Here is a 112,283-nt window from a genome sequence, read left to right on the forward strand (position 1 = left end):
GCCAGTGCCCGGCCCCGGGCGTGAAGGTCGTGGTCTCGGGGGTCAGCGGCAGGGCGAAGAACGCGGCGTCGAGCAGCGCGGCGAGATGGCATATCTCCAGTTCGCCCTGCGTCAACCACCCTTTGCCGACCAGGAACTGGCCGCCGCTCTGCTGCGGTCCCGCCGTCTCCGCGGCGTACTGCCAGCCCTGCGGCGGCAGTTTCCCGGACGCGGCCAGCCGGAGGTCGAGTCCGGGGGCGGCGGTGCCCTCGATGCAGTAGACGGCGCCGTCGAGAAGGTAGAAGCAGCCGTGCGGGCCGCTGAGGGCGCCGGTGACGCGTTCGGCGGCGAACCGGTCGAGCAGCCCGGCCGGGGCGGGCGGGTGAGGAGATATGGGCAGGCCCATGGCTGGTTCCCTTACCGTTCGTGCGGTGTGGCGGAGCGCGCCGTCAGGACGCGACCAGCTCCGCCGCCAGATCGCGCAGCCGGAGCCGGGCGACGGCGAGATTGGCCTGTGTGCGGTCCAGCCAGAGGTAGAGGTAGGTCTGGCTGTCGAAGGCCGTGTGCACAAAACGGATGAGGTGGTAGCTGCCCGCAGCCGTGATGATGAGGTCTTCGAGATCCGTGCCGACGGCGCCGGTGGTGTCGAAGGTGGCGTTGCGCGCCACGGCCTGCACCACCTCCGCGGTGTCGGCGGCGGCCGCGTCGTGATCGTCGTGCGGTGCCCGGCCCGCCGTGCCGAGGGTCAGACCACTGGTCCAGTCGATCAGCCCCGCGCCCCGAACGCCGGGAATCCCCATCGCTTGGGACAACACCTGATCGATACCCGGCACTTCGGATCTCCTTCGCGACGGCCCGGACGCGGCGTGAAAACGTCGAAGCCCTCCCTTGTGGCGGTGAGTGGGAGAGCCTTCACGGAAGGTTACTGAAGGTGTGCGGCTGGCACATGCCCGATGGGCAGGTCTACGGCAATTGACGTATTCTCGCCCCTGCGCGCCCCTCCGGGAGCCATTGCGCCGCCTCGCGCTCCGCCTGGTCACCCCCGGCCGTGAACTCCCCGCCGAGCGGCCCGAACCAGCCGCGAACTGTTCTGTTGTCCCGTCACCTGCGGCTTCTGAGGCCCGAGTTGAGGGTCCCACGGGTGGGGTGGCGGTGACGCGGGAGCAGGCACTGCCGACGGGCGGTGTTGGCCGGAAAGGTGAGGTTCCGCTGCGCTCTTTGGCCGTTCGCCGCTGGTGCAGGGGGGGTGCGGCCTCCGCGCCGCCGGTGCGCCGGCGCGGCACCCGGCGCACTCCGCGGCCCCGCGGAGCGCCACTCCGGCCGCGGCCGGAGCCGCCACGGCCGGAAACCTACAGCTTGGTAAAGAAGTGCGGGTCAAGCCTGTTCAAGAGCGGACGCCACACGTCAGGATCCCTCCGTAAGCCTGTGATCACGCCACCACAAGTGGCACACCATGCAGGGGGAATCAACCACGTGAGAAAAACAGCAGCGCTCGGCGCCGCCGGCACTCTGGTGACCGGCGCGCTCCTTGCCGGAGCGATATCCGCCACGCCCGCCAGCGCGGGCGACAAGCACCAGCGCGGTTCGGCCGAAGCACGCGGTGTGGCGGTCGCTGCCGCGCGCGCGGCCAAGAAGGGCGTCGACTGGCAGGACTGCCCTGCCGACTGGGGTTTCAAGTCGCCGATCCAGTGCGGCTATGTCACCGTCCCGGTCGACTACGCACGGCCCAACGGCCGCACCATCAAGATCGCCGTGGACCGTGCCGTCAGCACCGGCACCAAGAAGGAGCGTCAGGGCGCCCTCGTCTACAACCCCGGCGGCCCCGGCGGTTCGGGCATGAGGTTCCCGACCCGCATCACCACCAAGAGTGCCCTGTGGACCAAGACCGCGAAGGCGTACGACTTCGTCGGCTTCGACCCCCGGGGCGTGGGCCACTCCGCGCCGATCTCCTGCATGAACCCGCAGGAGTTCGTCAAGGCGCCCAAGGCCGACCCGGTGCCGGACAGCGAGGCGGACAAGCGCGCCCAGCGCAAGCTCGCCAAGGAGTACGCCGACGGCTGTGCCGAGCGCAGCCACGGCCTCCTGCCCTACATGACCACCAAGAACACCGCCCGCGACCTGGACGTGATCCGCGCCGCGCTCGGTGAGAAGAAGCTCAACTACCTGGGCGTCTCCTACGGCACCTACCTGGGCGCCGTCTACGGGACGCTCTTCCCGCAGCACGTCCGCCGGATGCTCGTCGACAGCGTCGTGGACCCGGCGCGCGAGAAGATCTGGTACCAGGCCAACCTCGACCAGGACATCGCCTTCGAGACCCGCTGGGGCGACTGGAAGAAGTGGGTCGCCAAGAACGACGCCACCTACCACATCGGGAACACCCCCGAGAAGGTCCAGGCGGCGTGGGAGAAGCTGCGCGCGACCGCGAAGAAGAGCCCCGTCGGCGGAGTCGTCGGCCCCGCCGAGCTGACCGGCTTCTTCCAGAACGCGCCGTACTACGACTCCATGTGGGCCCCGGTCGCCGAGGTCTGGAGCGCGTACCTCTCCGGCAACACCAAGCCGCTGGTGGAGAACGCCGGTCCGAACCTCCTGGACGTCGCGGGCAACACCGCCGCGGAGAACGGCAACGCCGTCTACACGGCCGTCGAGTGCACCGACGCCAAGTGGCCGACCAGCTGGCAGAAGTGGGACCGCGACAACACCCGCATCCACCAGCAGGCACCGTTCATGACCTGGTCCAACGCCTGGATGAACCTGCCCTGCGCCACCTGGCCGGTCAAGCAGCAGCGGCCGGTCGACGTCAAGACCGGCAAGGGCCTGCCGAGCGTGCTGATCGTGCAGAGCACCCGTGACGCGGCCACGCCGTACGGCGGCGCGGTCGAGCTGCACCACCGTTTCAAGGGCTCGCGCCTGATCACCGAGCGGGACGCCGGTTCGCACGGTGTCACCGGCCTGGTCAACCCCTGCATCAACGACCGGGTCGACGCGTACTTCCTGGAAGGGAAGACCGACGCGAAGGACGTGACCTGCGCCCCGCACGCCACGCCCCAGCCGACCAAGTCGACGGCGAAGTCCGCGGTCGGCAAGGTGGCCTCCCTCCTGCCGGTCGTCCCGTAGCGACGGCAGGAACCGTGCCGGCCTGACCTGACGGCACGCGGGGGCGGCCGGGAATCCTCCCGGCCGCCCCTGCCGTCGTCAGCCCGCGATCGGTTCGACCCGCGGTTCCGCGATCGCCGCATAGTCCGCCGTGGCCAGCGCCAGCGAGCGATCCAGCCGGGCCGCATTGAAGAAGATCTCCGGCTGCTCCAGCAGCGCCGGATCGACGACCAGGGCCAGCTCCTCGTCGAAGGAGAACGGCAGGATCGTCCCGCTGACACTGCGCGCCAGCCGCTCCGCGACCTCGGGCGTGGCGAACCCGGCGTACGAGCCGCCCAGCAGCGCCTTCACCGCCCCCAGGTCCACCCGCCGGTCGCCCGGCACGACCGCCAGCACATAGCGCTTGGTCTTCTTGCCCAGCTTGACCATCACCACGATGCACTTGGCGGCCTGCTCGACGGCGTTCCCGCGCAGCGCGCTGACCGCCTCCGTCGCCCCCTCCTCGGCGTGCTCGTAGATCCGGTAGCGCGCCCCGCGCTCGTCCAGCAGGCCGATCAGCTCGGTGTACGTCTCGTGGTCGGTCATCGTGGCTCCACACTCCTGCTCTCGTCGCTCACATCGGCAAACACCGCGGAGAAGGCGGCCCGGGTGGGGGAGGCCGCCCGGCGGTCCAGCACGGCGAACACCACGCGGTCGAACCAGCCGCCGAACCGGCCGCCGTCCAGCAGCGCGGCCGCGAACGCCCGTGCCACATCGGCCGGTTCGTTGCAAAACACCCCGCATCCCCAGGCACCGAGCACCAGTTGACGGTGCCCGCCGGCCGCCGCGACCTCCAGCACCCGTTCCGCCCGCACCACCAGGGCCGCCGCCACCCGACCGGTCTCGGCCGGCCGCTGCCGGGCGATCACCCCCGCGTTCGGCGCCGCGGCCGTCAAGAAGCCCGCTTCGTACGGCACGTCGAGCAGGGTGCCGCGATCGTCGCGGAACACCGGGACACCGGGGGAGAGGATGACCCGGTCGCTGTAGAACGGGCTCGGGTCGGCCCGGTGCGCGGCATGGAAGTCCGGTGCCTCGCGCACACACGCATAGAGCGCCGAGCCCCGGCACAGCGCCTCCTCCTGCGCCTGCGCACCGTTGAGGTAGCCGCCGCCGGGATTGCGCGCGGAGGCGAAGTTCAGCACGGCGAGCGGCCCGCCGCCCGCCTCCGCCAGCCGCCGCCCCGCCGTGAGGCTGCCCTCTCCCGTCACCTCGAACACCGTGCGCACCCGCCGGGGCGGCGCCGCCCCGGCGACCGGTTCCGGTCCGTGGAGCCGCGTCCCGGCCCGGGCCCGTCCGACCGCCGCCGCGATCTCCACCAGCCGTCCGTCCGGTGCGCGATACGCACCCGCAGCGACGATCTTCTCCGTCTCCTGCGCCATGCCGCGCAGCCGGGCACTCATCGTCGGCGCCCCCGTATCCCGTCGTTCATAGTGATCAAGGTACGGGCCGGCGGCGCGCCCGGCGATCGGATTTCGCCGCCCGCCGCCCGCCGCCCGCCGCCCGCGGTCTGCCGCCCGCAGGGCCGCGACCGTCCTCAGCCCTGCCCGCCCCGGGCCGCCAGCCAGTGGTCCTCGGCGGCGTAGCCGAACAGCTTCTCGTCCGGGTAGACGCCGGCCATCAGCGGGAACACCTCCTGCCAGTCCCGCCCCTCGACCCGGTCGACCAGCCACTCCACCGTCTCCGGCAGCGACTCCTCGTACGTCGTCACCGCGCGGTAGCCCAACTCGCGCTCCGCCGCCGTCATGTCGTAGACGATGGGGTGCGGGCCCGACCACGGCGTATCGCCGACACCGCTCGACGGCGGGGCGCCGTCCACCGCCACGACCTCGCTCCTGGGCGCGCCCATCACGGCGTCCACCGCCGCCGAGATCCCGGCGACCGTCGGGGCCTGCGGATCCCCCGCGTTGAGCACCCGTGAGCCCGGCCGTCGAGCCGCCAGCCGGACCAACTCGGCGAGGTTGTCCACATGCACGGGATGGAAGCTGCTGCCGCCGTAGGCGAGCACCCGCACCCGGCGTCCGTCCAGCACCCGCTTGACGAAGTACAGCTCACGGGGCAGGGGACTGTACGGGCCGTGGATGGCGCCGGCCCGCAGCAGGGTCACCGGCAGCCGGTCGCCCTGCGCCAGCAACGCCTGCTCCAGGGCGGCCTTGCGGGTCATGTAGTTCTCGTCACCGGGGGGCACGGTCGGCTGGGATTCCGGGAGGGGCAACGGATAGGCCGGGGCGCCGTCCGGCTCGCCCATGGTGGCGAAACCGCGCCCCCTGTCGTCCTCGTACACCGAGCCGCTGGAGATCACCACCGCCGATCCGATCCGGTCCGCCAGCGCGGTCAACTGCCGGGCGTGCGCAGCCCCGTAGGCCACACAGTCCAGCAGGACGTCGCAGCCCTCGCCGACCAGCCCGGCCAGCGCCGCGTCGTCCTCCCGGTCCACCGCCACCGGGCGGACCTCCTCGGGCCAGGAGTCGTCGCGCCCGCCGCGCCGGGACGCGGCCCGCACCTCCCAGCCGTCCCGCGCCAGGGCCCGCACCGCGGCCCGCCCGATCTGCCCGCTCGCCCCGATCACCACTGCGCTGCCTGATGTCATGCCAGGAACCCTAGGAACGGGAGCGGACGGCGGCAGCCGGGTTCGCCGACGGCGCAAGGAGACCGCCGTCGGCGGGCCGGCCGCTCAGTCCGCGGACTCCTTCCCGTGCCCGCGCCGCCCGTGCGCCCGCGCCCGTGCCTGTGCCGCGGCCTTGGCCTCGCCCGCGTACGTGTCGACGTACTCCTGCCCCGACAGGGTGAGGATCTCGTACATGATCTCGTCGGTGACGGCGCGCAGCGCGGCCCGTTCGTCCTCCAGCCCCGCATAGCGCGAGAAGTCCAGCGGCGCGCCGAAGCGGATGGTGATCCGCATGATGCGCGGCAGCCGCCGGCCCGTCGGCTGCGCCTCGAACGTGCCGATCATCGCGCACGGCACCACCGGCACCCCGGCCTTGATGGCCATCGAGGCGACGCCGGTGCGGCCCTTGTAGAGCCGGCCGTCGTGCGAGCGGGTGCCCTCCGGATAGATGCCCAGCAGCCGGCCCTTGCGCAGGACGGCGAGACCCGAGGAGATCGCCGCCTGCGAGGCGCGGCCCCCGGACCGGTCCACCGGAATCTGCCCGACCCCGCGGAAGAACGCCGCGGTCAGCCGGCCTTTCAGACCGGGCCCGGTGAAGTACTCGGCCTTGGCCAGGAACGTCACCCGGCGCGGCACGATCGCCGGCATCACGAAGTGATCGGCGAACGACAGGTGATTGCCCGCGATGATCGCCGCGCCCTCCGCCGGCACATGATCGAGCCCTTCGATCCGCGGCCGGAACACCAGCCGCAGCAACGGCCCGAGAAGCAGGTACTTGAGCACCTGGTAGAACACAGGGCAACCCCATTCCGTCGGCTCGCCCGGGCAGCTACGTCGTTCCAGGTCACACGGGGTGCCCGGGGACGGCCAGTGAGTCTATGGGCAAGCGCCGGGGCGGGTGGGCACCTTCGGCCGGATCGATGCCGACTCTTTTCCGATGCCCCGGTGGACGCGTCAAGAACCCGGCGGGAAGCTGAAGGGGATGCGCACCGATGTGCACGCCCATCTGTGGAGCGAGGACTACCTGCGGCTCCTGGAGTCCTACGGGCGCCGGGACGCCGCCGCGCACCGCGGCCTGGGAGCCGGCGACCGCCCCCAGGAGCTGGACGCCCGGTTCGCGATGAACGACGCGGCCGGAATCGACCACCAGATCCTGTCCGTATCGCCCCAGGGCCCGTACTCCCCGGACATCCGGCAGGCGGTGACGGCCGCCCGGCACGCCAACGACCACTACGCCGCCCTGGTCCGCGACCGGCCCGCCCGGTTCTCCGCCTTCGCCGCGCTCCCGCTGCCCCACCTGGACGCGTCCCTGGAGGAGCTGGCCCGTGCGCTCGACGAACTCGGCATGGCGGGCGCCGGCGTCACCACCGACGTCCTCGGCCGAAGCCTCGGCGACCCCGCCTCCACCCCGCTCCTGGCGGAGCTCGACCGGCGCGGCGGCGTCCTGTCCCTGCACCCCTCGGGCCATGACGCCGGATCACCGCTGATCGCCGCGCACCGGATGCGCTGGATGGTGGGCGCGCCGCCGCCGACTCCTACGGTGCGGACCGGCTGCTGCTCGGTACCGATTTCCCCTACCGGAGCGGTCAACAGCTGTGCCGGGCCGTGTCGTTCATCGAGGAGGCCCTCCCGCCCGAGCGGGCCGAGCAGGTGCTGACGGCGGGGGCCCGGCTGCGCAGGCCGCAGGCTGCCTAGGACGGCCGACGGGCCGCCGCCCCTGCCCGCCCCCTCAGCGCGCCCCGGCCTCCAGGAGCGCACGGAACCGGCGTCCGAAGAGGTAGGCGTCGCCCGGCCAGCGCGCCGAGAGGTAGTTGCCGTCCTGCACGACGAACGCGGCGGAGTCGTCGGTCGCGGTGCCCCGCGCGGCAAGGACCCTGGGCCCCCGCTCGAAGCGGGCGTCCGGGCCGGTCAGCGCGGCCCTGACCTCGTCCTCCACATACGCCGGATAGGTGCGGTAGTAGCGGCCGAGCCGCCACGCGGTGGCCAGATACGCGGCCCGCTCGAGGTACTTCGGCAGACAGGTCGTCCGCCGGCCTGCCAGCAGGCTGCGGCCGGTGGACGCCTCCCGGGCCCGCGCCGCCACCAGCACGCCGTGGCAGATCGCCCCGACCGGCCGGTCCAGCGCCCAGAACCGGGCGACCTGCTGCCGCAGCACCTCCGAGCCCAGGTACTGCCGCATCCCCGGTGCGTGCCCGCCCGGCAGGATCAGCCCGTCGTACTCCTCCGGGACCAGCTCCGCCCAGCCCACGGTGGCGGTGAACTCCTGGCTCCGGGTGAGCTCTTCGTAGAAGCGCTTGGGCTCTTCCGCTGCGCCGAGCCGGCCGAAGAGGACACCGGTCAGCAGCCGCGGGTCACCGGCCGGCCGGGAGCCGGCCTGTTCGGTGGCGAAGACGACCTGGTGGCCGGCGTCGGTGAGCAGCCGCCACGGCACCGCCACTTCGGTGACATCGGCATCGCGGTCGGGGACCGGCATCAGCACGCGCATCGGGGCATCCTCGCAGGTCCTCGTTACCTTTCGGTAGCCGGTTTGGCATCCCCGGACAACTTTCAACTCGCCGTGAACGAGGGCGGGTTGACTCGCCGTATTGCCCGGTGACCGAGCCCGGACCCAGTGTCCGGGCCGAGGACAGGAGTGCACAGATGTCCCGGAAGAAGAGAGTCGGCAAGCGCCAGAAGATCGTCATCGGCGTCAGCGCCGCCGCGCTGGTCGGCGGCATCGCCATCGTCACCGCGGGCACCAGCCAGGCATCGGTGGCGTGCGACGGACTGGCCACCGCCCTGAGCAACAACCAGAAGTTCATCGCCGACCAGCAGGCGAAGCCGGACGCCCAGTCGGCGGCACGGATCGCCAACCGCCAGGCCGTGATCAAGCAGATCCAGGTCCAGCAGAAAGCCGCCGGCTGCTCCGCCGAACAGGGCGGGGGTGACGCCGCGGGCGCTCCGCCGACGGGCAACGAGCCGCCCGCCTCCAGCGCTCCCGGGGCGTCCGAGGCCCCGTCCGGGTCGGCGGATCCGACCGCCTCGGCCGCCCCGCCCGCGTCGGACGACCCGCCGGCCGCCGACGGAGACGTGGTCTGCGCCGGCTCGACGGTGACCCTCTCCGGCGAGGGCGGTGCCCCGGCGGCATCCAGCGACCAGTTCCCCGTCGGCACCAAGCTGAAGGTGACCAACCTGGACAACGACAAGTCGACGACGGTCTCCGTGACCTCGGCCTCGGGCAGCTGCGCCCTGCTCAACAACGCGGCCTTCGAGCAGGTGCGCGAGGAGGGGAAGTTCCTGATCCGCCACGCCCGGATCGAGCGGGTGAAGTAATCCCGGTCCGGGTGGCCGGCAGCGGAGTCGCCTCCTCCGCTGCCGGCCACCCCTGTCGTCGAGGGGCGATCGCCGGTCCGTACGGGCGACCTGACGGCGTGCCCGCTTGCCCGCCGCGGCCCGGCGCGGTGGCCTGGGGCCGCCGGGCGCCACGCGTCGCTGTCAGGCTCCCGCAGGTGACCCCACCGAGCTTCCCAGGAGACTTCGATGCCCGTGAGCCCTCGACGCCGATCCGTCCGTGCCACCCTGACCGTGTCCGCGTCCGCGCTCGCCGCGCTGTCCGCGTCCCTGCTCGGTACGCTCGCCGCCGGCCCGGCGCGGGCCGACGAGCCGCCCACCGTCGACCAGGGCCTGCTGCTGACCGTCTCGGGAGCCGGCAACACCTGGAGCCGGGGGGTGCGGCTCAGCTGCCCGGACATCCACGGCAGGCACCCGCACGCGGCCGCCGCCTGCGACGCGCTGGCCTGGGCGCGCGGCAACCTGGACGCCCTGCCCGGCCACCCGCAGGCCTGCACCAGGGAGTACGACCCGATCGTCGCCACCGCGACCGGAATCTGGCACGGCACCGTGGTGAACTGGCGCAAGGAGTTCCCCAACGGCTGCACGATGGATGCCGTGACCGGGCCGTTGTTCCGCTTCTGACGGCACCGGGGCGACGCGCCCGCACCGCCCCGCCGGAGCGGCGGGCTCAGACCGGCCGTGCCGCCGCCATGCCCACCGTCACCAATGCCAGCACCACCCAGCAGAACCAGAGCCAGCCGTTGGCGCCCATCGCCACGGTGTAGGCGGTCGCCACCACCAGCCCGCCCACCGTGCACACGGCCATCGTCCTAGCAGATCCGGGCATACCCGCACCCTCCTCACGGCGGCCCGGGGCACGCATGCCGCGGGCCGCGGCCATGGGACCATCGTCCCCGGCCGCGGCCCGTACCGCCAGAGTGGCGACCCGCCGTCACCGGCTCCGCGCGTCGAGCGAGGCGAGGTAGGCGTTGTAGTCCGCCAGATCCTTGTCGCCGTTGCGGTCCGCGGCCCGGTCCGCACGCTGCGACTGGCGCTCCTCGGACTTGTACCACTGGAAGACCAGGGCGATCAGCACCACCACGGACGGGATCTCGCTGAAGGCCCAGGCGATGCCGCCGGCCGCCGTCTGGTCGGACAGCGCCTCGATCCCGAGTGAGGACGGCGGGTGCAGGAAGGTGTCGACCATGGGCTCGGTGGCCATCATCAGGGCGATGCCGAAGAAGGCGTGGAACGGCATGCCCGCGAACAGCTCCAGCATCCGCATCACATAGCCCGGCCGGTGCGGGCCCGGGTCGACGCCCATGATCGGCCAGAAGAACACCAGGCCGACCGCGAGGAAGTGCACCATCATCCCGATGTGCCCGGCCCGGGACTCCATCAGGAAGTCGAACAGCGGGGAGAAGTAGAGGGCGTAGAGGCTCGCGATGAACAGCGGGATGGTGAACGCCGGGTGCGTGATGATCCGCATGTAGCGGCTGTGCAGCAGCGCCACCAGCAGTTCGCGCGGCCCCTTGCGCCCCCGCCCGGCGGCCGGCAGCGCGCGCAGCGCCAGCGTCACCGGTGCCCCGAGCAGCAGCAGGATCGGCGAGAGCATGCTGATGACCATGTGCTGGACCATGTGCACGCTGAACATCGCCATGCCGTAGTCGTTGAGCTGGGTGCACATCACCAGGGCCACCGTCACCAGACCCAGGGCCCAGGCGACGGTCCGGCCCACCGGCCAGGCGTCGCCCCGCCGCCGCAGCCGGATCACCGCCCAGCCGTACAGCCCGAGTCCCAGCAGGCAGCCGACGAGGAAGAACGGATCACCACCGAACTCCAGGCCCCGCGCCAGCGTGAACGGCGGCAGATCCATGTTCATGCCGTCCATGCCGTGCCCGCTGTGATCCATCCGCTCGCTCCTGATTCGTACCAATGCTCCGGCGACAAGACTAGAACCGCCCCCGGCCGGACCATGCGGCAGGGCCGCATATCGGTGCGATGGCCGGGGGCGGTTCGTGCCGCACGGGCTACGGCGCCGGGGTCACAGCACGCACTCGGCCTCGTCGTAGCGCTCGGTGGGCACCGTCTTGAGGGTCTCCACGGCCTCGGCCAGCGACACCAGCGTGATGTCGGTGCCGCGCAGCGCCGTCATCATCCCGAAGTCGCCGCGGTGCGCGGCCTCGACGGCGTGCCAGCCGAAGCGGGTGGCGAGCACCCGGTCGTACGCGGTGGGCGTGCCGCCGCGCTGGACGTGCCCGAGGATGACCGGCCGGGCCTCCTTGCCGAGGCGGTTCTCCAGCTCCACCGAGAGCTGCCGGGCGACACCGGCGAACCGCTCATGGCCGTACATGTCCTTGCCGCCGACGTCGAAGGTCATCGTGCCCTCGCGCGGCTTGGCGCCCTCGGCGACGACCACGATCGCGAACTTCTTGCCGGCCTCGAACCGCTCGGAGACCCGTGCGGTGAGTTCCTCGATGTCGAAGGGCCGCTCCGGGACCACGATCGCGTGCGCACCGGCCGCCATGCCCGAGTGCAGCGCGATCCAGCCGGTGTGCCGCCCCATCACCTCGACGATCATCACCCGCTGATGGGACTCGGCGGTGGTCTTGAGCCGGTCCAGCGCCTCGGTGGCCACGCCCACCGCGGTGTCGAAGCCGAAGGTGACGTCCGTGACGGCGATGTCGTTGTCGATGGTCTTCGGGACGCCGACGATCGGCAGCCCGGCGTCCGACAGCAGCCGCGCCGCCTTCAGCGTGCCCTCGCCGCCGATCGGGATGATGGCGTCCAGGCCCAGCTCGGCGACGTGGCCGCGGGCCCGCTCGACACCGTCGCGCAGGTGGGCGGGCTGCACCCGCGAGGACCCGAGGATGGTGCCGCCGCGCGCCAGGATGCCGCCGACGGCGTCGAGGTCGAGCTTGCGGTAATCGCACTCCAGCAGGCCCTTCCAGCCATCACGGAAGCCGATCACCTCATCGCCGTGATCGGCGGTGGCGCGGTGGACGACGGAGCGGATGACGGCGTTCAGACCGGGGCAGTCGCCGCCGGAGGTGAGTACACCAATACGCATTGCTCGAAAAACCCTCTGCAACTCAACCGGGGGCCCGGACCCCGTCGTCCGGTTGGATTCCGCTCACCCTACAAGCGCAGGGCCCCTGGGCACACGTACGCCCGCAGTGCGGACTGCGGGCGTACGAAAAGGGGTTCATTCCGGCAGATGCCTCATATCGGCGAACCGCCCGAACCGGGAGGAAGCCGTATCAGGCAGGCTGGGTCGCCGCGGCGATCCGCTCCTGGCGCAGCGCCTCGTACCAGCGGTCCTCGACCGGCGGCAGGGCATTGACGTCCAGCGCCAGCTTGATCAGCAGGTCGGCGATGTGCGGATTGCGCGCCATCACCGGGCCGTGCATGTACGTACCGAAGACGGTGTCGTTCCACGCGCCCTCGTAGCCGTCGCCGACGCCGTTGCCCTTGCCGAACCGCACCTTGGCGAACGGCCGGGCGGTCTTGCCCAGGTGCGTCACGCCCTGGTGGTTCTCGAAGCCGGTCAGCGGCGGCAGGCCCAACTGCGGGTCGATGTCGGCGAGTACGTCGCCGACGCAGCGCTCGGCCTCGCCACGGGTGCTGACCACGTCCAGCAGCCCCAGGCCCTCCTGCCGCTCCCCGAGGTCGTTGATGAACTCATGACCCAGGATCTGGTACCCGGCGCACACCGAGAAGACGATCGCGCCGTTGGAGACCGCACGGCTCAGCCCGCCGTCGCGGATCAGCCGCTCGGACGCCAGCCGCTGCGGCCGGTCCTCGCCGCCGCCGATCAGATAGATGTCGCCGGAGGTGGGAATCTGCTGGTCGGACCGTACGTCCAGGCGCTGGACGTCCAGGCCGCGCTGGCGCGCCCGCCGCTCCACCACCAGGGCGTTGCCCTGGTCGCCGTACGTGCTCAGCAGGTCCGGGTAGATCCACACCAGGCGCAGGCTGTTGTCACTCATGCTCGCTCGTCCTTGTCCGTAACGTCGGTGGACCGCACTCAGTTGCCCACGCGCCGGCGCAGGTCCTGGAAGGCCGTGTAGTTGGCGATGACCTCGATCCGTCCGGGCGGTGCCATCCCCACCGCCTCGTCGAGGCTCTCGCACACGTGGAAGTCCAGCCCCGCGACCTCCAGGCGCACCGCCAGGTCCAGCTTGCGGTCGCCGAGGACGAAGATCGGGTGCCCGGCGAGCCGGGTGTAGTCGACGTCCCACAGCCAGGAGGTGTCCGTGCCGTCCGCGCCGCGGGCGTTCACCGACATGATCACCGGGGTCGGCGGCGGGTCGATCAGCGAGAACGTCTCCAGCCAACCGGCCGGGTTCTTCGCCAGCAGCAGCCGCAGCTCCCGCTCCATGAACGTGACCACGTCATAGCGACCGGCCACCGCCTGCACCGAGAACATCCGCTCCAGGGCCACCTGCGGCGGCACCCCGAAGGCAGCGGCGACCGCGGCGGACGTGGTGGCGTTCGCCTTGTTGGCGCGTCCCGGCAGCTGCAGCTTGATCGGCCACGCGCTGCCGTGCGGGTCCAGGACATGATCGCCGGACAGCGCCCAGCTGGGCGTGGGACGGCGGAAGCCGCACTCCGCGCAGAACCAGTCCTCGCTCGGCCGCTGCATCACACCACCGCAGGACGGGCAGGACCAGGCGTCGTCCTTCCACTCCTGCCCCGCCGCGACCCAGACCACGTTCGCGGACGACGAGGCCGCCCAGACGATCAGCGGGTCGTCCGCGTTGGCGATGATCAGGGCCTTGGAACCGGCCAGGCCCTCTCGCCAGTGCTCGGCCAGCATCCGGGTCTCCGCGGCGCGGTCGAGCTGGTCGCGCGAGAGGTTCAGCAGAGCTATGGCCTTCGGTGTCACATCGCGTGCCACACCGGCGAGGTACTTCTCGTCCACCTCGATGACGCCGTAGCGGGCGTCCGACCCACCGGCCAGCGCGGAGGTGATCCCCGCCGGCATGTTGGCGCCCAGCGCGTTGGAGACCACCGGGCCGCTGGCCCGCAGGGCCTCCGCGATCAGCCGCGTCGTGGTCGTCTTGCCGTTGGTCGCCGACACCAGGATGACGTCCAAGTGCCGGGCCAGCCGCGCCAGCAGGTCGGGGTCGAGCTTGAGCGCCACCCGGCCACCGATCACCGATCCGCTGCCGCGGCCCGCCGCGCGCGACACCGCCGCCGCGGCCTTGCCCGCCGTCACGGCCAGCTTGGCCCGCGGCGACAGCGGCTCCGTGTTGCCTGCCATCGTCCTTGATCCTCCTTGCATCCGGCGCCCGCCTGCCCTGAGGCTGCCGGTGGAACGCTTCCTCCGCAGCCGATGACCGGCCGAGGCTTCGGTCGGGGATCAGCCTATCGAGATCCGGGCCCGGGCCCGAACCCCGCCACCCGTCCGGCGACATCCCGGGCGCGCCGGACCGTACGCTTGGCCCATGCCTCCCCGCACCATCCCCGGCAGTTCCGGCCGGGTCCGCCCGCTGCGCCTGCTCGGCGATCCGGCCCTGACCGAGCCCTGCCGGGAGGTCACCGCCTTCGACGGCGAGCTGGCCCGGCTGGTCGAGGACATGTACGCGACGATGTACGCCGCACACGGTGTGGGCCTCGCCGCCAATCAGGTCGGCGTCCCGCTGCGGGTCTTCGTCTACGACTGCCCCGACGACGAGGAGGTCCGCCATCTCGGGCACCTGGTCAACCCCCGGCTGGTGGAGACCGACGGCCCGGTCTTCCGCGGGCCCGAGGGCTGTCTCTCGCTGCCCGGCATCGAGGCCGGCACGCCGCGCCACGACCACACCGTCGTGACCGGGTTCAGCGTCACCGGCGAGCCGAGGACCGTGACCGGCACCGGCTTCTTCGCCCGCTGTCTCCAGCACGAGTGCGATCACCTCGACGGCGGGCTGTACGTCGACCGCCTCACCGGGCTGCGCCGCCGCCGGGCGCTGCGCGCGGCGGCCAGGGCCCCGTGGGCCGCGACGGCGGCGCCCGGCCGCTGAGGGGCCGGCGCCGCCGCCTTGTCACGGTCCGGTGCTCAGAAGCCGGGGCCGCCCACGCGGTCCTCGACCGCGGCCAGCTGCCCCCAGAGCAGGTCGGCGAGCTGTGTGACCAACTGCTCGCGTGAACAAGGGCGTTCCCGAAGCCACCAGTCGCCTGCCCCGTGCATCATGCCGACGATGCCGTGGCCCCATACGCGTGCGGTCAGTTCCCCGCCCGGCCCCAGGTCGAGCCGGTCGGTGATCACCTTGGCCAGCTCCTCGCCGAGCCGCCGCAGCAGCGGGGCGGAGTGCCGCCCGACGTCGAAGCCGGACTCCGGTGCGTTGTCCTCGTCCGACGGGTGCATCAGGAAGCGGTACACCTGCGGCCGGGCCTCGATCGCGAGCAGATAGGCGTCGAGGGTGGCCTCGACCCGGTCCCGGCGCAGGACGGGCGCGTCCAGCGCGGTGGCCAGATTGGCCAGCAGGGCGTCGGTGTGCCGTACGGCGAGCGCGCGGTACAGGCCGCCCTTGTCGCCGAAGTGCCGGTAGAGGATCGGCTTGGTGATGCCGGCCTCGGCGGCGATGGCGTTCATCGACGCGTCCGGGCCGTCGCGCAGCACAATGCGCTCGGCGGCCTCCAACAGCTCCCGCCGTCTGCGCTCGGTCGCCGTCTGCTGGCGGCCGCTGTGCTCGGTGCTTTCCATGGTCGTGCTCCCCACCCTTGTGAATCCGTGGCGCTCGCGCAACGTAACACCCGATCTCCACGGTGAATTCGTTCTCAGGGGAGTTGACATCTTCTACTGACGAGTAACACACTGCGGGTTACCGCTAGTAACAACAGTAATGCCTGGCAGCAGTGGAGGGGACATGGCCGAGTTCACCATGGAGCTCAACGACGAGCAGAAGGAAGTCCGTGACTGGGTTCACGGCTTCGCCGCGGACGTCATGCGCCCTGCCGCCGCCGAATGGGACGAGCGCGAGGAGACCCCCTGGCCGGTCATCCAGGAAGCCGCCAAGATCGGTCTGTACTCGCTGGACTTCTACGCCCAGCAATTCTTCGACCCCACGGGCCTCGGCCTCCCCATGTCCATGGAGGAGCTCTTCTGGGGCGACGCCGGCATCGGCCTGTCGATCGTGGGCACCGGGCTCGCCGCCGTCGGTGTGCTGGCGAACGGCACCGAGGAGCAGATCGGCACCTGGGTCCCGCAGATGTACGGCGACGCCGCCGACGTGAAGGTCGCCGCCTTCTGCTCGTCGGAACCGGACGCCGGCTCGGACGTCGCCGCGATGCGGACCCGCGCGGTCTACGACGAGGCCAAGGACGAGTGGGTGCTCAACGGCACCAAGACCTGGGCGACCAACGGCGGCATCGCCAACGTCCATGTCGTCGTCGCGGCCGTCGAACCCGACCTCGGCTCCAAGGGCCACGCGTCCTTCATCATCCCCCCGAACACCCCCGGCCTCTCCCAGGGCCAGAAGTTCAAGAAGCACGGCATCCGCGCCTCGCACACCGCCGAGGTGGTCCTCGACGACGTCCGGGTCCCCGGCCACTGCCTGCTCGGCGGCAAGGAGAAGCTCGACGAGCGCCTCGCCCGTGCCCGCGAGAAGGCCAACAACGGCGGCGAGCGGGTCAAGAACGCCGCCATGGCCACCTTCGAGGCCTCCCGCCCGGCCGTCGGCGCGATGGCGGTAGGCACCGCCCGCGCCGCCTACGAAGAGGCCCTGGAGTACGCCAAGACCCGCTCCCAGTTCGGCCGCCCGATCATCGACAACCAGGGCGTGGCCTTCCAGCTCGCCGATATGCGGACCCAGATCGACGCCGCCCGCCTCCTGGTCTGGCGCGCCTCCTGGATGGCGGTGACCGGCAAGCCCTTCACGTCCGCCGAGGGCTCCATGTCCAAGCTCTTCGCCAGCGAGGTCGCCAAAAAGGTCACCGCACAGGCCGTCCAAATCCTCGGCGGCAACGGATTCACCCGCGAATACCCGGTCGAGCGGATGCACCGCGACGCGGCTATCTACACCATCTTCGAAGGCACCAGCGAAATCCAGCGCCTGGTGATCGCCCGGACGATTTCGGGCATGCCGATCCGCTGAGACGTATGCGCCGTAAAGCGCGCGGAGTTGAGTTTTGCGTGGGCCCCGCCCGGTCGTCGGGCGGGGCCTTTTCGCTGCCGTGTCCACTGGCACCGGATTGCGGTTCCGGGAGATTTTCGGGGGAGCGACTCGCCGGCTCCCGCCTGCGGGAGGGAGGGCGGCAGCGCCAACTGCTCCACGGGCGGGAATTTCCGCTGCGGGTGTGCGGAATTCCCGGGAGCGGAAGCGTGCGCGACCGTGGGCGCCACTGCCCCTCCGCCGCTCCCGGATCCGGCTGTTACGGGCAATCGCCCCGTGTCCTCGACGAAGCGGGCGAACACCCCTCGTGGTGGAGATTCTGCCGATAATCTCCCCGCATACCGACACAGGGGGACGAACATGGCCGCACCCGTCCGGCGCCCGCAGCGTGCCACCACCCGCCGGACCGTTGTGTTCTACGGCAAGGCCTGCGGCCTCATGGCGGGAATCGCCATGCTCGTCCTGATGATCCATGACGGGCTCGGCGCGGGGGCCGCGGTCCTCCTGGTGACGCTCGTGGGCGGCGTCCTCGCCGTCCGGCGCGCCCGGGCCGCCGACCGTGCCCGGCTCCGTGAGATCCGGGCCGCCCGGTCCATGGAGATCGGCCGCTATCACGCCATGAACCCGCGCGAGTTCGAGGAGGCGATCGCCTTCCTGTGCCGGCGCGACGGGTGCCGGGACGCCCGCCGCGTCGGCGGAGCGGGCGACCTGGGTGCCGATGTGACCGCCGTCGCCCCCGACGGGCGCCGGATCGTCATCCAGTGCAAGCGCTACGGGCCGACCAGCAAGGTCGGCTCCCCGGACCTCCAGCGATTCGGCGGAACCTGCTACAGCGTCCACGGCGCCCAGGTCGCGGCCGTCGTCACCACGTCCGTGTTCACCAGGCCGGCCGCCGACTACGCCGTCCAGCAGGGCATTCGCTGTTACGACCAGAACGCGTTGGCCGCATGGGCCTCGCGTACCGGTCCGGCGCCCTGGATGTAGACCGCGCGCGAGGAAAGCTCCGGGGCCGGCGCGGAATCCGTGCGCCGGTGATCAGGGGCCGCCGACCGGGTCCGCCAATGATGACGTTCCGGTTTTCGGAAAACACCCCTTCAACCTTCAACCAGCGTAGGGCGGTTGACTCCCGCCGCAATCCCCAAGGGGTCCGGTTCGGTCTCTCGGTGCTATCCCGACCGGCCGGCCGATGCGGTCATCACCTGGGTGGAGGCGGCGGAGAGAAGAAGCGGAACTCGGGCACTGCGGTGATTCCGCTTGAGCATGCGGACGGACTTCCGCGGGTGATGAGGCAACGGCGGATCGGCCGCGGTGTGCCTTCGTGCGGAGGTCCGTCGCAAGGAGGTGCGGCGGGCTCCGTCGTGCCGTCGGGGTGTCGTCGCTCAGCCCCTGCCGACGGTTGCCGGCCCGTGCCCGCCCTCCTCCGGTCCTCCCGGTGCCGGACGCCCGGCTTCCCCTTGACGGGTGGATCGCCGCGCTCTACGTTCCTTCCATAAAGCAAAACATTAATTCCATGATGCGGAATTAGTCCCCTCCGGCCGTTCGTCGGAGCTTGCCCGTGACAGGTCGACGCAGGAGTACTCGATGCCTCGAATGACAGCCGCTCGCGCCGCGGTGGAGATCCTCAAGCGTGAGGGCGTGGCCCACGCCTTCGGAGTGCCGGGTGCCGCGATCAACCCCTTCTACGCGGCGCTGAAGGGCGCGGGCGGGATCGACCACACGCTGGCCCGCCACGTCGAGGGCGCCTCGCACATGGCCGAGGGGTACACCCGCACCCACCCGGGCAACATCGGCGTCTGCATCGGCACCTCCGGCCCGGCCGGCACGGACATGATCACCGGCCTCTACTCCGCGACCGGCGACTCGATCCCGATCCTGTGCATCACCGGCCAGGCGCCGACCGCGGTGATCCAGAAGGAGGACTTCCAGGCCGTCGACATCGCCGCGATCGCCAAGCCGGTCACCAAGGCCGCGACCACGGTCATGGAGGCCGCGCAGGTCCCCGGCGTCTTCCAGCAGGCCTTCCATCTGATGCGCTCCGGGCGGCCCGGCCCGGTCCTGATCGACCTGCCGATCGACGTCCAACTCACGGAGATCGACTTCGACCCCGAGACGTACGAGCCGCTACCGGCCTTCAAGCCGACCGCGACCCGCGCCCAGGTCGCGAAGGCCCTCGCCCTCCTCAACGAGTCCGACCGGCCGCTGATCGTCGCCGGGGGCGGCATCATCAACGCCGACGCCGCCGACCTGCTGGTCGAGTTCGCCGAGCTGACCGGCATCCCCGTCGTCCCCACCCTGATGGGCTGGGGCATCCTCGCCGACGACCATGAGCTCAACGCCGGCATGGTCGGCCTGCAGACCTCGCACCGCTACGGCAACGCGACCTTCCTGGAGTCCGACTTCGTCCTGGGCATCGGCAACCGCTGGGCCAACCGCCACACCGGCAAGCTCGACGTCTACACCCAGGGCCGGAAGTTCGTCCACGTCGACATCGAACCGACCCAGATCGGCAAGATCTTCGCCCCGGACTACGGCATCGCCTCGGACGCCAAGGCGGCACTGGAGCTGTTCGTCGAGGTCGCGCGCGAACTCAAGAACGCGGGCGCGCTGCCGGACCGCTCCGACTGGGCCGCCTCCACCCAGGTGCGCAAGGCCCAGTTGCAGCGCCGTACGCACTTCGACGACATCCCGATGAAGCCGCAGCGCGTCTATGAGGAGATGAACAAGGCCTTCGGCCCGGAGACCCGCTACGTCACCACCATCGGCCTCTCCCAGATCGCCGGCGCGCAGATGCTGCACGTCTACAAGCCGCGCCACTGGATCAACTGCGGCCAGGCCGGGCCGCTCGGCTGGACCATCCCGGCCGCGCTGGGCGTGGCCACCGCCGACCCGGAGACGCCGGTCGTCGCCCTCTCCGGCGACTACGACTTCCAGTTCATGCTCGAAGAGCTGGCCGTCGGCGCCCAGCACCGGATCCCGTATGTGCATGTCCTGGTGAACAACGCGTACCTGGGACTGATCCGCCAGGCCCAGCGCAACCTCGACATCAACTTCCAGGTCAACCTGGAGTTCGAGAACATCAACGCCCCCGAGCTGGGCGTCTACGGCGTGGATCATGTCAAGGTCGTCGAGGGACTGGGCTGCAAGGCCCTCCGCGTCACCGACCCGAGCGAGTTGGGCGCCGCCTTCGAGGAGGCCAAGAAGCTGGCCGCCGAGCACCGCGTCCCGGTCGTCGTCGAGGCGATCCTGGAGCGGATCACCAACATCTCGATGAGCGGCAGCGACATCGCCAGCGTCAACGAGTGGGAGGACCTCGCGACCGAGCCGGGCCATGCGCCGACCGCGATCAAGCCGCTCAAGGTCTGACGCCGGACCGGTCGGCCCTGGGCTCGCGCGGTGGCCGGACGGGTCCGATGACGGGTTTGGTCCGCTGCGCGCTCGGGACGGCGGGCGCGGTGACCACCCGTGTCGTGACCACCGGCGCCGTGACCGCCGCACCGCGGTCACGGCGCCGGTCCACGGTCATGGGCCGAGGTGCACCGGCAGGCCGGCCAGCCCGTGCATCAGGCGGGTGCGACGCCACTCCAGCGCGTCCCAACTGTCCACCGCGGGCCGGATGCCCGGGAAGCGCGTCAGCAGTACCTCGAAGGCGATACGGGCCTCCACGCGGGCCAGCGGTGCTCCGAGGCAGTGGTGCGGGCCGTGTCCGAACGAGAGATGACCGCCCGGGCCGTCGGAACCCCGGAGCCCTTCCGGGGGCCGGGGGCCCCGGGGGCGGTGCGGAGGCCCCGGAGCGTCACCTGGCTCCGTCGGCTCCGTCGGTTCCGTGGGCTCCGTACGGCGATGACGGTCGAGGCGTACGTCGTCCGGCGCGACGAACCGGGCCGGATCGCGGTTGGCGGCTCCGGGGGACACCAGCACCACATCTCCCGCGCCGATCCGGGCGCCGCCGAGGTCGAACGGCTCGGTGGCGAAGCGGAAGGTCGCCAGGGTGATCGGGGCGTCATGGCGCAGGAACTCCTCGACGGCGGCGGGGAGCAGCGCGGGATCGGCCCGCAGGCGGGAGCGGAGCGCCCCGTCCCGGAGCAGGGCCAGCATGCCGTTGCCGATGAGGTGGGTGGTCGTCTCATGGCCCGCGACCACCAACAGCACGGCCAGCGACACCAGTTCGGCTTCGGAGAGCCGGTCCGCCTCGTCGCGGGCGGCGATCAGCCCGCTGAGCACATCGTCCCCGAGGTCCTCGCGCCGCGCCGCGATCAGCCGCGTCATGTAGTCGCTGAGGGCGTGCGACGCGCGGTCGACGGTGTCCGGCGCCCCCGCGGCGAACAGGTCATGGGACCAGCGTCGTACCGCCGCACGGTCCGCCTGCGGCAGCCCCAGCATCTCGCTGACCACCGCGATCGGCAGCGGCTCGGCGAACTCCAGGACGAGGTCGGCCGACCCGCGCGCGGCCAGTGCGTCGGCCAGCTCCTCCGCGATCGCACGGATCCGGGGCTCCAGTCGTGCGACGGCCGCCGGAGTGAACGCCCTCATCGCCAGCTTCCGCAGCCGGCCGTGGTGCGGCGGGTCGGTGGCGAGCATGGTGCGGCTGACGGCGGGGGCCAGCCGGCGAGTGCCGGGCCGGTCGGCGAAGTAGCGGGCGGTGTCCTTCGACAGCCGCGTGTCCGCCAGCGCCGCCCTGGCCTCCGCCCAGCCGGTGACGACCCATGTCGTACGGCCGTTGTCCGTCCGTACCCGCTGCACCGGGCCGCGCGCCCGCAGGGCGGCGAGCAGCGGATACGGATCCCGGGAGAACTCCGCTGAGTCGATGGGGTGGTTCACGGTCGGCCTCATGATCCCGTCGTGGAGGTCGGTTCCGGGGCGCTGGGGAGCGGCCTCCTGGTAGCCCCGGCCACCGGCCAGCCTAGTGAATGCTCGCGGGGGCAAGGATTGCTGCTCATGGCGGCTGCCGAAATGCGCGAGCCAAGAGCGCGGCGCACGCTGGATGCATGTCCGAGCATCCGCCTGTCATCGTGCACCCGCCGACCCCCTCCGGTGGCCGACGGGTGACCGTGCGTGGGCAGATCGTCGGCCTGGCCCACGGCCGTGGTGACGTCGCCGAGTTCCTCCGCCGTGCGGGCGTCGCCGGCCCGGCCGAGGACATCGCACTGGACGACCCCCGGCTCGTCGAGTGGCGCGGCGGTTCGCTGGACGACTGGCCGATGCCGCCGGCGTGAGCCGGTGCGCGCGCTCTGACGGGGCCGACGGCTTCCGTACGGCTGACTGCGGGGCCGACCGGCACCGATGTCCGTCCCGCCGCACGTCGCACGGGGCCGTCGGACACCGCTCGCTCCCCGTCCCGCGGCACGCCCCGCGTCGCCCCGTCCCACGCTGACCGCGGTACGACAGGCGGCTCGAGCCGCCGCGGCGCGAGCACGTACGCTGGCGGCCGGCGGCCTCCGGGCTGCCGGTTCGTGAGGGTGCGGCAGAAACGGGAGCAGGCGTGAGCGACGACGGTGACAGCGGCTACGACGACGGCGGGGCGCAGAGCGGAAGCTCCGTGCTGCACGGCCGGTCGGCGCACGCCACGGACCTGAGTGTCCTGCGCAGGGCCATGCGCTGGGAGACACTCGCGATCGTGGTGATCCTGGTGGTCCTGGCCGCGGCGGCGTCCTAGAGGCGGCCACCCGGGCGCTTCATGCCTGCCGGGCCGCCTCGAACCGGCCCGCCGCCCCCCGAACGCGGCGTCCGATTTCCGCCAGCACTGCCGCCCGACCTGCTGCACAGTGGACCTGTGATGAGCGAGGACAGCAGGTACGAGGCGGTGCGCAGCAGGGATGCCAGGTTCGACGGCGCCTTCTTCTTCGCGGTGTCCACGACCGGGATCTACTGCCGGCCGAGCTGCCCCGCCACCACGCCCCGACGGCGGAACGTCGCCTTCTTCCCGACCGCCGCGGCCGCCCAGGGCTCGGGCTTCCGGGCCTGCCGCCGCTGCCGCCCCGACGCGGTGCCCGGCTCCGCCGAGTGGGATGCCCGCGCCGATGTCGTCGGGCGGGCGATGCGGCTGATCGGCGACGGCGTGGTGGACCGGGAAGGCGTCGCGGGGCTGGCGGACCGGCTCGGGTACAGCGCCCGGCAGGTGCAGCGGCAGCTGACCGCCGAGCTCGGCGCCGGCCCGGTGGCGCTGGCACGGGCGCAGCGTGCCCACACCGCGCGGGTCCTGCTGCAGACCACCGGGCTGCGGGTCGCCGATGTCGCGTTCGCCGCCGGGTTCGCCAGCGTGCGCCAGTTCAACGACACCATCAAGGAGATCTACGCGCTCACGCCGAGCGAGCTGCGCACCGCCCGCCCCGGCAAGACGGCCCGGTGCGGTCCGGCGGCGCCGCCCGCCACGCCCGGGGTGCTGCCGTTGCGACTGGCCTTCCGCGGCCCGTACGCGGCAGGACAGCTCTTCGACCACCTCCAGCGGCGTGCGATCACCGGGATCGAGGAGGTCGTCGGCGAGCCCGGCGCCCGCACCTACCGGCGCACCCTGCGGCTGCCGAACGGAACCGGTATCGCCGAGGTCGACGAGGTGACGGGCGACGGCTGGCTGGACTGCCGGCTGCGCCTCACCGAGCTGCGCGACCTCACCACCGCGGGGCAGCGCGTGCGGCGCCTCTTCGACCTGGACGCGGATCCGTACGCGGTCGCCGAGCGGCTCGGCGAAGACCCCGCCCTGGCCCGGCTGGTGGAGCGCCACCCCGGACTGCGGTCCCCGGGAGCCGCCGCCCCGGACGAGCTGGCGGTCCGCGCCGTGCTCGGCCAGCAGGTCTCGGTCGCGTCGGGACGCGCGCTCGGCGGCGCACTCGTCGCCGCGTACGGCGAACCGCTGCCGGAGCCGTCCGGCACGCTCACCCACCTCTTCCCGCGCGCCGACGATCTGGCGGCGGCCTCGCTCGCGGAGGTCGGCATGCCCGGATCGCGGCGGACGACCCTGCGCGCCCTCGGCGCCGCGCTCGCCGACGGCACCGTCACGCTGGACGCCGGAGCCGACCGGGACGAAGCCGAACGGGCGCTGCTCGGCCTGCGCGGCATCGGCCCGTGGACCGCGGGCTACATCCGGATGCGCGCCCTGGGGGACCCCGATGTGCTGCTGACCGGCGATGCGGCCGCACAGGCCGGAATGCGCCGGGCCGGAGTCCCCACGGACGGTCCGGCCGCGCGGTCGGACGCCTGGCGCCCCTGGCGCTCGTACGCCCTGCACCACTTCTGGAACGCGCCGGTCACCGAACCGGCCCACCCCCGTCCCTCCGCCACGGAAAGCACCCGACCATGACGCTCTGCACCACCCTCGACAGCCCGCTGGGCGAACTCCTGCTGGTGGGCGAGGAATCAGCCGCCGCACCGGGCGGCATCGCGCTCGCCTCGCTGAGCGTGCCCGGCCAGAAGGGCGGCGCGACCGTCCAGGACGGCTGGACGCACGACCCGGACGCCTTCGCCGAGATCGCCCGTCAGCTGCGCGCCTACTTCGACGGGGAGCTGACCCGCTTCTCCCTCGCCTTCGCCGACACCCGGGGCACGGACTTCCAGCGGCGCGTGTGGCGGGCCCTGGAGGGCGTCCCGTACGGGACCACGACCACCTACGGGGCCATCGCGGCCGGGATCGGCGCGGCGCGGGGGGCGGTGCGCGCCGTCGGCACGGCGATCGGCGCGAACCCGCTGCTCGTCGTCCGGCCCTGCCACCGGGTGATCGCCGCGGACGGGTCCCTGTCGGGCTACGCGGGCGGGCCCGTGCGCAAGCGGCAGCTCCTCGGCATCGAGGGGGTCGCGCCGGACGCCGGCTGAGTCCGCCGTACCGGACGCGGGCCGCCCCCGCACCGCACCGCACCGTCCCGCTCCCGTGAGCCGCCCCGCCCGCCCCCACTCCCCCTGGAGACGCCATGACCACCACGACCACCCGGGGCCGGGCCCGCCCCACGGCGCTCGCCGAGCGGGTGGCGGCCGCCGACTGGACGGCGCTGGCCGCGGAACTCGACGCCCTGGGCTGCGCGTTGACCCCACGGCTGCTCGGCCCGGCCGACTGCCGCGCCCTGGCCGCGCTGTACGACGACCCCGCCCGCTTCCGCTCGACCGTCGACATGGCACGGCACCGCTTCGGCTCGGGCCAGTACCGCTACTTCGCCGACCCGCTGCCCGAACCCGTCCGGGCCCTGCGCGAGGCGTTCTACCCGCACCTGCTGCGGACCGCCCGCGACTGGGCGGCCCGACTCGGCAGGCCGGCCCCCTGGCCGGACACCCTGGGGGAGTGGCTCACGATGTGCCACGACGCCGGGCAGACCAAGTCCTCGCAGATCCTGCTGCGTTACGGGGCGGGCGACTGGAACGCGCTGCACCGCGACCTCTTCGGGGAGATGGTCTTCCCCCTCCAGGTCGTCATCGGCCTGGACGGGCAGGGCACCGACTACACCGGTGGTGAATTCCTGCTCGTCGAGCAGCGGCCGCGGGCACAGTCCCGCGGCACCACCACCGTCCTGCGGCAGGGCCACGCCCTGGTGTTCACCACCCGCGACCGCCCCGTGCGCTCCGCCCGCGGCTGGTCGGCCGGCGCCGTACGCCATGGGGTGAGCACCGTCCGCTCGGGCCACCGGCACTCCCTGGGCCTGGTCTTCCACGACGCCTGACCACGCCGCGGCGCACCCGGCCCAGGGCCGCGCCGACGGGGTCAGAGCATCGAGCCGCCCGTGACGTCGAAGCGCTGGCCGGTGATCCAACGGGATGCGTCCGAGGCCAGGAACGCGGCGACGTCCGCGATGTCGGAGGGGTGGCCGATGCGGTTGAAGACGGAATAGGCCGCCAGCGCGGCCCGCCCCTCCGGCGTCGCCCGCCGCGCCGCCGTCACATCGGTCTCGACCCAGCCGGGTGCGATGGTGTTGACCGTGATCCCGCGCGCGCCGACGTCCTTGGCAAGGGTGTGGGTGAGTGTTTCCAGGGCGCCCTTGGCGACGCTGTAGGCGATCTGCGTAGGGTGCGCCGTAGTCGTCACCGCCGACGAGATGTTGATGATGCGTCCGCCGTCCCGCATCCGCTGCAGACCGTGCTGGATGAGGAAGAACGGGGCCCTGATGTTGACTGCGAGGGTGCGGTCGAACTCCTCGTAGGTGACCTCGTCCATGCGCCCGGGGAAGTTCTGAGCCGCGTTGTTGACGAGAATGTCGAGGCCGGGCTCCGCGCCGGAGGCGGCGAGTTCGGCGTCGAAGGCGGCGAAGAGGGCCTCGGCGTCGCCGGGAACTCCCAGTTCCGCGCCGACTATGAAGGCCCGGCCGCCCGCACGCGTGATGCTTTCGGCCGTTTCCTTGGCCGCGGTGTCATTGCTGCCGTAGTGGACGGCGATCAACGCACCGTCCTCCGCGAGGCGCTGGGCGATGCCCCGTCCGATGCCGCGGCTGGATCCCGTCACCAGTGCGGTCTTCCCCTTGAGGTCACCCATGATCGTTCTTGGCCTTCCGCTCAACTGTGGCGGCGTGCTGCCGCCGGCTGCTTTCCCTTGCTGGTGGGACACGGGGAGCCCGGTGCCCATGCCTCAAGAGCCCTCACCACTCGCGGCAGACGGCCCCGCAGGCCGCGCGGTCCGGTGGCTCATGAAGTGTGGAGTCCCTGCTGAGATTGTCATGGCTCGTGAGGTGTGCGCTCAACGCTCGGTGTCCAGTGCGGTCAGGGTGGAGACGAACACCGGTTTGCCCTCCTGGGAGCCCGTGACCTGGACCGTCGTGGTGGAGGGGAGTGCGGACGGGACGTGTCGGGCCACGATGCTGCAGGGGATGCCGTGCTCGGCGTAGCGGTGGAATTCGGTGCCGAAGGCGTACGGCACGAAGATCTGGGGAGCGGTCAGCGCCCGGGCGGCCTGCTGTGCGGCGTCGAGCAGCAGCATCCCCGGGATGTGGTCGTTCGCCGGATTCACCATCGCGCCGTGGCCGGGCGCGATGCGCAGTTCCCATCGGCCGGACCGGTCGGTGGGGGACAGCAGCACATCGCTGTCCACGGCGCTGCCGGTCACCTGGTGCGGGACGGGTGCGGGCAGCGGGCCCAGGGTGCGGCGTGCGGCCAGCCGTTCGCCACGGATCCGGCGGTAGACGGCAGGGGAGGTGACGGCGACATCGGAGTAGCCCGTCGCGACGATCCGGCCCGCCTTGCGGATGGTCATGGTGAAGTGGCCACTGGACAGCGTGCCGCCCCGCAGGCGCATCCGGCTGCAGGTGACATCGATGGTCAGCCGGGTGGGCCCGCCGCCAACGGCCAGGTGCTCGGGGTGGGTTGTGTACACCAGGTTGCCGAGGATGAAGTGGTGGCCGACCGGTACGCCGAGTTCGGTGTGGCACAGGAGCAGCCCCGCCTGGCGGATGGTCTCGCCGGTGAGGATGAGATGGTGGCGGCCGTGCACCGGGGTGAAGTACCCGTGGTTGTGCGGCCACTGGGCGGTCAGCGTGAAGCGGGAGTCGTCCAGCCGGCGCCATGAGGTGACCAGAATGTCGTCGGCAACGGGACGGTGAACGAACTCCTGAGGGACGCAGGGGGCATAGCGATGTCCGGCGGCCGCACGGTGGCTCCCCTTCGCGTGCGTCTGATGTGGAGCCCTGGGCTGAACCGTGCCGCTGACGTGCATCGTGTCGCTCATGAGTGCCCCCAGGCGTCTCTACGGGAAGAGGTGCATCGCTGATAAGATACGTACCATCCGGTTTTATTTTCAATGCCGGGCGTCGAATTGCAGCAAGTGGCTGACCCAGGGGGGAATTGAGCGGTAGCTAACTGATGCGAACATGGAAAACACGAGAGACAGGAGGCGTCCTGTGGCACAACAGGACCGCGCGATCCGGACCCGGCGACTGATTTTGGAGGCGGCCGCCGCGGTTTTCGACGACCTCGGCTACGACCGCGCGACCATCGCCGAAGTCCTCGACCGCGCAGGCGTCACCAAGGGCGCCTTGTACTTCCACTTCGCCTCCAAGGAGCAGCTCGCGCTGGCGGTGCTCGATGAGCACGTACTGGACATCGCCGTGAAGCCGCAGAACATCAAGTTGCAGGAGTTCGTCGACGCGGGTCAGGTGCTGGCCTACCGGCTGCGCAGTGACCCGATCCAGCGCGGGGCGGCGCGGCTGGCGGTCGAACAGGGCTCCAACCACCTCGACCGCAAGCAGTCGATGCTCTCGTGGAGCGTGTTCGTCGAGGGGCTGCTGAACGAGGCGAAGGACCGCGGTGAAGTGATGGAGAGCATCGTCGTGCGGGAGACCGCGGAGCTGTTCGTCGGCGCCTTCGCCGGGCTGCAGATGATGTCCCAGGCCTTCACCAACCGGGCCGACCTCAGCCGCCGGTTGACCATCTTCTTCGAGCACACCCTCCCGAGCATTGCGGTTCCGGCCATCCTCGCCAAGCTCAAGCTGGGTTCTGAGCGTGGTGCACAACTCGACGCCGCGCTCCAGGGGAAGGCGTCGGCGAACGCCGGAATCGATGCCGCGGCGAGCTGATCGCGGCGCCTCGGGCCGGGTGGCTCGCGACGGCCGGGTGGCGTGGACCGCCCGGTGGGGGTGGGAGGCGAAAACATACCGCGCATGCGGTGTTGGTTCCCGAACCGTGTAAGTGTCGTGGATGAACGGTGCAGGTCAGAGGCGCCGCGGGGGCTCCCGCGGCGCCTCTCGTCGTGGGCGGGAAGGTGCGCTCGGCGCGGCGGGCGAGCGGCCGGGCGGCGGCGTCCGGAGGTCTCTGCCGGACGGGATTGTCAGTGGGGTGCGGTTCACTGGGACTCGGCGGGTTCAGCGGAGTCCGCGCGTCGAGGACGAGGCCGGGGGAGGCCCGATGAACGGGGCGAGAGGGAGTCAGGAGCGGGGCGGAGTGAGGCAGATCACGGCCTCCGGGGAGCGAGGGCGGCCGGTGCCGCGGAATAGACCGCCGCGATAAAACGTTCGGCATGCACGTATCCATGGCCCGATCATGCCGATGCCCGGGGGAGACGCCCCAGCCCTCGAACCCTGCTGCTCACCCCTGCTCCCACCACCCGCTCACCCCCCACTCCCACCGACGCTCACCTCTGCCGCCCTGGAGGCCGCCCGCATGACCCGGACGACGACGGACCAGCTCCCCGGAAGGGCGGCGGGCACCCCTGCCGAGCCCCCCGTGCCCGACCACGCCGCGGGCGGGCACCGCAGAACCCGCGGCGGCATCGTCCCGGTCCTCGCCTTCTCCGGCATCGTCGTCGCGGTCATGCAGACGCTGCTGGTGCCGGTCATCAAGGACCTCCCGGTGCTGCTCAACACGGCGCCCAGCAATGCCACGTGGGTCATGACGGCCACCCTCCTCGCCGGTGCCGTCTCGACGCCCATCATGGGACGCCTCGGTGACCTGTACGGCAAGCGGCGGATGCTGCTCACCAGCCTCGCCATCATGGTCGTCGGCTCGCTGGTCTGCGGATTCACCAGCGACCTGCTCACCATGATCGTGGGCCGGGCGCTGCAGGGCTTCGCCATGGGCGCCATTCCGCTCGGCATCGGCATCATGCGCGACGAGCTGCCGCGCGAACGGCTCGGCTCCGCCATGGGCCTGATGAGCTCGTCGATCGGTGTGGGCGGCGGACTCGCGCTGCCGGTCGCGGCCCTGGTCGCCCAACACGCCGACTGGCACACCCTGTTCTTCGGCGCCGCCGGGCTCGGCGTGCTGTCGATGCTGCTCACCTTCCTGACCGTCCCGGAGAGCGCGGTGCGTGCCCGGGGCCGCTTCGACGTGGCGGGCGCCCTCGGGCTGTCGGCCGGCCTGGTCGCCCTGCTGCTGCCCATCACCAAGGGCAGCGACTGGGGCTGGGGTTCGCCCACCACCCTCGGTCTGTTCGGTGTCGCGGCCCTGATCCTGGTGCTGTGGGGCGTGATGGAGCTGCGCATCGCCGATCCCCTGGTCGATCTGCGGACCACCGCCCGCCGCGAGGTCCTGCTGACCAACCTCGCCTCGATCACCGTCGGGGTGGCCTTCTACGCCGTGTCCCTGGTGCTCCCGCAGTTGCTGCAGCTGCCCGAGTCGACCGGCTACGGCCTCGGCCAGTCCATGGTGGTGGCCGGCCTGTGCATGGCGCCGCTGGGCCTGACGATGATGCTCGTCGCTCCGCTGTACGCGCGGATCGCCGCCCGGCGCGGCCCCAAGGTCTCCCTGCTGATCGGCATGCTGGTCATCGCGATCGGCTACGGCGCGGGCCTCGGCCTGATGACGGCCCCCTGGCAGACCGTCATCATCGCGGTGGTCCTCGGCGCCGGCATCGGCCTGGCGTACTCCTCGCTGCCCGCGCTGATCATCGGCGCCGTCGACCCGTCCGAGACCGGTGCGGCCAATGGTCTGAACACCCTGATGCGCTCGATCGGCACCTCGGTGTCCAGCGCCGTGATCGGCATGGTGCTGGCCCATATGTCCCAGCGGACGGGACCGGCCACGGTGCCGACGATGGCCGGGTTCCGGGTGTCCTTCCTGATCGCCACGGCCGCCGTCATCGTCGGTGTCATCCTGGCCTCCTTCCTGCCCTCGGCGCGCCAGGTCTCCCGGCCGACCCTGGTCGCGCAGAGCACGGACGACGCTGCCGGGGAAGCCGGCGGCGCGGACACCGATGGTGTGGCCGACGCCGGCAACGGGGCGTCCGGGCTCGTGAAGTCGGCGCCGGCCGGCTCCCGGCCGGCCACCGTGCCGGAGGCCACCCGCCCGGCTTCCGCCCCCGCCGGGACGACCGCGGCCGAACCGGCCACGGTTCGTTCCGGGTTCGCGGGCCGTGTCCTGGACCCCGCCGGACTCCCCGTCCCGGGTGCGAGCGTCACCCTCATCGACCGGCAGGGGCGCCAGGCCGGCGTCACCACGGCCGCCGCCGACGGCCGCTATGCGCTGGCCGCCCCCACGGCGGGCACCTATGTCCTGACCGGCGCCGCGCCCGGCCACACCCCGTACGCCGCCTCCGCCCTGTACCGCGGCGAGGGCACTGCGGCCCGGGTCGATCTGATCCTCGCCGGCACCGGCCGCCTGGGCGGCGTGCTGCTCGGCGGCCAGGAAGGAGCGCCGCTGGCCGGCGGGAGCATCGTCCTCACCGACGCCGCCGGCGAGGTGGTGGCCCGTACGGCCTCGGCTGCCGACGGGAGTTGGGACGTCGCCCCGCTCCCGCCCGGCCCGTACACCCTGGTGCTCAGCGCCCCCGGCCATCAACCGCAGGCCCGCGCCCTGGAACTGTCCGGCGGCGAGCCGGAACGGCAGGACACCCGTCTGCGGCCGACCGTCACCGTCCGCGGAACGGTACGGGGACCGCACGGACGGCCGCTCGCCGAGGCCGCCGTGACCCTCGTCGAGGACGGCGCGGTCGCCGGGCACACCGTCACCGGCCCGGACGGCGCCTTCGCCTTCTTCGACCTGAGCGCGTCCCACTACACCCTCACGGCAGCCGGCCATCCGCCGCACGCCGTCGGCATATCCCTCGCCGACGGCGCCCACGAGACCCTCGACCTGGACCTCGCCCAGCCGTCGGTGGCCACCGGCTGACCCGGGCGCGCGGTGCGCGCGCCTTGCTGCGTCCCCGCCCCTGCCCCCGGGCCTCCGCGCCCGTCTCCTTCTCCGGAGCGATCGCGGGGTGGGGGAGGGGCGGCGGCCTTCGACGACGCCGCGTCCGCACGCATGCCCACCGAGGAGCGCGGGAGGCCCTCCAAATTCTTGGACCGCGGCCGATTTCCCGCGCCCCGCTCAGCCCTGGTACTCCGTGAGATCAATGCTGTGCACCGTCAGTGCATGGCCGTACTCCGGATGCGTCGCCTCCCGCTCGATGGCCATACCGAGCTTGCGCAGGACGTTGTCCGAGGCCTCGTGGCCGAGCCGGTTGACGGCGATGACACGGTCCAGGCCGCGGTCCTGGAGGGCGAACTCCAATACGGCCTGGGCGCCTTCGGAGGCATAGCCCTGGCCCCAGTACTGCCGTCCGAAGCGCCAGCTGATCGCCACCTCGTGCGCCGCCTCCGGAAGGAAACCGGGTACGGACAGGCCGACGCATCCGGCCAGTTCGCCCGAGGCGAGCAACTCGACGGCGAAGAGGCCGAAGCCCTCGTCGTCCCACTCCTCCTCCCACCGTTCGATCTCTTCGGCGGTCTGCTCCAGGTTCAGGACGGAACCGTCGCCGATCCAGCGCATGACCACCGGGTCCGCGTTGATGTCCGCCATGGGGGCGAGATCGTCGTCGGTCCAGCGGCGGAGGATGAGGCGGGGGGTGCGGATCTCGGTCATGCCGCCCATCCTGTCCAATGCCGGGGGCTCGGCGGAAATCGACGGCCGCCCGTGCGCGACCACTCACTGCGGCGCAGGTCAGCAGCGCCCCAGCAACTGCGCCTGCGTCTCGTCGAGTTCGACGGCGAGAAGGGGGCTCGCCGCCTCGCCGTCCCCGCCGGCAACCGCCTCGACCAGTGCGGCACGGCGGGCATCGCCGTGCCGCGGGTCCTCGTCGCGCAGCCCCGCCAGCTCCACGAGGTCGATCAGCCCCTGGCGCAGTGCCGGTACGAACTGCGCGAACCATGACGGAGGGCTTGCATCCGGCCGCCCGGCCCCCGGCCCCCCGGCCACCCGGCCGCCCGCGCCATCCCTACGCCGGTGAGCTCGTCCGCCCCGCCTTCTCCGGCACCCACCAGGACGCCATCAGCAAGGCCCGGCCCACCACGCCCGCAGCGCCACCGAGCTGGACCTGCCGCGGTCCGAGGCCACCTGGCCGGTGCCGTACCTGCCGGTCGACCCCGCCGGTCTCGGCTGCACCTACGAGGAGGTCATCCGGGTCGACAGCCCGTCGGGCAAGGGTGGGATCGCACCCCTCCTCCAGGTGCACCACGGATAGGTGCACCACGGGCCGGACCTCCGTCGGACCTGCGCGCCGATTTCTCCCGCACGGTGCGGCGCGCCACGGACGGCAGCGGGCAGGAGGTCACACCGAAGGACCTGGGGGAGCTGTTCCGGGGCATCTGTCCGGCGCCGGGGAGGACGGTCCGCCGACGCTCGCCTCGTTGACCGCCACCGAGCCGGCACCGGGCGTCCACCGCGTGGTGTGCGAGCTGGGCGGTGGCGCGGGCGCGGGTCCGGGGGCGCTACGAAGGCGCCGGCAGCGACCCGCTCGCCGCTTCGCCGACGCGATGGCCGCCGCCGGGTACCCCGTCGCCGCCCTCACCCGCGCCGGGCACCCGGTCGGCCCGGTCCCGGACGGTGGCGCTCTCGCCTCTCTGTGCAGTGCCGGCCCGGCGGCGGCACGTACGGGGGCGCCGGTCGGGACGCCTCCCTCCTGGCGGCCCCGGCGCGGGCGGTGCTGCCGGCCGTCAACCGGGCGAGCGGGGGATCGCGAGGCCGTGAGCGACAGGGCGTAACGGGCCGGCGGGCCGGCCGACGCAGGGGGAGCGGGGAAACCGCCGGGACCGGGGAATCCGCCGGGCACGGGAGAAACCGTCGGGCCCGCGGGCGCTGCCGGGTCCGTAGGCGCTGCCGGGCCCGGCGGGGCTCCTGAGCCCCCGGGGACGGCGTTCTCGGGCGACGGAACGGCCGAACATGGCGGTGGCGTATCCGCAACTCGGGAATTCTCTGCGATTCTGGGCGACAGGCCCCGAATACCGGCTGGTCACACCGATAGCCGGGGTCACCGGCGTGCCGAGCACTCCGGTTCGTTAGTGGTGTGTTAGTGCCTCGTTAGCGGACCGGCAGTGCCCCGGGCCACGCTGGCTGGAGCACCGGACCGTACCCACCCACGACGAGAGCTCGCACCTACCAGACGAGGGGGACACTTATGTCGCTCATCATCAAGACACCCGGCCGCGGCCGTCGTGTCGCCGCGGGATCGCTGATCGCCGTCGCGGCGCTCGCGCTCACCGCCTGCCAGGGCGGGCCCGATGCCGCATCGCACCCCTCGTCGGCCGCCGCACCCCGTACGTCCCACGACACCCGGAGCGGTGACGGGTCGCAGTCGGCGGGCGGCGGAGGCACGTCGTCCGCCGCGAAGCCCCAGTCCTCCGTGCCCGGCCAGGGGCCCTCGGCGGCCTCGGCCAAGGCGACGCCCCCGGGCAGCAAGCCGACCGGCAGGACGCCGGGCGCCACGGAGTCCCAGGCCTCCGCCATGACGGCCTCGGACCGCTGCACCGCCGCCCAGATGTCGCTGCGCCTGGGCGCCTCCGACATCGGTGCGGGCAACGTCCGCTACCCCCTCGTTTTCACGAACAAGGGCAACAAGGCCTGTTCGCTGCGCGGCTACCCCGGGGTCTCGCTGATCAAGCGGGACGGCTCGGCCGTCGGCAGGCCCGCCACCCGCGGGGGCGGCTCCGGCGGCGTCGTCCGGCTCCAACCGGGGCAGAGCGCACACGCCGTGCTGCACACCCTCAACGAGGGCGTCTCGGACACTCCGTGCTGGGACCGCTCGCAGCTCGTCTTCGTCTACCCGCCCGGATCCAAGGCGTCGATGACCACGGGCAGTGCCGGACTGCGGGTGTGCGGCGGACGGTTCGAGGTGACCTCAGTGGAGGCCGGGGGCCTGGGCTGACCTGCGGTACGGCGACACGGGAGCCGGGCGGCCGCGCGGGCGGTCACCCGGCTCCCGGTGTTTTCCGGCGGGCGGCGCCCTGCGGCGGACCGGTCGCCCGGAGGGTTCACCGCAACGGCCCCTTGTGACCGCCCCGCGGTCCCGGATCGGTGTTACCAAGGTGGATGGAAGCCTTGAATGAGTGCTTTCGTTGCATATCTGCCGAGGAGCCGTCCCCATGTCTGCAGCTTCGAGCGCGGCCACGCAGGCCGCTGCGAACGGAAAGCCGTCCGCCGAGGAAGAGTCCCCGATCCACATTCTCTGGATCAACGCCGGCCTGAGTTGCGACGGCGACTCCGTATCGCTCACCGCAGCGACCCAGCCGAGCATCGAGGAGATCGCGCTCAGTGTGCTGCCGGGGCTGCCCAAGATCGCCGTCCACTGGCCACTGATCGACTTCGAATGCGGCCCGGTCCAGGGCGCGGACAACTTCATCGAGTGGTTCTTCAAGGGCGAACGCGGCGAGATCGACCCGTTCGTGCTGGTCATCGAGGGGTCCATCCCCAACGAGTCCATCAAGCCGGAAGGCTACTGGTGCGGTTTCGGCGACGACCCGGAGACCGGCCAGCCGATCACCACCAGTGAGTGGATCGACCGGCTGGCCCCCAAGGCGCTCGCCGTGGTCGCGATCGGCACCTGCGCCACGTACGGCGGCATCCACGCGATGGCGGGCAACCCGACCGGAGCCATGGGCGTGCCCGACTACCTGGGCTGGGACTGGACCTCGAAGGCCGGCATCCCGATCGTCTGTGTACCCGGCTGCCCGATCCAGCCGGACAACTTCTCGGAGACGCTGGTCTACCTCCTCTACCAGGCGGTGGGCTCGGCCCCGATGATCCCGCTGGACGACCAGCTGCGGCCCTCCTGGCTCTTCGGGGCGACCGTGCACGAGGGCTGTGACCGGGCCGGCTACTACGAGCAGGGCCAGTTCGCGACCACCTACGACTCGCCCAAGTGTCTGGTGAAGCTCGGATGCTGGGGTCCCGTGGTCAAATGCAACGTGCCCAAGCGGGGCTGGATGGACGGCATCGGCGGCTGCCCGAACGTCGGCGGAGTCTGTATCGCCTGCACCATGCCCGGCTTCCCCGACAAGTTCATGCCGTTCATGGACGAGCCTCCCGGCGGCAAGCTCTCCAGCACCGCCAGCGCCGCGTACGGCAGCGTCATCCGCCGGCTGCGCGACATCACGGCCAAGACCGTCGATCACGAGCCCAAGTGGCGCCACCGCGGCGACCAACTGACCACCGGCTACCGCAAACCGTGGTGAACGCACCCCGCCCGTAGCCGTCCGGCTCCTCGGCACCTCCGTTCGACCTCACCTCCGCGCGCAACAGAAGGGCACGGCACTCACGATGGCACCGAAGACAAAGGCGGCCGGTGACGGCAGCGGTCTGACGGAGATGTCCTGGGATCCGATCACCCGGATCGTGGGCAGCCTCGGCATCCACACGAAGATCGACTTCAAGCAGAAGCGGGTGGCGGAGTGCTACAGCACCTCCTCCGTCTTCCGCGGCTACAGCGTCTTCATGCGCGGCAAGGACCCGCGTGACGCGCACTTCATCACCAGCCGGATCTGCGGCATCTGCGGCGACAACCACGCCACGTGCTCCGTCTACACGCAGAACATGGCCTACGGGGTGAAGCCCCCGCACCTGGGGGAGTGGATCATCAACCTCGGCGAGTCCGCCGAGTACATGTTCGACCACAACATCTTCCAGGAGAACCTGGTCGGCGTCGACTACTGCGAGAAGATGGTCCGCGAGACCAACCCCGGTGTCTGGGAACTCGCCCAGCGCACCGAGGCCCCGCACGCGGCCGAGCACGGCTACCGCACCATCGCCGACATCATGAGCTCCCTCAACCCGCTGGAGGGCGAGTTCTACCGCGAGGCGCTCCAGGTCAGCCGCTACACCCGGGAGATGTTCTGCCTCATGGAGGGCCGCCATGTGCACCCCTCCACGCTCTACCCGGGCGGTGTCGGCACCATCGCCAGCGTCCAGCTCTTCACCGACTACCTCAGCCGGCTGATGCGCTACGTCGAGTTCATGAAGCGCGTCGTCCCGCTCCACGACGACCTGTTCGACTTCTTCTACGAGGCGCTGCCCGGATACGAGGAAGTCGGCCGGCGGCGGGTGCTGCTGGGCTGCTGGGGTGCGCTCAACGACCCCGACCACTGCGACTTCACCTACCGCAACATGACGGACTGGGGACGGAAGATGTTCGTCACCCCCGGCGTCATCGTCGACGGCAAGCTGGTCACCAACGACCTCACCGAGATCAACCTCGGCATCCGGATCCTGCTCGGCAGCTCCTACTACCAGGACTGGGAGGGCCAGGAGCAGTTCGTCACCCACGACCCGCTCGGCAACCCCGTCGACCCGCGCCACCCGTGGAACCAGCACACCATCCCCGCCCCGCAGAAGCGCGACTTCAACGACAAGTACAGCTGGGTGATGTCCCCGCGCTGGTTCGACGGCAAGGAGCACCTGGCGCTGGACACCGGCGGCGGCCCGATCGCCCGCCTGTGGTCCACCGCGCTGTCCGGGCTCGTCGACACCCCGTACGTCAAGGCCACCGGCCACAGCGTCACCATCGACCTCCCGCGCAGCATGACCAAGCCCGAGGCCCGCTTCGAATGGAAGATCCCGAAGTGGAGCAACGCGCTGGAGCGCAACCGCGCGCGCACCTACTTCCAGGCGTACACGGCCGCCATGGCGCTGCACTTCGCCGAGCAGGGGCTCGAGGAGGTCCGGGCCGGACGCACCCAGACCTGGGAGAAGTTCGAGGTCCCCGACGAGTCCATCGGCTGCGGCTTCACCGAGGCGGTGCGCGGCGTGCTCTCGCACCACATGGTCATCCGGGACGGGAAGATCGCCAACTACCACCCGTACCCGCCCACCCCGTGGAACGCCAGCACCCGTGACACCTACGGCACCCCGGGCCCGTACGAGGACGCCGTGCAGAACACCCCGATCTTCGAGGAGAACACCCCGGAGAACTTCAAGGGCATCGACATCATGCGCGCGGTGCGCAGCTTCGACCCGTGCCTGCCCTGCGGCGTCCACATGTACGTCGGAGACGGCAAGTCCGTGCAGAAGATGCACGTGCCCACCGGCCTGAGCGGACTGTCCGGATGAGCGCCCGGGCCACCGCGGCACAGGCCGCCGCACCCCGGGCCGGTGTCCCCCAGGGCGCCGCGGCCCAGGGCACGGTGAACGCGGAGACGACCGGACGGCGCGTCGAAGAGGCGCTGGACCGCCTCGCCCAGCGCGACCGGGAGGCGGGCGCCGCCGCCGAGGAACTCGTCCGGGTCCTGATGGACTTCTACGGCGCGGGACTCGCCCGGATCGTGCACCTCGTGGGCAGCGGCACCGGCGACGACGGCCCCCGGGCGGCGCTGCTGCGCGACGAGCTGGTGACCAGCCTCCTGGTGCTGCACGACCTGCACCCCGAGGACACCGTGACGCGCATCGGCCGCGCCCTGGACAGTGTCCGCCGCCAACACCCCGCGGACATCGCGGAGTTCGACGCCGACAGCGGGGTGCTGCGACTGCGCGCCGGGGAGGCCGGAGGCTGCGGCTGCCCGAGCACGAACCAGCAGGCGCAGCAGGCCGTCGAGGCCGCCGTGTCCTGCTTCGCGCCCGATGTGACCTCGGTGCGGTGGGAGGCGGCGGGCGCCACGGCCGAACCGACGCTGCTGCAGATCTCCCCCCGGCCGCCGACCGCCGCCCCCGCCTCGTGAGCGGCCGGCTGACGGCGCCCCCGCGGCTCGGACCGTCGACCGCCCACCGCGGCCTGCGCCGTTTCCGCACCCCGGCGCCTCCCGCCCCCGAACGCTGCGAACTGTGCGGCGTGGTGCTCGCCGAACACAACCACCGCCACCTGGTCAACACCGAACGCCGCGCGCTGGCCTGCGCCTGCACCCCCTGCGCGCTGCTCTTCGAACAGCCCGGGGCCGGCAGCGGACAGTTCCGTACCGTCCCCGACCGCTACCTCGTCGACCCCGGCCACAGCCTCGACGACGCGGCCTGGAACCTCCTCCAGATCCCCGTCGGCGTCGTCTTCTTCCTGCGCCACGCCGACCTCGACCGGCTGGTCGCGCTCTACCCCAGCCCGGCCGGCGCCACCGAGAGCGAACTCGACCCCTCGACCTGGCAGACCGTGCTCGCCGCCAGCCGGCTGGCCGGCCTGCTGCGGCCCGACGTGGAGGCGCTGCTGCTGCGCCGCTTTGAGGGCCGGATCGACTGCTATCTGGTGCCCGTCGACATCTGCTACGAACTCGTCGGCCGGATGCGCCTGTTGTGGCAGGGCTTCGACGGCGGGGCGGAGGCACGCGCCGCGCTCACCGAGTTCTTCGCCAAGGTCGCCCGCCGGGCCCGGGAGCCGAGGGAGGACGACCGGCCGTGACCGATCTGTCCTTCGCGTGCACCGGCGTCCGAGCCGACCGCTACGCCGCGGCCCCCACCCTGCTCTTCCGGCTGCGCCTGACCGCCACCGGAGGCGACCGGGTGCACGCCGTCGCGCTGCGCTGCCAGTTGCGCATCGAACCGGGCCGGCGCGGCTACCGCACCGACGAGGCCGAGGCGCTCTCCGATCTCTTCGGCGAGCGGTCCCGCTGGGGCAGCACCCTGCAGCCCCTGCAGTTCGCCCAGGTCTCCCTGGTCGTCCCCGGCTTCACCGGCGAGACCGAGGTGGACCTGCCGGTCCCGTGCAGCTACGACCTGGACGTCGCCGCCGGCCGCTACTTCCACGCGCTGCGCGACGGCGAGGTCCCGCTGCTGCTGCTGTTCTCCGGCACGGTGTTCGCCGGCACCGGCGGCTTCCGCGTCGAGCCGGTGCCCTGGAACAAGGAAGCGTCCGTGCGGATGCCGGTGTCCGTCTGGCAGGAGATGACCGAGACGCACTTCCCCGGCTGCGGCTGGCTCCGGCTGCCCCGCGAAACCCTCGACGCGCTGCTCACCTACCGCTCCCGGCACGCCCTGCCCTCCTGGCAGACGACCGTCGCCTCGCTGCTGGCGGCCGCCGAGGGCGGCGAGCCGCCCGCACCGCGGGCCCGGCTCTTCCCCGGTGTCGCCGCCCGCCCCGCCGCCCACCCCGTCAGCGAAAGGACCGCGCCGTGACGACCAGCGTCCGGCCCGACGACACGGCGGACCGCTTCGCCACCGCCCGCCAGGTGGCGGATGCCGTGCTGTTCGAGGGCTATGTGCTCTACCCGTACCGCGCCTCCGCCGCCAAGAACAAACTCCGCTGGCAGTTCGGCGTCCTGGTACCGCCCGGCTGGGGCGCCCGGAGCGCGGAGCACTCCGTCCAGCGCACCGAATGCCTCATGGAACCCAGGTCGGGGGCCCGGCTCTCGGCCGAGCTGCGGTTCCTGCACGCACAGCGGCGCACCGTCCAACGCGTGGGCACCGACGGCGCGTTCGAGACCGTCGACACGCTCGAACTTCCCGACCGGGTACTGGTCCCCTGGGACGAGGGCGTCGAGGAGCGCGTCACGCTCGATGCCGAGGTGTCCCGGCTGACCGGCGAGGGCGTCACCGTCCCGTTCACCCGGCCCGCCCGGGAGGAGACCGAGCCGGTGCACGACGCCGGCGGGCAGCTCGTCGGCCGGCTGGTGCGCCGCCGCGCGGAGCTCCACGGACGCGTGCGGCTGACCGCGAGCGCCCTCGACGGCCCCTACGCGGCGCTGCGGCTGACCGCGACCGTCGAGAACACCAGCGGCTGGGAACCCGAGGGCTCCGGTGCCGACCGTGATGCGGCACTGCCCCACTCGCTGGTCGGCGCCCATCTCTTCCTCGGCCTGAGCACGGGCTCGTTCGTGTCCATGACCGACCCGCCGGAGTGGGCCAGGGGTGCGGTCGCGGCCTGCCGCAACGAGCACGCCTGGCCCGTGCTGGCCGGCGAATCGGGCCGCGCCGACGTCGTCCTGTCCTCCCCGATCATCCTGGAGGACCACCCGGCCATCGCCCCCGAGAGCCCCGGCGCGCTCTACGACGCCCTGGAGATCGACGAGATCCTCGCCCTGCGCACCGCGGCCCTCACCGACCAGGAGAAGCGCGAGGCCCGCGGCACCGACCCCCGCGCCGCCGAGGTCATCGAGCTCGCGGACACCATGCCGCCCGAGGTGCTGGAGCGGCTGCACGGCGCCGTACGGTCCCTGCGCGAGGTCACCGGACCCGGCCCGGCCGCACCCGACGACCTGACCCCCGACGTGCCGGGCCTGCGCCCGGACACCCCCTGGTGGGACCCGGAGAGCGACCGCAGCGTCGATCCCGTACGCGACCGGATCACCGTCGACGGGCGGTCGGTCGGCGCCGGCAGCCGGGTGCTGCTGCGCCCCGGCCTGCGCCGCACCGACGCCCAGGATCTCTTCCTCCAGGGCCGCACCGCCCATGTCGAGGCCGTACTGCACGACGTCGACGGCGGGGTGCACCTCGCGGTGACCGTGGAGGGCGACCCGGGCGTCGACATCCGGCGCGAGCAGGGCCGGTTCCTGTACTTCCAACCCGATGAGATCGCTCCCCTGGAGGACGCGTGAACGCCGAAGCACCCGTCGCCGGGCCCCCCGCGAAGACGCTGATCGCGGGCGTGGGCAACATCTTCCTCGGCGACGACGGCTTCGGTGTCGAGGTCGTGCGCCGGCTGGGCGAGCACCCGCTGCGCGACGGCGTCGAGGTCGTCGACATCGGCGTACGCGGGGTCCACCTCGCCTACCAGATGCTCGACGGCTACCACACGGTGCTCCTGGTGGACGCCTCCGCGCGCGGCGGCGAACCCGGCACCGTCTACCTCCTCGACGCCACCGCCCCGGCCGGCGCCCCTGCCCGGGACACCGCGCTCGACGGCCACCACATGACCCCCGACACCGTGCTCGCGCTGCTCGACACGCTCAGCGCGGGCACCGACGGCCGGCGCCCGCAGCGGGTCCTGGTCGTCGGCTGCGAACCCGCCGATGTCGCCGAAGGCATCGGGCTCAGCGAACCGGTCGACGCCGCGGTCGACGAGGCCGTGGGGCTGATCCTGCGGCTGGTCGGCACGGCGGAGCCGGCACCGGCCGGCGCCGGACCGCACACCAGTGATGAGAGGAACTCGACACCATGCTGAAGCTCGCTCTGGGCGGGGCGCTCGCCGCCGTGCTCGCCGTCGCCGTCAGGTCCGTGCTGCCCGACGTCAAGCGCTATATGCGGATCCGTTCCATGTGAGCCGGGGCGCTGCACCGAACGGTGTACGCCACCGCGCCGCCCCGGCGAGGCACCGCGGCCGCCCTGCGGACGCGCCGTCTAATGATGCCGAGCGGTACCCGGCCGTGCCCGCACCAGAGAGGGACCGATGCACGAGATGTCCATCGCGCTCGCGGTCGTGGAGCAGGTCGAAAGCGCAGACCGCCCCGCCGGGGCCGGCACCGTCAACAGCGTCCGGCTCCAGGTCGGCGAACTGGCCGGGGTGGTCCCGGACGCGCTGGCCTTCTCCTTCGAACTCGCCTGCGCGGGAACGGTGTTGGAGGGCGCGGAACTCATCACCGAACCCGTCCCGGCGCGTGCCCGCTGCGGCCCCTGCGCACAGACCTGGCCGGTGGGCATGCCGCCGCAGCTCAGCTGCCCCGGATGCGGCGGGGCGACGACCGAGCTGCTGTCCGGCCGGGAACTGCAGATCGTCCGAGTGTGCTGGAACGACGCCCCGGCGCACGTCCCGATTCCTGAGGAGCGCTGAACCATGTGCCGTGTCGTCGACCTGCAACAGGCGGTCCTTGCCAAGAACGACGCCTGCGCCCACACCCTGCGCGAGGACCTCGCCGCGCGGGGCACCGCGGTCGTCAACCTGCTCTCCAGCCCCGGCAGCGGCAAGACCGCGCTCCTGGAGCGGGAACTGACCCTCGCCCGCAGCCGGGACATCCCGGTCGCGGCGCTCACCGCCGACCTCGCCACCGAGAACGACGCCGTCCGGCTGGCCCGCTCCGGAGTGCCGGTCAAACAGGTGCTCACCGACGGCCTGTGCCACCTGGAGGCCGAGATGCTGGGCGGGCACCTGCACGGCTGGCTCCCCGCCGACACCCGGCTGCTGTTCATCGAGAACGTCGGCAATCTGGTCTGCCCGGCCTCCTACGACCTCGGGGAGACGCTGCGCATCGTGCTGGCGTCGGTGACCGAGGGCGAGGACAAGCCGCTGAAGTACCCCACCGCCTTCGGGCTGGCCCACCTGGTCGTGGTCACCAAGACCGACATCGCCGAGGCGGTCGCCTTCGACGAGGCGGAGTTCCGCGCCAACGTCGAACGCATCAACCCCGGCGTCGAGGTCGTCCTGACCTCGGCGCGCCGCGGGGAAGGGGACGGTGTGCTGGTGGACCGGGCACTGGCCGCCCGCGACGGGGCGCCGGTGCACATCCCCGTCATGACCCGCAAGTCCCATCACGTCCATGATGCCGACGACGGCCAGCCGCGCGACGAGGGCCACCCCCACGGCGAGGGCCACTCCCACCACCGGGATCACACGCACGCCCCGCGGGCCCAGGACGGCGGCCCCGCGCGCACCAGCGACTCCGGCACCGTGGCGTCGAGTCGCTCATGACCACAGGGCAGGCCGGCGGGGGCCTCGCGACGGCCCCCGCGACAGCCGCCGCACGCCGCCGGATCACCGTGCGCGGCGTCGTCCAGGGCGTCGGCTTCCGCCCGTTCGTCCACGCCCTCGCCACGGAACTGGGCCTGACGGGCCATGTGACCAACACCGGGGAGGGCGTCGTCGCCGAGGTCGAGGGCGCCGTCGCCGCGCTCGACCTGTTCGGCCGCCGGATCGGCGCCGATGCGCCGCCGCTGGCCGTGGTCGAGGCCGTCGACGCCGAGGACGTCGCGGTGCGGGGCGACGCCGGGTTCCGCATCCTCCCCTCGCGCGCCGACGGCCTTCCCCGCACCCTGGTCTCCCCGGACGCCGCCACCTGCGACGCCTGCCTCGCCGAGCTGACCGACCCGGCCGACCGCCGCCACCGCCACCCCTTCCTCACCTGCACCCACTGCGGGCCGCGCTTCACCATCGTCACCGCGGTTCCCTACGACCGGGCGCTGACGACGATGGACCGCTTCCCGATGTGCCCCCGCTGCGCGCGGGAGTACGCGGACCCGGCCGACCGGCGCTTCCACGCGCAGCCCATCTCCTGCCACGACTGCGGCCCCCGCCTGCGGCTGCTGACCGCGGACCCCGCCGACCCCACCCGTCCCCCGCGCCCCGCCCCCGGCACCGACCCGGTCGCCGCGACCCGCCGGCTGCTCGCCGAGGGCGCGATCGTCGCGGTCAAGGGCCTCGGCGGCTACCACCTCGTCTGCGACGCCTCCGACGACACCGCCGTCACCCTGCTGCGCGCCCGGAAGAACCGCGGCGGCAAACCCTTCGCCCTGATGGCCCGTCAACTCCCGGACATCGAGCACCTGGTACGGGTACGAGCCGAGGAGCGCGCCCTGCTCACCGGGACCGTACGCCCCATCGTCCTGCTGCGCCGCCGCCGGGACCCCGCGCCGGCCCCGGACGCGCCGGTGCTGTCCGACGCCGTCGCCCCCGGCAGCCCCGACCTGGGCGTCATGCTGCCCTACACCCCGCTGCACCACCTGCTGCTCGGGCTGCCCGGCGATCGGCCCGGGCCCCGGCTGCTCGTCATGACCAGCGGCAACGTCGCGGGCGAACCGATCGTCACCGACGACGAGGACGCCGTACGGCGCCTGGCGCACCTGGCCGACGCCTGGCTCACCCACGACCGGCCGATCCGGATCCCGTGCGACGACTCCGTGGTCCGCGTCAGCGACGGCGAGCCGCTGTTCATCCGCCGCTCCCGCGGGCATGCGCCGATGCCCATCCGCCTCCCGGTGCCCGTACGCCCCGCGCTCGCCGCCGGCGGCGACCTCAAGAACGTGCTGTGCCTCGCCGAGGGCGACCGCGCCTGGCTGTCCGCGCACATCGGCGACATGGACGACCTGGCGACCCAGCTCGCGTTCGAGGAGGCCGAGGCGCATCTGGAGACGGTCACCGGGGTGCGCCCGCAGCTGCTCGCCGCCGACCGGCACCCCGGCTACCGCTCCGGGCAGTGGGCCCAGCGCCACACCGACGGGCGGCCGCTGGTCCGGGTCCAGCACCACCACGCCCATGTCGCCGCCGCCATGGCCGAACACGGCCTCCCCGACGGCCACCCCGTCATCGGCGTCGCCTTCGACGGCACCGGCTACGGCGACGACCACGCCGTCTGGGGCGGCGAGATCCTGCTCGCCGACTACGACGGGTACCGCCGCTTCGGGCAGCTCGCCTACGTCCCGCTGCCCGGCGGGGACACCACCGTACGGCGCCCCTACCGCATGGCCCTGGCCCATCTGCGCGCCGCCGGCCTCGACTGGGCCGCGGACCTGCCGCCGGTGGCCGCCTGCCCGCCGCAGGAGCGGCAGTTGCTGGCCCGTCAGCTGGAGCGCCACCTCAACTGCGTGCCCACCTCCAGCATGGGCCGCCTCTTCGACGCGGTCTCCTCCCTGGCCGGGATCTGTCACCACGCCGGATACGAGGCCCAGGCCGCCGTCGCCCTCGAAGCCGCGGCCCTGACCGCGGGCGAGGACCACGGCCCCGGCTATGCGTTCGCGCTGGGCGACGCCCCGACGGGCACGACGGGCGCCGACACCGTCGCCGACCCGGCGCCGGTGCTCACCGCCGTCGTGGCGGACCTGCGCGCGGGCACCGCACCGGCGCTGGTCGCGGCCCGCTTCCACTCCGCGGTCGCCGACCTCGTCCGCCGCTGCTGCGCCCTGGCCCGGGACCGCGCGGGCCTGACGACCGTGGCACTGACCGGCGGCGTCTTCGCCAACACCCTGCTGGCCGAGGCCACCGCCCGCCTCCTGCGGCAGGACGGCTTCACCGTCCTGCGCCACCGCCGTGTCCCGCCCAACGACGGGGGACTGGCGCTCGGCCAGATCGTCGTGGCGGCGCGCACCGCAGGAGCCGCCGCGCGCTGAGCTGTGCCACGGCGCGGCGGACGCAACGTACCCACGACGAGGAGAGGGCCCATGTGCCTGGCGGTACCCGGCAAGGTATTGGACATCGAGGAACGGGACGGCACCCGTATGGCCACCGTCGACTTCGGCGGTGTGGTCAAGGAGGTGTGCCTGGAGTACGTCCCCGACCTGCAGGTCGGCGAGTACGCCATCGTCCACGTCGGCTTCGCGCTGCAGCGGCTGGACGAGGAGTCCGCCCGCAAGACCCTGGCCCTGTTCGAGGAACTGGGTCTGTTGCAGGAGGAGTTCGGCGACCCCTGGGAGGCGGCGGCCGAGCCGCCACGCTGGGAGGAGACGGGCGCCGGACCCGCGGTCGCGGCCGGCGACGGAGCGCGGGAGGCGGGCCGGTGAAGTACCTCGACGAATTCCAGAACCCCGAACTCGCCGGCCGGCTGCTCGACGACATCCGGTCCACGGTGACCCGGCCATGGGCCCTCATGGAGGTCTGCGGCGGGCAGACCCACACCATCATCCGTCACGGGATCGACCAACTCCTGCCCGATCAGGTCGAGCTGATCCACGGCCCGGGCTGCCCGGTCTGTGTGACCCCGCTGGAGGTCATCGACAAGGCCCTGGAGATCGCCTCTCGTACCGACGTGATCTTCTGTTCCTTCGGCGACATGCTCCGCGTCCCCGGTACCGACCGGGACCTGTTCCAGGTGCGCAGCCGGGGCGGCGACGTACGGGTCGTCTACTCCCCGCTCGACGCCCTGAAGATCGCCCAGCAGAACCCGCACCGCGAGGTGGTGTTCTTCGGCATCGGCTTCGAGACCACCGCACCGCCCAACGCCATGACGGTCTATCAGGCCCGCCGGCTCGGCATCCCCAACTTCAGCCTGCTGGTCTCGCACGTGAGGGTGCCGCCCGCGATCGAGGCCATCATGAACGCGCCCGACTGCCGGGTCCAGGCGTTCCTCGCGGCCGGCCATGTGTGCAGCGTGATGGGGATGGGGGAGTACCCCGAACTGGCCGCACGCTTCCGGGTGCCGATCGTCGTCACCGGCTTCGAGCCGCTGGACATCCTGGAGGGGATCCGCCGCACCGTCCGCCAGCTGGAGCGCGGCGAACACACCGTGGACAACGCCTACCCCCGCGCCGTGCGCAGCGAGGGCAATCCGGCGGCCCGGGCCATGCTCGCGGACGTCTTCGAGGTCACCGACCGCTCCTGGCGCGGCATCGGCACCATCCCCGCCAGCGGCTGGCGGCTCTCGGAACGCTACCGCGAGTACGACGCCGAGCACCGCTTCTCCGTCGAGGGCATCACCACCCAGGAACCCGCCGCCTGCCGCAGCGGGGAGGTCCTCCAAGGGTTCATCAAGCCGCACGAGTGCGAGGCCTTCGGCACCCTCTGCACCCCGCGCTCCCCGCTCGGCGCCACCATGGTCTCCAGCGAGGGCGCCTGCGCCGCCTACTACCTCTACCGCCGACTCGGCACCACGCCCACCCCCCAGGAGGCGAGCCCCGTTGTCTGACACCCTCCACCCCGCCCCCGGCGGTCCCACCCCGGCCGACCGCGGCCTGCCCACCGTCGACATCTCCGGCTGGACCTGCCCCGCCCCGCTCCGCGACCAGCCCCGCGTCGTCATGGGGCACGGCGGAGGCGGCGCCCTGTCCGCGGAACTCGTCCAGCAGATCTTCGCCCCCGCCTTCGGCGGCGAGATCCTCGCCCAGCTCGGCGACTCCGCCGCGGTGTCCCTCGGCGGTGTGCGCCTCGCGTTCTCCACCGACTCCTATGTCGTGCGGCCGCTGTTCTTCCCCGGCGGCTGCATCGGCGACCTCGCCGTCAACGGCACCGTCAACGACCTCGCCATGAGCGGCGCCAAGGCCGCCTACCTCTCGTGCGGCTTCATCCTGGAGGAGGGCGTGGAGATGCCGGTGGTGGCCGGGGTCGCCGATGCGATGGGCGCGGCCGCGCGGGCCGCGGGGGTCGAGGTGGCGACCGGCGACACCAAGGTCGTCGAGGCGGGCCACGGCGACGGCGTCTACCTCAACACCGCCGGTATCGGCCTGATCCCGGCGGGCGTCGATCTGCGCCCGCAGCGCGTCGTCCCCGGCGATGTGGTGATCGTCAGCGGTGACATCGGCCTGCACGGCGTGGCCATCATGAGCGTCCGCGAGGGCCTGGAGTTCGGCGTCGAGATCGAGAGCGACTGCGCGGCCCTCGGCGGCCTCGTCGAGACCATGCTCGCCGTCACCCCTGATCTGCATGTGCTGCGCGACCCCACCCGTGGCGGTCTGGCCGCCGCGCTGTGCGAGATCGCCACCGCCTCCTGCACCGGCATCGTCATCCAGGAACGCGCCGTTCCGGTCCCGCCGGCCGTCGCCAACGCCTGCGCGATCCTCGGCCTGGACCCGATGTACGTCGCCAACGAGGGCAAGCTGGTGGCCTTCGTCCCCCGCGAACACGCGGACGCCGTGCTGGACGCCATGCGCGCGCACCCGCTGGGCGCCGGCGCCGCGATCATCGGCGAGGCGGTGGCCACCCACCCCGGAATGGTGGTGGCCGGCACCCCGCTGGGCGGCACCCGGGTCGTCGACCTGCCGCTGGGCGAGCAGCTGCCGCGGATCTGCTGAGCGGGTCACCCCGCGTACGACCGAGGGCGGCACCGGTTCCGGTGCCGCCCTCGGTGCGTGGGTCCGTTCCGCTCAGACCTTCTTCAGCAGCCGGGAGCCGAACCAGTCGTCGGCGTCGCGCACCCCCGGCAGGATGAAGAAGTAGCCCCCGCCGATCGGCGTGATGAACCGGGACAGCGGCTCGTGGCGCAGCCGGCGCTGCACGGTCGCGAACTGCAGCTCCGGGTTCTGCTGGTAGCCGCAGAAGACCAGTCCGAGGTCCATCTGTCCGGCATGGTCGAAGCCCTGGTCGTAGTTGTAACTCCGGCGCAGGAAGCGGGACTTGTCGGTCTTCTCGGTGCGCGGGTTGGCCAGCCGGATGTGCGAGTCGAGCGGGATCTTCCTGCCGTGCGGGTCGTCGCGGTACTTCGGCGGGTCCGTCTCGTGCTCGCCGTCCAGCGGCGCACCGCTCGCCTTGCGCCGCCCGAAGATCTTCTCCTGCCGGGCCACCGGCACCTTGTCCCACTTCTCGATGTGGAAGCGGATCAGACGCAGCACCTGGTAGCTGCCGCCCAGGGCCCATTCCGGCTCCCCGCAGGGCGGAGTCACCCACATCAGCCGGTTCATCTCCCGGGACGAGGCGGTGTCCGGGTTGACGATGCCGTCCTTGAAACCGATGAAGGTGCGCGGCGAACCCGAGGGCCGCGACGGGTTCAAGAAGGCGTCCGCGCGCCAGCGGGGCCGCAGCAGGCCCTCCGTCGCCCGCGTCAGATCGCGCAGCACATGGACGATGGCGTCCGGGTGCTGCGCGCAGATCTGCAGCGACAGGTCGCCGTGGCAGCGCGAGGGCTCCAGCCGGTCGTCGGGGAACGCCGGCATCGCCTTGAGATGCCGGGGCTTGTGGCCGGAGAGCCCGAAGCGGTCGTCGAACAGCGAGGCGCCGACGCCGAGCGTGATGGTGAGCGAGTCGGGGGTGGGCCGTTCCGAGGCGACCTGCTCGTCCTGCGGCTTCACCCCGGCAGCCAGCACCCGGCAGCGCGTGGTGAGCCGCTGGAACAGCTCCGTCAGGCCTTCGCGGTTCTCGGCCAGTACGTCGAAGCCGACGAACCCGGCGAAGAGCTGCTGGGGGGTCAGGATGCCGGCCTGGTGGCGGCCGTGGAACGGCACCTTGTCGGGCAGCGGATTCCCGCCGTCGCGGAGCCCGGCCGCCGGCCGCTGCGCCGGCGCGGCCGCGGCCTCCCCGCCGAGGCCCGTCGCGGCCGCCACCCCGGCGAGCCCCGCCGCACACCTGAGAAAGCCCCGGCGCCCCTCGTCCCGCGCAGGGGCCCGTTCGTCGCCGGCCTGATCACATCTCATCGTCCCGCCCATCCTGACTGCGTCGTCCGGAAGCCGCGTGCCTTGCCCAACCTGAGCGCGATGCTCGTCCGCCACGACGCGACGGCGGGGAGCAACACGGTCCCGGCGGCGGATATCACGCCTTGGCCGCGGGACGGTCGCCCGAATGGCCCAGCAGGCGCCTCCCCCGCGCGACAGGGCCCCGGAGCGCTTCTAGCGTCGGCCCTGTGACCTGCCCGGACACGGCACAGCGCAACGCCGTGGCCGCCGGTCGCACACCGCGCACCACCCCCGATCCGACGGACCCCACATGAGCACATCCACCGACGCGAGCACCGTCATCGGCGAGGCCCGACCCGCCGTCGACGGCACCCCCACCGAGGAGAGCACGGCCCTCGACGGGTGCACCGCCACCGAAGAGGGCACGGTCCTCGCCGAGGCCGCACCCGTCGGTACGGAGACCTGCGCCGAGGAGAGCACGGCGGCCGACGGAAGCGGGGCCGGCGACCAGAGCCCGGTGGCCGGGGACGTCCCACCCACCGGGGACACCGGCGGCGGGGAGTGCGCGGCCGCCGACGAGGCCGTGCCCGCCGGGGCGAGCACCCCGCTCGATGCGCCGGCGGACACCTGGCTGCGGATCGAGAAGGGCCATGCCGAGCCCGAGGAGATCGCCGCGATCAGTGTGGTGCTCCGCATCCAGCTCGCCGGGCTGCGCGCCCTCGCCGACAACGCTGACGAGGCGCCGTCCACCGCCCGGCGGCGGCACGCCCGGCACACCGCCTGCTGGTCGGGCTGCTGGAGCTGCGGCTGACCTCCCGGCCCCGTGCGCCTCCGGCCGGCCTTCCCGCCCGGACGCTGCCTTCTCCTCTGCGGCCGAGCGCCCGGCCGTGACGTGTTCCCCGGAGGCCGCGATCGCCCCGGCCGCCCCGGGGACGGTCAGCCCAGAAGCACCAGCAGGGCCGCTGCCACGGCGACCACGAGCGCGCCGAGGACGAAGCCGGTGACCACCTTCCGCTGCCAGGGCGCCAAGTGGCCGCCGCGCAGTGCGCTTCCCATCCGGGCGTACTGGTCGATGCGCCCCATCGGCGTCAGCGGATCCGCCGGCCCCTGCGGCATGCCCCGGGTCCAGTCAGGGCCCGACTGGGGGTACCGGCGCCGCCAGCTCTCGTCCTCGCGCCACGGCAGTGTGGTCATCCGGCTGCTCCTCGCTTCCTCGCGTCCCGTACGGCAGAGCCGGCATCTTCCTGTGCCGATGCGGCTTCCCCCGACCCTTCTCCCCGTCAACGCCCGAGCACGCGGGGGAGATCCCGCCGGACGGAGGGGATCGGGGCGGCGTGCGCACCCGGCCGAGCCCCAGAGCCCGGGCGGAGGGGGCGGACGCCGTGCCGGCCGGTCCGTGAGCGCCCTCCAGGAGCAGGTCATCCTCGCCGCCGAGCGCACGGCGCGCGAGGCGCAGGCCGCGGCCCCGGACGCCGGAGCCACGGACGTCGTCTACGTCCTCACGGCGTACGGCCGCCGGGAGCTGGCAGCCTCCGGCGTCGACACCGACCGCCTGCCCCGCCGCCGGGCGGTCGTCCGCTACTGCGTCGACTGGGGCGAGCAGCGCCACCACTCGGCGGGGGCGCTCGGGGCCGCGCTCACCGCCCGGCTGTTCGCCCTGGAGTGGCTCCGCCACGGAAAGTACCGCCGCGTCGTCCATCTCACCGAGGCCGGGCGGGACGGCCTGGCGAGGACGTTCGGCGTCCCGGCCGACCGGGACGTCTGAGGCGGGCCGCGGCCCGTCGTCCGTCACGGGCGGGGCGCACCCTCCGGTGTCCCGTCGTCGCGCTGCGTGCGCGATCCCTGCGCTGTGTGCAGGAAGTGTCCGCTGGTGGAGCGGAAGATTCCTCTTCGGTGCTCGTCGAGTAGGGTCCGGCGAGCCGGAAAGAGTGAATCAAGGAGGCCGTTTTCGTGACGGAGCGTCAGGTATCAGGCGGGGGCGACGGGGCCGGCGCGCCGGAAGTACTGGCACAGGAGCGCCGGTTGCGCCGTGACCTGGGCTTCTGGGGACTGACGGGCATCGGCTTCTCCAATATCGTCGGCTCCGGCTGGCTGTTCGCCGCCCTGTACGCGGCGCAGACCGCGGGCCCCGCGGCGCTGCTGTCCTGGGTCGGTGCCGGTCTGCTGTGCGGCCTGGTCGCCCTGGTCATGATCGAACTCGGGGCGTCCCGGCCGGAGGGCGGCGGCACCGTCCGCTGGCCGCTGTTCGCCAGCGGCCGGCTCGTCGGCACCCTCATCGGCTGGTCGACGCTGCTGTCGGTGGGCGGGACCGCCGCCGAGATCAGCGCGATCATGCAGTACGCCGCGCACTACCTGCCGGGCATCTACAACGGCCACACCCTCACCCTCTCGGGACTGGCGCTGGCCACCGGGCTCAGCGTGGTGCTGACGGCGCTGAACTGGTTCGCGGTCCGGCTGTTCGCCCGGCTCAACAACCTGGTCTCGGTGTTCAAGATCCTCGTGCCGGTGATCACCGTGATCGCGCTGATCGCCTCCGGCTGGCACTCCGGCCGTCTGACGGACCACGGCGGCTTCGCGCCGTACGGCTACGTCGCCTGCCTGACCGCGCTGGCCGGCGGCGGCATCGTCTACTCCGTCAACGGCTTCCAGGCGCCGCTGGACTTCTCCGGCGAGACCCGCAACCCCCGCCGGACCATCCCCGCCGCCGTCCTCACCGGCATCGGCCTCGCCGTCCTGATGTACCTGGCGCTGCAGGTGGCGTTCCTCTTCACCGTCCCCGAGAACCTGCTCGGCCACGGCTGGCACGGGGTCTCCTTCGACTCGCCGTTCGGCCAGCTCGCGCTGATCCTCAACCTGCACTGGCTCGCCAGCCTGCTCTACGCGGACGCGGTGATCTCGCCCGGCGGTTCCGCGTACGTCGGCGTGGCGATCAACGCGCGGCACACCTACGCGCTCGCCAAGAACGGCACCATCCCGCGGTACTTCATGAAGGTCAACGAGCGGTTCGGCATCCCGCGCCGGGCGCTGGCGGTCAACCTCGCGGTCATCGTGGTCTTCCTGCTGCCGTTCGGCGGCTGGCAGGACATCGTGAGCGTCATGGGCGACATGTATCTGCTGATCTATGCCGCCTCCGCGGTCGCGGTCGCGGTGTTCCGCGCCGAGCCGGGCGGCCACACCGCCGGCTGGGTCCCCGGGCTGCGCTGGATCGCGCCGCTCAGCTTCGTGGTGGCCAGCGAGTTCGTCTACTGGTCGGGCTGGCAGGACCTGCGCCTCGCGCTGCCCCTGGTGCTCGGCGGCCTGCTGATCTTCCTGGCCATGCGCCGACCCGGCGTCCGCGTGGAGAGCGACGGCGCAGGCCCGAGCCGCCCGCTCGGCGCCGAACTGCGCACCGGCGCCTGGCTGGTGTTCTACCTCGTCGCCCTGACCGCGCTCTCCGGGCTGGGCACGTTCGAGGGCTCCGGACTGCTGCCCGCACCGTACGACTCGATCACCGTGGCCGCCATGGCGCTGGCGGTCTTCTTCTGGGCCGTCCGCTCCGGCGTCCGGCACCTGGCGGTGGCCCGCCCCGCCGAGGCCTGAGCCCGGCCGCGGGACGCGGCTGCGGGAAGCGGTCGCGGACCGGGCCCGGCGGGCAGTGGTGCGGCGGACCGCGGCACGGGACCGCCCCTCGCGCGGGGACGCCTGCGGAGGGCGCGATCCCGGCCGGACCGTCCGCGAGCGCGGCGGAAGCGGCCGCCGCACGGTGCGCGCCCGCGTTCGGCCGTCCCGGCCGCGGGGCGGGCATCCGCCGCCCTCCCGGCCGTCAAGCGGAAGTCCCCCCGCGGAAATAAGATGAATCGCGAGAGGCGGGCTCCCCGAGAGCCCCATGAGGCCAGGTCAGGCCGCCACCGCGGACTGCCGTACGGAGCGCGCTCCCTGGCGGGTCCACCGATGCACCTGGGAGCGGCCCATGCTGCGGCGGCGTCCCCCGCGGTCGGCGAGCGCCGACGACCTGCTGAGCACGCTCGGACGGCTGACCGCCCAGGCACGGGAGGGCGCCGAGAAGCAGCGGGCGCGGGTGGAGCTGGCCGAGGCGCTGCAGCGCGAGATGCTGCCCGCCGCGCTGCCGGGCGTACCGGGGCTGCACGCCGCCGCCACCTACGCCCCCGCCCGGCACGGACTCGACATCGGCGGCGACTGGTACGACGGCTTCCGCCTGCCCGACGCGTCGCTCGCCTTCTGCATCGGCGATGTGCAGGGCCACGACGTCGAGGCGGCCGCCTTCATGGGACAGATCCGCTTCGGGCTGCGCGCCGTCGCCGGCCACGCAGCGGACCCGGGGGAGGTCCTGAGCCGGGCCAACGACCTGCTGGTCTCGGTCGACTGCGGCCTCTTCGCGACCTGCACCTTCGTCCGCTTCGACCCGGCCGCCTGGGAGCTGTCCAGCGCCCGGGCCGGGCACGTACCCGGCATCTGGGCCACCACCGACGGCCGCTGCGGCCTCGCCGACGACCCCGGCGGCCTGCCGCTGGGCATCATGCCGGGCGAGAGCTACCCGGTCTCCCACCACCGGTTCGCCACCGCGGGGGCGTTTGTGCTGCTCACCGACGGGGTGGTCGAGGGGCCGTCCTTCCCGATAGAGGCGGGGCTGGCGCAGGTGACCCGCCTGGTCAGCGCCAACGCCGACCGCGATCCGGCCACCGTGGCCGACGCGGCGATCAGCGTGGCCGAGTTCACCGGGCACACCGATGACTCGGCGGTGCTCGTGCTGCGCTTCGACGCGGTCCCGCCCGAAGCCGGGTGAAGCGCGGCCCGGGCGCGCGTGTCGCGGTCGGCGCCCGGCCCCCGGCGTTGTCTGATGGCCGGGTGGTGCGCACCGAGGGACTCCGCCGTTTGGCACCGGCCCTGACGATCCTCGGCCTCGCCGGCGTCTACTACGGGTCCGCCCGGATCGGCCTGCTGGAACAGGTGGTCATCTCGGGTGCCGTGGTCACCCCGCTGTGGCCGCCGACGGGTATCTCCCTGAGCTGTCTGCTCCTCCTGGGCCTGTGGACCTGGCCGGGCATCGCCCTCGGCGCCCTCGCGGTCGTCGCCACCGTCAGCCCGCTCGACCTCACGGTCCTCGGGATCATGGCGGGCAACACCCTGGCCCCGGTGTGCGCCTTCCTGATGCTCCGCCGGGTGGGGTTCCGCACCGCACTCGACCGGCTGCGCGACGGGGTGGCGCTGGTCGCCCTCGGCGCCTTCGCCGGGATGCTGATCAGCGCGACGCTGGGCACCGGGATGCTCCTCCTCAAAGGCGCCCTGCCGGGCGGCGGCTTCTGGCGGACCTGGGTCGCCTGGTGGGTGGGCGATGCGATGGGCATCCTCGTCATCACCCCGCTCCTCCTCGTCTGCCGCTCGTTCCGGTGGCCCCGCGGCGTCCCCGGCTACCGGTGGGCGGAGGCGGCGGCCCTGCTGGTCGTCACGGTCGCGGTCACGGTCATCGCGATCCGCAGCGAGCTGTCGCTGCTCTTCCTGGTCTTTCCGGTGATCGTCTGGGCGGCGCTGCGCTTCCAGCTGGCGGGCGCCGCGCCCTGCGTCCTGCTGGTGTCCGTCCTGGTCATCAGGGCGGCGACGGCCAGGACCGGACCGTTCCAGGGCCAGAGCCTGCTGGAGGCGATGGTCAATCTGCAGGCCCTGAACGCGTCCGCGGCGCTCACCGCGCTGTTGCTGTCGGCGATCGTCACCGAGCAGAACGCCATCCGCCGCAAGGTCGAGCAGGCCTGCAGCGAACTGGCCGAGGTGGTGGACCGGCTGGCCCCGGGGGAGAGCCGGCGCCGCTGGCCGCCGGACGGCGACCCCACCTGACCCGGCGCGGTGAGCGTCGACGCGGCGCTCCGCCCGGTCATCCCGGCAGCAGCTGCCCCAGGTCGTAACCCACCGGCTCCTCCAGCTGGGCGTAGGTGCAGCTCTCCGGCGTACGGTCGGGACGCCAGTGGCGGAACTGGGCGGTGTGCCGGAACCTGCTGCCCTCCATGTGGTCGTAGGCGACCTCGCACACCCGCTCCGGCCGCAGCGGCACCCACGACAGGTCCTTGCCGCCGCTCCAACGGCTGGGCCCGCCGGGCATCCGCCGGGTGGCATGCGCCGACTCGTCGGTCCACGCGCCCCACGGATGGCCCGAGACGTCGTCCATCCGCAACGGCGCCAGCTCCTCGACCAGCGCCCGCCGCCTGGCCATGGGGAACGAGGCGCACACCCCGACGTGTTGCAGCTCCCCGCGGTCGTCGTACAGGCCGAGCAGCAGGGAGCCGACCACCGGCCCGCTCTTGTGCAGCCGGTAGCCGGCGACCACGCAGTCGGCGGTGCGGGCATGCTTGATCTTGAACATGGCGCGGTCGCCGGGCCGGTACGGCAGATCGAGCGGCTTGGCGACCACCCCGTCCAGCCCCGCCCCCTCGAACTGGGTGAACCAGCGGCGCGCCAGCTCCTGGTCCCTCGTCGCGGGTGCCGTGTACACCGGCGCCCCGGCCGGGCGCAGCGCCTCGACCAGGGCCTCCCGGCGCGCCGACTGCGGTTCGTGCACCAGCGTGTCCGAGCCGAGCGCCAGCAGGTCGAAGGCGACCAGTGAAGCGGGCGTCCGCGCGGCGAGGGTGCGGACCCGGGAGTCCGCCGGGTGGATGCGCTCCAGCAGCTCCTCGAAGTGCAGCCGGCCGTCATGGGCGATGACGATCTCGCCGTCGACGACGCAGCGCGGCGGCAGCTCGGCCCGTGCCGCGTCGACCACTTCGGGGAAGTAGCGGGTGAGGGACTTCGTCGTACGGCTGGCGATCTCGACGTCCTCGCCGTCCCGGAAGACGATGACGCGGAAGCCGTCCCACTTGGCCTCGTAGAGCATGCCGGCGGGGATGTCGGCCACCGCCTTCGCGAGCATGGGGGAGACCGGGGGCATGACGGGCAGGTCCATGGTCCCGATCCTGAGGGCCGGCGCCGGTTCCCGCGCGCCGGGACGCCCGTTTCGCGGGACCCGGCCGCCGCCCCGCCCGGCGCGCGGTGGCGGCCCCCGGAATCTAGCGTGGAGTCATGGCCGGAGCCGGAGCTGTCGAACTGGACGTCGCGGGGCGCACCGTGCGCCTGTCGCACCCCGACAAGACGTATTACCCGGAGCGCGGATTCACCAAGCTGGACGTGGCGCAGTACTACCTCGCCGTCGCCGACGGGGTGCTGCGGGGCCTGCGCGACCGGCCCACCACCATGCAGCGCTTCCCCGACGGCGTCGAGGGCGAGTTCTTCTACCAGAAGCGGGCGCCCAAGGGGATGCCGGACTGGCTGCCCACCGCCCGTATCGCCTTCCCCAGCGGCCGGTTCGCCGACGAGATGTGCCCCACCGAGCCCGCCGCGGTTCTCTGGGCGGCCAATCTCGGGTGTCTGACGTTCCATCCGTGGCCCGTCCGGCGCGCTGACACCGAGCACCCCGACGAACTGCGGATCGACCTCGACCCGCAGCCCGGCACCGACTTCGCGGACGCCGTCCGGGTGGCCCACCTCCTGCGCGAGCTGCTGGCGGAACACGGGCTGCGCGGCTGGCCCAAGACGTCCGGCGGCCGCGGGGTGCACGTCTACGTCCCGATCCGGCCCCACTGGACCTTCACCGAGGTCAGACGGGCCGCGATCACCCTCGCCCGGGCGCTGGAGCGCCGGATGCCGGACCTGGTGACCTCCGCATGGTGGAAGGAGGAGCGCGGCACCAAGGTCTTCGTCGACTACAACCAGATGGCCCGCGACCGGACCATCGCCTCCGCCTACTCGCTGCGCGCCCGCCCCCGGGCGACCGTCTCCACCCCGCTGCGCTGGGACGAGCTGTCCGACGCCGCGCCCGAGGACTTCGACCTGCGGACGGTGCCCCCGCGCTTCGCCGAACTCGGCGATGTGCACGCGGACATGGCGGACCACGCCTTCGGCCTGGAATCCGTTCTGGACCTCGCGGACCGTCAGGCGGCGGACGAAGGGCTGGGCGACCTGCCCTACCCGCCCGACCACCCGAAGATGCCCGGCGAGCCGTCCCGGGTCCAGCCGAGCCGGGCCCGCAAGGAGTAGGGCCTCGGGCCCGGGCCGTCCCGCCCCGCGGCCTGTCCTCCCTGCCCGGCTCCCGTCGTCATCCCCGGAAGCCGTCCGTCCGCCAAGTGGCGTGCACTCGGACCCGGGAGCTCGTCGTCTGCTCCTCGCCCTCCGGCGGCTACCGCGGTTCCCGGCCGGGCCGGGAGCTCCGGTGCGCCGGGCCGGCCGCCGTGGTCTCGGCCGGACCGGAGACAGGACCGTCCCCGGAGTTGTTCTCGCAGCGCTCCTCCGATCCACCCGCCGGCCCGTCCGTCGCCCCATCCGCCGGGCCGTCCACCGACCCGTCCGCCGGCCCGGCGGCGCCCCGCCCGCCGTCGCCGTCGGCCGCCCGGCGGCTCGCGCCGGTGGACGCCGCTGCCACGGCGGCGATGCCCAGGCACTGCACCGGGGCGAGGCGCTGGCCGAGCAGCAGCAGTCCGGCGACGGCGCCGACGGCCGGTTCGAGGCTGGTCAGGATCCCGAAGACCCGCGGCGGGACGCGGCGCAGCGCCTCCAGGTTGCAGGAGTACGGCAGGACGCTGGAGAGCACCGCCACGGCCGCCGCGAGCAGCAGCACCCGGGGTTCGAGCAGCCGGCTGCCGCCCTGCGCGATGCCGTACGGGAGGCTGAGGAGCGCGCCCCAGGCGACGGCGAGGGCGAGGCCGCCACCGCCGCCGGCCCGACGGGCGAGCCGGGCCGAGACCAGGATGTACCCGGCCCAGCAGGCGGCGGCGAGCGCGGCGAGTCCGATGCCCAGGAGGTCGAGCGGGAGGCCGCCCTCGCCCAGCAGCAGCACACCGGCCCCGGCCAGCAGCGACCACACCAGGTCCGCCGGCCTGCGCGAGGTGGCCAGCGCGAGGGCGAACGGGCCGAGGAACTCGATCGTGGTGGCCGCGCCCAACGGGATCCGGCCCACGGCCTCGTAGTACGCGAGATGGTGCACGGCCAGCAGCGTGCCCGCGGTGACCACGATGCCGGGGGTGCCGTGCGACCGGTGGCGCCACCGCGGCCGCCACAGCGCGCCCAGGAGCACCGCGGCGATCGCCAGCCGCAGCATCACCACCCCGGCGGGCCCGACGGCCGGATAGAGACCTACGGAGAGCGCGGCCCCGCCCTGGAGGCCGACGATGCCGCCGCACACCAGCCCGGGAGCCGGCACCCTCCCCAGGAACCGCCCCACCACGTTGCTCGCGGTCGTGCGCGAACTCTCCGCCGCGGTGCGATGCTTGAGCCGGCCGATCCCCTCGTCGTCGGCGCTCCCGGCGCCGTCCCCGCCCCGTGTAATCGCCATGGCCCCAGGATGGCATCCGGGCGGAGCCGCCCGCCGACGTGGTGCCGGCGGATGCGGTGCCGTCGGCCGATTCCCGCCGACGCCGCGCTCCTCCGCGTCACCCGACCGCGAGCAGGTCGTTCACCAGGCCGCTTTGCCGATTCATTGCCGCGAGTGGAGCAATTCTTGGGGCCGTTGGAGTGGATGTTCGTCGTGCCTGCGGGGTTTTCGCCGCGCCGCGGTACTCATCGAATGTCAGATTTCCTGCCAAACAGGAGAAACGCAATGCGCAAGTTCATAGGCCGCTCCATGGCCGCCGCGGCCCTTGCCGCCGCTACCGTCGTCCCCGTCGCCGGGATAGCTTCAGCCACCCCGCAGGTGCCGACCGCATCGTCCAAGGGCGACCACCACGGTCGTCACCACCAGGGTCGTCACCACCACAGGCACCACTGCCACCACCACGGTGGCTTCGGCAACTTCGGCGGCTTCGGCGGCCTCGGTGGCTTCGGCGGCCTCGGCGGCTTCGGTGGCTTCGGCAACTACGGTGGCTTCGGCGGCTACGGCGGCTGCGGCTTCGGCAACTACGGCTACGGCTTCGGGGGCTTCCCCTTCGGTCTGCTGGGCATCCTCTGACGGCAGTTGTACCGACAGGCCGCCGCAGCCCCCGGCTGCGGCGGCTCGTCGCTGTCAGCCCAGGGTCCCGGCCTCCTGCTCGGCCCGCCGGCGCAGCTCCTTCTTGTCGGGCTTTCCGGCGTCGGTCAGCGGCAGTGCCTCGACGAAGGTGAGGTGTGCCGGTTCGTACATCGCCCCGCGCTCGGCGCGGACCATCTCGCGCAGCTGCCCGGCGTCGACCTCGCTGCCGGGCGCCGGTACCACCGCGGCGTGCACCCGCTCCATGCGGTCGGCGTCCCGGACGCCGAACACGGCGCTCTGCAGTACCTGCGGGTGCGAGTTCAGCAGGTCCTCCAGTTCCGTGGTGTACACGTGGCCGCCGACCACGACGATCATGTCCTTGATCCGGTCGACGATCGTCAGGTACCCCTCCTCGTCGAGGAAGCCGATGTCCCCCGTGTGCAGCCAGCCGTCCCGCAGGACCTCGGCGGTCAGCTCGGGCTGCTTCCAGTACCCCTTCATGATCATGTCGGAGCGGACGCAGATCTCGCCGTGCTCGCCGGCCGCCAGATCGCGCCCCGACTCGTCCCGGACCGCCACCTCGACGTCGGGCAGCACCTTCCCTGCCGAGCGCAGCCGCTCGGGGCGCTCCGGGTCGTGGTCCTCCTGGGTGAGCATGCTGATGCCGCCGGCCTCGTTCTGGCCGTAGCCCTGCATCAGCACCGGCCCGAACGTCCTGACCGCGTCGGCTATCCGGGCCGGGGAGGCCTGGCAGCCGCCGTAGGTCAGCATCCGGAGGCTGGAGGTGTCGGTGCGCTGCGCGTCCGGGTGGTCCATCAACTGGTAGAGCAGCGGCGGCAGCAGGAACAGGTCCGTGATGCGCTCGCGTTCGATGGCGGCGAGGGCGGCGCCCGGGTCGAAGTCGTCGAGCAGTACGACCGTGCCGCCGGCGTGCAGCGTGCTGTCGGCGATCAGGCCCGCGGCATGCGCCAGCGTGGTGCAGACCAGCTGCCGGCGCTCGGACTCCGGCTGCTGGAGCACGCCGTGGAACCAGCGCGTCTGCTCGAAGGTGGTGCAGATGCCCTTCGGGTGGCCGGTGGTGCCGCCGGTGTGGCGGATGGTGCAGACGTCGTCGGGCCGGGCCCGGCTCGCGAACGGCTCGTCGGACTGACCGGCCGCCAGCTCCAGCAGGTCCGTGCCCACCTTGGCGGGGCCGAGGACGAGGACCTCCGGCACCGGCGCCGACTCGGTGACCTCGGCGGCCCGTTCCGCATGGCGCGGGTCGACGATCAGGGCGTGGGTCTCGACGTCCCGGACGATGGCGGCCTGCGACTCGGCGGACAGCTTGTTGTAGAGGTAGTTGACCCGGGCGCCGAGCAGGTTGGCCGCGTAGCGGGCGGCGATGATCTCCGGGAGGTTGCCGCTCAGCAGCGTGACGGTCGTGCCGCGGCCGACGCCGCGGGCGCACAGGGCCCGTGCCATGCGGTGGACCAGCGTGCGGAACTCGCCCGCGGTGACGCGGCGCCCTTGGTGGACCAGGGTTTCGCGCGCCGGATCGGCGCTGAGCGCATCGAGGTTCTCCTCTACATAGGTGCGGAATGTCCGGGCGGCGGTGGGCATGATGTGAGGCTTCCTCCCGACGCCGGCGGGCGCGGTCGGCCCGACGGGTGTGGTATACACGAATATAGTTAGTTGCTGGAGGCAACCAATGATCTCAGGGTAGTCCCTGGAGATCGACATCTCCAAGTCCGCTGGTGCCGCGCGGAGGGCTCCCGCGGACGCCCGGGGGAGCGGGCCCGGTGATGCCGGAGCCCGTGCTCCGTATCCCGTCTGCGGAGTACGTCCGGAATCATCGCCCCGAATATCGTCAACACGGTCGCCCACCTGGGAACAGCGACGGATAATGCTCGCTCGCGCACGGGGCGTCGAGGCCCTGCGGATCTCGCTCTCCCTGCGGGTCCGTCCCGTGTCGAGAGATGATGGAAACCAGCGGAAGCACAGCGAGAATCGGCCGATGTACGGAGAGCGCCACGGCTGTCGGTCTGCGGTGACCGGCGGAAGGAGTGCCTGAATGGGTGCGACCGACGCGTTCCCCGAGGGCGCCGCCCAGGTCGGGGCCACACCGGGGCAGCCGGGCGGCCTGATGGACGTGCTGGGCGTGGCGGCCGTGATGCTGGACGCGGACGGACGGATCACCCTGTGGAGCCCGCAGGCCGAGCAGCTCTTCGGCTGGAGCGCGGAGGAGGCGCTCGGCCGGCCCGCGGCGCAGCTGCTGGTCGGGCCGGAGGACTTCGACCTGGTGCTGAGCCTCTTCTCCGAGGTCATGGCGGGCGGCGAGAGCTGGGCGGGCGTCTTCCCGGTCCAGCACAAGGACGGCAGCACCCGGCTCGTCGAATTCCGCAACATGCGGCTGCTGGACGAGCGCGGCGAGTCCTACGCCCTGGGCATCGCCACCGACCAGGCCGTGCTGCGGCGGGTCGAGCGGGATCTGGCGCTGTCCGTGCGCCTGGTCGCCCAGTCGCCGATCGGCCTGGCGGTCCTGGACACCGCGCTGCGCTTCGTCATGGTCAACCCCGCGCTGGAACGCATCAACGAGCTGCCCGCCGACCGGCACATCGGCCGCGACGTCCAAGAAGCCCTGTCCTTCCTGGACACCGGCACCATCGTCTCCAGCATGCGCCAGGTCCTCGACACCGGCACCCCGCTGCTCGACCAGTTCACCGTCGGCCGGACCGCCTCCGACCCGCACGCCGACCGGGCCTGGTCGGTGTCGTACTACCGGCTGGAGGACGCCCACGGCCGGGTGCTGGGGCTGGCCACGTCGGTCGTCGACGTCACCGAGCAGCACCGCGCCGCCACCGAGGCCGCCCGCGCCCGCAGGCGGCTGGCCGTCATCGCCGACGCCTCCGCCACCGTCGGCACCACCCTCGACGTCGACCAGACCGCCCACGAACTGGCCGACGTCATCGTTCCCGAGCTGGCGGACCTGGCCGCGGTCGACGTCCTCGACGCCGTCCTCGACGGCCGGCGCCCCACCTCCCTCTCCCGCGGCGGACCGGCCCGCTTCCGTGCGCTCGCCGTGGCCGCGGCCTACTCCACCGAGGCCGTGCGCGCCGCCGACCCCACCGGCCAGATCGCCTCCTACGAAGCCGACCGGCTGATCACCCGCTGTGTGACCGAGGCCCGCCCGGTGCGCATACCCCACGTCGGCCCGGACGACCTGGAGCACATCGCCGCCGACCCGCAGGGCGCCGCCCTCCTGGGGAAGGCCGGAACCCACTCCTATCTCGCCGTGCCGCTGATCGCCCGCGGCGAGGTCCTCGGCGCGCTGTCGCTGTACCGCGTCCGCAACCCGGAGCCGTTCGACGAGGACGATGCGGTGCTCGCGGTCGAGCTGGCCGCCCGGGCCGCGGTCTGCATCGACAACGCCCGCTCGTACCAGAGCGAACGCCGCACCGCGCTCACCCTCCAGCGCCACCTGATGAACCACCGGCCGCCGCAGCCCACGGCGATGGAGATCGCCTACCGCTACCAGCCCGCCCAGGCGGCCAGCGAGGTCGGCGGCGACTGGTTCGACGCCATCCCGGTGACCGGCGACAAGACCGCGCTGGTGGTCGGCGACGTCATGGGCAGCGGCATCAACGCCGCCGCCACCATGGGCCAGTTGCGCACCACCACCCGCGCGCTGGCCGACCTCGACCTCGACCCCGCCGAGGTGCTCCGCCACCTCGACCACATCGCCGGCGGCCTCGACCCGGCCTTCGCCACCTGCCTGTACGCCGTGTACGACCCGCACCGCGCGCTGTGCCGGATCGCCGTCGCCGGGCATCTGCCGCCCATCGTGGTGCGCCCGGACCGGCCGCCCGAGCTGCTCGACCTGCCCACCGGCGCCCCGCTCGGCGTCGGCGGCGTCCCCTTCGAGCAGACCACCGTGCCGCTGCGCGACGGCGACCTGCTGGTGCTCTACACCGACGGGCTGATCGAGACCCGGGACCAGCCCATAGACACCCGGCTGGACAGCCTCCTGGAGCTGCTGACGGAGCCCGAACAGGATCTGGAGGAGCTCTGCGACCGCCTCCTGCGTGCGCTGCGCGACGAGCACGACCACGACGATGTCGCGCTGCTCATCGCCCGGGTGCGCGCCCACGAGGGCTGAGCGCGCGGCCGCGGGTTTCGCCGGGACGGCAACGGATTCGGCGGTGCCCCGGGGAGATCTGGTGCTGCCCTTCCCGCCGCGGAATCCGCTTGTCTTCTGTGCATGCGTCGTGGATAAGCGTTTCCACGCCGGGTGAAGGCTACGGATTTCGTTGTCCGCGAGCCTTAACAAGACCTTGACGGGAGTCGTCGGCAGGGGTTTTATTCGGTCACCAAAGCGGGACCTGAGGATGTCCGGGTTCGGAGCGCTTTGCGGCGATCTTTCGTTACGTCGCCGCCCCTTCCTGCCGCCAGCACCGATGGGATACGGATACCGATATGCCCTACACGCCTGTTGCCCCCGCAGCTCCTGAGCGGGACACCCGCAGTGCGACGGCCAAGGACGCCTCCGGCGCCCCCCAACTGACCCGGTCCATCGGCGTCGTCGGCGGCACCCTGCTCACGCTGTCCTGTCTGACCCCGGCGTCCTCGCTCTTCGTGATCGTGCCGGACTCGTTCGCCAGCCTGGGTACGGGCACCGCGCTGACCATCGCCGTCGCGGCACTGCTCTGTATCGGGGTGGCCTTCACCTACTCCGAACTCGGCACGCTGATACCGAGCTCGGGCGGCGAGTACGCCATGGTCGGCACGCTCATGGGCCGGCTCGCCGGGTGGCTGGTTTTCGTGCTCTCGCTGATCGTCGTCATGATCGTGCCGCCCATCATCGCCCTGGGCACCGCCGACTATCTGGCCCCGATCGTGCACCTGGATCCGCAGTGGACCGCGGCCGGCGTGATGCTGCTGGCCACCGCCATGGGCCTGCTGGACCTGCGGGCCAACGCCTGGATCACCGGCATCTTCCTGGTGCTGGAGGTCGTCGCCTGCGCGGTCGTCGCCTTCCTCGGCTTCACCCACACCCAGCGGTCCGCGTCCGTGCTGGTGCACCCCGTGATCGACGCCGGGCACGGGCACAGCACCGCGGTCACCGCGGGTCTCATCGTCACCGGGCTGGCCACCGCGCTCTTCATCCTGCAGGGCTTCTCCACCGCGGTGTACCTGGCGGAGGAGATGGACAACCCCCGCCGCAACGTCTCGCGCACCGTGCTGTGGACCCTGGGCATCGGCGCGGCCGTCGTCCTGATCCCGGTCGTCGCCATCACCCTGGGCGCCCCCGACCTGAAGACGCTCGGCGCCGGTGACGTCGCCGGCATGGTGCAGGGCTGGAGCAACTCGGGCGTCGGCACGTTCGTCAGCCTCTGCATCGCCCTGGCGATCATCAACGCGGCGATCGTGATGGTGATCCAGAACTCCCGTGTGGTGTTCTCCTCGGCGCGCGACGCGGCCTGGCCGACGGCCGCCAACCGCATCTTCTCGCACGTCGGCCGGCGCTTCGGCTCCCCCTGGGCGGCCACCCTCGCGGTGGGCGTCCCCGGGGCGGCCCTGTGCTTCGTCAACCTCGACACCCTGAGCGAGGTCACCGGCGTGGCCGTCGCCGCGATGTATGTCTTCGTCGCCCTGGGGGCCCTGGTCTCGCGCCGTGGCGACCACAAGCACCGGCTCGCCTGGCGGATGCCGCTGTGGCCCGCGGTCCCGGCGCTGCTGATCCTGGTGCTGGCGTGGGTGCTCTACCAGCAGAGCGCGACGAGCCTGGTCATCACCGGCGCCATCGTGGCCGTCGCCGCGCTGTACTGGGCGCTCTACCTCCGCCCGCGCCAGGAGACGCACTGGGTGATCTCGGTTCCCGAGGACGAGCAGGCTTCCGTCGAGGAGCCGTCCGCGGCCCCGCTGCCCGGATAGGGCCCGCGAAGGCCCCGCATCGCCCGCCCGGGCCTGTACACCGGGCGGGCCTTCTCCTTTTACTGCCCGGTGAGCCGGGAGAGCGCGAGCGCGTCCAGCAGGAGGCATACGTGGTCGACGGCGTCCCGCCCGGCGGGGCCCTCGGCCACGGTCGCGTCGTCGAGCAGAGCGGCGGTTCCCCGCAGCAGCCGCAGCAGCCGCTCGTGCACCTCGGCCGCCGTTTCCGCGTGCGCCAGGGTGGACCGGATCTGCTCGCCCGTGAGCGGCTGACCGGTTTCGAGGAAGCGGTACAACGCCACGGCGGCTCGCCGGTCGGCGTCGTTCGGCTTCCACAGTCCGAGCGCGTGGTGGTCGATGAGCGCGGCCGCCTCGGCTCGGATCTCCTCGGGAACATGCATGCCCACGAACGTCTCATACCGTCTCGCCGGGCCGGCCGACGAGGCAGGGGCCCCGTGGCCTCGCGCGGGCCGGCGGGGTTTGGCCGGCGAAGTGGGCTGACCAGGCATGTTGCGTCGGCCCCCGGCTCACCCGACCGGCAGACGCCCGTCGGACAAGCGGCCGGGCCTGTGGGAAGAGTTACATGAAGCATGCACGCTCTGGGCGATTTGTTCCCCGCGGCGTGACGCGACAGGGGTGCCGCGTATGTCCTCTTCGTGAAGAGGTTCGCATATGCGCAGCAGTAAAACCTACCCGGGGGTCTTCCCGCCCTCTGGCGCCCGGCCCCGGATCACGGGACCATCCTCGGACAGCCCGTGAGGCGGAGCGCAGCGCGGGCCCTGACGGCTGCTGCGCTCCGCATCGCGCGGCTCGCCCACCGTATGCGGGAGGTGTAGAAAGAGGACATGGCCGGACGCTACGGCCGCCCGCGTTCGGTTCTCAGGATGCGAACTGTCGCAGGTCAGGTCTTTCTCCTGCAGGTGGCGATCGTGGTGTTGCTCGTCGCCGCCGCCATCGCGGCGCTCGTGCTGCAGTCCAGGGCCGACGGGGACCGTGAAGCGCGCAACAGATCCGTTGCGGTGGCAGAGGCCTTCGCGAATGCGCCGGGCATCGACGAGGCCCTCAAGAGCGCCGATCCGACACTGGTCCTGCAGCCGCGGACCGAGGCCGCCCGCAAGCGCTCCGAGGTCGACTTCATCGTCGTGATGAACACCCAGGGCATCCGCTACACCCATCCGATCGCCAACCGCATCGGCAAGAAGTTCGTCGGCACCCTGCAGCCGGCGCTGGCCGGCCATGTGGTCACCGAGCGGATCACCGGCACCATCGGGCCCCTCGTCCAGGCCGTGGTCCCGGTCTTCGGCCACAGCGGCAAGGACAAGGGGAAGGTCATCGGCCTGGTCTCGGCCGGCATCACCGTCAACCGCGTGAGCGGTGTCGTCGACGACCAGTTCCCGTTGCTCTTCGGCGTCGCCGCCGGCGTCCTCCTCCTGACCACCAGCGGTACGGCGCTGGTGAGCCGGCGCCTGCGGCGCCAGACCCACGGCCTGGGCCCCGCCGAGATGACCCGGATGTACGAGCACCACGACGCGGTGCTGCACGCCGTGCGCGAGGGCGTGGTCATCGTGGGCGGCGACGGCCGTCTGCTGCTGGCCAACGACGAGGCACGCCGGCTGCTCGACCTGCCGCCGGACGTCGAGGGCCGCCCGGTCGGCGCTCTCGGCCTGGATCCGACCACCGCCCGTCTGCTGGCCTCCGGCCGGGTCGTCACCGACGAGGTCCACCCGGTCGGCGAACGGCTGCTGGCCATCAACCAGCGCTCCACCGACCAGGCCGGCGGACCGCCCGGCAGCGTCACGACGCTGCGCGACACCACCGAGCTCCGGGCCCTCACCGGCCGCGCCGACGTGGCCCGCGGCCGCCTGAAGCTGCTCTACGACGCCGGTACGGAGATCGGTACCACGCTGGACGTCGTCCGCACCTGCGAGGAGCTCGCGGAGTTCGGCGCCACCCGCTTCGCCGACATCGTCACCGTCGACCTGGCGGAGGACGTGCTGATAGGCGAGGAGCCGACGCCCCCCACCGGCAGCGCCGTCGAGATGCGGCGGACGGCCACCAGCGGGGCCCCGCCGGACAGCGGCCTCTACCCCGTCGGCAAGCTGATCCGCTTCGAGCCGGCCACTGCCCTCGGGGCGAGCATCGCCAGCGGCAAGGCCGCCCTGGAAGCGGATCTGGCGGCGTTCTCCGGCTGGCATCTGCAGTCTCCCGCCCGGGCCAGGAAGATCGTCGCGCATGGCATCCACTCGCGGATCGCGGTGCCCTTGCGCGCCCGCGGCGTCATCCTGGGCGTGGCGATCTTCTGGCGCTCCGACAAGCCGGAGCCGTTCGAGGAGGAGGAGCTCTCCCTCGCCGAGGAGCTGGTGGCCCGGGCCGCGGTGAGCATCGACAACGCCCGCCGCTACACCCGCGAGCACACCATGGCCGTCACGTTGCAGCGCAGCCTGCTGCCGCGCGGCCTGCCCGAGCAGAACGCCGTGGCGGCCGCCTACCGGTATCTGCCCGCACAGGCCGGGCTCGGCGGGCTCGGCGGCGTCGGCGGCGACTGGTTCGACATCATCCCGCTGCCCGGCGCCCGGGTGGCGCTCGTCGTCGGCGACGTCGTGGGGCACGGACTGCACGCCGCCGCCACCATGGGCCGGCTGCGCACCGCCGTCCACAACTTCGCCAACCTGGACCTGCCGCCCGACGAGATCCTCTGGCACCTCGACGAACTCGTCACCCGCATCGACCAGGACGAGGGAGCCGAGGAGTCCGGGGGCTCGGTCACCGGCGCCACCTGTCTCTACGCGATCTACGACCCGGCGTCCGGGAACTGCACCATGGCGCGCGCCGGACACGTCCAGCCCATGTTCCTGCTGCCGGACGGCACCGCGGAGGTCGCCGAGGTGCCCGGCGGCCCGCCCCTCGGCCTGGGCGGCCTGCCCTTCGAGACCTGGCAGCGGCAACTGCCCGAGGAGACCCGCCTGGTGCTCTTCACCGACGGACTGGTCGAGGACCGGGACCGGGACCTCGACGAGGGCATGGCGCTGCTGAGCCGTACGCTCTCCGGCCAGCCGGGCCGGACGCCGGACGAGACCTGCGAGGCCGTGCTCGGGGCGCTGCTGCCGGAGCGCCCCAGCGACGACATCGCGCTCCTCGTCGCCCGGACCCGGGTGCTGGACACCGCGCACGTCGCCGACTGGGACGTGCCGCCCGACCCCTCGGCCGTGGGCCAGATACGGGCCGCGGCGGTCCGCAAGCTGACCGAATGGGGCCTGGCCGAGGAGGCGTTCACCGCCGAGCTGATCCTCAGCGAGCTGGTCACCAACTCCATCCGGTACGCCGCGGGGCCCATCCGCGTACGGCTGATCCGTGACACCTCCCTGATCTGCGAGGTCTCCGACCGCAGCAGCACCTCCCCGCACCTGCGGCAGGCCGCCACGACGGACGAGGGCGGCCGCGGCCTCTTCCTGGTCGCCCAGCTGGCCGAACGCTGGGGGACCCGCTACACCTCCAGCGGCAAGGTCATCTGGACGGAGCAGGCGCTCGTCGGCATCGATCTGGTCGCGCAGGAGGGTGACGGCGAGGATGCTTGAGCCGAGGGGCGGGGGCGACCCGGGGGCCGAGTGAGTGCCTGAGGAGGCCGTGATGGACTACCCACTGCTCAACGCCTTCTGGACGATGTGCCTGATCTTCCTGTGGGTCCTGTGGCTGATTCTGCTGTTCAGGATCATCGGCGACATCTTCCGCAGCCGGGACCTCAACAACTGGGCCAAGACGGGGTGGCTGATCCTGGTGATCGTGCTGCCCTTCCTGGGTGTCTTCATCTATGTGCTCGCGCGGGGCCACGGGATGAGCGAACGCGAGGTCGCACAGGCCGAACGGCAGCAGAAGCAACTGCAGGCCTACCTCCGGGAAACCGCCGCGACCGGCGATGCGGGCGGCGGCCATGCGGATGCCCTCGCGAAGCTCGCCGACCTCAAGAAGCACGGGGACATCACGGAAGAGGAGTTCCAGAAGGCCAAGGCGAAGATCCTGGCCTGACCGCGGGCACGTGACGCGGCCTCCCCGCCGCTGTCGCCTCGACTGCTAACCTCGAATTGCGCGGAACGCGCAACTTGCCGGGCGCTCCCCGCGGGGTGTCCGGCAGGCCACGGCGGGCAGAGGCGGGCAGCGAAGTGACCAGTGGGGAACGGTCGGCCACCCGGCGCCGGCGGGAGCGGATGGTGGAGCTGCTCGGCGCCGGCGACATCAGCGTGCACGACCTCGCCGCCGAGTTCGACGTCTCGCTGTCCACCGTCCGCCGGGACCTCGCCACCCTGGCCGCCCTCGGCCGGATCACCCGCACCTACGGCGGCGCGGTCGACCCCCGTGCGGTGGAACGCTCCTGGCACGACAAGGAACGCGAACAGCGGGGCGAGAAGGACGCCATCGCCCGCAGCGCCGCCGCGCTGGTCCGCAGCGGCGACGTGGTCCTGCTCGACGCGGGCACCACCGTCGCCCGGCTGGCGCACGAGCTGCGCGACCGCGGGGACCTCACCGTCGTCACCAACGGCCTGTCCACGCTCGTCGAGCTGGCGGACGCCGAGGTGGAGGTCGTGGTGCTCGGCGGCCGGCTGCGGCGCCCCAACGAGTCGCTGCTGGGCACCCGTACCGAACAGGCGCTGCGCCGGCTCACCCCGGACATCGCCTTTCTCGGCGTCGACGGCCTCGACCCCCGCCGCGGCATCAACTGCCCCGACCCCGAACAGGCCGCGCTGAAGGAGACGATGGCCGGGTGCGCCCGGGCTGCCTGGGTGCTCGCCGATCACTCCAAGCTCGGCGGGGGCGGGGGCTTCCCCTACTGGGCGGCGATGCCGGCGGGCACGGGCCTGATCTCCGGGGGCGGCGCACGGGAGCTGGCGGCGTTCGCCGGCGGCGGGTGGGAGGTGCGCCCCGCCGCGGACGGCGGCCCGGCGCCCGCCGAGAGTGCCCCGCCGCACACCTCTTGACAGCCCGTTCGGCGAGTCGCCACCCTGAATTGCGTGAACCGCGCAATCAATAATGCGCGGTCCGGTCACTTCGGGGTCGGGGACGGCACCGGAGCCGACAGGAGGAGACCCCGTGGCCCAGGTGCTCGTCATCGCCGACGACCTCACCGGCAGCAACGCCACCGGCGCGCTCTACGCGCGACTGGGCCTGCGGGCCGTCACCGTCGGCGCGCTCGCCCAAGTGGAGCGCTACGCCGACCGGGTGGACGTCCTCGTGGTCAACACCGCGTCGCGGCACTGGACCCCGGCCCGCGCCTACGCGGCCGTCCGCGACGCCGCCACGACAGCGGGCGCCGCACCCCTGATCGTCAAGCGCGTCGACACCACCCTGCGCGGCAACCCGGGCGGGGAACTCGACGCGCTGCTGGACGTCCTGGCCGCGCGGGAGCCCGCGGCCGGGATCCGGACCCTGGCCGTCCCCGCCTTCCCCGACGCGGGCCGGACCACGGTCGGCGGCCTGCATCTGGTCGACGGCGTCCCGCTGACCCGTACGCCCGTGGCCCGTGACCCGTTCGACCCCGTCCGGCACTCCCGGGTCGCGGCCGTACTCGGCGCCCAGACCCGGCGCGGCACCGGCGAACTCGCCCTGGACGTGGTGGAGCGGGGCCCCGAGGCGGTCGTCGCGGCGCTGCGGGAGAGTCCGGCCGACATCGTGGTCTGCGACGCCACCGAGAACGCACATCTGCGGACGGTCGCGGTGGCCGCCGCGCGCCTCGCCGCGGCGGACCGCACCCGCTGGGTCGCGCTGGACTCGGGCCCGTTCGGCGCCGCCCTCGCCGGGGAGCTGGGCCTGCGACCGGCAGGTGGCGCACCCGCCCGCATCCTGGCGGTCGTCGGCAGCGTCACCGACCGCACCCGCGCCCAGCTCGCCCGCACGGAAACCGCACTCGGCGCCCGCTGGGCCGACCTCGACCCCGCCGCCCCGGACCCCGGCGCGGTGCTGGACCGACTGCGCGCGGCGGCGGGGGAGGGCGCCACCGTGCTCGGCGTCCGGGTGGCCGCCGGGCCGACGCCCACCGCCACCGGAACCGGCCCCGACCCCCGCGCCGCCGCCCGCATCCTGCGCGCGCTCGCCGAGATCGCCCGCCGAGCGGTCGACGAGCTGGGCCCCGGGGGCCTGTACGCCTCGGGCGGCGACGTCGCCGCCGCGGTCACCTCGGCACTGGGCGCCGACGGCTTCGCCATCGAGACCGAGGTGCTGCCGCTCGCCATCGCCGGACATCTGGTCGGCGGCCCCCACGACGGACTGCTCTTCGCCACCAAGGGCGGCCTGATCGGCGGCCCCGACGCCGCCCGCGACTGCCTGGAACACCTGCGCGCGGCCTGCACCCGGCACGCCCTCGGCCCCACCCTCAGCACGACCTGAACACCGCACCCCGAAAGGCGATGCCATGACCCACCCCCAGCAGGCGACCGACGACCGGGCGGCGGCCTCCGACGGCCCGTTGCCGCTGCTCGCCGTCACCCTCGGCGACCCCGTCGGGATCGGCCCCGAGATCACCGCCCGCACCCTCGCCGATCCGGCGACCACCGCCCTCGGCCGGGGACTCGCCGTCGGCGACGCCGCCGTGCTGCGCCGCGCCGTCGCCGTCTGCGGTCTGGACGTCGAGGTCAATGCGGTGGGCACGCCCGGTGAGGCGCGCTTCGAGCCCGGCACCATCGATGTGCTCGACCTCCAGATCGCCCCCGGCGACCTCCCCTGGGGCACGGTGGACGCGGTGGCGGGCCGCTCCGCCGTGGCCGCGATCGAGGCCGCCACCCGCGCCGCGCTGGCCGGCGAGGTCGACGGCATCGTCACCTCGCCGATCAACAAGGAAGCCATCTGGGCGGCCGGTTCCGAGCACCTCGGCCACACCGAGATGCTCGGCGAACTCACCGGTGCCGCCCACTTCGACACCATGTTCGTGGTCCGCGGCCTCAAGATCTTCTTCACCACCCGTCATCTCGCCCTCCGCAAGGCGCTCGACCAGATCACCGAGGAACGGGTCGCCGCGAGCATCCGTCACGCCACCACCGCACTGCGCGTCTTCGGTCATGACACCCCGCGGCTCGCCGTGGCCGCGGTCAATCCGCACGGCGGCGAGGGCGGCCACTTCGGCGACGAGGAGATCACCGTCCTGCGCCCGGCGGTGGAGAAGGCGGCCGCCGAGGGGCTCGGCGTCATCGGACCGATCCCCGCGGACTCCGTCTTCCACCAGGGCCTCGAAGGCCGCTTCGACGGGGTGCTGTCCCACTTCCACGACCAGGGCCACATCCCCGCGAAGACCGTCGACTTCGACGGCACCGTGTCCGTCACCGTCGGCCTGCCGATCCTGCGCACCTCCGTCGACCACGGCACCGCGTTCGACATCGCCGGCAGCGGCCGCGCCTCGCACGGCACCATGGCCGCGGCCTTCCGCGCCGCCGCCGGCTTCAGCCGCTTCACCGACCGGATCCGCGCGGCCTACGGAACGGCGGTCGCCCCGTGACGGACACCGGCACCCAGCCGAACCCCCGGCCGAACCCCCAGTCGTCTCCCGTGCCGCCGGCGGCACCGGCGATACCCGCCAAGCGCTGGGCGTACGTCATCCCGGTCGCCGCCATCATGTACATGCTGGCGTATCTCGACCGGAACAACGTCTCCGTCATCCTCCCCTACATGCACGGCGACCTGGAGCTGTCCAACGCCGACAAGGGGCTGGTCGGCGGCGTCTTCTTCGTCGGCTATGTCTTCCTGCAGATCCCGGCCGCGATCCTCGCCCAGCGCTGGAGCGCCCGGAAGACCGTCCTCGTCCTCATGGTGGCGTGGGGGCTGGCCGCGTCGCTGTCCGGTCTCGTCCAGACCAAGGCACAGTTCTACGCGGCCCGGTTCGTGCTCGGCCTCTTCGAGGGCGGCGTCTGGCCCGCCGTGCTCATCCTGCTCGCCTCGTGGTTCCCGCTGCGCGAGCGGGCCCGGGCCAACGCCCTGTGGATGGCCTGCCTGCCGCTCTCCTCGGTGCTGATGGCGCCGCTGTCGGGGTGGATGCTCGACCATGCGAGCTGGCGCTGGGTGCTGGTGCTGCAGGGCGTCCCGCCCCTGGTGTGGGCGGTGGTCTGGTGGTTCGCGGTCGCCGACCGGCCCGAGCTGGCCCGGTGGATCTCGCGCGCCGAGGCCGACCACGTGGAGCGCGCGATCGCCGCCGACGAAGCCGTCAAACCCGCGGCGGGCAGCGGCTCGTACCTCGACGCGGTCACCCGGAAACCGGTGCTCGTCCTCATCGGCGTCTACTTCTTCTGGATCACCGGCTTCTACGGCTTCAACCTCTGGCTGCCGTCGGTCATCAAGGAGCTGACCCACGACGGATCGTCCACCGAGGTCGGGCTGCTCACCGCGATCCCGTTCACCGTCGCCCTGGTGGTGATGATCGCCAACGCCGCCTGGTCCGACCGCACCGGCAGACGACGCCGGGCGGTGGCCGTCCCGCTCGTCGTGGGCATGGCCGCCCTGTTGCTGGGGCAGGCCGTGGACGGCGCCCTGCCCCGGATGCTGCTGCTGTGCGTCACGGCCGCAGCGGTGTACGCCCCCTACGGACCGTTCTGGGCGATCCCCGGCGAACTGCTGCGCTTCGAGGTGGTGGCCGTCGCCATGGGGCTGATCAACGCCCTCGGAAACCTCGGCGGCTTCGCCGGCCCCTACTTGGTCGGCTGGCTGACCGACGCCACCGGATCCAGCGTGACCGGCTTCGCGGTGCTGTCCGCCTTCCTCGCCGTGGCCGTGGCGCTGGTGACCCTGGGCCTGCGCCCGGGCCCGCGCCCCGTGCGGCAGGTGGCCGGGGAGGCGCCGGAGGGAGCCTGACGGAACCTCTCTGACGTGCCATCAATTCCGTGCTCCAGGTCCCGGTCGCCACCCCGGACCGGAACGTCATTTTGACGATTCATCAGATAAAGGGAACGGTTTTCGCGGCCCGCCTTCGCCCCGAAAGGGCGACCTCCGCAGGGCAATTCCCGGCGGCCCGGTCGATGCCGCGGGGGCGTCCGCTCCTCGTGGTCGCCGAGTGGCCCTGGTGGCGGTGAACTGGCGCTGGCTGAGGGCGAGTTGGGGGTACTTCCGTCGCGTCGGCGAGGTCCGTCCCGCCGCACCGCGGCCGGGTGTGCCCGGCGTGCGGGCCGTAATGCGATTACTCCGACTCGCGCAATTAGCGAGAGGTCAGGTTTTGGGAGGTTCTGTGAAGGTGATTCCTGAAAAGGTCGATATACCCCTTTGATCCTCCTGAGGAGCACACATGCGCATCCGCGCCGCGATCGCAGCTAGCGCCCTGGCCACCACGATCGTCATGGGCGGTGCCAGCGCCGCCCTGGCTCACGGCAAGGACCGCCACCACCACAACCACCACGGCCACTACGCTTCCTGCTGGCTCTCCGCGGGCGTCCTCGACTACGTCGGCCCGGTCTTCAGCGAGGGCTGCGAGAAGGGCGGCTGGGGCAACGGCCACCGGAGGTAATCCCGACAGCGCTCCAGCCGGTGCCGGCCGAGAGGACCACGGGTCCTCGGCCGGCACCGGCTGTTTTTCCGGGCTGCTCGCGTGCCCGGAGTCTGTGTCAGCTGTCGAGGAACGACAGCAGATCGGCGTGGAAGTCCTCCTGGTCCGGGGCGACCGCCGAGAGGCCGTGCGGCGCCCGCCGGGTAGACCTTCCACGCGGCGTCCTCCACCAGTTTCACCGACTTCTGGCCGGCCGCCACCAGAGGAACGATCTGATCGTCGTCGCCGTGGATGATCCGGGCCGGGATGTCGAACCGCTTCGGGTCCTCGGTGAAGTCGGTCTCCTGGTGGAACTGCGACCGGTCGGCGGCCACCCCGGCGCGGATCTCGTCGAAGACCGCCAGGGGCAGCCCCTCCGGGTGGGCCTCCGCGGCGTCGGCGTTCAGCGGCCGGCCGTGGCTGAAGACGACGGGCCGGCCGGCTCCCCGGTCCTGGTAGGAGATCTCCGTGCCGTCGGTCATGGTGAAGGTACCCATGAGGCGGTTGGTCCCTTCCTGTCGTTCACCGGCGTACGAGAGACGGCCGCGGGGGGCGGGGGAGGTGGGCCCGGGCGTTCAGCAGCGGTCCGCCGGCGCGCTGTTGCCGCGCCGTCTGCGGGCGCTCGACACCAGCCCCGCGCCGGCGAGCAGGGTCAGGCCGGCCATCGTGCCGAAGCCCATGAACACCAGGGGCTTGGTCCCCGTCGCCGCCTGGGCGGGCTTCGCGGCCGGTTGGGTGGTCAACGCCGTGGTGGAGGTGGACCGCTGGGCGGAGGCCGGGACGTCGGCGGTGGTGAGGGGGACGCCCGCGGCGCAGAGCCGGCGGAACGGTCCGGGCAGCGGATACCGAACGGGCCCGCCGTTGCCGTCGGCACTCCGGGACGGGGCGGACCGGCCCTCGGAGTGTCCGGCCGGCTCGACCGGGCCCGGGACGTTCTGGCGGAGGCCGGATATCCGCGCGGAGTACTCGGGCAGGGCCCGGCGCGGGCCGGCCGGCGCGACGACGTGGTTTCCGGCGTGCCGCGGTTGCCCGGCCGCCTCCTGCCGGGCGGAGGTGTCGGGGAACGCACAGCGCATCAGGGTGACGGAGGGCCCGGTACCGGTCCGTTCCTCCGTTCCGGCGGCACCGCCCTCGGCCCGGGCCGGCCCGGTGGCGGCGCACACCGCCGTGAGCAGGGCGACGAGGAGAGCCCCACGGCACAGGCGGCCGAACGGGCCCGGGGCGAATGGTGCGGACATGCGAATCTCACTTCTCCGCCTCGACGGGAGGCTGCTGGATCGGTACTGCCGGCTCCCAGCGTTTCCGGCCTCGGCCGGAAGAGCGTGTCGTGGGAGGCAGACGAGTGACGGCGGGCGGCCGTCCGGGTGGCGCCCCGCCGCGCGGCGCATTCCAGTAGGTCGGCGCATGCCCCGTATCCGCCCCGGAGGGGCCGCGGCGGCGCGGCGGGCGACCGCGACCCGGCCCTCGTGGCCCGCGCACGGGAAGCGGTCGCACCCGCGGCCCGCTCATCGCTCAACGGGGCGCTCTGGACGGGGCCGACGACAGCCCCTAGCGTCACAGGCCGGCCGGGCACCAGCCTCCGAGTCCGATGCCAGCCAGCGAGGGAAGCCGAGGACGCGTCGTGACCACTCTCCCGCAGCCGCCCGACATCCTGTCACCAAAGTTCGCGGCCGACCCCTACCCGGCGTACCGCGTCCTGCGCGAGCACTACCCGCTCCTCCACGACAAGGGCACCGACAGCTACCTGCTCTCGCGCTACGACGACGTGGCACGGGCCTTCCGCGAGCCGGTGTTCACCACCGACAACTATGCGTGGCAGCTCGAACCGGCGCACGGCGGCCGGACCCTTCCCCAGATGAGCGGTCGTGAGCACTCCGTACGCCGCGCCCTGGTGGCCCCCGCCTTCCGCGGCCGGGAGCTGCGGGAGAAGTTCCTCCCGGTCATCGAGCGCAACGCGCGGGAGCTGATCGACGCCTTCCGCGACGCCGGGGAAGCCGATCTGGTGGGGCAGTTCGCCACCCGCTTCCCGATCAACGTGATCGTCGACATGCTCGGCCTCGACCGGGCCGACCACGACCGCTTCCACGGCTGGTACGCCTCCGTCGTCGGCTTCCTGTCCAACCTCGCCCAGGACCCCGAGGTCGCGGCCGCCGGCCGGCGCGCGGGCGAGGAACTCGCCGCCTACCTGCGGCCGATCCTCACCGAACGGCGTGCCGCGCCCGGCGACGACCTGCTCTCCGCTCTGTGCACCGCGGAGGTCGAGGGCACCCGGATGTCCGATCAGGACATCACCTCGTTCGTCAGCCTGCTGCTGGCCGCCGGCGGGGAGACCACGGACAAGGCCCTCGCCGCGCTGTTCCGCAACCTGCTGGCCCACCCCGACCAGTTCGCCGCGGTACGCGCCGACCGGTCACTGGTCCCCGCCGCCTTGGCCGAGACCCTCCGCTACACCCCGCCGGTCCAGATGATCATGCGTCAGCCCGATGCCGAGGTCGCCCTCAGCGGCGGCACGGTCCCGGCGGGCGCCACGGTCACCTGCCTCATCGGCTCCGCGAACCGCGACGAGCGCCGCTACCTACGGCCCGACGCCTTCGACGTCCTCCGCCCCGATCTGACCACCGCCACGGCGTTCAGCGCCGCCGCCGACCATGTGGCCTTCGCCCTGGGCCGGCACTTCTGCGTCGGCGCGCTCCTCGCCAGGACGGAGGTGGAGGTCGGCGTCAACCAACTGCTCGACGCCTTCCCCGCCATGGAGTTCGCGGACGGTGCGGTGCCCGCCGACGAGGGAGTGTTCACCCGGGGACCGGCGCGGCTGCGGGTGCGGCTCACGCCGGGCCGGGGCGCGGCGCGGCCCGCCGGTACCGCCTGACGCGGGCGGGCGCCCCGCACCGGCCGGCGCCGGGCGGTCAGTCGGCGGCGACCGGCGGGCGGCGCAGGACGTAGAGGCCGACGGTCACGGCGACCGCGATGACGCAGGCGGAGAAGGCCAGGCCCGCGCCGCGCAGGCCCAGCCCCAGCGTGAGCGCGCCGACGCCGACGACCGGCAGCGAGATGCCGAGGTAGGCCACGAGGAAGAACGCCGAGATGGTGCCGCCCCGGTGCGCGGGCGGCGCCGCGCGGCTCACGGCCGTCAGACCGGCCCGGAAGGCCAGGCCCTGGCCGATGCCGCCGCATACCGCGCCGATGACCAGCACCGGCAGCGACGTCACGGCCAGCGAGGTGGCGACGAGGACGAGGCCCACCACCAGCACCAGACAGCCGCCCGGCAGGGCCCTGCGTACCCCGATCCGTTCCGTCAGGGACTGGCCGAGGGTCGAGCCCAGGAACACCGTGAAGACGATGAGCCCGGCGACGGCCAGGTTGTGCACGCCCAGGGTCTCGCCGACGAAGCTCGGCGCGACCGCGGTGAACAGCCCCAGCAGGGAGAAACCGGCGAAGGCGGCGACCGCCGACGGGGTGAAGACGCCGTGCACTTCGGGCGGCAGCCGAAGGCCCTGCGGCCGCAGCTTCCGCGGGCGGCGCGGATGCCCGACGGTCTCCGGCAGGAACCAGGTCGCCACGCCCGCCACGGCCACCAGCACCAGGTGCACCAGGAACGGCAGGGTCAACGGCCATGGCGCGTACTGGGCCAGCAGGCCCGACAGCAGCGGACCGCAGCCGAGACCGCCCATGTTCGCGGCGGTGGCGGCGAATCCCGCCCGCGCTTCCCGGCCCGGTTTCGCGAGCTCCAGCACGGCCGCCGTGGCGGCGCCGCTGAACAGCCCGGCGGCGAACCCGGACAGCACCCGCCCCAGCAGCAGCATGGGGAGGCCGCCCTCGAAGATGAAGCACAGCGCGCTCGCCGCCGACAGTCCCAGCGCGCAGAACAACACCGGGCGCCGCCCCGCCTCGTCGGAGAGGTTGCCGGCGAGGAGGAGGACCGTGATCACGCCGAGCGCGTACACGGCGAAGACCACGGTCACCATCAGCTCGGAGAAGCCGAGCTGTGCGCGGTAGAGCCCGTAGAGCGGGGTGGGGAGCGTCGTCCCGGCCATGCCGATCGCGAACACGCCCGCCGCCACCGGATAGCCGGGCCGTCGTGTGCCGCCCGTACGATCGCTGATCATGGTGTCAACGTAGGCTCCCGCCGGCCGCGCCGTCGAGAACCGGGCGGCGATCCGCGGGCCGGTGCCGCGGGGCCGGACGCACAGGGTGCCCCCGCGAGCGCGGGGGCACCACCGATGCGGTCCGGGTGGATCAGTGGTTGCCGGCGGGCGCGTTGGCCGCCGTCACGTTCACCGCGGCCCAGGCCTTGTCGACCGTCTTGTACGCGGTGCTCTTGGCGCCGTACAGGTCCTTGGCCGCGCGCAGCGTCGCGGTGCGGGCGTCATGGAAGTCGGTCGTGGAGACCATGTACCGGGTGAGCGCCCGGTAGAAGATCGCCGTGGCCTTGCTCCGGCCGATGCCGGTCACCTTCGTCCCCTTGTACGTGGGGGAGTCGTAGGCGACGCCGCCGATGGTCTTCTTGCCGCTGCCCTCGGCGAGCAGGTAGAAGGCGTGCGAGGAGACACCGGAACCGGCGTGCACCTCGGTGTCGTAGGACGCCTTCGACCAGTAGTCGACCGTGCCCTCGAGCTTGTCGAGGGACGGCTTGTCCAGACGGCGCAGGAACTTCTGGTCGAGACCGAGCTTCTCGCCCATCAGGTAGTTCGGCGGGTTCTTCGGGTTGTTGGTCGAGAACTCGACCGCGCTGCCGAAGATGTCCGCCAGCGACTCGTTCAGGGCACCGGGCTCGCCGAACTGGTTGCCCTCGGCGTCGACGCGGGTGGGCTGGAGGTTGGCCGTGGCGTCGACGACGCCGTGGGTCAGCTCATGGCCGGTGACGTCCAGCACCACCAGGGGCTTGGCGAACGTCCTGCCGTCGCCGTCGCCGTAGAGCATGCAGCCGCAGTCCGAGGACCAGTAGGCATTGCCGACCTTCTTGCCGAAGTGCACCAGGGCACGGGCCCCGCGGCCGTCGTTCTTGATGCCCTTGCGGCCGAAGGTCTTCTTGTAGAAGTCCAGGGTGCTGGTGATGCCGTACTGGGCGTCGACCGCGGCGGTCGCCCGGCTGCCGGCGGTGCCGTTGCCCCAGCGGTTGGTGGCGCTGGTGAACGCCTTGCCGTCGGAGAACTTCTCCAGCTCCTTGTCACCGGCGTCCCGGGTCTCGGTGTTGCCGCGGGTGGAGTCCTTGAGGGTGAAGGACTTCTGCGCGGTCCGAGTGGTGGACAGCGGCACCTTGCCGACGAAGAAGGACGCACCGGAACCGGTGGCCGCCGAGGGGAAGCCCGCGGTTTTGGCCGCCTCGGTCGTGGCGGCCGGGGCGGGAGTGAGCGAGCCGGTCGAGGGGTTGAGCCGCTCGCCCCGGGCGCGCAGCTTGGCCTGGACGGCGGGCGACAGGAAGGAGTCGTCGACCGGGGCGTTGCTGAGCACCGCTCCGGAGGCCGCGTCGAGCACGACCGTACGGGCGCCGCCGGCCTCGGCGGTACGGCTGCCGGCCACCTGCACCCGGTAGGCCAGCGTGGTCCGGTCCGCGCGGGCGTCCACGACCAGTTCGGCCTCGCCGGCGTGGCCCTTCGCGACGGCGGCGGCCTTCGTCCGGGCCTCGCCCGCCGACAGCTTGGGGTCCGTGTCGGGCACGTCGACCTGGTGACGGTAGGCGCGGGTCACGCCCTCGTACGCGGAGCCGGCGGTCAGGTGGACGACGAGGTCGCCACCGAGCACCGGCAGTCCGCGGTGGGTGCGGACGAAGCGCACGTGCTGACGGCCGTCCGGATCGACGAGCGTGTCCGTGGCCTTGAGGGTGTCCTTCTTGCCGACTCCGGTGGCCGGGGCGTGCGCGAACGCGGCGGCGCGGGCCGCGTCAACGACCTTCTGCGGAGCGTGCGTTGAAGAAGAGGGGGCAGCAACCGGCGAGGCCGTGGAGCTGGCGGAGGCAGTGCCCGCCACCCCCGCGGTGAGCGTTGCGGCCGTCGTGACGGCGACGGCGATGGCCAGGCGGTGTCTGCGTATGTGGGGTCTACGCACTGCTGTGGGTCCTTAGCGCTGCGGGGGCGGTCGGCAGACCAACCGCCCGTACGCGCGGTGCTGTTGTGCACCACGGGGGCCGTGGGGCCCCGCGCAAACCCTGGTATGTCTGGCATGGGCATGTAAAGAGGAATGATCAGTATTCAAGATTCCTGGTCGAAATTTAACAATTGATCAGCTTTATGTAGCCAGAAGGTGACCAACGGTGCTTCAGGGGGAGAGACATGGAGCGGCGCGCATTGGTTGCTCGGGAATCGCGCGGAATTGTGCGGGGAACGCGGGCGCCGTCGCCCGTGCCGGCGGTGAGGGGCGAGCGGTGGTCGGCCCGGCTCGTGCCGGCTCGTGCCAGTACGTGCCGGCTCGTGCCGGTACGGGTCGGCTCGTGCCGGTACGGGTCGGCTCACACCGGCAGGGCTCGGTGCATCGGCCGGACCCGGCTCGGAGCAGCGCGTTCCGGCTCGATCCGGCGTGGTCCGGGTCGGCCTCCGGGCAGGGCTCCGGGCCCGGTGCCGGCGAGTAGCGAGCAGCGAGAAGCGGGGAAGCCGGGAATGCCGCGGAAGCCGGGCAGCGATGAGCGAAGACGCGCGTGCGGAAGCCGGCCGTCACCGGCCGTGTACGGAGAGGGGCGCGCGGAGGCCGGGAATCACCGTCCCGGCGCGCTGACCGGCCGGGCCGGGACGGCTACGTGTGGAAGAGCTCCTCAAGGGAGGCCTCGGCCCGATCGCCACCGCGTGCGGCCTCGACGACGGCCTGGTGGAACGAGCGGCTGGCGGCTTCCGAATGGCACGGGACGGGGCTGCCGGCCATGGTGTACCACTCCGTGGCGCCGGTGTACTGCACAGCAACGTGTGCCAGGTCGTCCGACCAGGTCGTGTGGATGGTCAGGTCGCCGTTGATCACGCCGATCTCCGCGGTGCGAACCGCCCCGGGTAGGGCGTGGATCCCGACGGTGGTCCAAGATGCCCAGGTCATGTTGTTCCCCTCGGCGACAAGGGCCCCGGCCGGCGGCCGGGCGCGGTGACTCAAGTTTGGCACTTGAGGTGCGGGAGCGCACCGCATGCGGGGGCGCAAATTCCGGAAGAGGCGCGAAGGCCGGGGTACGCCCCGCGCCCACCGGGTCGTGAGTGGCCGAGTCCGTGGCGCCGCCGGGCCCGATCCGGGCAGCGGCGCAGGCTCAGTCGATGACCGTATGGAAGAAGGTGACGGCGCCGCCGAAGGCCGCGCCGCCGATGAGGGTCGCGGAAGCCGGGGTGCCGCCGTTGATGAAGGTGAGAACACCGGCGCCGACGGCGGTGAGGGCGCCGAGCAGGAAGATGACGGCGGCGCGCTGACTCAGCAGGGTTGATCTGTTGTCGGACACATCAACTCCGATCTGCGCGGGAGCGACGGATCGCTCGGTGCGGATGCTGATGCTCTGACTGATCTTCTCATCCCACCTGGCGGATCTTCGGCAGCACACGAGGAAATTCCGAAAGGGACACGAAAGAAGTCGTGCGTCCGGCGGTCTCGGCTCAGCGTCCGGAGCTGCTCCCCCGGGTGGCGGGACGCCCGCGGCCCGATACCTGCCGGGTGATCGCGAGGACCGCCATGTCGTCGTCGCGCGGCCCGCCGGTCCAGTCCTCGATGTCCGCCGCCAAGCGGTCGATCAACTCCCGGGGGCCCCGGAACGGGCCGTGGCCGGCCAGCTGCGTCGCGGGGTCGTAGAACGTTCCTGCGCGATCCCTGGCCTCCGTCACCCCGTCGGTGACCAGCAGCAGGGTGCTGCCCGCCGGGAACGGCCAGTCGGTGGGCCCGGTCCGTGCCGCGCCCAGGGCGCCCATGCCCAGCGGCAGGCCCGGGTCGGTGACCTCCAGGGGGCGGACCTCGTCGTCGTGGCAGAGGTAGGGCGCGGGGTGGCCGCAGTTCAGCAGGCGCAGCCCGGTGCCGCCCGGGAGGACCTCGCAGATCAGTGCCGTGATGAAGCCTTCGAGGCGGTTCTCCTCCGAGGTGTGCTCGCTCTCCCGCAGCAGCGCGTGTTCCATGCGGTCGGCCAGGGCCCGCAGGTCGGGTTCCTGCTCGGCGGCCTCGCGGAAGGCGCCCAGCAGCACCGACACCGCGCTCACCGCGCCGAGCCCCTTGCCCCGCACATCGGCGATCATCAGCCGTACGCCGAACGGCGTGCGCTGGACGGCGTAGGCGTCGCCGCCGATCCGGGCCTCGCTCTGCGCCGCCTGGTAGCGGGCGGCGATCGCCAGCCGGCCGATGCGTTCCGGCGGGGCGGGCAGTACGGCGCGCTGGGCGGCCTCCGCCACCGACCGGACGACATCCAGATGGCGTCCGTAGCGGGCGATCACCCGGTTGACCCCGAGGCCCATGAGCGTGGCGAAGAGGGTGTTGATGAGCTCCAGATGACCTTCGAGGTTGTCGGCGGTGCCGTCCTTCACCGTCAGGGCGAAGACGCCCACGATGATGGCGGCGCCGATCACCAGGGTGTGGCGCAGGGAGAGCAGCGCACCGGCCGTCACGCTGGCGGCCGTCAGCATCGGGTCGCCCCAGTAGTCCGCCGGCGAGAACGCGTCCCAGGTGAGTCCTCCGGCGACCAGGATGCTCGGAGCGAACTCGACGTACCGGGGCCAGCGCGGGGAGAAAGAGGGCATAGGGATTCCTGACCAGCCATCCATGTCGGGTAGCAGGAATATGCCTGTTTTCAGGAGATTTATACAGCGCGCTTCGGTGGTCGGGCGATGCCCGCGGCTCGCCCGGCCGGCCCTCTCCGCCTGCGGCTCTCGGTCACCGGCCTCCCCGGGCGGCCCGCGCGGATGTCACTCCTTCGAGGCGAGCCGGGCGTAGGCGCGGACATCGGCGTCCGGGTCGTCCGCGACCGTGGCCCAGGCCCGGCGGGCGTCCTCGCGGCCGGAGTGCGCGCGCAGCGCGAGGACCCCGGCCTTGCGCACATCCGCATGCGCGTCGCGGAGCGCGGAGCGCAGCGCGGACACGGCGAGCTCGGGGTCGGCCGCCGCCAGGGCCGTGGCGGCGCCGGCGCGGACCTGCCAGGCGCCGTCGTCGAGGGCCGTGACCGCCGTCGCGTCGTACGGCGGCGGGCAGCCGGTGGTGGCGAGCGCCGCGAGCGCGGCGGCCCGGACGAGGAGGTCCTCGTCGCGCAGCAGCGCCGCCAGGTCGCCGGGGCCGCCGACCGTGCCGAGGCCGTGCGCGGCGGCCACCCGGACCTCGCGGGAGGGGTCCGTCGCGGCAGGTCGCAGGGCGTCGGTCGCATCGACGGAGACCAGGCCGCGGACGGCCTGGAGGCGCACCTCCACGGCCGGGTCGGCCAGCGCGGTGGCGAAGAGGGCCCGGTCGCCGAGGCGGAGCCCGCGCAGCACCTCCACGGCCGCCGAGCGGACCACGGCGTCGGGTCCGTGCAGGGCGGCGGCCAGCGGCGTCCGCAGGCCGGCCTCCGGCGTCAGGACCTCGATCAGTTCCCGCAGCGAGGCACCGGCGGCGGCGCGGACGGCCGGGTCGGGGTCGGCGAGGGTGGTGGCGAGGGCCCGGCCCGTGCCGGGCGGGACGCTCTCGGTGAGCGCGTCGATCGCGGCGCGGCGAACGGCGGGGTCGGGGTCGGTGAGGTAGGGACGCAGCGTGTCGAGGTCCGGTTGGTCCTCGGCGAGGGCGACGAGTTCGAGGATGCGGGGGGAGGCGCCGGGGGCGGCTGCGGCGCCGGCCTCGTGGAGGGTCGCGGCGCCGGCATCCGTCGCCCCGGTGTCCGCCGTCCCCGTCCCGGAGCCCGTGGATCCCACGGGCGGCGTGTCCCTCCGCCCCGCCGTGGCGACCTGCTCGGGGTGGACCTCCCCGAGGAATCGGGGGGCGCCGCCCACCGGGGTGTACGTATCGACCGGGACGAGGTACGGCGCCACCGGGCGGGCCGTGAACTCCATGGCGCCGCCGGCGGATTTGCGCAGATCGAGATGGTGCAGCCAGGCGTCGTCGTCGCTTCGCGGGTGGTCCGTGCGCTCGTGGTAGAGGCCCCAGCGGGACTCGGTGCGGGCCAGCGACGACCGCGCGGCCATCTCGGCGCAGTCGCGGATGAAGCCGACCTCGGCGCAGCGCATCAGCTCGTGCGGGGTGCGGGCGCCCATGCCGGCGATATCCGTGTGCATCCGGTCGAAGTGCTCGATGGCCAGCGACAGCCGGGCGCCGCTCTTGGGCGGGGCGACATAGTCGTTGACGAAGCGGCGGAGCTTGTACTCGACCTGGGGCTGCGGCGGGCCGTCCGGGTGGCGCAGCGGCCGGTAGACCAGTTCGTGGGCGGCCTGCAGCTGGTCGGCGGGCAACGCGCCGTCGTACGCCCGGTATCGGGCCGCGTCGGCTCCGGCCAGGTCGCCGAAGACGAAGGCGCCGATCATGTAGTTGTGCGGGACGCAGGCCAGGTCGCCCGCCGCGTACAGCCCCGGCACGGTGGTGCGGGCGTGGTCGTCGACGCGGACGCCGGACGCCGAGTGCCCGCCGCAGAGGCCGATCTCGGAGATGTGCATCTCCACGTCGTGGGTGCGGTAGTCGTGGCCGCGCCCGGCGTGGAAGGTGCCGCGGGTGGGGCGCTCGGTGGTGTGCAGGATCGTCTCCAGGGCGGAGACGGACTCCTCCGGGAGGTGACTCAGCTTCAGGTAGACCGGGCCGCGTTCGGAGGCGACCTCGGACGCGAACTCCGCCATCATCTGCCCCGACCAGTAGTCGGATTCCACGAACCGCTCGCCGTGCCGGTTGACCTGGTAGCCGCCGAAGGGGTTGGCGACATAGGCGCAGGCCGGGCCGTTGTAGTCCTTGATCAGGGGATTGATCTGGAAGCACTCGATGCCGGTCAGCTCGGCGCCCGCGTGGTACGCCATGGCGTAGCCGTCGCCCGCGTTGGTGGGGTTCTCGTAGGTGCCGTAGAGGTAGCCGGAGGCGGGCAGGCCGAGGCGGCCGCAGGCGCCGGTGGCGAGGATCACCGCGCCGGCCCGGACCGTGACGAACCGCCCCGTGCGGGTGTGGAAGCCCGCCGCGCCGACCGCCCGGCCGCCGGAGGTCAGCACCCGCACCGGCATCACACGGTTCTCGATGCGGATCCGCTCGCGCATCTCCCGGCGGCGCAACTGCCGGTAGAGGACCTTCTTGACGTCCTTGCCCTCCGGCATCGGCAGCACATACGAGCCGGAGCGGTGCACCTGGCGGACCGCGTACTCGCCGTGCTCGTCCTTCTCGAACTTCACGCCGTACGACTCCAGCCGCTGGACCATCGCAAAGCCGCGGGTCGCGGTCTGGCGGACGGTGGACTGGTCGACGATGCCGTCGTTGGCACGGGTGATCTCGGCGACGTAGTCGTCGGGCTCCGCGCGGCCCGGGACGACGGCGTTGTTGACCCCGTCCATGCCCATCGCCAGCGCACCGGAGTGGCGGACATGAGCCTTCTCCAGCAGCAGGACCGAGGCGCCGTGTTCGGCGGCGGTGAGCGCCGCCATGGTCCCCGCGGTGCCGCCGCCGATCACCAGGACATCGCAGGTCAGCTCCTCGGCGTCGTCGAGGGAGGGGATCTCCATGGCCTCCGGGGCCTTCGGGGCGGTGCCTGGCGGCATGGCGGTGCCTTTCGGTCGCCGGTCACGTCATCTGACGTGCCGTCATATCGGTGGTCGGTCGGGTGGGTCCGGGGCGCCGGGGGCGTCCGGTCAGGGGCCGGGCCGGTCGCCCAGGGAGGCGAGGATCTCGCGGCGCAGTGCCACGGTCGCCGGCTCGGCGTGCGCCGCGCGGTCGCGGGGCCGCGGGACGTCCAGCACCCGGCCGGTGCCCAGCAGCGCCACCCGGTCGCCCAGGAACAGCGCCTCGTCCACGTCATGGGTGACGAAGACGACGGTGGCGCCGGTGCCGCGCAGCGCCGTCACCAGCAATTGCTGCATCCCGGCCCGGGTCTGCGCGTCGAGCGCCCCGAACGGCTCGTCCATCAGGACCGCCCGCGGCCGTCCGGCCAGCGCGCGGGCCAGCTGGGCGCGCTGCCGCTGGCCGCCGGAGACATGGTGCGGCAGGCGGGCGGCGTGCTCGGCCAGCCCGACCCGGGCCAGCCACGCGTCGGCGCGCTGCCTGCGCTCCGCGCGCGCCACACCCCGCACGGCCAGCGGGAGTTCCACATTGCCCCGCAGGGTGCGCCACGGCAGCAGCGCATCCTCCTGGAAGACCAGCGCACGGTCGGCGCCGGGCCCCTCGGCCGGTGCGCCGTCCTGGCTCAGCCGGCCGTCGAGCAGCGGCAGCAGACCCGCCAGCGTGCGCAGCAGGGTGGACTTGCCGCAGCCGGACGGTCCGACGACGGTGAGGATCTCGCCCGGGGCGACCTCGAGGTCCACACCCTCCAGCACGGGGGCGCCGGGCCGGCCCAGCACGGCGTTGCCGAGGGTCAGCCGGAGACCGGGGGCGGGTTCTCGTGCCGGAGCCGCCGCGGTGATCCCGGTACCGGTCATGAGGTCCCCCCGAGCAGCGTCCGGCCCGCCCGCCGGCGGCTTCGGCCACCCGTGGACGGCGGCGCGGCGTGCGCGGTCCGCGGCAGCCAGCGGGTCAGCCGCCGTCCCAGGAGTTCCACCGCCGTGGAGGTGAACCGGCCGAGCAGGCCGATGGTGGCCATGCCGACGAACACCCCCGGGTAGTCGACGATGGTGTAGTCCTGCCAGGTCCGGTAACCCACGCCGTACTCGCCGGAGATCATCTCGGCGGAGATCACACAGATCCACGAGACGCCGATGCCCACCGACAGCCCGCCCAGGATGCCGGGCAGCGCCCCCGGCAGCACCACCGAGCACAGCACCCGCCACCGGCCCCCGCCCATGGTGCGCACCGCCTCCTCCCAGACGGGCGTCAGCGCCCGCACCGCGTGCCGGGTGGAGACCGTGACCGGGAAGAACGCCGCGGCGCAGGTGATGAAGACGATGCCCTGCTCGTTGCTGGGGAACAGCAGGATCGCCACCGGGACCAGCGCGATCGCCGGGACGGGGCGCAGTACTTCGAGCAGCGGACCGAGGAGGTCGGCGGCGAGCGGGGAGCGGGCGACGGCGGTGCCGACGGCGACGCCGAGGACGGCCGCGAGCGCGAAACCGCCGACGATCCGGGTCAGGCTGTCGGAGACGTCCTGCCAGTACGTGGCGGTGCCGAGCCGGCGGGCGAACTCCCGGGCCGTCTCGGTGACCGTGGGGAACTGGGCGAACCGCAGCCACAGGTTCACCCGGAACTGGGCGAGCACCTGCCAGGCCGCGAGCGCCACGAGGACCGCCGCGGTGCGCCGGGCCCGGCGGATCCGGGCCCGGCGGCGCGGGCCCGCCCGTTCCGTACCGGCCGCCGCGGTGGTGGGCGCGGTGGTGGTGGGCGCGCTCACCGGACCCGCCCCAGAGCGTCGGCGTAGCCGAGGGCGCGGGCACCACGGTGGTGCCGCAGCCAGGCGTCGGCGGTGGCGCGGGCGGCGAAGGGCAACAGCCGCGCGCCGTCGCGCACCCAGACCGACTTGTCGGCGAACCAGCGGGTGCCGGTCGTCGCGTCGGCCACGTACGCGGCCCGCACCCGGCCGCGGTGCGCGGCGGCGAACCGCAGCAGGGCCTCGGGGCCGGTGAAGGAGTGGGTACGGTCCTCGCCGCGCAGCCAGACCTCGTCGGGCGCGGGGTGCGCGGTGCTGCGGCGGGCCTTGGCGTACCCGCTGCCGTAACTCTGCTTCAGGTAATGGTCGGTGACGAAGGAGTCGACATCGACCGGCCCGGTGAGCCGGGCCGCGCGCAGCACGGCAACGTCCTTCCTGAGCGCGGCGATCAGCTGGGGCTTGAGGGTGGGGTCGAAGGTGGCGAGGCCGCCGGAGCCGTTGTAGAGGTAGACCACCTCCGGCGGCAGGCCGGTGGCCCCGGCGACCCGCCGGGCGGCGTCGACCGGGTGGGCCTGCAGAAAGCGGGTCGCGTCCCGCTGCGCGGCGAGGAACGCCCGCACCACGGCGGGGCGCCGCGAGGCGAAGGCGTCCCGTACGGTCACCCCGTGGAAGGTGGGCAGGCCGAGCGCGCCCCCGTCGTAGAGCGCCTGGGCCTTGCCCTGGAAGGCGAGTAGCCCCGGCCAGGCCACGAACTGGGAGAGGGCGTCCGCGGCACCGGACTGGAGCGCCGAGGCACCCACGGCCGGCTCCTGGTTCAGCTTGTGGATGTCCTTGTCCGGGTCCATCCCGGCCCGCTGCAGGGCCCGTACGAGCGTGCCGTCGGAGGCCGAGCCGACGCTGCTGGAGACCTTCTTGCCGCGCAGGTCCGCCAGCGAGCGCAGGGGCGAACCGGGCTTGGTGACAAGGGTGTTGAGCGCCCCGCGCAGGTTGTAGCCGGTGACCGAGACCAGCCGGGTGGGGGCGTGCAGCTGCGTACCGCGGGCGGCGTTGAGGAGCAGCGGGAAGTCGCCCATCGAGCCGATGTCGACCTTCCCCGCGACCATCTGCGCGGTGATCGGCGCACCGGTCGCGTAGTCCTGCCACCGCACCTTGTACGTCTTCCCGTCCCGCTTGCCCTGGGCGCGCAGCGCACGTTCGAAGGAGCCCAGCGAGCGCAGCAGGGTTCCGGCGGTGACGGTGTTGATGGTCTTGGACTGGTAGCCGACGGTCACGGTGACGGTCCTGCCGTCCGAGGCGTCCGCGGTGGTGCCGCAGCCGCTGAGCGACGCCGCCAGCAGGGCGGTCGGGAGCGCCGCGGCGAGCGCCCTGCGGCGCGGGGCACCCGGCGCGGCGGACGAGGGGGGCGGGGACGGCACGGAGGGGGAGCCCGGGGGTCGGGAGCTCATGGACGGGGGCCTCTCATCGCAGCAAATAGGGCATGTTCACCGTGACCGCACCGGTGGGACAGCGCGCGGCGCACGGCCCGCAGTACCAGCACTCGTCGACGTGCATGTACGCCTTGTTGCTCGCCGGGTCGATGGCGAGCGAGTCCAGCGGGCACATGTCGACGCACAGGGTGCAGCCGTCGATGCACTTGGATTCGTCGATGGTCACGGGCACGTCGGCGCGTTGCGGCGCAAGAGGCATGGCGGTCTCCAGGGCAGGGCGGAGCAGGGCGGGGGGAGCGGAAGCGGTGGGTGAGGGCGGGCGCGGGGAGGGGCTCAGAGCGTGCGGTGCAGCAGGCCCCGCATGGTGAGGCGGTCGCCGCGGAAGCGGATGAACTCCAGGTCGACGGGGGAGCCGTCGGCGAGATGGGTGAGGCGTTCGAGCATCAGCACGGCCGTGCCGCGCGGCGCCTCCAGAACGGCGGCCGAGTGCGCGTCGGCGTTGACGGCCTCCAGGGTGATCTCCGCGGTGCCCAACGGCTGTCCGGCGCTCTCCTCGATCAGCCGGAACACGTCGTTGTTCTCCAGGTCGGCGTCGAGCAGGGGCAGCCCGATGTCCATCGGGAGGTAGGTGAGGTCCAGGGAGAGGGGCAGGCCGTCGAGCCGGCGCAGCCGCTCCACGTAGAGCACCTCGCTGCGCGGCGGGAGCCGCAGCCGGTCCGCCACCGGGGCCGGGGCGGCGACCGGGCTGATGGTGCGCACCTCGTTGGTGACCCGGCCGTGCGAGTGCAGGGTCTCGGCCAGGCCCATCAACCGGTCCAGCGCATGCGGGTACTTCTGGCCCACCACCACCGTGCCCACCCCCGGCTGGCGCGCCACGAGCTGTTCGGCGCGCAGCAGGTCGAGGGCCTGGCGGACGGTGTTGCGGGACACGCCGTAGTCGGCGCCGATCACTTCCTCGTGCGGCAGCACGCCCTCGGGGAAGCGGCCCCCGAGCACCTGGTGCCGCAACAGGTCGGCGAGCTGCCGGGCGCGGTCGGCGCGGAGCCGGCGACGGCGCGCCGCGGCGACCGGTGTCGTGTGCTGGCGGGTGCGTTCGGCTGGCATGCGGTGGACCATACCGAGGGGGTCCGGCCCGTGGTGTTGCCGCAGTATTGCGCCACCTGACGCCGCCCGGGCCGCCGCCGTGACCTGCGGATCCGGCACCGCGGCGGCAAGATCTGCCACTGCGGACGCGGCCCTCTTCCCGCTCCGTGACGCCGTCCCGGCACTTTCCCGGCCCGACGCCCTCGCCACTGCGGATCCGACGCCCTCGTCGCCCCCGCCCCGGCACCCCGCCACCCCGGACGCAGCGCCCGCCGCCCCGGAGGCGACCCCTCCGGCTCAGCGAATGCGGGCGTCCGGCGCCCGTGTCGCCGGGCCCTCCGCGCGCCCTGCGGATAGCGTCGCCCCCGTACCGCGCCGCCCGGCGCCGCCCGGCACCGCCCGGCCGCCGGCGGCCGGCCCCGCCCCGGTGCCGGGGCGGCCGCGACGAGGAGGTGGGCGCGTGGCCGTACTGTTCGCACTGCTCGCGGCGGCCAGCAATGCGCTGGCCACGGTGCTGCAGCGCCGCGCGGCCCGTACGGTCCCGCTGTCCGCCGGTCTGCGCCTGGGCCTGCTCGTCGATCTGCTGCACCGTGCGGTCTGGCTCGGCGGGATGCTCGCGGTCGTCGCCGCGGCCTGCTTCCAGGCGCTGGCCCTCTCGCAGGGGGCGCTGTCGGTGGTGCAGCCCCTCTTCGTCCTCGAACTCCCCCTCGCCCTGCTCTTCGGCAAGGTCATCCTCGGCGGACGGATCTCCCGCGCGGGATGGACGGGCGTGGTACTGCTCGTCGTCGGACTCGGCTGCGCCCTCGCGGCCGCCGCGCCCACCATCGGCACCACCCACGCCCCGTTCGCCCGCTGGATCCCGGCCCTCGTGGTCTGCGCCGTGGTGATCGCCGCGGCGGTCGGCGCGGCGCTCCGCCGGGGAGCGGGCGGAGTACGGGCGGCCTGCTTCGCCGGGGCCACCGCGGTCGCCTACGCGCTCACCGCCGCGCTGATGAAGGACGCCACCCACGCCTGGCAGACCGGCGGGCCCGCCGCGTTCTTCACCACCTGGCAGACCTACGGCTTCGCCGCCGTCGGGGTGCTGGCGCTCTTCCTGCTGGAGAACGCCATGCAGTCGGGCCCGCTGACCGCCTCGCAGCCGGTCCTCACCCTCGGGGACGCGCTGGTGAGCCTGTCGCTGGGCGTCACCCTCTTCGACGAACGGGTGCGGACCGGCTGGTGGCTGCTGCCCGAGTGCCTGGGCATCGCGCTGGTGCTGTGGGGCGCCGTGCTGCTCTCCCGTGTGGCGCTCGCCCGGGACCTGACGGGCGCTCAGGAAACGGCGTCCGGGGCCGCCCGCGACACCGGGCCGGAGCCGGGAACGGCGGACACGTGAGCGCACCGGGCCGCCGGGCCCGGCGGCCGCCTCACAGCATGACGTGCTTGACCTGCGTGTAGTCCAACAGGCCCGCGAGGGACAGATCGCTGCCGTAGCCGGAGTGCTTGACCCCGCCGTGCGGCATCTCCGACACCGTCGTGCCGTGGGTGTTCACCCAGACGATCCCGGTGTGCAGGGCGCGGGTGGCCCGCATGGCGCGCGCATGGTCGGCGGTCCACACGCTCGCCGCCAGCCCGAACCGGACCCCGTTCGCCAGCCGGAGGGCCTCGGCCTCGTCTCCGAAGGGCTGCACCGTGACGACCGGGCCGAAGATCTCCTCCTGCACGATCTCGTCGTCCTGGCGCACCCCGGCGACGACCGTGGGGGAGTGGAACCAGCCGGGCCGCTCCGGCGCCGTACCCCCCGTCACCACCTCGGCGTGATCCGGCAGGCGGCTCAACAAGCCCTGTACGGAGCCCAGTTGGGCCGAACTGTTCAGCGGGCCGTAGTCGGCGGCCGGATCGTCGGGCGGCCCGGTCCGCAGCGTGCGCGCGGCCTGTGCGAACGCGCTCACGAAGGCCTCGTAGCGGCGGTGGTGCACCAGGAACCGGGTGGGCGCGGTGCAGTCCTGGCCGGCGTTGAAGAACGCCACGGCCGCGAGCTCGGCCGCGGCCCACGCGACGTCCGCGTCCTCATGGACGAGGACCGGCGCATTGCCGCCCAGCTCCAGGTGCACCCGTTTCAGGTCCGCCGCGGCGGAGGCGGCGATCTCCCGCCCGGCCCGGACGCTGCCGGTGACGGCGACGAGCCGGGGCACCGGGTGGGTGGTCAGCGACCGCCCCGTGTCGCGGTCCCCGCAGACCACGTTGAGCACACCGGGCGGCAGATGCTCCGCGGCGATCCGGGCGAGCAGCGCGGTGGAGGACGGGGTGGTGTCGGCGGGCTTGAGGACGACGGTGTTGCCTGCCGCGAGCGCCGGGGCGACCTTCCACGCGGCCATCATCAGCGGATAGTTCCAGGGGGTGATCTGGGCACAGACACCGACCGGTTCGCGGCGCTGGACCGAGGTGCGGCCCTCGGTGTACTCCGCGGCGGCCGCCCCGGGAAGACTGCGTGCCGCCCCCGCGAAGTAGCGGAAGGTGTCGACCACGGCGGGCAGTTCCTCGGTCCGGAACAGCTCCGGCGGCTTGCCGGTGTCCCCGACCTCGGCCGCCACCAGCGCCTCGGCGTGCGTCTCGACCGCGTCGGCGATCCGCAGCAGCGCCTGCTGCCGCTCGGCGGGGGTGGCCGGCGACCAGCGGGCGAGGGCGGTCTCGGCGGCGGAGCAGGCCGCGTCGGTGTCGGACGGGCCGGAGCGCGCGGCGCTGCCGTGCACCTCGCCGGTGGCGGGGTCGACCAGGTCCGTGGTCGCGCCGGAGGCCGCCGGGCGGTCCGTTCCCGCGATGTGGTTGCGGACCGGGGCGGAGGAGGTGTGCTCAGCCATGGCGCAGCACCTCCCGCGCCGCGTCGCGGCCGGTGCGCACCGCGCCCTCCATGTAGCCGGCGACCCACTGGTCGGACCCGCAGACGTAGAAGGGCGGCTCGTGCGCGCCGTGCAGCGGGCCGACGGCCATCACGTCGCCCGGGTTCCACTGCGTGACGTAGCCCTGGGTCCAGGGATCGGTGCCCCACATCCGCAGATACGACGTGAACGGCTGGAAGGCCTCGGCGCCGTAGAGCCGGGCCACGTCCGCGAGCAGCTCGTGGTCACGGACCGGGGCGGGCATGCCCAGCAGGACGCCGTAGCGCTCGGGCGGGATGAGCGCGGAGAGGATGCCCTCGCTCTGCGGCCAGGTGCTGCCGAGCACGCCCTCGCACTCGGAGAGACCGTTGAGGTCCGAGCTGCGCCAGAAGGGCTTGTCGTAGGCCGCGGCGAACTTGGCCGCGACGGCCTGCCGCTGGCGGTGCAGCGAGGCGACCCGGGCCTCGGAGACGCCGGTGAGCGCGACCGAGCGGAGCGGGCCGACCGGCAGGGCACTGACCACGGCGTCGGCCGTCAGGACCTCCCCGCCCGCCAGCCGCACCCGGCACCCTCCCGGCCGCACCGCCACCTCCTCGACGACCGCTTCGAGCCGGATGCGCCGGCCGAGTTCGGCGGCCATGCGCAGCGCCACCGTCGCCGAGCCCTCGGCCACCCGCAGCCCCTCCCAGTCCTCGTAGGCGTAGGGGTCGTCACCGGGGACCGCGGCGTGCTTGCGCAGCGCGGAGAGCAGGGAGGTGCGCTCGTAGGAGCCGCTGGCCAGGGCGAGTTGGCCGATCTCCCAGAGGCGGACGACGGCCGGGCTCGCGCCCTCGCCGCGCAGCCAGGCGCCGACCGACAGCCGGTCGAGGGTCGCCGCGTGCGGATGGGACCACGGGTCCTCGGGGTCCACGGTCCGGGCCAGCGCGACGAAGGCGTCGGTGACCTTCCGGTGGCAGGCCTCGTCGCCGGGGCCGAACCAGTGCGGCGGGTCGCCGGCGGAGACCCCTTCCGCGGTGGCCCGCGCCATCCGGCCGGGCTCGGCGACATAGCTGGGGATGAGGGACAGGCCCAGCTCGGCGGCCAGCGCGAGGTAGGCGGTGTGGGCCCGGCCCACCACCTCGCCGCCGAGCTGGACCAGCCGGCCGTCGGGCAGTACGGCCTGCTCGACGCGTCCACCGACCCGGTCGCGGGCCTCCAGGACGAGGACGTCGGCGCCGGCCGTGCTCAGGTCCCGCGCCGCGGCGAGCCCGGCGAGGCCGGCACCGAGCACGATGACATCGTGGTTCATGGGGGAGCTTCCTTTGCTGTCGGCGGGCGGCCGGGAGGGGCCGGGAGGGCCGGGGCGGACGCACCGGGCGTGGTCGGGGCGGGGGCCGGACGACGGGCCGGGGCCGGTCGGGCCGAGCGGGCACCGCGGCCCCGGCCCCGATCCGTCGGACCGGCCCTACTCCAGGACCAGGCAGTGCTCCGGGCGCCAGCCGATCTCCACGCTCTCGCCGCCGCTCCAGCGGTCCTCCATGCGCGAGCGGTCGGTGTTCTGCTCCAGTACGGACACCGTGACGCCGGGGGCGAGTTCGATCAGATAGGTGGTGGTGGGGCCGGAGTAGACGGTCTCCCGCACCACGCCCCGCACCAGCGCCATGCCCGGTTCGAAGTCGGAGAGCCAGATCTTCTCGGGCCGGATCGACAGGCTGACGCTGCTGCCGTCGGCGACGCCGCCGCGGTCCCCGACCGGCAGCGCGGGGCCGCAGTCGAGGACCACCTGCCCGTCGCGGTAGGTGCCGGGGACCAGGTTGGAGGTCCCCATGAAGGAGGCCACGAAGCGGCTGGTGGGGTGTTCGTAGACGTCCTCCGGCGTCCCGCACTGCTCGACCCGGCCCTCGTTCATCACCGCCACCCGGTCCGACATGGTCAGCGCCTCGTCCTGGTCGTGGGTGACGAAGACGAAGGTGATGCCGACCTCGCGCTGGATCTGCTTGAGCTCGACCTGCATCCGCCGCCGCAGCTTGAGGTCGAGCGCGGCCAGCGGCTCGTCGAGCAGCAGCACTTGCGGCCGGTTGACCAGGGCGCGGGCCAGGGCCACCCGCTGGCGCTGGCCGCCGGAGAGCGTACCGGGCTTGCGGTCGCCCAGCCCGCCGAGCTGCACCCGCTCCAGCATCACGCCCACCCGCTCGCGGATCTCGGCCCGGCCGACGCCCTTGCGCTTGAGGCCGAAGGCCACGTTGTCGGCCACCGAGAGGTGGTCGAAGAGGGCGTAGCTCTGGAAGACCGTGTTGACGTTGCGCTTGTCGGGCGGGAGCGCGGTCACGTCCTCACCGCTGAGCAGGATGGTGCCCGCGGTGGGTTCGGTGAAGCCGCCGATCATCCGCAGCGAGGTGGTCTTGCCGCAGCCGGACGGGCCCAGCAGGGAGAAGAACTCGCCGGGTGCGATGTCCAGGGAGAGGTCGTGCACCGCGTAGGAACCGCCGTAGTTCTTGCTGAGGCGGTCGAGCCGGACGGCGGGCGGGGCGCCGGCCGGGGCCGCGCCGGCGGAGGGGTCGTCGGAGGAGGTCATGGGTGTCACTTCCCGGAGAGCAGATCGAGGCCACCGCGGCGGCCGAACAGACGCGGGATGGCCAGGGCGAGACCGATGAGGCCGACGGAACCGGCGAGCATCAGCGTGCCGACGGCGTTGATGGTGGGCTGGACGCCGAACCGGATCGCCGAGTAGATGCGGACGGACAGCGGCTGCGGGTCCACTCCGGTGGTGAAGTAGGCGAGCACGAAGTCGTCGAAGACCAGGGCGAAGACGAGCACCGCGGAGGCCAGGATGCTGGGCAGCAGCGCGGGCAGGGTGACCAGGCGCAGCGCCTGCCACCGGGTGGCGCCCAGGTCCATCGCCGCCTCCTCGACCTCCGGGTTGAGGGCGGCGATCCGCGAGCGCAGGATCACCGTCACATAGGAGATGGAGAAGGTGATCTCCGCGAGCATCACGGTGCCCGAGGAGAGGGTGATGTCCGTGCCCTTGAAGAGCAGCATCGCGGCGACCCCCGTGACGATCTCCGGGGTGATCAGCGGGACCAGCATGATCAGGCCGGCCAGCGAGCCGAGCCGGGTACGGCAGCGCACCAGCCCCAGGGCCAGTGCCACGCCCAGGACCACCGAGCCCGCCATGGCCACCAGGGAGACCCGCAGGCTCATGCCGAGCGACTCGATCAGCACGTTGTCGTGGAAGAACGCGGAGTACCAGCGGAGGCTGAAGCCCTTGAAGACGGTGAGCGACTTCTGCCCGTTGAAGGAGAAGAGGACCACCACCGCGATGGGGAGGTAGAGGAGGAGGAAGAAGACGGCGGTGACGGTGAGGGCGACCCGGGGCCTGCGGTCGGTGCCGCGGCGGTGCCGGCGGTGCGGGGTGCGGAGCGTCATCGGGCGGCCTCCGCCTCGTCCTTGCGGGTGCGCCGCAGATAGCCGAGCATCCCGATGAAGAGCACCGCCATCATCAGCATGGTGAGGGCGGAGCCCAGCGGCCAGTTCTGGCCCTGGAAGAACTTGTCCTGGATCAGGTTGCCGATCATGATCTGGTCCGGCCCGCCCATCAGCTGGGCGCTCACGAAGTCGCCCATGGCGGGCAGGAAGACCAGGACGGCGCCGGCGGCGGCACCCTGCCGGGTCGCCGGGAGGGTGACGAAGAAGAAGGTCCGCAACGGCCCTCCGTACAGGTCGCGTCCCGCCTCGATCAGGGAGAGGTCCATCCGCTCCAGTGCCGCGTACAGCGGGATGATCATGAAGACGATGAAGCCGTAGACGAGCCCGGCGATGACCCCGACACCGCTCTGCAGGATCTTGGTGTGCGCGTCGGCGAGTCCGACCGCGCGCAGCGCCTTGAGCACCGGGCCGCCGTCGGACAGCACCACCGACCAGCCGTACATCCGCACCAGGTAGTTGGCGAAGAACGGGACGACGATCGCGGCGATCAGCAGGTTCTTGAACCGCCCGCCGTGCAGGGCGATGGTGTAGGCGACCGGATAGGCCACGACCAGGCAGACGGCGCAGGCGATCAGCGCGAAGCCCAGCGAGCGCAGCAGCACGATGCGGTAGGCCGGGTCGGCCATCGCCGCGATGTTGGCGAAGTTGAACCCGAACCGCGGGTTGCCGAGGGGGTCGGTGGTGCCCAGGGCCAGGGTGGCCACGAGGATCAGGGAGGCGATGAGGAACCCGGTCATCCACAGGGTGCCGGGGAGCATGAGCCAGGTCCACAGCCGGGTGCCGGACGCGGAGCGCCCGCGCCGGTCCCGGAGTGCCCCGGAGGGGGTGCGTTGTGCCATGTCAGCCGGCTTTCACGTGGGTCCAGGCGGTATCGCGGGCCTGCTCGCCCTCCGAGGACGCATTGCGGAAGAAGAGGTCGGCCTTGAGGTCGTCGGGGGAGACCAGGCACTGCGGGAACGGCTTCACGATCGAGGCGTAGACGTCCTCGCTGCCGCCGACCGGCATGGGGTAGCCGATGTACCGGATGTTCTTCCGTACGTTCTCGGGTCTGAGCATGTAGTCGATGAAGAGCATCGCCGTGCCGGGATGGCGGGCGTTGGCGGGGATCGCGTAGCAGTCCGAGTTGATCGGCGCGCCCTCCCGGGCGACCTCGAAGCCGAGCACGGACGGGTCCTTGGCCTGTCCGAGCATGGCGGCCATGTCGCCGCTCCAGGCCTGGGTCATCGCCGCGTTGCCGTTGAGCAGGTTGTTGTAACTGTCGCTGGAGAAGCCGCGCAGGCGGGGGCGGAGGCTCTGCAGCGTGGCGGTGATCCGGGCGAGGTCGCGCTCGTCGGCGGTGTCGATGTCCAGGCCGAGTTTGAGAGCGGCCATTCCGAGCACCTCGTCGCGGTCGTCGAGGACGAAGACCTGTCCCTCGGCCCGGGCGTTCCACAGGTCCTTCCAGGAGCCGGTCAGGTCGTCGCCTATCCGGTCCTTCCGCCAGCCGATGCCCGTCTTGTACATGGTGAACGGCACGGTGTGCGCGGAGCGGCGGTCGTACCAGGGGTCGGCGAAGTAGCGGTACTTGCCGAACACCGCGTCGGCGTGGCGGAGCCGGGAGTGGTCGATACGGCGCAGCCGGCGGCCCTCGGCGAGGCGCTGCGCCCATTTCGCGGTGGGGAAGATGATGTCGTAGCGGTTCCCGGCGTTGAGCTTGGCGGCCATGCCCTCCATCGAGTCGAAGTTCGACTGGATGACCTTGACGCCGTACTCCTTCTCGAACCCGTCGAAGACGGCCGGGGCGACGAAGTCCGCCCAGTTGAAATACACCAGGTCGCCGTCCGCCTTGACGTCGATCGGCCGGTCCGGGTCGCCGAAGGCGTTGCGGTCCTCCGGCAGAAAGCCGCAGCCGGCCAGGCCGGCGCCGAGGGCCGCGGCGACGCCCGAGCGCAGGAGCGCGCGCCGGGACACGGGTGGGGGTTCCTCGGGGGACATGAGGTCCTCTCCGTAGGGGATGTGCGCTGCTTCAGGGAGCGGTCGCGGATGCACGGAAGCCCTGTCCTCCGTGCGGGACCTGTCAGCCGTGGCGCGGGGCGTCGCGCGCCGAGGGGGACGGCTCGTGGCGCTGTCTCACCGGTGCGGGTCAGCGCATCGCGCCACCGAGGTCGGTGCGTACCCGGTCGGCGAACCAGCCGACCGCGGCCTCGCGGCGGGACAGGGGGCCCGGCTCGAAGCCCGGGGTGCCGAGGCCTTTTTGCACCCGGGACACCAGTTCGGCGTCTTCGTCATTGGTGATCCAGCCGATGTGGATGTTGAGCCGGCGCGCGAGCCGGGTCCGCGCACTCGTCCCGCGCCGCGTGTAGAACGCGCCGGGGACGGCCACCCGGTCGACCGCCGTCGGTATGGCGGTCCAGGCAAGCACATGGTCGGGGTAGAAGTCGATGAGTGTGTTGGGGTAGATCACCGCGTACCGCCAGATCCGCCGGTCGGCCTCGGTCAGGCCGGGCATGGGGGAGGCGAGGCGCTGGTAGAGCCGCTCGGCCCAGTTCGAGGAGGGCTTGTCGCGCAGCGGCGAGGCGAAGAGGACGTAGGACTCGTCGATCTCGCTGGTGTAGCCCTGGTAGTCGAGCAGCCGCATCAGCCCGGGGTGGGCGACCGGGACGTGGTAGCCCTCCAGGTAGTTGTCGACGGCGACCTTCCAGTTGGCCTCCTGCACTTCCGCGCCGGCCAGGTCGTGGATGCGGCTGCGTCCGACCGGCACCAGATCGGTCCCCGCGTAGTGGCCGACGGCCTCGGCCAGCCCGGCGCACTGCTCGGCCAGCGGCACGGCGTCCGGGTCGAGGTTGGCGAAGACGAACCCCAGGAACGACTCCACCCGGACCGGGAAGAGGCCGAGGGCGGGTTTGTCCAGGCAGGGGATCTGCCGCGCTTCGGGCGCGCCGACCAGCCGCCCGTCGAGCTTGTACGTCCAGCCGTGGTACGGGCAGCGGATGGCCTTGCCGGACGACTCGGGGGCGGCGACCAGGCGGGTGCCGCGGTGCCGGCACACATTGAGGTGTCCGGCCAGGCCGCCGTCCTCGGTGCGGACGACCAGGACCTCGCGGTCGGCGACGGTGGCGGCGAGCCGGGCGCCGGGGCCGGGGAGGTCGGACTCGTGGCACACGAGCTGCCAGGACCTGGCGAAGATGTGCCGCGTCTCGGCGGCGGCCGTGGCCGGGTCGGTGTAGTAGCGGGCGGGCAGGGCCTGCCCGGGGACGTCCTGTGCCGTCGCTGTCGTGGTGGCTTCGGGGTGCATCGGGGTCACTCCTCCATGCCGCACGGGAGGCCCGGGGCCGTGGCGGGCAGGGCGCGGTGGAACGTCCCTGGACCGGCGCACCGGATCCGTGCTGACTAATTGGTCAGTCAGATTGCTGGCGGGTTTCAACGAAGTCAAGACTTGTGTCCTGACTAATTGATTAGTTAGCTTAGTCGTGTCGCTGCTCCGGCGCTCCGCCGCACGGATCCCGGAAGCGAGCGGGCGCGCCGCGCCCCGATCCGCAGGCCGCACCCCGCAACGCCACCTCACCCCGGCGCCGGGCCACGGCAACGCCCCCATCCGGCGGCCCCGGCCCGGCATCCCACCCCTCTCCCCGGAGGCACGCATGAGCGGTCGTCGGAACCTGATCTGGCTCGGGCTCACCCCCGAACCCGAACGGGAACTGCCCGCCACCGTCGCGGCCCTGCGCACCGCCGCACGGCGGACGGCCAGGACCCCCGAGGAGGCGGCCGAGGCCGAACGGCGCCGCGTCGAGCGCCTGATCCTGCACGGCACCCAGCGCGGCTGGCTGCGCTACCTCGCCGAGGTGACCGGCCTGGTGACGGCGGTCGCCGGCCGTGACCGCCCCGGCGACCGCCGGGCCGCCCTCCGCGCGGCCGAGGTCGTGCTCGACCACCACCGCATGCTGATCGGCCTCCCCGGACCGGGGTACGACCGGACGGCCGCGGACCGCAGCGCCCTGGAACGCGTGGTGCGCACCCTGCGCACCGCCCCACCGGACGGAGACCGAGGATGACCGGGATCGACTCCCTGATACCGCCGGGTAACCCCTCCGTGCTGGGTGCGGCACCGGGCGTGACCGAGGACGCCCGGGCGTATCTGGCCGCCGGCGGCTACCGCGGCGCGATCGGCGCGGCGGAGCTCCTCGACCGCCTCGACGGCCTGCGCGGACGCGGCGGCGCCGGCTTCCCCACCGCGGCGAAACTCCGCGCCGTCCGGGACGCCGGGCCCCGCCCCGTCGTCGTGGCCAACGGCGAGGAGGGCGAGCCCGGCTCCGTCAAGGACCGCTGGCTGCTGCGGGCCCGCCCGCACCTGGTCCTGGACGGGCTGGCGCGTGCCGCGGAGATCACCGGCGCGGAACGCGGCTATGTCTACGTCTCCGACACCGCGGCGGGTGAGCGGATCCGCCGTGCGCTCGCCGAGCGGGCGCCCCGGCTGCCGTGCGACGTCGTCGACACCGCGCACACCTATGTCGCGGGGGAGGAGACCGCCGTGGTCCGCCGGATCAACGGCGGCCCCGCCCTCCCCACCGCCAAACCGCCCCGCCCCTTCCAGCAGGGCGTCGGCGGGGCCCCGACCCTCGTCGCCAACGTCGAGACCCTGGCCCGGATCGCGCTCATCGCCGCACAGCCGGACCGCCGGCGCCCGGCCGCCCGCGCCACCCTGGTCACGCTCGCCGGACGTGGCGCCGAACCCCTGCTCGCCGAGGTGCCCTACGGCTGCACCCTGCGGACCCTCGCGCGGGCCCAGGGCACCCCCGAGCCGGCCGGCGTCCTCATGGGCGGCCTCTTCGGCGGACTGCTCGGCCCCGGCCGGCTCGACCTCGCGCTGGACCCCGACACCCTCGCGGCCGCGGGCACGGCGCTGGGCTGCGGGGCGATCCGCTTCCTCGCCCCCGACGAGTGCCCGGTGTCCCTCGCCTCCGCCGCCGTCGCCCATCTCGCCGCCGAGAGCGCCCGGCAGTGCGGCATCTGCGTCGCGGGCACCGGCTCGGTGCGCGACGCCCTCGGCGCCCTGACGAACGGCACCGCCGACGCGGGCCTCCTCACCCGGCTGCGGCGCTGGTCCACCTCGCTGCCGGGCCGGGGCGCCTGCGGCCTGCTCGACGCCGCTGCGGGCACGGCCGGCAGCCTGCTGCGCGCCTTCCCCGACCTGGTCCGTGCCCACCTCGACGCCCCCTGCCCGGGCTGCGCCGCGCCCGCCGACACCGGCCGGCTCACCGTGCCCGTCCCGCACGTCGCCCGCCGTCCCGTGCCCCGCCCCCGCTCCGCCGCCTCCCCCCGCTGAAAGGACGACCGCCGTGAAACTCCGTCTCGACGCCACCCGCTGCCAGGGCTACGGCCTGTGCCAGGAACCCGCACCGGACCTCATCGACCTCGACGAGTTCGGCTACGCCGTCGTCACCGCCGACCCCGCGCCGGGCGCCTTTGAGGACGCCGCCCGCGCCGCCGCCGAGGCCTGCCCCAACTCCGCGCTCCGGCTGGAGAGGTGACCATGGGACGTGATCTGTCGGCGCTGTTCGACCCGAAGTCGGTCGCGGTGGTCGGGGCCAGCGACGACCCGGCGAAGTACGGCCATGCGGTCGCCGCCCAGGCCCTGCGGGCCCCCGACCGCCGGCCCGTCCACCTGGTGAACCGCCGGGGCGGCACGGTCCTCGGGCGCACCGCGGCCACCTCCCTCGCCGGGATCGGCCAACCCGTCGACCTCGTGGTGATCGCCGTACCGGGTCCCGGCTTCGAGGCCGCCGTCGACGACGCGCTCGCCTGCGGGGCCCGCGCCCTCGTCGGCATCACCGCCGGTTTCGCCGAGACCGGCCCCGCCGGACTGGCCCGCCAACAGGCCGTCGCCGACCGGGTGCGCGCCGCCGGCGCCGTCCTCGTCGGCCCGAACTGCCTCGGCATCGCCGACAACACCACCGAGCTCTACCTCGCCTCGGACCGCTTCGCCCCCGGCGGCATCGCCCTGCTGAGCCAGAGCGGCAACCTCGCGCTCGAACTCCAACTCCGCTGCGCCCCGCACGGGCTGGGCTTCTCCCGCTTCGTCTCGCTGGGCAACCAGGCCGACGTCACCCTCGTCGACCTGATCGAGGACGCCGCCCGGCACGACACCACCCGGGCCATCGCCGTCTACGCGGAGGACTTCGGCGACGGCCGGGCCTTCGCCGAGGCGGCCGCCGCCGCGGGCAAACCGGTGGTCCTGCTCACCGCCGGGCGGGGCGCCGCCTCCGCGCGCAGCGCGCAGTCCCACACCGGCGCCCTGACCACCTCCGCCGACGTCGTGGCCGCCGCCTGCCGCGACGCGGGCGTCCAACTGGTCGCCACACCCCACGAGATGACCGTTGTCCTCGCCGCGCTGAACGGGGGGCGGCGCGCCACCGGACACCGCACCGCGGTCTGCACGGACGGCGGCGGCCACGGTGCCATCGCCGCCGACGCCACCGAAACCGCCGGGCTGGCCGTCCCCGAACTCGGGCCCGCCGCACAGCAGCGGCTCAGGACACTGCTGTGGGAACAGTCCGCGGTGGGCAACCCCGTCGACCTCGCCGGGATGGGGGAGCAAAACCCGCACTCCTACGGCGACACCGTCGGCGTCCTGCTCGCCCTGGACGAGGTCGACTCCGTCGTGCTGACCGGGTACTTCGGCGGCTACTCGGCGGCGACCGGCGGCCTGGGCGGCCCGGCGGCCGAGAGCGGCACCGCGGGCGGCGGGAGCGCCCTCGCGGCGGGCGAGCTGGAGACCGCGCAGCAGATGGCCGCCCATGCGGCGAGCACCGCCAAACCCCTAGTGGTGCAGTCGATGTTCCCGGACGCCCCCAGCTGCCGGACGCTGGTCGAGGCGGGCATACCGGTGTTCGCCGCCACCGAGGACGCCGCCCGCGCGCTGGCCGCCATGACCGCGGACGAGGCCGCCGGCCCGCCCGGCGTGCGCCCGCTGCCACCGGCCGCGGCACCGCTGCGCGACCCCGGCTACCACGGCGTACGCGCCCTGCTGAGCGCCGGCGGGGTGCCCTTCCCCGAGGCCCGTGAGATCACCGATGAGGCCCAACTTCTCGCCGCGGCCGACGCGTTCGGGGGACCGTACGTCCTCAAGGCCCTCCACCTCCTGCACAAGTCCGACGCCGGCGGGGTCGCCCTGGGCCTGCCGGACCGGGCCGCGCTCGTCACCGCCTTCCGGGAGATGCACGCCCGGCTCGGCGCCGCCTCCTACTCCGTCGAGGCGATGGCCGACCTGACCGACGGCGTCGAGCTGATCGTGGGGGTGCACCGCGACCCCCGGTTCGGCCCGGTCGCCATGGTCGGACTGGGCGGAGTGCTCACCGAGGCCCTGCACGACGTCGCCTTCGCACTCGCGCCCGTCCCGGCGGCCCGCGCCGCACAACTGCTGACCGGGCTGCGGACCGCCGCGCTCCTCCACGGCGTCCGCGGCCGCCCCGCCGTCGATCTGACCGCGGCGGCGGCCGTGATCGAGCGTCTCACCACGCTCGCCGCCGCCCACCCCGAGATCGCGGAGATCGAGGTCAATCCGCTGCTCGTCCGCCCGGACGGCGCCCTCGCCCTCGACGCCCGCGCCGTACTGGCCTGACGCCCGCCCCGCCCGCCGCCCCGGAGGAACCATGGACTTCCGCTACACCGCCCGACAGGCCGATCTGAAGGCCCGCGCCGCCGCCTACACCGAGCTGCTCTTCCGCTACGAGGACCAGGCCGAGGAGGCCGGCGGGCCGCTGCCGGCCGACACCGTCCGGGAACTGACCCGGGCGGCGATCGACGCCGGTGTCTACGCCATCAACATGCCCGAGAAGTGGGGCGGCCCCGGGCTCTCGCTGCTCGACCAGGTCATCGTCGAGGAGGAGTTCGGCAAGGTCACCAACTGCCTGTGGGACATCCCCTGGCGGCCCGCGAACGTGCTGGCGTACGGCACCGAGGCCCAGCGCGAGAAGTACCTCCTCCCCGTCATCCGGGGCGAGCGCTTCGACGCCTTCGCGGTGACCGAACCCGGCGCGGGCTCGGACCCCTCCTCCGGCACCAGCACCGCCACCCGCACCGAGGGCGGCTGGCTGCTCAACGGCGAGAAGTGGTTCGTCACCTGCGGGGACATCGCCGACTTCCTGCTGGTGCAGGCGGACGCGGGACCGGAGCGGGCCGCCACCCTCTTCTTCGTCGACAAGCAGGCACCGGGCGTGCGGATGACCCGGGTGCCGCGCTTCATGCACTCCGCGGTGAACGGGCACCCCGAGTTCACCTTCACCGACGTCTTCGTGCCCGACGAGGACGTCCTCGGCGGCGTCGGCAACGGCTACGAACTCACCAAGGAATGGTTCACCGACGAACGGCTGATGATCGCGGCCCGCACCACCGGCGCCGCGGAACGGGCCCTCGCACTGGCGCGGGACCGGGCGGTGGAGCGCCGGCAGTTCGGGTCGCCGATCGCCGATTTCCAGCTGGTGCAGGGGATGCTGGCGGACTGCGCGGTGGACATCGCCGTCAACCGGGCCTACACCCACCAGGTCGCCTGGGAGGCCGACCAGCCGGGCGCCGACCCCAAGGCGCTGCACGCCAAGGCCTCGACGGCCAAGCTCGCGGCGAGCGAGGCGGCGGGCCGGGTCATCGACCGGTGCGTGCAGATCTTCGGCGGCCGCGGCTACGACCGGTCCTACCCGGTCGAGCGGCTCTACCGCGAGCTGCGGGTGGACCGCATCTGGGAGGGCACCTCGGAGATCCAGCGTCTGATCATCGCCAACGAGCTCATCAAGCGCGGCACCCGCGCCCTCGACCTGCCCCTGCCCTGACCCGCGGCCACCACCCACCCGGCACCCCATCGACTCCGAGGACAGACATGGACTTCCGTCTCACCCCCCGCCAGGCGGACCTCAAGCGCACCGCGCGCGAGCTCACCGAGACCCTCACCGCGTACGAAACCGACTGCGAGGAGAACAACGGCCTGACGGCGGACGACCACGCCGCCATCCGCGACGCCGTCCTCGCCTCCGGTCTGCAGGCCGTCAACATGCCCCGGGAGTGGGGCGGCGCCGGGCTGACCATCCTGGAACAGGCCATCGTCCAGGAGGAGTTGGGGCAACTCACCGGCGCCCTGTGGGACACCGTCTGGCGCCCCGCCAACGCCCTGCGTTTCTGCACCCCCGCACAGCGCGCGCGCTACCTCGAACCGGTCATCCGCGGCGAGCGGCGCGACTGCTACGCGGTGACCGAACCCGGTGCCGGATCCGACCCGCAGAACCTGGCGACGACCGCGACGCGGACGGCCGACGGCTGGACGCTGAACGGCGAGAAGTGGTTCGTGACCGTCGGCGACCACGCCGACTTCATGATCGTCCTCGCCGCGGCGGGTCCGGACCGGGAGCCGACGCTCTTCCTCGTCGACAAGGACACCCCCGGCATCGAGATGACCCGGGTGCCGCGCTTCATGCACACCTTCGTCTACGAGCACCCCGAGTTCACCTTCACCGAGGTGACGGTCCCCGAGGACGCCGTGCTCGGGGGAGTGGGCAACGGCTATGACATCACCCGGTCCTGGTTCACCGAGGAACGGCTGATGATCGCGGCCCGCACCACCGGCGCCGCCGAGCGGGCGCTCCGGCTGGCGCGGGACTGGGCGGTGGAGCGCCGGCAGTTCGGGTCGCCGATCGCCGACTTCCAGCTGGTGCAGGGGATGCTGGCGGACTGCGCGGTCGACATCGCGGTCAACCGGGCCTACGCCCACCAGGTCGCCTGGGAGGTCGACGAGGGCACCGTCGACCGCAAGACCCTGCACGCCAAGGCGGCGATCGCCAAGCTCGCGGCGAGCGAGGCCGCGGGCCGGGTCATCGACCGGTGCGTGCAGATCTTCGGCGGCCGCGGCTACGACCGGTCCTACCCGGTCGAGCGGCTCTACCGCGAGCTGCGGGTGGACCGCATCTGGGAGGGCACCTCCGAGATCCAGCGCCTGATCATCGCCGGTGAACTGGTCAAGCGGGGCACGGGCGTCCTGCAACTGCCCACCGCCTCCTGACCCGGCCGGGTGCCCCGGTCACCGGCCGGGGTTACCCGGACCCGCCCCCGCCGTACCCCGCCCGGCACCCCTCACCCGCCGGGCGGGACCCGCGAGACGTCCCGCAACACCGGCCCAGGAGGAGCGATGTCGGAGCGAGCAGTCGAAACAGTCGGGGTCGTGGGCTGCGGCCTGATGGGCTCCGGCATCGCCGAGGTGTGTGCCCGGGCGGGCCGGGCGGTGCACGTCGTCGAGACCGGCCCGGCCGCCGCGGACGCCGGGCTCCGCCGGATCACCGGCTCCCTGGAACGCGCCACGGCGGCCGGCAGGCTCTCCACCGGGGACCGGGACGCCGCACTCGCCCGGATCACGGTCACCACCGACCTGGCGGCGCTGGCGGACCGCGACCTGGTCGTCGAGGCCGTCGCCGAGGACGAGCGGGCGAAGCTGGCCGTCTTCAACCGGCTCGACGAGGTGGTCCGGCGCCCGGACGCGATCCTGGCGACCAACACCTCCTCCCTTCCCGTCATCCGTCTCGCCTCCGCCACCGCCCGTCCCCAGCAGGTCATCGGCCTGCACTTCTTCAACCCCGTTCCGGCGCTGCCGCTCGTCGAGCTGGTGCCCTCCCTGCTGACCGGCGAGGACACCGCCCGCAGGACGCACGCCTTCGCCGCCGACGTGCTGGGCAAGGAGGTGGTGCACGCCGCGGACCGCGCCGGGTTCATCGTCAACGCCCTGCTCGTGCCCTACCTGCTGGACGCGGTGCGGATGGTCGAGTCCGGCACGGCCTCGGCGGACGACATCGACCGCGGGATGCGGCTGGGCTGCGCCCACCCGCTGGGGCCGCTCGCCCTGGCCGACCTGATCGGCCTCGACACGACGCGCGCGATCGCCGAATCGCTCTACGAGGAGTTCCGCGAACCCCGCTACGCGCCCCCGCCGCTGCTGGCCCGGATGGTCGACGCGGGCCTCCTCGGCCGCAAGTCGGGCCGGGGCTTCCACCCCTACCCCTGAGCCCGCCGGGCGGCGGACCGCCGAGGGCGCCGATGCGGGAAGATGGACCCGGCGGCCCCGCCGGGACCGCCGAGGACACCGACACCGACCCGGGGAGCACTCACGTGGCCAAGGCTGAACGCACTCTCGAAACGCGGGAACGGATCCTGTCCGCCGCGTGCGAAGTGATCGCCGAGGTCGGCTTCGAGAAGATCCGTATGCGGATGGTCGCGGAACACGCCGGTGTGTCCACCGCCCTGCTCCACTACCACTTCGAGAACCGTGAGCGGCTCTTCGCCGAGGCGATGACCCATTCCTTCGCCCAGACCGGCACGGAACTCGAACGGGACGCCGACTCGGTACCCGCCTCGGTGGTCCTCGCCCGCATCCTGCACAACATGCTGCCCACCGACCCCGAGCTGCGGCAGGACTGGCGGCTGTGGCAGGAGCTGTGGGTGCGGGCCCTGCGCGACGAGACCGCCCGGCATTTCGCCGTCGACCTGTACGACCAGCTGCACACCTGGATCGGCGAGGCCATCCGGCGGGGCATCGCGTCGGGCGAGTTCACCGACTGCGATGTGGAGGCGATCAGCACCCTGCTGGTCTCCCTGAGCGACGGGTTCGGCATCCGGCTGATGCTGGGCGACCCCCGCATCGACCTCCCCGCCGCCCAGGCGGCCATCTGGCACGCCGTCGCGGGAACCCTCGGCGTCCCCGACGCCTTCCCCGAGATCTGACCTCCGGCCCGGCGTCCGCGCCGCCGCGCTCACTCGTGGAACGGCAGGACCGTGAGCGCTTCCTGGCACCGGGCGACGGCGTCGCTGTGGCCGAACAGACCGGGCAGCCCGCCGGAGTGCAGCAGGACGGTGCGCCGCCCGGGAACCACGCTCCCGTCCCGCACCGCCGCCCGCAGCCCGGCCAGCGCGCGCCCGGTGTAGACCGGGTCGAGCGCGATGCCCTCCGTACGGCCCGCCAGCGTCAGGGCGTCCATCGACTCCTCGGTCAACGTGCTGTACCCGGCGCCGACTTGGTCCCGCCGCAGCCGCAGGCTCTCCGGTGCGTGGACGGTGCCGGACAGCGCGGTGACCAGGCCGGTGACCGTGCCCGCGGGGTCGCGCACCGCGCCGCAGTCGACGCCCAGCACCTTCCCGGGGCCGAGGGTGTCCACCAGGCCGGCCATCGTGCCACCGGATCCCAGGGCGACGACGACGGTGTCCAGACCGGGCGCCTGGCCCAGGAGTTCGCGCCCGCACTCGGCATAGCCGTACGCACCCAGCGGGCTGGAACCACCCAGCGGAATCAGCGCCGGGACGGCTCCCCGCTCCCGGAGCCGCTGCGCCACCTCCTCCGCCGCGGCCGCGAGCCCGCTGCCGTCCACCTCCCCGGCCCAGACGACGGTGGCCCCGAAGAGGCCGTCGAGGACGAGGTTCCCGGAGGTCGAGGAGCCGGCCGCACCGGCCAGCACCAGCACCACATCGAGCCCGAGCCGCGCGCCGGCGGCCGCGGTCAGCCGGGCGTGGTTGCTCTGTGCGGCGCCGGTCGTCACCAGGGTCGTGGCGCCCTCGGCGAGCGCCGCGCCGCAGATCCACTCCAGTTTCCTGACCTTGTTCCCGCCGCCGCCGAGGCCGGTGAGGTCCTCGCGCTTGATCCAGAGGTCGTCCGCCCCGAGGCCGAGCGCGCGGGCCAGCCGCGGCGCCGGCTCCAGCGGGGTCGGCCAGGTCGCGAGCGCTGCCCGCCGGGGGGTGCCGCCGTGCGAACTCATCGTCATGTCCTTCCGTCTGCCCTGCGGTGCCGGTCCGCCGGCCAGCGTGTCATGCCGTACGGAGCGGTGTACCCCGCTCAGCCGCCGGCCCGTGCCCCGGCGTCGTCCATCAGACCCACGAACATCGTCCGGTGCAGCTGGTCGACGTGCCGCCGGGCGACCTCGGCCGCGTCCACCGGGTCGCCGCGGCGCAGCGCGTCGACCAGGGCGCGGTGTTCGGCGTTGGACCGCCGGAGGGTGTCCAGCGGATACGGCAGGTAGTAGCGGTAGAGGTCCTGCAGCACCGCGCCGTACGGGGCGGTGGCGAAGGCGACGCCGGTGGCCTCGGCCACCGCCAGGTGGAACCGCTCGTCGTGGCGGCGGAACTCCGTCCAGCTCTCGGCGGCGTCCATCTCCGCGACGAGGCGGTCGAGGTCGTCGAGGGCGGGTGCGCCGGCGTGCAGCGCCGCCAGGTGGGCGACCCCGCATTCCAGGACGAGCCGGTGGTCGATCAGCCGGTGGACGTCGGCGGCTGCCGCGCGGTAGGCCGCGGCCTCGGTGACGGTCCCCTTCACGGGCCGCTCGGCGACCAGGGTGCCGCCGGTCCGGCCGCGGCGGCGTTCCAGCACCCCGTCGGCGTGCAGGGAGGCCAGCGCGCGGCGGACGGTGATGTCCCCGACGCCCAGCGCGGCGGCGATCTTGTCGGTCGGCGGGAGGCGTTCACCGGGGGCCAGCAGGCCGAGCTCGACGGCGAGGGCGATACGGGCGCGCACCGTGTCCAGGGCGGAGAGCCGCTGAATGCCGCCCAGCGGCGGGGCGTTCAGGCCCCGCACGGCCTCGGGTTCCGTGGTGTCGGGCAGGTCTCCGGGCATGGCTCACCCTAACAAATATCTCATGATGAGATCTCTTGAATAAGAGCTCATCTTGCTCTAATTTCATGCGGGTCGTGCTGTCCGCCCGGCGGCCCGTCGTCCGACGCACCCGCCCGGCCCGTGAGAACGCAGGTGAGGCCCGTGTCCCGACCCCTGCCCGTAGCCCTCGTCCAGGCGCCGCCCCGCCCGGCCGCGGCACCCCTGTCCGGCTTCGCCGAGGAGGTCGGGGAGCTGATCGCGCGCTTCCCGCAGACCCGGCTCGTCGTCTACCCCGAGCTGCACCTGTGCGGGGTGACCGGCTCCGCCGACGCCTCCGAGGACCAGCTGCGGGCGGCGGCCGAACCGCTGGACGGCCCCCGTGCCCGGCAGCTCGCCGAGCTCGCCGGCGACCTGGGCATCTGGCTGGTGCCCGGCAGCGTCTGCGAGCGGGGGCCGGGCGGCGAACTGTTCAACACGGCGCTGGCGTTCTCGCCCGAGGGCCGGCCGGCCGCCTCCTACCGCAAGATCTTCCCGTGGCGGCCGCACGAGCCCTATGTCCCCGGGGACCGCTTCGTCGTCCTCGACCTGCCGGGCACCGGCCGCGTCGGCTTCTCGATCTGCTACGACGCCTGGTTCCCCGAAGTGGCCCGCCACCTCGCCTGGATGGGCGCCGAGGTGATCATCAACCCCGTCATGACCACCACCGCCGACCGGGCGCAGGAACTGGTGCTCGCCCGCGCCAATGCCATCGTCAACCAGGTCTTCGTGCTCAGCGTCAACACCGCGGGCCCCACCGGCACCGGCCGCAGTCTCGTCGTCGACCCCGAGGGCCGGGTGCGCACCGAGGCCCCCGGCCAGGGGCCCGCCGTCCTCACCGACGTCCTGGACCTCGACGACGTCAGCCGGGTGCGGGAGTTCGGCACGGCCGGCCTGAACCGGATGTGGGACCAGTTCACCGACACCGACGTCCCGCTGGAACTCCCGCTCTACGACGGACGCATCGACCCGCGCCGCTGGCGGCCCGCAGGACCCGCCCCGTTCCCGCCCGGCACGGGCGGCTGACACCCCGCACCACCCCGCCCCGTACCGCGGCACATCCCCGGAGCCACCCCATGGACCCCTCCGAGCACACGCTCGCCCGCACCCTCACCCTCAAGTCCGTCGTCCTGTTCGGACTCGCCTACATGACCCCGTTGATCGTCCTGGGGACCTTCGGCGTCGTGGCCGACACCACCGGGGGCGCCGTCCCCACCGCGTACCTCCTCGCCCTGTGCGCCATGCTGTTCACCGCGCACAGCTACGGGAAGATGGCGGCCGCGTACCCCGTCGCCGGCTCGGCCTACACCTACGTCAGGGAGGCCATCGACGGACGCATCGGCTTCCTCGTCGGCTGGGCGACACTGCTGGACTACTTCTTCCTGCCCATGGTCATCTGGCTGATCGGCGGCGCCTACCTGCAGGCCCAGTTCCCCGGCGTCCCGTTCTGGGTGTGGATCCTCGGCTTCATCGTGCTGACCACGGCACTCAACATCCGCGGCATCA

At 73.0% G+C, this 112,283-nt stretch carries 104 protein-coding genes and 1 pseudogene (2 of these 105 only partly in view); 60 read left to right on the forward strand and 45 right to left on the reverse strand.

The genetic code is table 11. The annotated features are described in order from the left end of the window. Together AB0411_RS05745 and AB0411_RS05750 are read right to left on the reverse strand one after the other, a co-directional pair. On the reverse strand, positions 1 to 385 hold the 5' end (the start) of the coding sequence (locus AB0411_RS05745; RefSeq protein ID WP_366415961.1) for a hypothetical protein. The gene continues 470 nt to the left of window position 1, outside the view; the window shows 385 of its 855 coding nt (coding positions 1–385); the start codon lies at positions 383 to 385; its stop codon lies beyond the left edge, outside the window. A 43-nt stretch (positions 386 to 428) separates the two neighbouring features. Further along, on the reverse strand, positions 429 to 812 hold the full coding sequence (locus tag AB0411_RS05750) for a hypothetical protein (protein ID WP_366415962.1): 384 nt from the start codon (positions 810 to 812) through the stop codon (positions 429 to 431). Positions 813 to 1,452: 640 nt separating this feature from the next. Here AB0411_RS05750 and AB0411_RS05755 point away from each other — a divergent pair. Further along, positions 1,453 to 3,093 carry an alpha/beta hydrolase gene (locus AB0411_RS05755; RefSeq protein WP_366415963.1) on the forward strand — a complete coding sequence of 547 codons (1,641 nt, stop codon included), beginning with the start codon at positions 1,453 to 1,455 and terminating at the stop codon, positions 3,091 to 3,093. 78 nt (positions 3,094 to 3,171) lie between these two features. On the opposite strand, the gene AB0411_RS05760 is transcribed toward AB0411_RS05755, so the two are convergent. From AB0411_RS05760 to AB0411_RS05775, 4 genes are all read right to left on the reverse strand, one after another. Then, the gene (locus tag AB0411_RS05760; protein WP_366415964.1) at positions 3,172 to 3,657 is read right to left on the reverse strand and encodes a YbaK/EbsC family protein; all 486 of its coding nucleotides are present in this window, start codon (positions 3,655 to 3,657) and stop codon (positions 3,172 to 3,174) included. Beyond that, positions 3,654 to 4,511, reverse strand: coding sequence for a TIGR02452 family protein (locus AB0411_RS05765; protein ID WP_366415965.1), 858 nt, complete (start codon positions 4,509 to 4,511; stop codon positions 3,654 to 3,656). Before AB0411_RS05765 ends, AB0411_RS05760 begins: the two co-directional genes overlap by 4 nt. A 134-nt stretch (positions 4,512 to 4,645) precedes the next feature. Then, positions 4,646 to 5,698: an NAD-dependent epimerase/dehydratase family protein gene (locus AB0411_RS05770; protein ID WP_366415966.1), complete on the reverse strand. Its 1,053-nt coding sequence runs from the start codon at positions 5,696 to 5,698 to the stop codon at positions 4,646 to 4,648. 84 nt (positions 5,699 to 5,782) lie between these two features. Beyond that, positions 5,783 to 6,511, reverse strand: a complete 729-nt coding sequence (locus AB0411_RS05775) for a lysophospholipid acyltransferase family protein (RefSeq protein ID WP_366415967.1) — start codon at positions 6,509 to 6,511, stop codon at positions 5,783 to 5,785. A 187-nt stretch (positions 6,512 to 6,698) separates the two neighbouring features. Here AB0411_RS05775 and AB0411_RS05780 point away from each other — a divergent pair, with 187 nt between their 5' ends. Beyond that, positions 6,699 to 7,373, forward strand: coding sequence for an amidohydrolase family protein (locus tag AB0411_RS05780; RefSeq protein ID WP_366415968.1), 675 nt, complete (start codon positions 6,699 to 6,701; stop codon positions 7,371 to 7,373). Between the two features lie 72 nt (positions 7,374 to 7,445). Here the strand turns inward: AB0411_RS05780 and AB0411_RS05785 are convergent, their stop codons facing one another. Beyond that, positions 7,446 to 8,201, reverse strand: a complete 756-nt coding sequence (locus AB0411_RS05785; RefSeq protein WP_366415969.1) for a type 1 glutamine amidotransferase domain-containing protein — start codon at positions 8,199 to 8,201, stop codon at positions 7,446 to 7,448. A 155-nt stretch (positions 8,202 to 8,356) separates the two neighbouring features. Here AB0411_RS05785 and AB0411_RS05790 point away from each other — a divergent pair, with 155 nt between their 5' ends. Further along, positions 8,357 to 9,028 (forward strand): hypothetical protein, encoded by a 672-nt coding sequence (locus tag AB0411_RS05790; protein ID WP_366415970.1) that lies wholly within the window; start codon positions 8,357 to 8,359, stop codon positions 9,026 to 9,028. A 207-nt stretch (positions 9,029 to 9,235) separates the two neighbouring features. Continuing rightward, positions 9,236 to 9,670 carry an SSI family serine proteinase inhibitor gene (locus AB0411_RS05795; RefSeq protein WP_366415971.1) on the forward strand — a complete coding sequence of 145 codons (435 nt, stop codon included), beginning with the start codon at positions 9,236 to 9,238 and terminating at the stop codon, positions 9,668 to 9,670. Positions 9,671 to 9,716: 46 nt separating this feature from the next. Here AB0411_RS05795 and AB0411_RS05800 read toward each other — a convergent pair whose 3' ends face one another. The 5 genes from AB0411_RS05800 to AB0411_RS05820 all read right to left on the reverse strand — a co-directional run bounded on the left by AB0411_RS05800 (position 9,717) and on the right by AB0411_RS05820 (position 14,294). Beyond that, positions 9,717 to 9,875 (reverse strand): hypothetical protein, encoded by a 159-nt coding sequence (locus tag AB0411_RS05800; protein WP_366415972.1) that lies wholly within the window; start codon positions 9,873 to 9,875, stop codon positions 9,717 to 9,719. 105 nt (positions 9,876 to 9,980) lie between these two features. Continuing rightward, positions 9,981 to 10,940: a cytochrome c oxidase assembly protein gene (locus AB0411_RS05805; RefSeq protein ID WP_366415973.1), complete on the reverse strand. Its 960-nt coding sequence runs from the start codon at positions 10,938 to 10,940 to the stop codon at positions 9,981 to 9,983. Positions 10,941 to 11,072: 132 nt separating this feature from the next. Next, positions 11,073 to 12,098: a 6-phosphofructokinase gene (locus tag AB0411_RS05810; protein ID WP_086716725.1), complete on the reverse strand. Its 1,026-nt coding sequence runs from the start codon at positions 12,096 to 12,098 to the stop codon at positions 11,073 to 11,075. A 190-nt stretch (positions 12,099 to 12,288) separates the two neighbouring features. Then, positions 12,289 to 13,017 (reverse strand): type 1 glutamine amidotransferase, encoded by a 729-nt coding sequence (locus AB0411_RS05815; RefSeq protein ID WP_086716724.1) that lies wholly within the window; start codon positions 13,015 to 13,017, stop codon positions 12,289 to 12,291. A gap of 38 nt (positions 13,018 to 13,055) precedes the next feature. Continuing rightward, positions 13,056 to 14,294, reverse strand: coding sequence for a MurT ligase domain-containing protein (locus AB0411_RS05820; protein ID WP_366415974.1), 1,239 nt, complete (start codon positions 14,292 to 14,294; stop codon positions 13,056 to 13,058). Between the two features lie 184 nt (positions 14,295 to 14,478). On the opposite strand from AB0411_RS05820, the gene def reads away from it, so the two are divergent. Next, positions 14,479 to 15,036, forward strand: a complete 558-nt coding sequence (gene def, locus AB0411_RS05825) for a peptide deformylase (protein WP_366415975.1) — start codon at positions 14,479 to 14,481, stop codon at positions 15,034 to 15,036. Positions 15,037 to 15,071: 35 nt separating this feature from the next. Here the strand turns inward: def and AB0411_RS05830 are convergent, their stop codons facing one another. After that, positions 15,072 to 15,719, reverse strand: coding sequence for a TetR family transcriptional regulator (locus AB0411_RS05830; protein ID WP_366415976.1), 648 nt, complete (start codon positions 15,717 to 15,719; stop codon positions 15,072 to 15,074). Positions 15,720 to 15,882: 163 nt separating this feature from the next. Between AB0411_RS05830 and AB0411_RS05835 the strand changes: the two genes are divergently transcribed. From AB0411_RS05835 to gcl, 3 genes are all read left to right on the forward strand, one after another. After that, positions 15,883 to 17,109 carry an acyl-CoA dehydrogenase family protein gene (locus tag AB0411_RS05835; protein WP_366415977.1) on the forward strand — a complete coding sequence of 409 codons (1,227 nt, stop codon included), beginning with the start codon at positions 15,883 to 15,885 and terminating at the stop codon, positions 17,107 to 17,109. A 378-nt stretch (positions 17,110 to 17,487) separates the two neighbouring features. After that, complete coding sequence (locus AB0411_RS05840; protein ID WP_366415978.1) at positions 17,488 to 18,111, forward strand: restriction endonuclease; 624 nt, start codon at positions 17,488 to 17,490, stop codon at positions 18,109 to 18,111. 597 nt (positions 18,112 to 18,708) lie between these two features. Then, entirely contained in the window at positions 18,709 to 20,490 is a 1,782-nt protein-coding gene (gene gcl, locus AB0411_RS05845) for a glyoxylate carboligase (protein ID WP_366415979.1), read from the forward strand. A gap of 156 nt (positions 20,491 to 20,646) precedes the next feature. Here gcl and AB0411_RS05850 read toward each other — a convergent pair whose 3' ends face one another. Next, a complete protein-coding gene (locus tag AB0411_RS05850) occupies positions 20,647 to 21,957 on the reverse strand; it encodes a cytochrome P450 family protein (RefSeq protein WP_366415980.1) in 1,311 nt (436 codons plus the stop codon). Between the two features lie 155 nt (positions 21,958 to 22,112). Between AB0411_RS05850 and AB0411_RS05855 the strand changes: the two genes are divergently transcribed. The 5 genes from AB0411_RS05855 to AB0411_RS05875 all read left to right on the forward strand — a co-directional run bounded on the left by AB0411_RS05855 (position 22,113) and on the right by AB0411_RS05875 (position 25,766). Next, entirely contained in the window at positions 22,113 to 22,340 is a 228-nt protein-coding gene (locus AB0411_RS05855; RefSeq protein WP_086717821.1) for a hypothetical protein, read from the forward strand. A 266-nt stretch (positions 22,341 to 22,606) separates the two neighbouring features. Beyond that, positions 22,607 to 22,780 (forward strand): hypothetical protein, encoded by a 174-nt coding sequence (locus AB0411_RS05860; RefSeq protein ID WP_366415981.1) that lies wholly within the window; start codon positions 22,607 to 22,609, stop codon positions 22,778 to 22,780. 120 nt (positions 22,781 to 22,900) lie between these two features. Further along, the gene (locus AB0411_RS05865) at positions 22,901 to 24,421 is read left to right on the forward strand and encodes an AlkA N-terminal domain-containing protein (RefSeq protein ID WP_366415982.1); all 1,521 of its coding nucleotides are present in this window, start codon (positions 22,901 to 22,903) and stop codon (positions 24,419 to 24,421) included. Next, on the forward strand, positions 24,418 to 24,930 hold the full coding sequence (locus tag AB0411_RS05870) for a methylated-DNA--[protein]-cysteine S-methyltransferase (protein ID WP_366415983.1): 513 nt from the start codon (positions 24,418 to 24,420) through the stop codon (positions 24,928 to 24,930). Before AB0411_RS05865 ends, AB0411_RS05870 begins: the two co-directional genes overlap by 4 nt. Before the next feature lie 95 nt (positions 24,931 to 25,025). After that, on the forward strand, positions 25,026 to 25,766 hold the full coding sequence (locus AB0411_RS05875; protein ID WP_366415984.1) for a 2OG-Fe(II) oxygenase: 741 nt from the start codon (positions 25,026 to 25,028) through the stop codon (positions 25,764 to 25,766). Between the two features lie 41 nt (positions 25,767 to 25,807). Here the strand turns inward: AB0411_RS05875 and AB0411_RS05880 are convergent, their stop codons facing one another. Together AB0411_RS05880 and AB0411_RS05885 are read right to left on the reverse strand one after the other, a co-directional pair. Further along, the gene (locus AB0411_RS05880; protein ID WP_366415985.1) at positions 25,808 to 26,572 is read right to left on the reverse strand and encodes an SDR family NAD(P)-dependent oxidoreductase; all 765 of its coding nucleotides are present in this window, start codon (positions 26,570 to 26,572) and stop codon (positions 25,808 to 25,810) included. A gap of 201 nt (positions 26,573 to 26,773) precedes the next feature. Continuing rightward, on the reverse strand, positions 26,774 to 27,757 hold the full coding sequence (locus AB0411_RS05885) for a ScbA/BarX family gamma-butyrolactone biosynthesis protein (RefSeq protein WP_366415986.1): 984 nt from the start codon (positions 27,755 to 27,757) through the stop codon (positions 26,774 to 26,776). A 172-nt stretch (positions 27,758 to 27,929) separates the two neighbouring features. Here AB0411_RS05885 and AB0411_RS05890 point away from each other — a divergent pair, with 172 nt between their 5' ends. Next, complete coding sequence (locus AB0411_RS05890; RefSeq protein WP_366415987.1) at positions 27,930 to 28,604, forward strand: ScbR family autoregulator-binding transcription factor; 675 nt, start codon at positions 27,930 to 27,932, stop codon at positions 28,602 to 28,604. A gap of 583 nt (positions 28,605 to 29,187) precedes the next feature. Beyond that, positions 29,188 to 31,632, forward strand: coding sequence for an MFS transporter (locus AB0411_RS05895; RefSeq protein WP_366415988.1), 2,445 nt, complete (start codon positions 29,188 to 29,190; stop codon positions 31,630 to 31,632). A 198-nt stretch (positions 31,633 to 31,830) separates the two neighbouring features. Here the strand turns inward: AB0411_RS05895 and AB0411_RS05900 are convergent, their stop codons facing one another. Further along, the gene (locus tag AB0411_RS05900) at positions 31,831 to 32,364 is read right to left on the reverse strand and encodes a GNAT family N-acetyltransferase (RefSeq protein ID WP_366415989.1); all 534 of its coding nucleotides are present in this window, start codon (positions 32,362 to 32,364) and stop codon (positions 31,831 to 31,833) included. A 51-nt stretch (positions 32,365 to 32,415) separates the two neighbouring features. On the opposite strand from AB0411_RS05900, the gene AB0411_RS05905 reads away from it, so the two are divergent. From AB0411_RS05905 to hypE, 17 genes are all read left to right on the forward strand, one after another. After that, positions 32,416 to 32,652, forward strand: coding sequence for a hypothetical protein (locus AB0411_RS05905; RefSeq protein WP_366415990.1), 237 nt, complete (start codon positions 32,416 to 32,418; stop codon positions 32,650 to 32,652). Between the two features lie 163 nt (positions 32,653 to 32,815). Next, the gene (locus AB0411_RS38070; protein ID WP_437041430.1) at positions 32,816 to 32,962 is read left to right on the forward strand and encodes a hypothetical protein; all 147 of its coding nucleotides are present in this window, start codon (positions 32,816 to 32,818) and stop codon (positions 32,960 to 32,962) included. A 933-nt stretch (positions 32,963 to 33,895) separates the two neighbouring features. Continuing rightward, positions 33,896 to 34,642 (forward strand): DUF4232 domain-containing protein, encoded by a 747-nt coding sequence (locus AB0411_RS05910; RefSeq protein WP_366415991.1) that lies wholly within the window; start codon positions 33,896 to 33,898, stop codon positions 34,640 to 34,642. Positions 34,643 to 34,859: 217 nt separating this feature from the next. Beyond that, the gene (locus AB0411_RS05915; RefSeq protein WP_366415992.1) at positions 34,860 to 35,948 is read left to right on the forward strand and encodes a hydrogenase expression protein HypE; all 1,089 of its coding nucleotides are present in this window, start codon (positions 34,860 to 34,862) and stop codon (positions 35,946 to 35,948) included. 85 nt (positions 35,949 to 36,033) lie between these two features. Further along, positions 36,034 to 37,818, forward strand: a complete 1,785-nt coding sequence (locus tag AB0411_RS05920) for a nickel-dependent hydrogenase large subunit (RefSeq protein ID WP_366415993.1) — start codon at positions 36,034 to 36,036, stop codon at positions 37,816 to 37,818. Next, positions 37,815 to 38,423, forward strand: coding sequence for a hypothetical protein (locus tag AB0411_RS05925; RefSeq protein WP_366415994.1), 609 nt, complete (start codon positions 37,815 to 37,817; stop codon positions 38,421 to 38,423). The genes AB0411_RS05920 and AB0411_RS05925 overlap by 4 nt, the downstream gene beginning before the upstream one ends. Next, entirely contained in the window at positions 38,420 to 39,088 is a 669-nt protein-coding gene (locus tag AB0411_RS05930; protein ID WP_366415995.1) for a DUF5947 family protein, read from the forward strand. The genes AB0411_RS05925 and AB0411_RS05930 overlap by 4 nt, the downstream gene beginning before the upstream one ends. Beyond that, positions 39,085 to 39,801 (forward strand): DUF6084 family protein, encoded by a 717-nt coding sequence (locus AB0411_RS05935; RefSeq protein WP_366415996.1) that lies wholly within the window; start codon positions 39,085 to 39,087, stop codon positions 39,799 to 39,801. The genes AB0411_RS05930 and AB0411_RS05935 overlap by 4 nt, the downstream gene beginning before the upstream one ends. Further along, positions 39,798 to 41,219 carry a hypothetical protein gene (locus AB0411_RS05940; RefSeq protein WP_366415997.1) on the forward strand — a complete coding sequence of 474 codons (1,422 nt, stop codon included), beginning with the start codon at positions 39,798 to 39,800 and terminating at the stop codon, positions 41,217 to 41,219. Before AB0411_RS05935 ends, AB0411_RS05940 begins: the two co-directional genes overlap by 4 nt. Beyond that, the gene (locus AB0411_RS05945) at positions 41,216 to 41,785 is read left to right on the forward strand and encodes a hydrogenase maturation protease (protein ID WP_366415998.1); all 570 of its coding nucleotides are present in this window, start codon (positions 41,216 to 41,218) and stop codon (positions 41,783 to 41,785) included. Before AB0411_RS05940 ends, AB0411_RS05945 begins: the two co-directional genes overlap by 4 nt. Further along, positions 41,779 to 41,883: a DUF6893 family small protein gene (locus AB0411_RS38075; RefSeq protein ID WP_403146537.1), complete on the forward strand. Its 105-nt coding sequence runs from the start codon at positions 41,779 to 41,781 to the stop codon at positions 41,881 to 41,883. The genes AB0411_RS05945 and AB0411_RS38075 overlap by 7 nt, the downstream gene beginning before the upstream one ends. A 127-nt stretch (positions 41,884 to 42,010) precedes the next feature. Continuing rightward, positions 42,011 to 42,391, forward strand: coding sequence for a hydrogenase maturation nickel metallochaperone HypA (locus AB0411_RS05950; RefSeq protein ID WP_366415999.1), 381 nt, complete (start codon positions 42,011 to 42,013; stop codon positions 42,389 to 42,391). Between the two features lie 3 nt (positions 42,392 to 42,394). Then, a complete protein-coding gene (gene hypB, locus AB0411_RS05955; RefSeq protein WP_366416000.1) occupies positions 42,395 to 43,246 on the forward strand; it encodes a hydrogenase nickel incorporation protein HypB in 852 nt (283 codons plus the stop codon). Continuing rightward, positions 43,243 to 45,657, forward strand: coding sequence for a carbamoyltransferase HypF (gene hypF / locus AB0411_RS05960; RefSeq protein ID WP_366416001.1), 2,415 nt, complete (start codon positions 43,243 to 43,245; stop codon positions 45,655 to 45,657). Before hypB ends, hypF begins: the two co-directional genes overlap by 4 nt. A gap of 51 nt (positions 45,658 to 45,708) precedes the next feature. After that, positions 45,709 to 46,047, forward strand: coding sequence for a HypC/HybG/HupF family hydrogenase formation chaperone (locus AB0411_RS05965; RefSeq protein WP_366416002.1), 339 nt, complete (start codon positions 45,709 to 45,711; stop codon positions 46,045 to 46,047). Beyond that, a complete protein-coding gene (gene hypD, locus AB0411_RS05970) occupies positions 46,044 to 47,168 on the forward strand; it encodes a hydrogenase formation protein HypD (protein WP_366416003.1) in 1,125 nt (374 codons plus the stop codon). Before AB0411_RS05965 ends, hypD begins: the two co-directional genes overlap by 4 nt. Further along, positions 47,161 to 48,270: a hydrogenase expression/formation protein HypE gene (hypE, locus tag AB0411_RS05975; RefSeq protein ID WP_403146540.1), complete on the forward strand. Its 1,110-nt coding sequence runs from the start codon at positions 47,161 to 47,163 to the stop codon at positions 48,268 to 48,270. Before hypD ends, hypE begins: the two co-directional genes overlap by 8 nt. 72 nt (positions 48,271 to 48,342) lie before the next feature. On the opposite strand, the gene efeB is transcribed toward hypE, so the two are convergent. Further along, on the reverse strand, positions 48,343 to 49,605 hold the full coding sequence (efeB, locus tag AB0411_RS05980; RefSeq protein ID WP_366416004.1) for an iron uptake transporter deferrochelatase/peroxidase subunit: 1,263 nt from the start codon (positions 49,603 to 49,605) through the stop codon (positions 48,343 to 48,345). Between the two features lie 289 nt (positions 49,606 to 49,894). Here efeB and AB0411_RS05985 point away from each other — a divergent pair, with 289 nt between their 5' ends. Further along, complete coding sequence (locus AB0411_RS05985; RefSeq protein WP_366416005.1) at positions 49,895 to 50,395, forward strand: hypothetical protein; 501 nt, start codon at positions 49,895 to 49,897, stop codon at positions 50,393 to 50,395. A gap of 125 nt (positions 50,396 to 50,520) precedes the next feature. On the opposite strand, the gene AB0411_RS05990 is transcribed toward AB0411_RS05985, so the two are convergent. After that, the gene (locus AB0411_RS05990; protein ID WP_366416006.1) at positions 50,521 to 50,778 is read right to left on the reverse strand and encodes a hypothetical protein; all 258 of its coding nucleotides are present in this window, start codon (positions 50,776 to 50,778) and stop codon (positions 50,521 to 50,523) included. 202 nt (positions 50,779 to 50,980) lie between these two features. Here AB0411_RS05990 and AB0411_RS05995 point away from each other — a divergent pair, with 202 nt between their 5' ends. The 4 genes from AB0411_RS05995 (at position 50,981) to AB0411_RS06010 (ending at position 55,413) form a co-directional block, all read left to right on the forward strand. Then, a complete protein-coding gene (locus AB0411_RS05995) occupies positions 50,981 to 51,349 on the forward strand; it encodes a hypothetical protein (RefSeq protein WP_366416007.1) in 369 nt (122 codons plus the stop codon). 185 nt (positions 51,350 to 51,534) lie between these two features. Next, the gene (locus tag AB0411_RS06000; RefSeq protein WP_403146547.1) at positions 51,535 to 53,163 is read left to right on the forward strand and encodes an APC family permease; all 1,629 of its coding nucleotides are present in this window, start codon (positions 51,535 to 51,537) and stop codon (positions 53,161 to 53,163) included. A 370-nt stretch (positions 53,164 to 53,533) separates the two neighbouring features. After that, entirely contained in the window at positions 53,534 to 54,367 is an 834-nt protein-coding gene (locus AB0411_RS06005; RefSeq protein ID WP_366416008.1) for a PP2C family protein-serine/threonine phosphatase, read from the forward strand. Positions 54,368 to 54,429: 62 nt separating this feature from the next. After that, positions 54,430 to 55,413: an MASE1 domain-containing protein gene (locus tag AB0411_RS06010; protein ID WP_366416009.1), complete on the forward strand. Its 984-nt coding sequence runs from the start codon at positions 54,430 to 54,432 to the stop codon at positions 55,411 to 55,413. 37 nt (positions 55,414 to 55,450) lie between these two features. On the opposite strand, the gene AB0411_RS06015 is transcribed toward AB0411_RS06010, so the two are convergent. After that, positions 55,451 to 56,512: an ATP-dependent DNA ligase gene (locus tag AB0411_RS06015; RefSeq protein ID WP_366416010.1), complete on the reverse strand. Its 1,062-nt coding sequence runs from the start codon at positions 56,510 to 56,512 to the stop codon at positions 55,451 to 55,453. Between the two features lie 116 nt (positions 56,513 to 56,628). Here AB0411_RS06015 and ligD point away from each other — a divergent pair, with 116 nt between their 5' ends. Further along, positions 56,629 to 57,642: a non-homologous end-joining DNA ligase gene (gene ligD, locus AB0411_RS06020; RefSeq protein WP_366416011.1), complete on the forward strand. Its 1,014-nt coding sequence runs from the start codon at positions 56,629 to 56,631 to the stop codon at positions 57,640 to 57,642. A 139-nt stretch (positions 57,643 to 57,781) separates the two neighbouring features. On the opposite strand, the gene AB0411_RS06025 is transcribed toward ligD, so the two are convergent. After that, positions 57,782 to 58,933: an EamA family transporter gene (locus tag AB0411_RS06025; protein WP_366416012.1), complete on the reverse strand. Its 1,152-nt coding sequence runs from the start codon at positions 58,931 to 58,933 to the stop codon at positions 57,782 to 57,784. Positions 58,934 to 59,197: 264 nt separating this feature from the next. On the opposite strand from AB0411_RS06025, the gene AB0411_RS06030 reads away from it, so the two are divergent. Then, entirely contained in the window at positions 59,198 to 59,545 is a 348-nt protein-coding gene (locus tag AB0411_RS06030; RefSeq protein WP_366416013.1) for a hypothetical protein, read from the forward strand. Positions 59,546 to 59,599: 54 nt separating this feature from the next. Here the strand turns inward: AB0411_RS06030 and AB0411_RS06035 are convergent, their stop codons facing one another. After that, on the reverse strand, positions 59,600 to 61,144 hold the full coding sequence (locus tag AB0411_RS06035; RefSeq protein ID WP_366416014.1) for an AMP-binding protein: 1,545 nt from the start codon (positions 61,142 to 61,144) through the stop codon (positions 59,600 to 59,602). Positions 61,145 to 61,595: 451 nt separating this feature from the next. Here AB0411_RS06035 and AB0411_RS06040 point away from each other — a divergent pair, with 451 nt between their 5' ends. Both AB0411_RS06040 and AB0411_RS06045 read left to right on the forward strand, forming a co-directional pair. Further along, a complete protein-coding gene (locus tag AB0411_RS06040) occupies positions 61,596 to 63,680 on the forward strand; it encodes a SpoIIE family protein phosphatase (RefSeq protein WP_366416015.1) in 2,085 nt (694 codons plus the stop codon). Positions 63,681 to 63,997: 317 nt separating this feature from the next. Further along, positions 63,998 to 65,455 carry an APC family permease gene (locus AB0411_RS06045; RefSeq protein ID WP_366416016.1) on the forward strand — a complete coding sequence of 486 codons (1,458 nt, stop codon included), beginning with the start codon at positions 63,998 to 64,000 and terminating at the stop codon, positions 65,453 to 65,455. Positions 65,456 to 65,514: 59 nt separating this feature from the next. Here AB0411_RS06045 and AB0411_RS06050 read toward each other — a convergent pair whose 3' ends face one another. Further along, positions 65,515 to 65,853 carry a hypothetical protein gene (locus AB0411_RS06050; RefSeq protein WP_366416017.1) on the reverse strand — a complete coding sequence of 113 codons (339 nt, stop codon included), beginning with the start codon at positions 65,851 to 65,853 and terminating at the stop codon, positions 65,515 to 65,517. 444 nt (positions 65,854 to 66,297) lie between these two features. On the opposite strand from AB0411_RS06050, the gene AB0411_RS06055 reads away from it, so the two are divergent. From AB0411_RS06055 to AB0411_RS06085, 7 genes are all read left to right on the forward strand, one after another. Next, on the forward strand, positions 66,298 to 69,027 hold the full coding sequence (locus tag AB0411_RS06055; protein ID WP_366416018.1) for a SpoIIE family protein phosphatase: 2,730 nt from the start codon (positions 66,298 to 66,300) through the stop codon (positions 69,025 to 69,027). Positions 69,028 to 69,079: 52 nt separating this feature from the next. Continuing rightward, positions 69,080 to 69,475 (forward strand): SHOCT domain-containing protein, encoded by a 396-nt coding sequence (locus tag AB0411_RS06060; RefSeq protein ID WP_366416019.1) that lies wholly within the window; start codon positions 69,080 to 69,082, stop codon positions 69,473 to 69,475. Positions 69,476 to 69,609: 134 nt separating this feature from the next. Further along, positions 69,610 to 70,422, forward strand: a complete 813-nt coding sequence (locus AB0411_RS06065) for a DeoR/GlpR family DNA-binding transcription regulator (RefSeq protein ID WP_366416020.1) — start codon at positions 69,610 to 69,612, stop codon at positions 70,420 to 70,422. 112 nt (positions 70,423 to 70,534) lie between these two features. Then, the gene (locus AB0411_RS06070) at positions 70,535 to 71,827 is read left to right on the forward strand and encodes a four-carbon acid sugar kinase family protein (protein ID WP_366416021.1); all 1,293 of its coding nucleotides are present in this window, start codon (positions 70,535 to 70,537) and stop codon (positions 71,825 to 71,827) included. A 25-nt stretch (positions 71,828 to 71,852) separates the two neighbouring features. Then, positions 71,853 to 72,929: a 4-hydroxythreonine-4-phosphate dehydrogenase PdxA gene (gene pdxA / locus AB0411_RS06075; RefSeq protein ID WP_366416022.1), complete on the forward strand. Its 1,077-nt coding sequence runs from the start codon at positions 71,853 to 71,855 to the stop codon at positions 72,927 to 72,929. Further along, the gene (locus AB0411_RS06080) at positions 72,926 to 74,275 is read left to right on the forward strand and encodes an MFS transporter (protein WP_366416023.1); all 1,350 of its coding nucleotides are present in this window, start codon (positions 72,926 to 72,928) and stop codon (positions 74,273 to 74,275) included. The genes pdxA and AB0411_RS06080 overlap by 4 nt, the downstream gene beginning before the upstream one ends. Positions 74,276 to 74,702: 427 nt before the next feature. Next, the gene (locus AB0411_RS06085; RefSeq protein ID WP_366416024.1) at positions 74,703 to 74,921 is read left to right on the forward strand and encodes a hypothetical protein; all 219 of its coding nucleotides are present in this window, start codon (positions 74,703 to 74,705) and stop codon (positions 74,919 to 74,921) included. A 97-nt stretch (positions 74,922 to 75,018) separates the two neighbouring features. Here the strand turns inward: AB0411_RS06085 and AB0411_RS06090 are convergent. Together AB0411_RS06090 and AB0411_RS06095 are read right to left on the reverse strand one after the other, a co-directional pair. Then, positions 75,019 to 75,436, reverse strand: a pseudogene (locus AB0411_RS06090) (alpha/beta fold hydrolase). A gap of 78 nt (positions 75,437 to 75,514) precedes the next feature. Next, a complete protein-coding gene (locus AB0411_RS06095) occupies positions 75,515 to 76,177 on the reverse strand; it encodes a hypothetical protein (protein ID WP_366416025.1) in 663 nt (220 codons plus the stop codon). A gap of 383 nt (positions 76,178 to 76,560) precedes the next feature. Between AB0411_RS06095 and AB0411_RS06100 the strand changes: the two genes are divergently transcribed. Next, a complete protein-coding gene (locus AB0411_RS06100; protein WP_366416026.1) occupies positions 76,561 to 77,808 on the forward strand; it encodes a cytochrome P450 in 1,248 nt (415 codons plus the stop codon). Positions 77,809 to 77,845: 37 nt separating this feature from the next. Here the strand turns inward: AB0411_RS06100 and AB0411_RS06105 are convergent, their stop codons facing one another. The 11 genes from AB0411_RS06105 to AB0411_RS06155 form a co-directional block, all read right to left on the reverse strand. Then, positions 77,846 to 79,045 carry an MFS transporter gene (locus AB0411_RS06105; protein WP_366416027.1) on the reverse strand — a complete coding sequence of 400 codons (1,200 nt, stop codon included), beginning with the start codon at positions 79,043 to 79,045 and terminating at the stop codon, positions 77,846 to 77,848. A gap of 130 nt (positions 79,046 to 79,175) precedes the next feature. Continuing rightward, positions 79,176 to 80,984: a M4 family metallopeptidase gene (locus AB0411_RS06110; protein WP_366416028.1), complete on the reverse strand. Its 1,809-nt coding sequence runs from the start codon at positions 80,982 to 80,984 to the stop codon at positions 79,176 to 79,178. Positions 80,985 to 81,665: 681 nt separating this feature from the next. Beyond that, complete coding sequence (locus tag AB0411_RS06115) at positions 81,666 to 81,956, reverse strand: hypothetical protein (RefSeq protein ID WP_366416029.1); 291 nt, start codon at positions 81,954 to 81,956, stop codon at positions 81,666 to 81,668. Between the two features lie 202 nt (positions 81,957 to 82,158). Then, positions 82,159 to 82,344 carry a hypothetical protein gene (locus tag AB0411_RS06120; protein WP_366416030.1) on the reverse strand — a complete coding sequence of 62 codons (186 nt, stop codon included), beginning with the start codon at positions 82,342 to 82,344 and terminating at the stop codon, positions 82,159 to 82,161. A 151-nt stretch (positions 82,345 to 82,495) separates the two neighbouring features. Beyond that, positions 82,496 to 83,620, reverse strand: coding sequence for a PP2C family protein-serine/threonine phosphatase (locus AB0411_RS06125; protein WP_366416031.1), 1,125 nt, complete (start codon positions 83,618 to 83,620; stop codon positions 82,496 to 82,498). Positions 83,621 to 83,785: 165 nt separating this feature from the next. Next, on the reverse strand, positions 83,786 to 86,569 hold the full coding sequence (locus AB0411_RS06130) for a fumarate reductase/succinate dehydrogenase flavoprotein subunit (protein WP_366416032.1): 2,784 nt from the start codon (positions 86,567 to 86,569) through the stop codon (positions 83,786 to 83,788). A gap of 90 nt (positions 86,570 to 86,659) precedes the next feature. Next, positions 86,660 to 87,442, reverse strand: coding sequence for an ABC transporter ATP-binding protein (locus AB0411_RS06135; RefSeq protein WP_366416033.1), 783 nt, complete (start codon positions 87,440 to 87,442; stop codon positions 86,660 to 86,662). Further along, a complete protein-coding gene (locus AB0411_RS06140; RefSeq protein WP_403146562.1) occupies positions 87,439 to 88,347 on the reverse strand; it encodes an ABC transporter permease in 909 nt (302 codons plus the stop codon). The genes AB0411_RS06135 and AB0411_RS06140 overlap by 4 nt, the downstream gene beginning before the upstream one ends. After that, entirely contained in the window at positions 88,344 to 89,768 is a 1,425-nt protein-coding gene (locus tag AB0411_RS06145) for an ABC transporter substrate-binding protein (protein WP_366416034.1), read from the reverse strand. Before AB0411_RS06145 ends, AB0411_RS06140 begins: the two co-directional genes overlap by 4 nt. Before the next feature lie 13 nt (positions 89,769 to 89,781). Continuing rightward, positions 89,782 to 90,009 (reverse strand): 4Fe-4S dicluster domain-containing protein, encoded by a 228-nt coding sequence (locus AB0411_RS06150; RefSeq protein ID WP_362700003.1) that lies wholly within the window; start codon positions 90,007 to 90,009, stop codon positions 89,782 to 89,784. A gap of 74 nt (positions 90,010 to 90,083) precedes the next feature. Continuing rightward, positions 90,084 to 90,854 (reverse strand): GntR family transcriptional regulator, encoded by a 771-nt coding sequence (locus tag AB0411_RS06155; protein ID WP_366416035.1) that lies wholly within the window; start codon positions 90,852 to 90,854, stop codon positions 90,084 to 90,086. Positions 90,855 to 91,293: 439 nt separating this feature from the next. Between AB0411_RS06155 and AB0411_RS06160 the strand changes: the two genes are divergently transcribed. Continuing rightward, on the forward strand, positions 91,294 to 92,208 hold the full coding sequence (locus AB0411_RS06160) for a DMT family transporter (RefSeq protein ID WP_366416036.1): 915 nt from the start codon (positions 91,294 to 91,296) through the stop codon (positions 92,206 to 92,208). Positions 92,209 to 92,239: 31 nt separating this feature from the next. Here the strand turns inward: AB0411_RS06160 and AB0411_RS06165 are convergent, their stop codons facing one another. From AB0411_RS06165 to AB0411_RS06195, 7 genes are all read right to left on the reverse strand, one after another. Beyond that, positions 92,240 to 93,673 (reverse strand): aminobutyraldehyde dehydrogenase, encoded by a 1,434-nt coding sequence (locus AB0411_RS06165; protein WP_366416037.1) that lies wholly within the window; start codon positions 93,671 to 93,673, stop codon positions 92,240 to 92,242. Continuing rightward, positions 93,666 to 94,979, reverse strand: a complete 1,314-nt coding sequence (locus AB0411_RS06170; RefSeq protein WP_366416038.1) for a flavin monoamine oxidase family protein — start codon at positions 94,977 to 94,979, stop codon at positions 93,666 to 93,668. Before AB0411_RS06170 ends, AB0411_RS06165 begins: the two co-directional genes overlap by 8 nt. 156 nt (positions 94,980 to 95,135) lie before the next feature. Further along, positions 95,136 to 96,245 (reverse strand): ABC transporter ATP-binding protein, encoded by a 1,110-nt coding sequence (locus AB0411_RS06175; RefSeq protein ID WP_366416040.1) that lies wholly within the window; start codon positions 96,243 to 96,245, stop codon positions 95,136 to 95,138. A gap of 5 nt (positions 96,246 to 96,250) precedes the next feature. Continuing rightward, positions 96,251 to 97,096 (reverse strand): ABC transporter permease, encoded by an 846-nt coding sequence (locus AB0411_RS06180; protein ID WP_366416041.1) that lies wholly within the window; start codon positions 97,094 to 97,096, stop codon positions 96,251 to 96,253. Next, positions 97,093 to 97,995, reverse strand: coding sequence for an ABC transporter permease (locus AB0411_RS06185; protein ID WP_366416042.1), 903 nt, complete (start codon positions 97,993 to 97,995; stop codon positions 97,093 to 97,095). The genes AB0411_RS06180 and AB0411_RS06185 overlap by 4 nt, the downstream gene beginning before the upstream one ends. A 1-nt stretch (position 97,996) precedes the next feature. After that, the gene (locus AB0411_RS06190) at positions 97,997 to 99,106 is read right to left on the reverse strand and encodes a polyamine ABC transporter substrate-binding protein (protein WP_366416043.1); all 1,110 of its coding nucleotides are present in this window, start codon (positions 99,104 to 99,106) and stop codon (positions 97,997 to 97,999) included. Positions 99,107 to 99,278: 172 nt separating this feature from the next. After that, a complete protein-coding gene (locus tag AB0411_RS06195) occupies positions 99,279 to 100,430 on the reverse strand; it encodes an aromatic ring-hydroxylating oxygenase subunit alpha (protein ID WP_366416044.1) in 1,152 nt (383 codons plus the stop codon). A gap of 346 nt (positions 100,431 to 100,776) precedes the next feature. Here AB0411_RS06195 and AB0411_RS06200 point away from each other — a divergent pair, with 346 nt between their 5' ends. From AB0411_RS06200 to AB0411_RS06235, 8 genes are all read left to right on the forward strand, one after another. Continuing rightward, a complete protein-coding gene (locus tag AB0411_RS06200) occupies positions 100,777 to 101,187 on the forward strand; it encodes a hypothetical protein (RefSeq protein ID WP_366416045.1) in 411 nt (136 codons plus the stop codon). Then, positions 101,184 to 102,458: an NADH-ubiquinone oxidoreductase-F iron-sulfur binding region domain-containing protein gene (locus AB0411_RS06205; protein ID WP_366416046.1), complete on the forward strand. Its 1,275-nt coding sequence runs from the start codon at positions 101,184 to 101,186 to the stop codon at positions 102,456 to 102,458. Before AB0411_RS06200 ends, AB0411_RS06205 begins: the two co-directional genes overlap by 4 nt. A 13-nt stretch (positions 102,459 to 102,471) precedes the next feature. Next, the gene (locus AB0411_RS06210) at positions 102,472 to 102,663 is read left to right on the forward strand and encodes a ferredoxin (protein WP_366416048.1); all 192 of its coding nucleotides are present in this window, start codon (positions 102,472 to 102,474) and stop codon (positions 102,661 to 102,663) included. Positions 102,664 to 102,665: 2 nt separating this feature from the next. Continuing rightward, positions 102,666 to 104,753, forward strand: a complete 2,088-nt coding sequence (locus tag AB0411_RS06215) for an acetate--CoA ligase family protein (protein WP_366416049.1) — start codon at positions 102,666 to 102,668, stop codon at positions 104,751 to 104,753. 31 nt (positions 104,754 to 104,784) lie between these two features. Next, positions 104,785 to 105,957, forward strand: coding sequence for an acyl-CoA dehydrogenase family protein (locus AB0411_RS06220; protein ID WP_366416050.1), 1,173 nt, complete (start codon positions 104,785 to 104,787; stop codon positions 105,955 to 105,957). 47 nt (positions 105,958 to 106,004) lie between these two features. Next, positions 106,005 to 107,177 carry an acyl-CoA dehydrogenase family protein gene (locus AB0411_RS06225; RefSeq protein ID WP_366416051.1) on the forward strand — a complete coding sequence of 391 codons (1,173 nt, stop codon included), beginning with the start codon at positions 106,005 to 106,007 and terminating at the stop codon, positions 107,175 to 107,177. A 126-nt stretch (positions 107,178 to 107,303) separates the two neighbouring features. After that, the gene (locus AB0411_RS06230) at positions 107,304 to 108,170 is read left to right on the forward strand and encodes a 3-hydroxybutyryl-CoA dehydrogenase (RefSeq protein WP_366416052.1); all 867 of its coding nucleotides are present in this window, start codon (positions 107,304 to 107,306) and stop codon (positions 108,168 to 108,170) included. A 104-nt stretch (positions 108,171 to 108,274) separates the two neighbouring features. Continuing rightward, entirely contained in the window at positions 108,275 to 108,886 is a 612-nt protein-coding gene (locus tag AB0411_RS06235; RefSeq protein ID WP_366416053.1) for a TetR/AcrR family transcriptional regulator, read from the forward strand. A gap of 29 nt (positions 108,887 to 108,915) precedes the next feature. On the opposite strand, the gene AB0411_RS06240 is transcribed toward AB0411_RS06235, so the two are convergent. Next, a complete protein-coding gene (locus AB0411_RS06240; protein WP_366416055.1) occupies positions 108,916 to 109,911 on the reverse strand; it encodes a D-cysteine desulfhydrase family protein in 996 nt (331 codons plus the stop codon). A gap of 77 nt (positions 109,912 to 109,988) precedes the next feature. Continuing rightward, positions 109,989 to 110,762 (reverse strand): FadR/GntR family transcriptional regulator, encoded by a 774-nt coding sequence (locus tag AB0411_RS06245; RefSeq protein WP_366416056.1) that lies wholly within the window; start codon positions 110,760 to 110,762, stop codon positions 109,989 to 109,991. Between the two features lie 141 nt (positions 110,763 to 110,903). Here AB0411_RS06245 and AB0411_RS06250 point away from each other — a divergent pair, with 141 nt between their 5' ends. Both AB0411_RS06250 and AB0411_RS06255 read left to right on the forward strand, forming a co-directional pair. Then, the gene (locus tag AB0411_RS06250; RefSeq protein WP_366416058.1) at positions 110,904 to 111,803 is read left to right on the forward strand and encodes a carbon-nitrogen hydrolase family protein; all 900 of its coding nucleotides are present in this window, start codon (positions 110,904 to 110,906) and stop codon (positions 111,801 to 111,803) included. A 50-nt stretch (positions 111,804 to 111,853) separates the two neighbouring features. Then, positions 111,854 to 112,283: the beginning of an APC family permease gene (locus AB0411_RS06255; RefSeq protein ID WP_366416059.1), read on the forward strand. Its footprint extends 929 nt past the window's final position; 430 of the gene's 1,359 nt are visible here — the first part of the coding sequence; its start codon is at positions 111,854 to 111,856; the stop codon falls past the right edge of the window.

This window comes from Streptomyces angustmyceticus (assembly GCF_040701845.1).
In the GTDB taxonomy this organism is placed as follows: domain Bacteria; phylum Actinomycetota; class Actinomycetes; order Streptomycetales; family Streptomycetaceae; genus Streptomyces; species Streptomyces angustmyceticus_A.

Excerpts from the sequence above, each read along its gene's own strand:
- AB0411_RS05760 (WP_366415964.1), bottom strand. The coding sequence starts at position 3,657 with ATGACCGACCACGAGACGTACACCGAGCTGATCGGCCTGCTGGACGAG.
- AB0411_RS05765 (WP_366415965.1), bottom strand. The coding sequence starts at position 4,511 with ATGAGTGCCCGGCTGCGCGGCATGGCGCAGGAGACGGAGAAGATCGTC.
- AB0411_RS05770 (WP_366415966.1), bottom strand. The coding sequence starts at position 5,698 with ATGACATCAGGCAGCGCAGTGGTGATCGGGGCGAGCGGGCAGATCGGG.
- AB0411_RS05780 (WP_366415968.1), top strand. The coding sequence starts at position 6,699 with ATGCGCACCGATGTGCACGCCCATCTGTGGAGCGAGGACTACCTGCGG.
- AB0411_RS05785 (WP_366415969.1), bottom strand. The coding sequence starts at position 8,201 with ATGCGCGTGCTGATGCCGGTCCCCGACCGCGATGCCGATGTCACCGAA.
- AB0411_RS05790 (WP_366415970.1), top strand. The coding sequence starts at position 8,357 with ATGTCCCGGAAGAAGAGAGTCGGCAAGCGCCAGAAGATCGTCATCGGC.
- AB0411_RS05795 (WP_366415971.1), top strand. The coding sequence starts at position 9,236 with ATGCCCGTGAGCCCTCGACGCCGATCCGTCCGTGCCACCCTGACCGTG.
- AB0411_RS05800 (WP_366415972.1), bottom strand. The coding sequence starts at position 9,875 with ATGCCCGGATCTGCTAGGACGATGGCCGTGTGCACGGTGGGCGGGCTG.
- AB0411_RS05805 (WP_366415973.1), bottom strand. The coding sequence starts at position 10,940 with ATGGATCACAGCGGGCACGGCATGGACGGCATGAACATGGATCTGCCG.
- AB0411_RS05810 (WP_086716725.1), bottom strand. The coding sequence starts at position 12,098 with ATGCGTATTGGTGTACTCACCTCCGGCGGCGACTGCCCCGGTCTGAAC.
- AB0411_RS05815 (WP_086716724.1), bottom strand. The coding sequence starts at position 13,017 with ATGAGTGACAACAGCCTGCGCCTGGTGTGGATCTACCCGGACCTGCTG.
- AB0411_RS05820 (WP_366415974.1), bottom strand. The coding sequence starts at position 14,294 with ATGGCAGGCAACACGGAGCCGCTGTCGCCGCGGGCCAAGCTGGCCGTG.
- def (WP_366415975.1), top strand. The coding sequence starts at position 14,479 with ATGCCTCCCCGCACCATCCCCGGCAGTTCCGGCCGGGTCCGCCCGCTG.
- AB0411_RS05830 (WP_366415976.1), bottom strand. The coding sequence starts at position 15,719 with ATGGAAAGCACCGAGCACAGCGGCCGCCAGCAGACGGCGACCGAGCGC.
- AB0411_RS05835 (WP_366415977.1), top strand. The coding sequence starts at position 15,883 with ATGGCCGAGTTCACCATGGAGCTCAACGACGAGCAGAAGGAAGTCCGT.
- AB0411_RS05840 (WP_366415978.1), top strand. The coding sequence starts at position 17,488 with ATGGCCGCACCCGTCCGGCGCCCGCAGCGTGCCACCACCCGCCGGACC.
- gcl (WP_366415979.1), top strand. The coding sequence starts at position 18,709 with ATGCCTCGAATGACAGCCGCTCGCGCCGCGGTGGAGATCCTCAAGCGT.
- AB0411_RS05850 (WP_366415980.1), bottom strand. The coding sequence starts at position 21,957 with ATGAGGCCGACCGTGAACCACCCCATCGACTCAGCGGAGTTCTCCCGG.
- AB0411_RS05855 (WP_086717821.1), top strand. The coding sequence starts at position 22,113 with ATGTCCGAGCATCCGCCTGTCATCGTGCACCCGCCGACCCCCTCCGGT.
- AB0411_RS05865 (WP_366415982.1), top strand. The coding sequence starts at position 22,901 with ATGAGCGAGGACAGCAGGTACGAGGCGGTGCGCAGCAGGGATGCCAGG.
- AB0411_RS05870 (WP_366415983.1), top strand. The coding sequence starts at position 24,418 with ATGACGCTCTGCACCACCCTCGACAGCCCGCTGGGCGAACTCCTGCTG.
- AB0411_RS05875 (WP_366415984.1), top strand. The coding sequence starts at position 25,026 with ATGACCACCACGACCACCCGGGGCCGGGCCCGCCCCACGGCGCTCGCC.
- AB0411_RS05880 (WP_366415985.1), bottom strand. The coding sequence starts at position 26,572 with ATGGGTGACCTCAAGGGGAAGACCGCACTGGTGACGGGATCCAGCCGC.
- AB0411_RS05885 (WP_366415986.1), bottom strand. The coding sequence starts at position 27,757 with ATGAGCGACACGATGCACGTCAGCGGCACGGTTCAGCCCAGGGCTCCA.
- AB0411_RS05895 (WP_366415988.1), top strand. The coding sequence starts at position 29,188 with ATGACCCGGACGACGACGGACCAGCTCCCCGGAAGGGCGGCGGGCACC.
- AB0411_RS05900 (WP_366415989.1), bottom strand. The coding sequence starts at position 32,364 with ATGACCGAGATCCGCACCCCCCGCCTCATCCTCCGCCGCTGGACCGAC.
- AB0411_RS05910 (WP_366415991.1), top strand. The coding sequence starts at position 33,896 with ATGTCGCTCATCATCAAGACACCCGGCCGCGGCCGTCGTGTCGCCGCG.
- AB0411_RS05915 (WP_366415992.1), top strand. The coding sequence starts at position 34,860 with ATGTCTGCAGCTTCGAGCGCGGCCACGCAGGCCGCTGCGAACGGAAAG.
- AB0411_RS05920 (WP_366415993.1), top strand. The coding sequence starts at position 36,034 with ATGGCACCGAAGACAAAGGCGGCCGGTGACGGCAGCGGTCTGACGGAG.
- AB0411_RS05925 (WP_366415994.1), top strand. The coding sequence starts at position 37,815 with ATGAGCGCCCGGGCCACCGCGGCACAGGCCGCCGCACCCCGGGCCGGT.
- AB0411_RS38075 (WP_403146537.1), top strand. The coding sequence starts at position 41,779 with ATGCTGAAGCTCGCTCTGGGCGGGGCGCTCGCCGCCGTGCTCGCCGTC.
- AB0411_RS05950 (WP_366415999.1), top strand. The coding sequence starts at position 42,011 with ATGCACGAGATGTCCATCGCGCTCGCGGTCGTGGAGCAGGTCGAAAGC.
- hypB (WP_366416000.1), top strand. The coding sequence starts at position 42,395 with ATGTGCCGTGTCGTCGACCTGCAACAGGCGGTCCTTGCCAAGAACGAC.
- hypF (WP_366416001.1), top strand. The coding sequence starts at position 43,243 with ATGACCACAGGGCAGGCCGGCGGGGGCCTCGCGACGGCCCCCGCGACA.
- AB0411_RS05965 (WP_366416002.1), top strand. The coding sequence starts at position 45,709 with ATGTGCCTGGCGGTACCCGGCAAGGTATTGGACATCGAGGAACGGGAC.
- efeB (WP_366416004.1), bottom strand. The coding sequence starts at position 49,605 with ATGAGATGTGATCAGGCCGGCGACGAACGGGCCCCTGCGCGGGACGAG.
- AB0411_RS05985 (WP_366416005.1), top strand. The coding sequence starts at position 49,895 with ATGAGCACATCCACCGACGCGAGCACCGTCATCGGCGAGGCCCGACCC.
- AB0411_RS05990 (WP_366416006.1), bottom strand. The coding sequence starts at position 50,778 with ATGACCACACTGCCGTGGCGCGAGGACGAGAGCTGGCGGCGCCGGTAC.
- AB0411_RS06005 (WP_366416008.1), top strand. The coding sequence starts at position 53,534 with ATGCTGCGGCGGCGTCCCCCGCGGTCGGCGAGCGCCGACGACCTGCTG.
- AB0411_RS06015 (WP_366416010.1), bottom strand. The coding sequence starts at position 56,512 with ATGGACCTGCCCGTCATGCCCCCGGTCTCCCCCATGCTCGCGAAGGCG.
- ligD (WP_366416011.1), top strand. The coding sequence starts at position 56,629 with ATGGCCGGAGCCGGAGCTGTCGAACTGGACGTCGCGGGGCGCACCGTG.
- AB0411_RS06025 (WP_366416012.1), bottom strand. The coding sequence starts at position 58,933 with ATGGCGATTACACGGGGCGGGGACGGCGCCGGGAGCGCCGACGACGAG.
- AB0411_RS06030 (WP_366416013.1), top strand. The coding sequence starts at position 59,198 with ATGCGCAAGTTCATAGGCCGCTCCATGGCCGCCGCGGCCCTTGCCGCC.
- AB0411_RS06035 (WP_366416014.1), bottom strand. The coding sequence starts at position 61,144 with ATGCCCACCGCCGCCCGGACATTCCGCACCTATGTAGAGGAGAACCTC.
- AB0411_RS06040 (WP_366416015.1), top strand. The coding sequence starts at position 61,596 with ATGGGTGCGACCGACGCGTTCCCCGAGGGCGCCGCCCAGGTCGGGGCC.
- AB0411_RS06045 (WP_366416016.1), top strand. The coding sequence starts at position 63,998 with ATGCCCTACACGCCTGTTGCCCCCGCAGCTCCTGAGCGGGACACCCGC.
- AB0411_RS06050 (WP_366416017.1), bottom strand. The coding sequence starts at position 65,853 with ATGCATGTTCCCGAGGAGATCCGAGCCGAGGCGGCCGCGCTCATCGAC.
- AB0411_RS06055 (WP_366416018.1), top strand. The coding sequence starts at position 66,298 with ATGGCCGGACGCTACGGCCGCCCGCGTTCGGTTCTCAGGATGCGAACT.
- AB0411_RS06060 (WP_366416019.1), top strand. The coding sequence starts at position 69,080 with ATGGACTACCCACTGCTCAACGCCTTCTGGACGATGTGCCTGATCTTC.
- pdxA (WP_366416022.1), top strand. The coding sequence starts at position 71,853 with ATGACCCACCCCCAGCAGGCGACCGACGACCGGGCGGCGGCCTCCGAC.
- AB0411_RS06085 (WP_366416024.1), top strand. The coding sequence starts at position 74,703 with ATGCGCATCCGCGCCGCGATCGCAGCTAGCGCCCTGGCCACCACGATC.
- AB0411_RS06095 (WP_366416025.1), bottom strand. The coding sequence starts at position 76,177 with ATGTCCGCACCATTCGCCCCGGGCCCGTTCGGCCGCCTGTGCCGTGGG.
- AB0411_RS06105 (WP_366416027.1), bottom strand. The coding sequence starts at position 79,045 with ATGATCAGCGATCGTACGGGCGGCACACGACGGCCCGGCTATCCGGTG.
- AB0411_RS06115 (WP_366416029.1), bottom strand. The coding sequence starts at position 81,956 with ATGACCTGGGCATCTTGGACCACCGTCGGGATCCACGCCCTACCCGGG.
- AB0411_RS06125 (WP_366416031.1), bottom strand. The coding sequence starts at position 83,620 with ATGCCCTCTTTCTCCCCGCGCTGGCCCCGGTACGTCGAGTTCGCTCCG.
- AB0411_RS06130 (WP_366416032.1), bottom strand. The coding sequence starts at position 86,569 with ATGCCGCCAGGCACCGCCCCGAAGGCCCCGGAGGCCATGGAGATCCCC.
- AB0411_RS06135 (WP_366416033.1), bottom strand. The coding sequence starts at position 87,442 with ATGACCGGTACCGGGATCACCGCGGCGGCTCCGGCACGAGAACCCGCC.
- AB0411_RS06145 (WP_366416034.1), bottom strand. The coding sequence starts at position 89,768 with ATGAGCTCCCGACCCCCGGGCTCCCCCTCCGTGCCGTCCCCGCCCCCC.
- AB0411_RS06150 (WP_362700003.1), bottom strand. The coding sequence starts at position 90,009 with ATGCCTCTTGCGCCGCAACGCGCCGACGTGCCCGTGACCATCGACGAA.
- AB0411_RS06155 (WP_366416035.1), bottom strand. The coding sequence starts at position 90,854 with ATGCCAGCCGAACGCACCCGCCAGCACACGACACCGGTCGCCGCGGCG.
- AB0411_RS06165 (WP_366416037.1), bottom strand. The coding sequence starts at position 93,673 with ATGGCTGAGCACACCTCCTCCGCCCCGGTCCGCAACCACATCGCGGGA.
- AB0411_RS06170 (WP_366416038.1), bottom strand. The coding sequence starts at position 94,979 with ATGAACCACGATGTCATCGTGCTCGGTGCCGGCCTCGCCGGGCTCGCC.
- AB0411_RS06175 (WP_366416040.1), bottom strand. The coding sequence starts at position 96,245 with ATGACCTCCTCCGACGACCCCTCCGCCGGCGCGGCCCCGGCCGGCGCC.
- AB0411_RS06180 (WP_366416041.1), bottom strand. The coding sequence starts at position 97,096 with ATGACGCTCCGCACCCCGCACCGCCGGCACCGCCGCGGCACCGACCGC.
- AB0411_RS06185 (WP_366416042.1), bottom strand. The coding sequence starts at position 97,995 with ATGGCACAACGCACCCCCTCCGGGGCACTCCGGGACCGGCGCGGGCGC.
- AB0411_RS06195 (WP_366416044.1), bottom strand. The coding sequence starts at position 100,430 with ATGCACCCCGAAGCCACCACGACAGCGACGGCACAGGACGTCCCCGGG.
- AB0411_RS06200 (WP_366416045.1), top strand. The coding sequence starts at position 100,777 with ATGAGCGGTCGTCGGAACCTGATCTGGCTCGGGCTCACCCCCGAACCC.
- AB0411_RS06205 (WP_366416046.1), top strand. The coding sequence starts at position 101,184 with ATGACCGGGATCGACTCCCTGATACCGCCGGGTAACCCCTCCGTGCTG.
- AB0411_RS06215 (WP_366416049.1), top strand. The coding sequence starts at position 102,666 with ATGGGACGTGATCTGTCGGCGCTGTTCGACCCGAAGTCGGTCGCGGTG.
- AB0411_RS06220 (WP_366416050.1), top strand. The coding sequence starts at position 104,785 with ATGGACTTCCGCTACACCGCCCGACAGGCCGATCTGAAGGCCCGCGCC.
- AB0411_RS06225 (WP_366416051.1), top strand. The coding sequence starts at position 106,005 with ATGGACTTCCGTCTCACCCCCCGCCAGGCGGACCTCAAGCGCACCGCG.
- AB0411_RS06230 (WP_366416052.1), top strand. The coding sequence starts at position 107,304 with ATGTCGGAGCGAGCAGTCGAAACAGTCGGGGTCGTGGGCTGCGGCCTG.
- AB0411_RS06240 (WP_366416055.1), bottom strand. The coding sequence starts at position 109,911 with ATGAGTTCGCACGGCGGCACCCCCCGGCGGGCAGCGCTCGCGACCTGG.
- AB0411_RS06245 (WP_366416056.1), bottom strand. The coding sequence starts at position 110,762 with ATGCCCGGAGACCTGCCCGACACCACGGAACCCGAGGCCGTGCGGGGC.